We start from the raw sequence: 115,343 nt of genomic DNA, 5'->3' as shown, positions 1-115,343 counted from the left end.
GCGGCGCTGGATCCGAACCAGCTTGCCGGCCTGCATCACGATGCGGCCGCAACGCCAACGACGAATCAAGTCGGGTTGTTGTTGAGGGTTGGTGATCGAGCCGGCGAAGAACATGGTGGCAGGCCGTGCGAGAAAGGAAGCGTCGGGTCGCAAAACTCTAGCTCGCCCCAACCGCATCGCCGCCGCTCAAGTGAAATTCAGCGCAGGAGAAATCCACTCACTTCAAGAATCGCTGCCCACAGCGACCAACGTCCTGGCCGTCGACATCACCATCGCCCTCAAAATCGGATCTCTCAGCAGATCTGATTTCTTTGCACACACACGCCTTCGCCCCCGTCCACGATCGCATCGACCTGATCCTCACGCGGAACCACCCACACGGGACGCTGCTCGTCTTCTCGCGGATAGGGGCCACACAGCACGGTGCGGCGACTTCCCGCGATCACTTGAACATCAAACAATTCTTCGACGCCGGTTTCGAACTCGACAAACGCAAGACTCTGTCCCGTCATCCAATCGATCACGACCACACCGCATCGCATCGCGCTGCGGTCCTCACAGATCGGCACCCCGCCAAAAACAGAGGTCTCCCGCGCCCGACTCATCCCGACAAAGGCGTAGCGATCATGGAACGCCAACCCGCGGCCGTACCCCGGATAAGACGCCACGTCCTCGGCTCGGCCACTTTGCCGGTTGATCGTGACCAGTTTTCCCCGACCGCTATCGAGCAAAAATAATCGGCCACCGTGCATGCGTGGTGAGTGCGGCATACAGAAACCCCGCGCGATCGTATGCCCACTGGCCACATCGATCAGCACGCCGCCGGCGGACTTGTTGTCACGCCAGCCGCGCGGCGCGTCGCTTTCCCCCAGCGCGCTAACATACCGTGGCTTTCCGTGTTGCATCGCCATTCCGTTGAGATGGCATCGATCTTGCGGCGCCAGCTGGCTGATGAACGGAGGTTGCCAGCGAGGGACAAAATTAAATTCCTCGTGCAACGTCGACAAACACGAGAACAGGGTGTTGACGATCCACAGCTGACCGTCGTCGCCCCACTGCATCTCGTGCACATGAATGTTCCCGGTGACAAACGACTCGCGGGCCAGAAACGCCCGATCATAGGCTCCGGCCGGATCGACTTGCGGCGCCAGTGCCCCACCGTCGCGCAGCACCCAGATCACGTTCGGTCCCCCGACCGCGATCGATGACGTGGTGACGCCGCCGGGTTTCACAGCCTGATGCGGCGGCGCGATCCCCATCGCCTGTTGGAAATTGGAAAACCCCAAGTGCAGCCGACCGCCGGACGCGCCGATGCTGACCACCTTTCCCGCCGCATAGGTCGAAACCAACAACGAACAACCGAGGTGCTCCAACAGCGGCACGAATTGCGCGCTGTGCCGGTAATTGATCTCCCGCACCGCGGCCGGCCGCCGGAGCGGTGCTTCGGTGGGTTGGTCCGACTCCGCTGCTGGCTGCTGCTGGTTGTCCATCGATTCCGCTGGGGTTTGAGGGGAGTGAGCCATTAGACGTGAATTCACCCTCCCTCTGGGAGGGTAAATCCCAGAAAACCGCACGACCTCGTCCACCGAGGGTGTTGTCCTAGCGTGGCGTCTATCCCACTTTGTCGGTGCTCCCTACGGGATCTCCGCCGATGCGGGACGCTCGATCACGTGACTTTGATCGACCGCCAAGGGATCGATCTCTTGTTGCGCCCCGTCGGCCCAATGGACCGTGACCCGGTCCACCTTGTCCGCGGTCCCCAGCCCGAACGTCAGCGGCAACTCGACTTGCGAAAGATAGCTTCGCGTCGGCATCACCTGCTGGCGGATGATGTCGCCGGCGACATTGATCTCGACCCACGACCCGATCGCATCGCGATTGCAGTGCTTGCCGTCGCCTTTCAACTTCAATCGCAACCAATGATGGCCGAGTTGTTGGTCGTTGCGCAACAACCGCGGCGCCCGCCCGGTGGCGGTGATCAGCAAGTCCAAATCGCCGTCGTCATCGATATCGGCGTATGCCGCACCACGTCCAGCCATCGGTCGCAACAAGTCCTCTCCGACGTGCGACTGGTCGGCCGCCAAGAATTCCGTCCCGTGTTCCGGTCCGGCGTTCCAAAACAACTGCGGCGGCTGTTCGTAATGCTGACTCGGTTGCACCCGGTTGATGTCCTCTTCCAAGTGACCGTTGGCACAAAACAAATCCGATCGACCGTCCAAGTCATAGTCGACGTAGACCAAACCGAACGTCAACAACAACCGCGTGCTCGGCCCCAGTCCCGTCGAGACCGCTTCGTCATAGAACTGCATCCGTCCGAACTTGGTCACGTACAACGCCGTCATCTCGTTGGAAAAGTTGCCGATCGCCACGGCCAGGGCTTTGCGACCGCGGAACGAGGCGACGTCGATGCCCATCGCACCGCGGGCGTTGCCGCTGGAATCAAACGCGATCCCGGTCAGCGCCCCGATTTCGGTGAAATGGCCTTGCCCGTCGTTGCTGAGCAACAGGTTCTGAACCGTGTCGTTGGCGACGATCACGTCCAACGTTCCGTTGGCGTCAAAGTCACAGAACGCCAATCCCAACGACTTGCTCAGTGGCACGCCGGTCGACGGGTTGCGAATTTGAATCCCGGATTCCTCCGAGACGTCGGTGAACCGGCCATCGCCCTCGTTGCGATACAGATAGGGGAACGTGCCCTCAAAGTTCTGTGGACGACCGTATGCCCGTCCGCCTCCGACCAATTGAAAATCTTGCGACTGATCGTACTCGCGGCTCCATCCCACGTAGTTGCACACGAACAGATCCAGATCACCGTCGTTGTCGTAATCGAACCACCCCGCACTCGTGCTCCAACGATCTTCATCGCCGGCCACACCGGCCAGGTCGGTCACGTCTTCGAACCGCCCCTGGCCGACGTTGCGAAACAGGTGGTTGTGGCCGAGACCGGTGATGAACACGTCGACGCGATCGTCGTTGTCATAGTCCCCGACCGCGACACCCATCGCGTAATCGGTCAGGTCCAACCCCGACGTCTCACTGACATCGACGAACTGACCGCCGTCGTTGCGATACAGCACCGATGTGGACTGCCGATCACTGGGATCGTCCCACGGCCAGTCCTTGCTGTTGACGAACAAAATGTCTTGATCGCCGTCGTTGTCGAAATCGAAGACCGCCGTTCCGCCGCCCATCGTCTCGGGCAACAACTTGTCGCCGACCGCTCCGTTGTTGTGCACGAATTCGATCCCGGCGTCGGCGGTGATGTCGGTGAACGACACCTTGGGCACCTCCACATCGGGCATTTCACGCACGCTGACTTTCGCCAACTCGGATTCGCGGACCGGCGGTGCGGCCTCGGGACGTGACAAATAAAACGCCAAGCTGCCGCCGACGACAACCAGGGCGATCAACGCCAACAACGATCGCCGCAACGCGCGACCGATTTCGGCATCGTCGCGGAGCACTTCCTCCTCTTCCGCTTCCACTGCTTTCGGTTTCGTTTCAACCGCCTGCGGATTGGACATCGGTCGCCTCCTCTTTTTCTTGACGGGTAATCGCTTGCGTTTCATCGGTTTCGGGCTGTTGTAAATGGCGATCCAACGGGTAGATCACGACCGCTTCGGCCGCGTGATTCGCCGCGGGATACTTTTCGCGGGCCAGCCGAATGGCGCGGCCCTGGGCGTTGTCGTCCGGCTTGTACCGTAAATGCAACTCGCGATGCACGGCCGCGTTCTCGGTGTCCTCCAGCGTCTCGTACAAGAGCTGCAGGTTGTGGTGCGCGGTGACATTTTCGGGATCGATTTGCAACGTCTTTTGATACTGCTTGATCGCTTCTTCAAAATAATGCCGACTTTCCTCGTCGCGTTCCATTCGGTTTTGAGCAACTCCCAAATCGAACAGCGTTCGTCCCAACAGGTTGATCACTTCAATGTCCAAACTGAAATCAAAACCGCGACGCTGCATGTCCTCGGTGCTGTCCTCCAACACACTCCGCAAGTTTTGCTCGGCTTCGACCAGCCGGCCTTGCTGTGAATTGACCACACCGGAAAGCCACGCCCACGTCCACCGCGGGAAACCCTCGGTGTCACTGTAGCTCTCGGCACGGTTAAGCGCTTCGACCGCTTCGTCCAGACGACCTTCCATGTTCAACACGCGAGCCAAATTCATCGGACCGTCGTATCGGTCCAGCTTTTCCACTTCGGTGAACGCCTCTTCGGCCTGACGCAGTTCCGCTTTTCCTTTCAACAGCAAACCGATGCCGTAATCATTCCAGCGTTGCCATTGGGGGATGTCCCGTGGTTCGTTTTCCACCGTTTGGTCGATCCCGTCGACCGGGAACACGATCGAATCGACCGCCATCGTCGTGACCGGCAATTCGTTGATGTATTCCTGGCCCGGTTGGTGGCCGCGAATCGTCCGTCCGAATTGCTCGTTCTTCTTGGCCACGAAATCCATGTACTGCTGGTCGAACTTGCGGTATTGCAATTTCAATTCGACCTTGACCGGCGCGGTGACATCCTCGGGAATCTTCAACCCATAGTGAACCGTCTGGCCCGCACCCGGCGGGATCTGGTGGTTGTACAGGGGCGTGAAGATGTCTTGCGGGTTGCGGCGATCGATGCGGTTGCCGTCCTTGTCCAACATGAACACGTTGACGAAGTGCGACCAGGGATCGACCTCGTTGTGCTTTTCCGGATTGATCGCTCCGCTACGGCCGATCACGCGGTCTCCGCTGGTCACCGTGACGTCCAACCAGATCTCGTTGGAATCGACCGTGCCCTGCGAGAACAGGTGCCCCAGCTTCAGCGTCCGGATCACCGTTTCCAACAGATAGGTTTCACCGGGCTTGAGCGCAGGCAGCTCGGGACGAAGCGGCGCGATCAGCTTGCCGTCGATCTCTCCCCCTTCGCGGACGCCGAAGATGTCGACGCGCACGATGTCCTGCAAGTATTCCTGATGCACGGTGATGATGTCTTCGCGATCTCTCAGCCAGGCGATCCCCGTGTTTGCCGACGGGAACAGGTGATCGTGAACGCTCAACTCCGTCGCGTCATCAAACATCTTCGCGCCAAAATCATCCGACGCCACCAACGGCATGTGACACTTGCTGCAGTTGTCGACCGCTTTGGGCGGGTAATAGAAACTGCGAGCCCCGTGACCGGAGACGCCGCTGAACAGGTAGGGATCGTAGTGGTTTTGGCCACGCAAGAATTCCTTGTAGTGGTTCAGCGCCTGCGGCAGGTGGACCTTATGGCACGTCGAACAGAACTCCGCCGTCTTGTGGAACGGTTTTAAGAACGTCTTCTTGTGGAACGACGGCTTCGCTTTGACCAGTTGATTGTTGACCCACTGCAGAAGCGAATTGTCGCTGCTGGCAAAGGGGTAGTGCAGCGGTTCTTCGATCGTGTAATCCGCGTTGCCGCGGACACTGTTGACGTTGGTGATCGCGTGACACGCCGTGCATGTGATCCCAGCACTGGCGGTTTCATGCTTCAGCATGTCGAAATTCGGGTCGTCAAACGCACCGGAAAAAAACGGGACGGGGTCGTGACAACCGGCGCACCACCGCGACGCCTGGACCGACCCATCACGCTGCAACGAAACCTCACGCGTCTCGCTGACACTGGCAAAGTAGGGCGGATTGTTGAAGGAACTGAACCGGTGAACGCTGTCGCTCCAATCCTTGTGGATATCTTCGTGGCACTTCAAACAGTATTGATCATTCATCAGCGCGTCGGCGGGAATGAAGTTCCCGGTGGCCGTCCGTGCCAGTGAAGGTTCAAAGTACTGCGTCCCCGATTCCGGCCCGACGGCGTTCCACTGTCGCGGATCCTGCATCTGCAACACCACCATCGCGGCGATCGCGACGCCCGCCACGCCGGCAAACCTCATCCCGATTCGCCACTTGATGCGCGGGCCCGCCAGACGGTGCAGCCAGTACAGCCAAACCACCGCCAAGGGACACGCGACGTGCAACCAATACACCGTGTTGCGGGCGATCGGTTGTTTCAGGTCAAACCCGCCGATTCGCACCAACAACGTCCCGGTCGCCAGAATCAACAAGCTGGCTGCGAACAAGGCGTAACCGATTTTCACGGCCCGTCGATTGCGGCGATTTTTGGTGTTCCACATGTGGACGAACCCGAAAATCACCAGCGGAAGAATCAGAATCAGCCCCAGCACCAGGTGGGCCAGAAACATGTATTGATAGTAAAAGTCCTGATAGGTTTCTTCGCGCAACCACTCTAAAAACGTGACCAGGGCCAGATAGCCCGAGTTGGCGAACAGCAGAGCAACAAGAACAAAAATAAAATAAAGCAGTTTCCGAAGACGCGGCCCGACGGCGCGCACGTACTTCTTGCGTGGCGCCGCGGGGGCGGCGCCGGAAGCAACGGATGACATCAATGATTTCCTAGCGAGATGAACTGACCAACTTGGGCGCCGCCTCCGGATATTCGGCAGGCGTCGCGACCGGTCGCGGCCGATCAAAGGCCACGCCCACACGTCACACAAATGAATCGTCGCGATCGGATTCAGTGATGGACGACGGGCCAATCGACATGCCGCACGAACGGTTTGGCATCGATCTTCAGCGTCGTCATCCCGCAACCAGCGGTCTGAAAGAGAACGCCCGATCGACAAGGCTGGACGCCTCGTCAACGGACCTACATCGCGACAAATCGAGCACTAGCCCCGGGGAGGCCGCTCGATCGGGGACGCATGCCCGCTAGGAAGATGGATCAACTCGTCTCGCTCATACCTTGCCGGAAACAACTCCACCAGGGAGCGCAACGGAGGCGGGCAAACCGCGTCGTGATGCTCGCGTTGGACCTGGGGTGCCGGCGGCGTGGCCGGCGAGAGCGGACCAACAGGTGACTGACGGCAGGAGGGCCCGTCGCAAGGTCGCCGAGCCGGACTGTCGTCGGCCGATTCCCCCCCGCGCTGTGACATCGAGGCGTCACCCGGATGCGCCAGCCAATCACCGCAGCTCGCATCGGCACGGCGAGACGCAAAAACGCTTACCGTGAGGATGACAAGGAGGATCAGGGGAACGTGACGCAGCATCAAGCGGATCGAAGCAAGATCGAAAGAGAAAAGAGCAATGTTATAGATTACGGCGTCGCCCCCTTTAAGTCAATGAAAACGCCCCAAAGAGGGGACGAGGGATCACGGGATAACGATGCTTTGACGTAGCTACGCTCGCCAGAGCGTGGGAAGCGCCAGGGATCCACCTTCTGGCGAAGGTAGCTACGGTTCATACGTCACCGATGGCCTCTGGCAGGTCGGCGGCCCCCTGATCCCGAGCTCAAAGGTTCTTGACGATCCGGCTGATCGCTTTGAACTGGGGATGATCGGCGGTCCCGAGCCACTGGAACAGGACCGATTCCAAACTGCTGATCGTCACACCAGCCGAACGCATCTGCTCGATCGCCAACTCGTGTTCCCACCCCCCGCGAGCCGCGACCGCTTCGGCGACCACCAGCGGATGCAGGCCCTCTTCGGCAAGATCCAGCACCGTCTGCAAGACACAGACGTGCGTTTCAATCCCGCAGATCAAAATCTGATCGCGGCCTGCGGCGATCCATGCATCCAACTCGCGCCGACACACTGCCGAGGAAAAATCGAGCTTCTCCTCGGCATCTGGAAAACGCCGGTCCAACGGGGCGACCAACCCGCCGAGCCCCTTGGGATACTGCACGGTGGCCGCCGAGGGAATGCCTAGCAAGTCCGCGGCCTCCAACAACGATTCGGTGAACTGAACCGCATCCTCCCCGGACGGGATCGCCGGAACCAGCTTTTCCTGGAAGTCGATCACCAGAACCGCCGAGCGATCGGCGAACAGTCGACGTGATGACAGCTGATGCGGCATCGTGGACTCCGGGTTGATGTTGGCCGCGCGGAATCAGTCGCTCGAGCTTGACTTGGCGCTGCTGGACTTGGCCTTCGAATCGCCCGACTTGGATTCCGACTTCGATTCACCAGACTTCTTATCCGCTTTGGCAGCCTTCTTGTAGCCTTCGCTGCGGTAATCGGTTTGATAGAAACCGCTGCCCTTGAACACGATCGCGGCACCGCTGCCGAACAAACGCTTCAGTTTTAGCTTGCCGCACTCGGGGCATTTCTTTTTGACCGGGTCATTGATGCCCTGGAACAGTTCCATTTCGTGTCCGCAAGCACCGCATTCGTAGTCATATGTCGGCATCGATCTGATCCCAAGGGTGAATGAATTGCAAAACCAAACGCTCTACCTACCGAGTTAGACTGCGTCACTTCGTATCAGCCGACGGGCGCTCGTGCCGCGGTTTTCACTCGCTCTTGACGGCAGGAACCGCACGCTAGCGCGAGGCGGCTGATCGGCCGTAGTATACCGTGTCGATTCACGAAAGCCGCGTTGCCAAACGAGTTGTCGCAGCGGCCCCTGTGTTATGCCGGTCCAGTGCTGACGACCACCTGGCTGGGGCGGATCACACGATCGTGTAGTTTGAATCCGGTCACGGCGACGTGGGCGACTTTCCCACTTTCGACGTCGCTGGGGATCTGCGAGATCGCTTCGTGCACATTGGGATCAAAGACCTCGCCTTCAGCCGGGATCTCGACCACGCCGTGCTTGCCCAACACGTCGTCCATCTGCTTGATGACCATCGCGACGCCCTCGAGCAACCCGCTGGCTTGCTCACCGGACTGCGCCGCTTCGGTCGCGCGGTACAAGTTGTCGCGGACCTGCAACAGATCGACGATCAAATCAGTGGAGGCGAACTTGAGTTGGTCTTCGTAATCGCGACGCATCCGTTTGCGAAAATTCTCGGCCTCCGCTTGGGCTTGCAACACGCGTTTGTCGGCTTCGGCGGCGGTCAATCGCAACCGCTCCATCTCCTCGTCACGTGTCGGCGGAACGTCGGCGACCGAATCGTCCAGCAAAGCTTCGTCGGTCGATTGCCCCGCGTCGGCTGTGGGGCCCGCGTCGGCGGAGGGATCTGCATCTGCCGAAGGCTCTTCGTCGGCCTGATTTTCGATTTCCAGTTCTGTTTTTCCGTCGCTATTCATGATTCGCAATCACAGTAAATGAATTTAAGAGGAATGCCCTAAAACAGATCCGCTACTTTTTCCAGAAAGGTCTTTCGATGCGGCAACACCGAATCACTGTCGAGTTCGGCCAGCTTGCGCAGCAATTCTTCCTGGTCGGCGTTCAGGTGTTTGGGGACTTCGATAAAGACCTGGACCAGCAGATCACCGATTCGTCCGCCGCGTGGATCGACGACACCTTTTCCGCGGACGGTGAACACCTCGCCGTTTTGGGTGCCTGGTTCGATCCGTAACTTTTCGGGCCCGTCGAGCGTGGGAATCTCGATCTCCGCCCCCAGGGCGGCCTGGCTGTAGGAGATCGGCAATTGAAGAATCAAACTGCTGCCGTCACGTTTGAACAACTCGTGCTCTTTGACGGTGATAAAGCAGTAACAATCTCCGGGCGGTCCTCCATCGGGACTCGCTTCGCCTTCGCCTTGGACACGCACACGCATCCCGTCGTCGACACCGGCAGGAATCTCGACGGTCAGCTCCGCTTTTTCGCTTTGCAGTCCCGTGCCACGGCAATCACTACACGGTTGGCTGATCTGTTGTCCCGCACCGCCGCAGTGCGGGCAGGCGGTTTGCACGCGGAGGATGCCGGCCGATTGGACGACCTGTCCGCGGCCGCCGCAAGTCGCACAGGTTTCTGGTTGGCTGCCGGGAGCCGCCCCGCTGCCGTCGCAGGTCTTGCAGCCGACGTTGCGTCGAAACGACAGGTCTTTGCTGACGCCCTTGGCCGCCTCGTCCAAGGTCAACGTGACGTTGCATCGGATGTCGGCCCCGCGTCGCGATCGGCGTCGTCGCCCACCGCCGCCACGGCCGCCGAACAGATCGCCGAACATGCCGCCCCCGCCGCCGAACATCTCGCCAAAGGCTTCGAAGATGTCCTCGACGTCGTTGAACTGGCTGTGGGCGCCGTCCACACCGGAATGTCCGAAACGGTCGTACCGAGCACGTTTGTCGGCGTCGCTCAAGACTTCATACGCCTCGGATGCCTCTTTGAAACGCTCGACCGCGTCTTCGGCTTTACTGCTGTCGGGATGGTACTTGATCGCCAGCTTTCGATAGGCGCGATCGATCTCGACCTTGGCAGCGCCCCGGTCGACACCAAGGACTTCGTAATAGCATTGCTTTTCGCTCATCATCACTCACGGCATCAGCCGTTGGGGTGGCGACGCCGCCGCGTCGCATGAGGATCGGACATAAAAGCGGGCCGCGTGCCGATGGTTAGGCAGCGACCCGCTGTTGTGAAGACACGTTTCCGGGATCGACTAGGCGATCACGCCTTCGACGGGAAGTTTGTCTTTGTCTTCCTGTTCGAAGTTGGTGACCAACGCTTCGGTCGTCAACAGCAATCCTGCGATGCTGCCGGCGTTGGTCAACGCGGTTCGCACGACTTTGACCGGATCGATGACGCCGGCCTTGTACATGTCGACGTACTCACCGGTATTGGCGTTGTAACCGGTGTTGGTCGGCTTTTGGCTGACCTCGTCGACCACGACGCTGCCGTCGATGCCACCGTTGTCGGCGATTTGCTTCATCGGGGCGCTGAGTGCGTTGAGCACGATTTCGACACCGATCTTCTCATCGCCCTTGGCTTTCGACTTGGCCGCTTGAACCGCTTCGGTGCAGCGAACCAGTGCGGTTCCACCACCGGGCAAGATGCCTTCTTCGACGGCCGCACGGGTCGCGTGCAAGGCGTCTTCCAAACGAGCCTTGGTTTGCTTCATCTCGGCTTCGGTTTCCGCACCGACGCTGACGACGGCCACACCACCGGCCAACTTGGCCAAACGCTCTTGGTACTTTTCCTTGTCGTAGTCGCTGTCGGTCTGCTCGATTTGAGCCCGGATCTGAGCCACACGTTGATCGATGTCGCTGCGTTTTCCGCCGCCCTCGATGATCGTGGTGCTGCCCTTGTCGACGGTGACGTTCTTGGCGCGACCGAGTTGATCCAGCGTGACGTTTTCCAACTGGATCCCCAGGTCTTCGCTGATCAGCGTGCCGCCGGTCAACGTCGCGATGTCACCCAACATTGCCTTGCGACGATCGCCGAATCCGGGTGCCTTGACGGCACACACGTTCAACGTGCCACGCAGCTTGTTGACGACCAACAACGTCAACGCTTCGGCGTCGACGTCTTCGGAAATGATCAACAACGGCTGGCCGGTTTGCGCCGTTTTCTCCAACAGCGGAACCAGGTCGCGGATGTTGCTGATCTTCTTTTCGTACAGCAGCACCAACGCGTTTTCCAGGTTGGCTTCCATCGTGCCGGGGTCGGTGATGAAGTACGGGGAGATGTATCCCTTGTCGAACTGCATCCCGTCGACGTAGTTGACTTCGGTCGTTCGCGACTTGCCTTCTTCGACCGTGATCACGCCGTCTTTTCCGACGCGTTCGAGAGCGTCGGCCAACAGGTTGCCGATCTCGTTGTCGTTGTTGGCACTGATCGCGCCGACGTTGGCGACTTCGGCCTTGTCCTGAACCGGACGCCCGATTTCGTGCAGTTGGTCGCAAGCGGCTTGGACGGCACGATCGATCCCGCGACGGATCGCGGCGGGGTTGCTGCCGGCGACGATGTTGCGCAGGCCTTCTTTGAAGATCGCCCGAGCGAGCACGGTTGCGGTGGTCGTACCGTCACCGGCCAAGTCGCTGGTCTTTTGAGCGACTTCGATGACCAGTTTCGCGCCCATGTTCTCAAAGCGGTCTTCGAGTTCGATTTCTTTGGCAACCGTGACACCATCTTTGGTCACGGTCGGGCCGCCGAACGATTTGTCAATGATGACGTTGCGACCGGTGGGGCCCATCGTCACCGCGACGGCATTGGCGAGTTTGTCAATGCCGGCCAGCATGCGTGCGCGTGCGTGGTCTTCGAATAGGAGTTGTTTTGCCACGAGAGGATTCCTCTATCAATGATAACGAGTGCTGAATGAACGCATCCCAGAACACCTGGACCAGACCCGCCGCTGCGACCGATGCCACCGCGGGTTACGGGGCAGGGCAGGGTGGGGCGGTCACCGATGTCCCTACAGGACCTTTGCCAGGATGTCGCTCTCGCGAAGGATCTTCATCTCTTGCCCATCGACTTCGATGTCGCTTCCGCCGTACTTTCCATAGATCACCGTGTCGCCGACGTCGACGCTCAGCGCGCCGCGGCTGCCGCTTTCGAGCAGCTTGCCGGGGCCGACCGCGACGATCGTGCCGCGTTGCGGTTTTTCCTTTGCCGAATCGGGCAGGACGATCCCGCCGGCGGTGGTCGTTTCGGCTTCGACGGGTTGAACAACGACTCGGTCATCGAGCGGACGCAATTTCGGTTTTGCCATGATTGTGTTGTGTTTTGGAAAGGTGATTGAGTTTGAATTGTTTCAGTTGCGATTCGCGGCGCCGTGGGATGACTGTCACGCGGCGCCGCCAAAGTGGGGCAGGGCAGGGCAGTGGAACTCACCGCCCGTGCCGTAGGTGCCTGCAGCAGAAGTCCGGACTACATCATGCCCGGCATGCCGCCCATTCCACCCATACCTGGCATGCCACCCATGCCACCCATGCCCGGCATTCCGCCGCCCATGCCGTGGTCGTGGTGATGGTCGCCGCCCCCTTCCTCTTCTTCGACGGGAATCTCGGTGACCAGCGATTCGGTCGTCAGCAACAATGCCGCGACGCTGGCCGCATTGGCCAAGGAAGTCCGAACGACCTTGGCCGGATCGACGATCCCGGCGGCCAACAGGTCGCAGTACTTTTCCGAGTTGGCGTCGTAACCTTCGGTCTTGCCCTTGAGCTGCAACACACGGTTGACGACGACGGCGCCATCCAGGCCGGCGTTGTTGGCGATCGCTCGCAATGGCTGGTCCAACACGTTTCGAATGATACGAACACCCAGCGACTCGTCGCCTTCGATCGACTTCTCCAGTTTTTCAACTGCGGCACGGCAACGCAGCAACGTGGTTCCGCCGCCGGGAACGATGCCTTCTTCCAGTGCGGCTTGAGTCGCCGCGCGGGCATCGTCGATCAACGCCTTGCGCTCTTTCATCTCCGTTTCGGTCGCGGCACCAACGTTAATCTGGGCAACACCGCCGGCCAGCTTGGCCAGACGCTCTTGAAGCTTTTCGCGATCGTAGTCGCTGTCGGTTTGTTCGATCTCACGGCGAATCTGCTCGACGCGACCGTCGATGTCCGCCTTCTTGCCGGCACCGCCGACCATGGTGGTCGCGTCGCTGGTGATGCGGATCTTCTTGGCCCGTCCCAGGTCCGACAATTTGACGCTTTCCAGGTCGATTCCCAGATCCTTGAAGATGGCTTTGCCGCCGGTCAAGGCCGCGATGTCGCCCAGGATCGCCTTGCGACGGTCACCGTAACCGGGGGCTTTGACGGCAGCGGCCGAGATGATGCCTCGCATCTTGTTGACGACCAACGTCGCCAACGCTTCGCCTTCGACGTCTTCGGCGATCACCAGCAACGGTTTCTTTTCCTTGCTGATCGCTTCCAACAACGGAATCATCTTCTTGTTGTTGCTGATCTTTTCTTCGAACAACAACACATAGCAATCGTCCAGTTCGACCGAGACTTCGTCTTGGTTGGTGACGAAGTGCGGGGAAAGGAACCCGCGGTCGAATTGCATGCCTTCGACGACGTCGACGTAGGTCTCGTTGCTGCGGCCTTCTTCGACGGTGATCACACCGTTCTTGCCGACCTTGGTGAAGGCGTTGGCCAGCACGTCGCCGATGGTCGGGTCGTTGTTCCCGGCGATCGTTGCGACTTGCTTGATCTCACTCTTGCTCTTTTCGTCGACCGGCTTGGCCAGTTTCTGGATCTGGGCCGAGGCGGCTTCCACCCCCTTGCTGATCCCACGTGAGAGTGCCATCGGATCGGCGCCGGTGGCGACCATCTTCAACCCTTCACGGAAGATCGCTTCGGCCAACACGGTCGCCGTCGTTGTGCCGTCGCCGGCGACATCGTTGGTCTTGCTGGCGGCCTCTTTGACAAGCTGTGCACCCAAGTTCTCGAAGGGGTCATCCAACTCGATATCTTCGGCGACGGTCACACCGTCTTTGGTCACTTTGGGCGACCCCCAGCCTTTGTCCAGCACCGCGTTTCGGCCGCGTGGACCGAGCGTGCTTTTGACGGCTCGCGCCAATTTACTGACGCCGGCCAACAGTGGCCCGCGGGCGTCGTCGTCGAAAACGATTTGCTTTGCCACGACGTTGTTTCTCCTGTGGTTTACAACGCATCTCGATCAACACGCTGCCGGTTGGACCGGTCGGCGTGCCTGACGAGATGTTCAATAAGGGGGAAAATGGGTTGGACCGGCGACCATGTGCGCCGGCTGGTGTTTCGTGCATGCGGCCCCGCTCCGTCGTCCCGATGCAGCCGTTGTGGTGGCTGCCCTTCGCCGGCGACCCGTTTTGGCAGTCGACGCGAATCGAATTCGGCGACGGAATGACAGTTCCGCTGAATGTCCGCCACGGATAGCAACCGGCGTGCCAAGCAGGCCTTTGACAGAAAAAAACCGCCCGTCTCGGCTGCCCTTTCCGACCGCAACCGCAATGAATCGCCGCCTGAGAACAAAATGAGGGATCGGTCGTGATCTTCCGCAGTGGGGCCCCAGAGATTAACGCTCGTGCCACGTTGGCAGAAGGCCCCCAGCGGAAAAGAACCCTCATAGGCATCGAGCGTCAAGCAACTGAAGCCCCATCACCCTCCGGGAAGGTCGCCGAGGAGTATGCGCTCGGAGCGGGGAGCGTTTCCTGTGGCTCGGATGCACTCGCACACCGCCGATCGCCCCCCCTCGCCGGCGCCGCCCTGCCAGGGCGGGAGGGCGAAAATCAATGGAACCTGGTTCCGTGGGTAGGTTCACGGACGTTCAACGATTCCGCTGAATCCCTCGATTGCAAATTGCAAGTTGCTCATCGCAAAATTCAAATTTGCCGGGAATCATCGCTCAAATCATTTTGCAATTTGCACTGTTCAATTTGCAATTTTCAATCGTTGCCGGTTCACCCGTTTTCGACGCCACGTGCTTTTCATCAGACCACTGCCAGGGAGGGTTAAGTCATAACCTGTTGCCTCTAAGGCCGCCGACCGTTTCGCCCCATCATCCTGCCCCCCCATCATCCTGCCCCCCCATCATCCTGCCCCCCCATCGTTTTGCCCCCATCGTTTTGCCCCCATCGTTCTGCCCCCATCGTTCTGCCCCCATCGTTCTGCCCCCATCGTTCTGCCCCCATCGTTTTGCCCCCATCATTCTGCCCCGTATCATTCTGCCCACCGATCATTCCGGCCCCAGTGACGCGTCCCCCCTGGATTGCTGGCAAACTGGCAGCCAACAAAACCTCCGAAACTGTCTCTGTTCCCCCGCCAGATCCCCAAAACCCGTCACGACCGGCACGGGACGGCCCGAATCGCTTTCCAACTGCCAAAGCGGGCTGTCGAATCGATTGACCAGACCCTATCTGCGGCGTCCACTACTGCGGGAGATTCTGTGGCCTTTCCACAACCACGATCCCCCCAAAAGAAAGACAACCCCTCAAAACCGCCGTCCACGGAATCGTCGCATGTCGACCGGCCGATTGAACCTTCGAACCCTCGCCATCACCGCCGCCGCCATTCTGTCGGCATTCCAATTCGCCAGCGTCGCCGACGCCGGTTGTTTGGATTGGCTGTTCGGACGAACACCGACCTACACCGCCAACTACGGCTACGCGGGCACACCGGTGGCTGGCGCGCCCGTCGCCGGCGCGCCCGTCACCGCGACCCCACTGAGCACTCCGGCGGTGACCTCGGGCGCCTACCAAGCCCAGCGCCCCGCCTATGGCTACACCTCCGTCCAGACGTTCGACAATCCGTCGGTCTACACCGGCATGCCAGCCGGCCAGCAATACGCACAGCGTCTGCCGATCGTCAATTCCGCGCCGGTCACATCCAGCGCCCCGGTCACGACCAGCTACATGCCGACGACCGATTCGTACCGACTGCCTCTGGCGACCACCACCAATCGAGTGCCGATCAGCACGACGCTGCGTGGGACTGCTACCGCCAACCCGATCACCGCGTCACCGGTCTACACGGCCAACTACCCCGGCAACGTCGCACCGGTCACCTACAACGCCGTGCCGACGAACTACGCCCCCTTGGTCCCGGTCAGCCCACAACCGCCACGCCGCCGATTCGGCTCCGGCTTGGCCCGCTTCTTTAACTCGCTGCTGGGACGCGATACGAACTACGTGACGTCCTATTACACCGCGCCCATCACGTACTACCGCCCCGTGTCGACGGTGGATCCGATGACCGGGACGACGGTCACGGTCCAACAACCGTGCAGCTCGTACGTGCAGCAATTGCAACGCGTGCCCTACAATACTTCCTTGCCGCTACAAAGCGGTGCGGCACCGGTGCAGACCACACCGGGCGTCTGTTCCACACCGACGCTCGGCAACACCTACCCGCAATCTTCGTTTCCCCTGGCCGGCACACCCGGCAGTTTCGCGCCGCCCGCTAACGGTATCGGGCAAGTCGGCGGTCAATTCCAACCCGGCGATCCCGGTGTCACCACAATTCCATCGACGATCCCCGACTCCGGTTACTCGAACACGGCACCGCTGACCGGCGGAGCGCCCAGCGGTTCCGGCGGTGATCCGGCGGACCAACAAGCAGTGCCCCAGCCACAACTGGAAGCAGGCCGCCCCGAACTGAATGGCTCGGCCACCAATGGCTCGTCCGATTCAACATCCACCGGTAATGGATCTGCCGGCAATGGCTACTCCAACAACAACGGCACCGATGCCTACGACGACCTTTATCCCTACGGAAACTCACCATCGGACACCAGCGGAACCGACGACGACAACCGGCCTGCAATCCAGTTGGATCCCCCGGTGACGCGACACCAGCCCAACGGGAACCCGGGTGATCGCTTCGGTCAACAGTTCACCGCCCAGACGCCCTCGGCGGTCACGCCGCTGTCCGCCCCGGCCGCGACGACGGAATCCAGCGGATCGCAATCCTCCGGATCACAGTGGAGCACCTTACGACCGATCGGCGTTCCGGCGGGTCCGCCGACGGTGACGCAACCGACAACCGAACCGACTGGCCAGTCGGCGCCGCGTCAGCGCGTCGTTCAACCGCCGAGCACGCAAGAGTTCCGAGCACCGGAATTCCAAGCCCCGCCGCTGCCGGCGCCCTCCTCGCGTGGTGCCGACCCGTCGGCTCTGTTCCGCAACACCGAAAGCTCCGCCTCGTCGCGATCCCCTTCCCAACGCGAAACGGCACGCCCGCGCGTCAGCGTCCCGGTCCGCGAGGCGACCACGCGTCACCAAAGCGTCCGTCAAGTCGCCGCCTGGGAAGACGCAGCGACCCCGGCCCCGGCCGCACCGCGCCAGCCGGCCCCCGTCAAACGCGACAGCGGTGGCTGGCTGCCGGCACGCTAGGCTTTGTCCCTAAACCCGGCAAGGGTTGTATGTGGTAGCGGAATTCGCCAAGAATTTCGGCTTTTCCCGTGTGAACCGCTGCGAGACGAAAGCCTTGGCGGCTTCCGCTACGGGTTTAGGGACAAAGCCTAGTGCGTCTCTATCAGCTCAGATTCCGGGTAGGGCCGTAGCAGAAGTCATCAACGGAATGTTGACTGATCGAACACGCCAAACCTTGCGAAAATCTGCCAGCCCGACGCGTAAGCGAGGGGCGCCACGTTGCCCCTCGCTGACGCGTCGGGCTAGCGTAGGCACCCGGCACCGGGGAAAATCAACAAGCCGTTGATGAGTTGCGCTACCCGAGCTTCATGTTGATAAGCTGACAGCGCGATTCCAAATCTTCTCTCCCCTTAATAGCGGAAAGCCAAGCACCGATGGACAATTCCACCATCGCCAACGTCTTTGATGAACTTGCCGAGCTGCTGGAGTTCAAGGGCGAAAACCCGTTTCGCATCCGCGCCTACACCCAGGGTGCCAAAGCCATTCGTGACCTGGACGAATCGGTCGCCGACATCGTCGCCGATCCGGATCGCAAGCTGAGCGACCTGGCGGGCATCGGCAAGACGCTCGCCGAGAAAACCGAAACGCTGCTGGAAACCGGCAAGCTGCCACAACTGGAAAAGCTCCGCGAGGAAGTCCCCGAGGTCTTGATCCAGATGGCACGGATCCCGGGGCTGGGAGCCAAGAAGGCCGCCAAGCTGCAAAAGGAATTGGACATCGATTCGCTGGCCGATTTGCGTGCCGCATGCGAAGCCGGCTCGGTCGCCAAGGTCAAAGGGTTTGGTGCGAAGACAGCCGAGGCGATCCTGGAAGGGCTGGCGATCGCCGAGCAGGCGGCCGAGCGGATTCGTTGGGCCGAAGGCGACGCGTTGGCGCGATCGATCGGCCGTCACATGAAAACCTGCATGCACATCGAAACGATGCAGTGGGCCGGATCGTATCGTCGCGGACGCGAAACGATCGGCGACTTGGATCTGCTGGTCGTCGCCTCCGACCGCGACGCCGCGATGGACCACCTGGAATCCTACCCCGACCGTTCGCAAACGATCGGCCGCGGCGACACCAAAATCTCGATCCGTGTCGGCAAAGCATTCCAAGTCGACATGCGCTGTGTCGACGCCAACCAGTTCGGCGCCGCGCTGCAGTACTTCACCGGATCACAAGCCCACAACGTTCACACGCGGCGGATCGCCAAAGACAAGGGACTGAAGATCAACGAGTACGGCGTGTTCCGAGTCGACGATGAAACACAAGTCGCCGGCGAAACCGAAGAAGACGTCTACGCGGCGATCGGGCTGCCGTGGATCGCTCCGGAATTGCGTGAGGATCGCAACGAGTTCAAATGGGCGGCGAACGGCGAGCTTCCCGAACTGATCACGCAGGACGACATCCGTGGCGACTTGCACATGCACACGACGGCCACCGACGGTCAAAACACGATTCGCGAAATGGCCGACGCCGCGATCGCGCGAGGTCTGAAGTACATCGCGATCACCGACCACAGCAAACGCGTGTCGATGGCGATGGGACTCAACGCCGATCGCCTGCGTGAGCAGTGGGCGATGATCGACGAGATCCGCGGCGAGTACGACGGGAAACTGGTGATTCTGAAAGGGATCGAATGTGACATCCTGGAATCCGGCGGGATGGACTTGCCCGACGACGTTCTGGCTGAAGCCGATTGGGTGCTCGCCAGCGTCCACTATGGACAACGTCAACCACGCGAGAAAATCACCGAGCGGATTCTCGGCGCGATTGAAAACGAACACGTCGACTGCATCGCCCACCCGACGGGCCGACTGATCAATCGCCGCCCGCCGTATGAAGTCGACATGGATGCGGTGCTCAAAGCCGCCGCGGCCAGCGGCACGCTGATGGAACTCAACGCCAACCCGGCCCGATTGGACCTGAACGACGTGCACCTGGCGGCCGCAAAAAAGCTGGGCATCCCGATCGTGATCAGCACCGACGCCCACACCATCGACGGCATGGACGTGATGCAATACGGCATCAAACAAGCTCGCCGCGGAGGCCTCACGAAAGCCGACGTCGCCAACACCAAGACCTTCAAGCAGTTCGAAAAACTGCTTTCAATTGCTTCGAACTGAGATCCTCATCTCATTCCCCTGCCGAAAACCATCCACAAAGGGGCAACCAACTACCACCCGAGCCAAAATCCCGTTTACGATAACCGGAAACTCTTCAAAGAATACGGTTCGTCTCGGGGCAAGCTCAAATGAATCAGCGCAAGCGACTGGCAACATTTGTACAGATTTCTGACCTCCACTTTGCATCAATCGATCCGCAGACCGGGGCGTTGAGGTTCCCGGCATGGCTGAAAAAAATGTGGGCCAACACGTCGAGATTTGATGGCCTACTTGGTCACAGCCACAAGTCTCTCGTGCAGCTTTCCAGCTATGTCGCTTCGATGCGCCATCGCGAGAACGCCGAAGTAATCTTCACCGGTGACGCGACCAGTTGCGGCGCGCCTGACCAATTTGATCTCGCCGATGACTATCTAGCAACTCAGTTGCTGCCACCGATTGGGAACCACATCGGCTTGCATGCGTCGACATGGCGCGACTTAGGCATCGCGGGAAATCACGACCAGTGGCCGGGCGATGGCTGGATGCTGGGAAATCCAAACGGAGCCGTCAAAATATATTTTCCTGGGCTGCCTGATGTCAATCAAACGCGTTCGCTTCCCTGCGGGCGTCTGATTCGCTTTGTCCGCATCGACTCTGATGCAGACATTGGTCCCAACAGTCTCAATCGAGCAATGGCGCGAGGCGCATTCCAGAGTCAATTAGCGGTCGCCGATAAGATGCTGGACGATCTGGGTCGCCGCGAACACGAAATCCGGGTGATGTTGATCCATCATTCCTATCATTGCCGAGGCAAGACGCTGAGCATGAAACTAGCCTCACATCAGGCACTCAGTCACTTCTTGTCAGACCATTGCATCTCCGTGGTCATGACCGGGCACCTACACGTGCCGCTGGTACACCGATTCGTTCCCCCCGTTCCAGAATCAAACCATGTTCTGGAAACACGATGCGGCACAACAACCCAAACCGACCGCGTACCTCTTGAATGGAAGACGCTCCGTGGCAAGTTTCCGAAAAGGGCGTTTCCGAAGAACACGTTGCTACTGCATCGGCTATTCGAAGATAACCGGGATCAGCTGTTCTGGACAGTCGAGGTGATCGAGCGAACTCGTGTGGAGTTTAAGCCTGTAAGAAGATTGAAGACCAAAGAGATCAGAGTCCATCCCTACGGTTGAATTGACAGGACCGAACACTGCGAAGCGAGCTTGGCAATGCCGAGTATTGCGAACCCATCAATTCAACCTGCGAGTCAATCCGCAAAGACAGCTGCCGATTCGACGAGTCGTGGTTGCGGTGTCAGACGGACGTACAAATCTTGCACCGATTGGTTTTCATCTCTCTCCTCCAGTCGCAACCTGATCCCATTCTGCCCGGCGATTTCCGTCTCGAATCCGAGAAACAACTTTGGTGTGAGTTGCGCGCAACCGACGACCCAATCCAATAGGCCGGCAGCGAAACCTGCGGAGCATCCGACGTACTGTGAGATTTCACGAACGAGCAAGTCAGTGGGTATCACTGGTGAAGTGACCCCGGGGATCGATTCGCCCTTAACCTGGATCTGCACTTCGCGCAACTCTCCATGCTTTCGCTGTTCACGTAAAGAATCGACGAATTTCGCGAATGATATTTCAACCCCGAAACTCCCCTCGAACTTGACGGGGACTTTAATCAGACGCTCGGCAAGTTGTGCGATGGAATGGATACTTTCAAATAGAATGAATGGATGCAATCCATTGGAAAGCAAGTCGTTGACAAAAGGTAGGGAGGTCAACTCCGATTCGCTCAACGACGTCTCAGCGATAAAATCTCCCCACTCATCGATCGCCCGATCGGAATCGGCAACGTCGACAAATCGAGCACTCCAATCGGTCAACGAATCAGGCAAATTTGGCAGCAGGTGATTGAGGATCGCATCCAAGATGGCGGAATCATCTTCTGCCGATGCGATGCCAATGGCATCGTCCACCTCCTGTTCTTCTGGTGACAACTGTGAATCACCACTGATCGCTCCGTACACCTTGGCGATCCACTGCGGATTCTGCTGTAACACCTTCAGTTCCTGATCGGTGAAGGTGACCTCCTCAAGCGAAAGAAGCTGAGAAACTTCTCCGCAACTCCCATGTAGTTGATCCAACAATTGGTCTTCACCTGGAGAGAGGAAGACGCGTTTGAGAAAACCTTTCGTTGAAGTGTCCATTGATTGATCCCAATTTGTAGATATTTTTTTTGTGCGTAGTTTCCGCAGATTCGCCAATAAACGCATCCCGTGACGATCACGTATTTCGCGGACAACGTCCGTAGATAAACCAAACTTTGCGGCGGTTTCGGCGGGAGTGAGCAATTCAGACCAAAGGGAATGCAGAACATTCCAATGATCTGCAGGGAATTGATCTTGCTGTCCGAATGCAACGGAAATACGGCCAATGGATTCGACCAATACTTCCCGGATTCGATAGCGAGACAATCCGTACGCCTTCGCCAGGGCGCGTTCGTCTGCATCCGCTGACTGCACGTACTCGGTAAAGATTCTCTGGTGTAGTTCCGGCAACTGCTGCAAGAAGTCACTGGTCAAAACTTCGTCTTCTTGCTCGATCGCCGACTCAATCGCTTCTTGCGCCGGACCTTGCATTCGAACCAGGTCGTTAACGCTGACCAAATTATGCGTCCACCGCTTTTGTCTCGCAATTCGTCTCCGGGCAAACCGCAGAAACGCACCATAGACATACGCTCTGATCGTTCCCTTCGTCGCATCAAATCGTTCAGCGATTCCGGGCCATTCCGAAACCAAGAATTCATTGATGTGGTCGAACGCATCCGATGGCGGTGTCGGAAAACCACTACGCGATAACTTGGCGAGCACGTTAAAGAATACAGGCTGACAATCTACATAGACCTTTTTCAGATCGAGTTGCGAAGTATTGGATCTCTCGTTGGCCGCCCCACACGCGGTGTCGACTACTTTGGGTTTCATCACGTCATTCCTATGTCAGACGAAAGCGACGTCGCATCAACGACCAGAAATTTTCTCAATTCAATCACTCTGAGAAAAACGGATCGCGAATGCTTTCGCCAGCTGACAGCACAGCCTCCTTGAGTAAGGCTGCCGGGTGAGTTTGGTGCTAAGTGGGGACGTTACCTAACGATTGGGTCAGAAAGAAACTGCGATGAAACCATTGAGATGGCAACGAATGTCACCGCCGTAAATGGTGGTGCCAGGGTGTAAAACGGGAGGCTCATCTGATTCTCTCTTTGGGATACGAAACGAAATCATGAACGAATGCTTTTCGCACTCATCTACCCAGTTGCATTCTGAGACCGCTGCGGTTGAGAAATCACGCAAAAAAAACTTCTTTTTCAGCCTGCAGGTCAAAAACAGCGAAATAAGGGGGCAAATTCATGCGTGCCCTTCAAAACCTGTCCACCAAAGCTTCGTAATCCGGGCGACCGACAAATCCTTGACTTTCGTCTGACCGGCGAAATAATCCCCCCGATTGCCCTCCCACGCTTGTCCCACCTCCTGAGCGATCCGACCGCGCCGAGACTCCCCGACTCGCTGCGCGAAACGCATTTGCGTTGCCCATCTCCTCGAGCATTCAGGATCCTGCACGATGGAAGATCCCCAATTGATGATTGTCATCGCGCAGATTGCCAGGTCCCTGTTGCCACCCTGTTCGCCTTACTGCAGAAACTATCCAGTGACGACGGTGTCCGCGAGTGAGCACGGAATCCGCTTCTTTTGCGCCCAGCAACGGAGCTTGGAGCAAGAAATTCACTTTCGATACTTGGCTGAATCGACACGCGACCCCGAAAAGCGGCGACATCGAAATACGCTCATCAAGCTTGCAGATGAGCAGGCAAGTATTCGACGTAAGCAGTTGTTTAATTTCTACACGGAGTACCGCGCCCGCCACGCTTGGAAAAATCGGCAACAACAAAGCGTGGTTGTTGATCCGACAGACCTCACCGAACCGAATCGCATCAGGGAGTGGAGCCACGGAAACGCCCTGCATAAAACCCTACTGGCCGACATGGCAGTCCCACAGAAGATTGTCCGTCAATCAATTATCGACGATTCGCGACTGACGAGTCGGATCGAACTCCGATCGGTCGCGCGACAGATCAGAAAACTCGCGGAACAGTATGTCCGTAGTGGGCAAGATCTATTCATCGTGCTTCAAAGCCAGGTCTCTCAATATTTGCAGCAGGACTTCGGACAACATTGGTTAAGACACGTTCGATCGCACTACCAAAATGTTCACAGCCCCGTCGCAACATACAAGTCGTTTCGCAGATGTTGGTTCAAGTCCTTGCGGTATCGCTACCACTACTTGGACAAGCTCTCATCCACAAACGCTGTGCCATTCGTGAATTTTTCGGTGACCGGTGACCATGTCTATTTGATGGACCAAAAACTCCATTTGGCCCACAGTTGCACGGATCCGGTCTGCCGCGACTTCTTCCTGCATCTTCAGTCACAAATGCCCAACTTCACTACCTACCGAGCACACTCACACGCCGATCTGGCCAGCGACCCACGCCACGCCGAAGACGTGTTGCGAAACTACGTCGAGCAAAACAACGGACTGGAAGATGATGACTCTCAACCAGGATTTGATTTCGCTTGATAACCATGCCCTTACGTCAGCGTTCAGATGAACGACGCGCGTTCGGTTGCCGCGGAGTCCTGACGGAAGCCGAAGGGCGGCGCGGTCGCGTGTCGCCACTCTTCCCTTCGGTTTTTCTATCAAGCGAAAAACCTTTCTGGCAGGATGCCAGAACGACCGGCACGATGCCGCCACACTGTTCAATTCGCTGGAGCAACAACTCCATTTTCCGTTGAACCAAGACAGTCGCACGTTGGGACCAACAGGACATAGGGGGCCGATATGTCCTATCGGTCCCATTTCACGATCACTCCCCTATCCACGACGGAACGGCAAAACGATCGCAGCCATCATTTTGCCCCCATCTTCTTGCCCCTAAAACAGCACGCAGATCGAACTGGGCACGTACACCGCATCCCGTGTGAATTGCAGTTCGCCGGTGTCTTGGTCGACCTTGAAGATCGAAACCGTGTTGGACGCCTGGCCGGCGGCGAGCAACCATTTTCCGCTCGGATCCAAATTGAAGTTTCGCGGCCATGCCCCGCGAATCGGTTCGACTTCGACCAAGCTCAACTTGCCCGTCGAGTCATCGACCGAATAAACGGTGATCGTATCGTTACCACGATTGGCGGCGTAGACAAACTTGCCGCTCGGGTGCACTCGGATTTCCGACGAACTGTTGAAGACCTCTTTGGCCTTGACCGCTTCGCTGATGGTTTCGATCGTCTGGATCGGCGACATCGTGCCGGCCTGGGCATCATAGTCGAACACCGTGACCGACAACGCCAATTCGTTCAGCACATAAATCGTCTTTCCGTTGGGATGAAACTTCATGTGACGCGGGCCGCCGCCGGGCGGGCAGACGCCGTAGCCGTGCGGCTCGAGCGTGGCGTTTTCCGTATCTAGTTTGTAGATGACGACCTTGTCCATCCCCAGATCGGGAACGAAGGCGAAGCGATCATCCGGCGAGGTCCCCGACCAGTGGGCGTGGGCGGTTTCTTGGCGGCCGGAAATCACGCCTGAACCAGCAGGATGCTTTTGCAAATCCGTGCGTTTAATCAGGCTGCCCGATTCGTCCAGCGAAAAACACGCGGTCGACCCGGCGCCGTACTGGGCCGACAAGACGACGTTGCCATCGTGGCTGACCGAGACGTGGGCCGCGCCACCATCTCCGATCGGCACGCTGCTGTCTTTGACCAACGTGGCCTCGCCGCTCCCGCCTTCGATCCTGTAGGCGACGATCGATGGCGTCCCCGCATCGCTGGCGGCGGCATACAGCATTTTTCCGCTCGGGTGCTTGGCCAAGAATCCCGGGCTGCCGATCTCCGCGGCCAGTTTCACATCGGTCAGTTTCCCGTTGTCGGTGTTGAACTTGCCGTGATAAATGCCCTTGCTGGGGCCGTTTCGCGAGGTCGACGTTCCGAACCAAACGTCCACCGGTTCGGCACGCGCGAGGGACGAGAGAGCTGACGTCATGAGGAAACCTGTACACAGCGTGGACAAACCAAACGATCGAGACCAAGAGCGGAGTTTCATGGGGTGTGATTCAACAGCAAGAATGGGAGGAAGGGGATCGGCGTGTGAAACAACGGCGGCGTGAAACTGCGGCCGATGCGTCAGACAATCCGGCACAACCGTCAAATTCTACTCAATTGTTGCAGCAGTGATTCCGATACCGTGAATGACAAGCTCTCTTTACGCACTTCACGAGATGGACGCATGCTGCGCGGACACGTCAAAACATTCGCTCTTTACTCGCTCGCCACGCTGATGGTTGCCAGCCCCGTCACGGCGGCAAGCCCCGGTGACGCGTCACGCCGAGCGGCTGCCCGTGGCGCTGCTGCCCAACAATCCGCTTCGGCCGCCGAGTCCCGACAGGCGACCTCCGGCGTGCAAAACGCGTTGGGCCTGAAGCCGTTTGGCGAAAAAGAACCGATCCGGCAAGTCGTCGGCAAGCAGCCATCCGCTCCCCAAACCGCCCCCAATCGCAGCTTCTCGCTATTGCCCAGCCTGTTTGGTGGCGGCCAAAGTTCATCCGGTAATGCTGCGACAACACACAACCGCACGCCTTCCCGGACCACCAGCCCTCACGCATCGAATCAACCCAATCGGTCCCAAGGCATCCTGAGCAGCATTTTCGGATCGCGCCCCGGCAGCAGCAACAACAAACAGGCGGCTCAATCGACCGCCCCAGCGCCCCAGGCGAAAGTCGACTGGCAGGGGATTCCGTACCATCAAGCGAAATCGAAATCGCCGACCAAGGGTCCGACGCCGATTCGCGACCCGCGTCCGAATGAAACGCGTCTGGCCGGCCCCTCGCGGCTGACCACGCCCAGCGCGTCGGCGCCACTGCCCGCCCCCACGCCGCGGATGAACCCGGCGATCCCACAGCCGCCATCCCTCGCTGCGGCACCGTCAAGCCGTCGGAGCACATTGTCCAACAGCGCGCAGCCCAACAGTTCGTCGTCACGCCGCACCTCCAGCGCTGCCCAACCACGCGAGGACAACGTTGCTTTATCGGTTCTCTCGAGCAGCCGGCGGTCGGGCCGCCGCGAGGTTCCGACATTGGATGCGTCCGAGATCGCCGCTGCAAAAAACGCCCCCATTTCGCGTGAAGCAATCGTGCCCAAGGTGACGCGTCGTCAAGTCGTTGTGGAATCCGATATCGCAAATTCCAAAACCGCCGTCGAAGCTTCGATCAGTTCCAACGATCCCGCACCCAAGCTGGCAAAGTCCGACGCCAAGCCGATGAAACCGGCCCCGAAACCCGCCAAGACGCCAGCGGCCGATATCGCCATGAATCCGCAACCGAAGGTGCAACCCAAACCGCAACCAAAATCGCAGCCGAAACCGCAGCCGAAACCGCAACCGGCTGCGGTCGCCGCACTGCCGAAACCCGCCGCAACCGCCGACGCGTCCCCTGCTGCAACCGACAGCAATGCTGGAATCGCGTCGGCAGGGTCGCAGCCTGCGGCGGAAGCCGTCGCCGGCACTCAAGTCACGCCCCCGGCACCGCTGGAATCCACGCCGGCTCCCGCAGACATGGCTCCCGCAGACACGGCACCGGCCAAAACCGCACTCGCCGAATCGACACTCGCCGAGGACAGCAAACCTGCCCCACAAAACACCACGGCACGCGAGGCGGTCGCCGATTCGATGCCGACGCCGACCGCGCCCGAACCGAACACCGTCGCCGGCACCGCTCCGGCTGCCACTGCACCGGTTGCCACTGCACCGGTTGCCACTGCACCGACCGCGACTGCACCGTCGACCGTCGCACCGACGCCTTCCGCCCCGGCACCCAAACCGACGGCACCGATGGCTGACGTCGCCTCCTCGCCCAAACCGCAATCGGTGCCGCTTTCCCCGATCAACCCGCCGGAGCCGAGCGAACCGATATTCGTCGCTCCGGAATTGCCCGCTCCCGCGGCGCCCAAACTGGGACCGACCGGATCGCTTGCCGGACATCGGATCGGGCCGCCGGCATCGTCGTTCCAACCCCGATCGCAACCGCGTGCCCCGCTGAATCCGGCCAACACGCCGTTCGGACCGGCGAGCGCACCGATCGGCTCGGGCGTGGCCACCACCGCACCGGCTGCCAACACTCCGCCAGCGGCACCGATGGCCCCACGCACCACACCGATGCCCACCGCGCCGATCGCCGTCCAACCCTATGTTCCGCCACATCCGGTTTCACAAAACCCGTATGTGTCCGGCCACGATCCCTACGCGATCCCGCAGCTGGGCGCATCTGTCGCGCAACCGCCCGCCGCATCGATGGGAACCGGTTCGCCGATCCCGACAGCACCGATCCCGACCGCACCGTACGCTGCACAGCCGACCATGCCGGTCATCCCCGATACCCGCGTCCCCCAGCCCAGCCGCGGGCACTCGATCGCGTCCGGCGGCAGCCACTTGGGAACCCCGATGGCATCCACACCGTCACCGCAGATCCCGGCGGTACCATCCCCGGCGCCCATGACGTCCGACCGACCGATCGCTGCTCAACCGGCACCGACACATTCCGACCGCGCGTTCCAACCGTCGCCAGTCACCAAACCCTCGACGTCACGTGAACTGACCGCCGGCCAGACCGCGGTCGCATCGGAACTGCCCGGGATTCGCGTCGTCACCCACGGCCCATCCAGCGTGATCATCCGCCAAACGCACGAGTTCGAAATTCGTGTGGAGAACCGCGGCGCGATCGACGCCGAAGGGTTGATGGTTCGCGCGGTGATCCCCGTTTGGGCAGACATCAAAGGCCAAAATGCCAGCCGCGGCTCCGTGGAACGTCAGGGTCTGGAAGAAGGCGACCGACTGGTTTGGACGCTCGATTCGCTGCCCGCCGGCACGACGGAAAAACTGTTCGTGCGGCTCCAAGCCCAGCGCAGCGGAACCCACGGACTGGACGTCGACTGGACGTTGATTCCCCAAAAGAGCATTGCCAAGATCGAAGTCCGCGAGCCGATGCTGGACCTGTTGATCGAAGGCCCCGAGGAAGTCGTTTACGGCGAATCGCAAACCTACAAGGTACGTGTGCTCAATCCCGGCGATGGCGTCGCGCCCAACGTCGTGTTCACCCTGTCGCCCAACTCCCCCACGCCGCAGACGCAGCGGATCGGCAACATCCCCAGCGGCAAGGAAGCTCAATTCGAAGTCGAGTTGACTGCTCAAGACCTGGGTGACCTGAAAATCCACGGCCTGGCTTCCGGCGACCTCGGATTGAAAGCACAAGCCGAAAAGACCATCCGGGTTTCGGCGGCCGAATTGGAAGCCGTCTTGGCCGGTCCCGAGACCAAGTACCAAAACACCGACGCGATGTACCACCTGGAGATCAGCAACAACGGCAAAGCGACCTGCAAAAACGTCGTGGCCAGTTTGGCGCTGCCCTCGGGCGTCCGCTACCAAGGCGGGATCGACACGGCACAGCAACAGGGCACCAAGTTGACTTGGACGATCCAGTCGCTGCCACCGGGTGCGTCGCGCGATTACGAGTTCAGCTGCACGATGGTCTCGCCCGGCAAACAAACGTTCGACTTCACCGCGGCCGGCAGTGCGGCCGGCAAGGCCGCCGTCGCCTTGGACACCCGCGTCGAATCGATCGCCGACCTGGTGATGACGCTGCAAGACCCCGCCGCCCCGGCACCGGTCGGATCCGAAGTCGTCTACGAAATCGTGATCAAGAACCGCGGCAGCCGGCAAGCCAATGGCGTGCGTGCGATCGCACAATTCAGCAACGGCATCGAACCGCGTCGCATCGAAGGCCACAGCGGCCAAGTGCTGACCGGACAAGTCCTGCTGGATCCGATCGACAGCATCCGCCCCGGCGAAGAGGTTCGGATCCGCGTGATCGCCGAAGCCGAAAGCGAAGGGCACCATCGGTTCCGCACCGAGATCCGCTCGGGCGAAACCGTCCTGGTCGCCGAAGAAGCCACGCAGTTCCTGAGCAAACGTGCCCAGCGCGTCAGCCGACGAAGCTCCAGCAGCAACCGCTGATCGCAGTTTGGCGCCAGCCCACGGGCAGATCATCATTCTGCCCCGAATCATTCTGCCCAACCACTCCATTTGCGGCTTCCGTTACAGTAATTTGGGAAGGAGGATTTTTCCGAAGCATCTCTCGCGCCGCGGGCTCTTCTCGCTTAGCCCCCAAAGACGCCCCCTTCCGCTCGCCCCGAAACCAGCCGCATGCGATACTTCCTGACCCTCGCCCTGGCCGCTTCGCTCAGTTTCGAAATTCATCACCACAGCGGTCATTCCGCAGGACCGCCAACCGCACCGAACTCGGCCGAGGACTCCGACGTGACCGACGCCCCCAACTTCAACCTGCCGCTTCCGACCACCCCGTACTCACAAATCTGGACGGACCACCTGTGGCGCGATGGATATCGGGTTCAACGAAACGCGCTGACCGGACACTGGCGGTTAGTCGACGCGGACAGCTATCGCCGGGCTTGGGGATCGAAGCAACAGTGCGTCGATGCACTGAATCAAAAATGCCCGAAGGACGCCAAGGCAGCGGCCAAGCATCACGTCGTCCTGTTGCACGGATTGATGCGAACCAGCGGCAGCATGAAAGCACTCGACAAGCAACTCGCCGAAAACGGACAGCCCGGCGCGATCCGATTTTCCTACGCCAGCACACGCGGATCGATCGGTGACCATGCCGCGGCCCTGCGTGAATTGCTCGAAGACCTGCCCCACGGCGACACGTTCAGCTTTGTCGGCCACAGCATGGGAAACATCGTGGTCCGCCACGCGATCGGTGACCTGCAAAGTGACGGCGACCCGAAACAGATCCTGCCACGCTGCAAGTCGATGGTCATGCTGGGACCACCCAACCAAGGCGCGACGATCGCCCAGCGATTGGCACCGACCAAAGTCTTTGGCTGGGTGACCGGCAAAGGCGGGATGGAACTGGGGGAAAAATGGAAACAGCTGGAACCGAAACTGGCCGTGCCGCCGTTTCCGTTTCACATCATCGCCGGCGACGTCGCCACGCCGGTGGCCAACCCACTGGTCGAGGGCGAAGGCGACCTGATCGTCAGCGTCGAAGAAGCCAAGCTGGACGGCGCCAAAAGCTTTCGCACCGTCCCCGTGCTGCACAGTTTCCTGATGGACAACGCCGACGTGATCAAGACGACCATCGAGCTGCTCAAGCAAGAAGGTTAGGGCCGTCGCACGGCGGCGCATCGAGGTACGACGGCCCTTCCGGGCTCCGTCGCCTCTCGCTGCGAGGGACGTCGATTGTATTACTGAACGACTTTTTGGTTAGTACGGCTCAGTGGTGATCATGATCTTCTTTGTTTGCCCAGAAGGCTGTTTCACTTTGCTGCGGAATTCATTCCGCAGCACTTGCCCAAAGGGCATACACATTCATAGCCTGGGGTCAGGGAACGAGCGCAGCGGAGTGACCGCAACCCCAGGAAAGTGGACCTGGGGTTACGCCCGGATTCGCTGGGGCTCATCCGGTCTCACCCCAGGCTAAGTTGTAAATCGCCGTTGGCGAACCGAGCGTAGTGATCTTTGATGACGCACGGAACAAAAGCAGCTGAATCCATCAGCAATACGATCGACGTTCCTCACAGCGACGGAGAATCGCCTCAAGGCTAGACACCAACAAAACAAAAGAGCCTCGGTTTTGACAACCGAGGCTCTTGTGCGGGTTTCATTCATCAAATGCGTCGGTCGACGCGTTGCGGGTCTCAGTCGCGAGGGCGACGTCCGCCGCCACCGCTTCCGCCGCGACGACGTCCGCTTCCGCCGCGACGTCGCGAACGGTCACCGCCGTCGCCGTCACCACGGTCTCGGTCACCACCGCGATCGTCACCTTGCTCGGCGACCATCGCAGCGATCTCGTCCTCTTCGCCCAACTCTTCGAGCGCCTGACGTCGACTCAGCTTGACGCGGTCATGCTCGTCCACGTCGATGACCAGAACCTTCATCGCGTCGCCGACACGCACGACCTTGTCGATGCTGCTGATGTAGCCGCTGCTCAGCTCGCTGATGTGACACAGTCCGTCGCGGCCGGGCAGGATTTCGACGAAGGCGCCGAAGTCCTTGATGCTGCTGACGATTCCGTCATAGATCTTGCCGATCTGGACGGTCGCGGTGCAGGCTTCGACCTGACGCATCGCTTCGGCGGCCGAATCCTTGTCGTTGCCGGCGACCAAAACCGTGCCGTCGTCGTCGACTTCGATCACGCAGCCGGTCGATTCCTGGATGCCACGGATGTTCTTTCCGCCGGGTCCGATCAACGCGCCGATCTTGTCCGGCGAGATTCGGGTCCGCAACAATCGCGGCGCGGTCGGAGCTGTTTCGCGACGGGGGCGCGGGATCGTCGTCAGCATCTTGCGCAGGATCTCGATCCGCGCTTCACGCGATTGCTTCAGCGTCGCACGAATGATCTCTTCGCTGATCCCGGTGATCTTCAAATCCAGCTGGATGCCGGTGATTCCGTTTTGCGTGCCGGCGATCTTGAAGTCCATGTCGCCGAAGTGGTCTTCGCTGCCCAGGATGTCGGTCAGCAAGACGTAGTCGTCGTCGCTGTTGCGAACCAATCCGACCGAGATCCCGGCGACCGGGTTGCTGATCGGAACGCCCGAAGCCATCAGCGCCAGCGTGGCACCGCAGACCGACGCCATCGAGCTGCTGCCGTTGGATTCGGTGATGTCGCTGATCACGCGGACGGTGTAGGGGAACTCATCAGCGGCCGGCAGCACCGGTGCGACGCTGCGTTCGGCCAGGCAACCGTGTCCGATTTCACGACGTCCCGGCCCGCGGATCGGTCGGCATTCGCCGACGGAGAAGGAGGGGAAGTTGTAATCGAGCATGAACTTCTTGCTGAATTCGTCGTGCAAGCCGTCGACACGCTGCTCGTCACGCGCCGTTCCCAGCGTCACGGTGATCAACGCTTGCGTTTCACCACGCTGGAACACGGCCGAGCCGTGGACGCGGGGCAAGACGTCGGTTTCACAGTGAATCGGCCGCAAGCTGGTGTTGTCGCGGCCGTCGGGGCGGGTTCCCGCGACGATCAAATCACGAGCGACCTTGCCTTCCAAATCATGCCAAACCGATTTGAAGCGTTTGGTGCAAATCGCGCCTTCGGCTTCCGGATCGGGAATCATCTCGGCCATCGCCTTGTCGCGCAGGGCACTGACGGCGGCGGCACGTTCATGCTTGCCGCTGGTCTGCATGGCGGTTTTGAATTCGTCGTAGTAGCCGGCCGAAATCTTGTCCAGCAATCCGTCGTCTTCCGGCGGCGTGTACTCGATCTTCTGCGGATTGACCTTCTGGTACAGCTCGTCTTGCAGATCCAAGATGTCACGGATCGCCGAGTGGGCGAACTGGATCGCCTCGATCATTTCATCTTCGGCCATCTCATTGGCGAAGCCTTCGATCATGGCGACTTGCTCACGCGAGCCGCTGACGATCATGTCCAATTCGCTTTCTTCCAGATCCGAATTGCTGGGGAAGGCGACCAATTCGCCGTCGACCTTGCCGACGCGGACCGACGCGATCGGGCCCAAGAACGGCAGCGGGCTGATGTGCAGGGCCGCACCGGCACCGTTCATCGCCAACACATCGCCATCGTTTTCCTGGTCGCTGGCGACCACAAATGCTTGGACCTGGACCTCGTCCATGTACCCCTCGGGCCACAGCGGTCGGATCGGTCGGTCCATCAGACGCGAACTCAAGATCTCTTTCGTCGACGGGCGTCCTTCACGTTTCAAGAATCCGCCGGGGAACTTTCCGGCCGCCGCGAATCGTTCGCGGTAATCACACATCAATGGGAAAAAATCGATTCCCGGCCGCGGGTTGCTACTGGCCGCGGCGACCAGAACGACGGTCTCACCGTACTGAACCAACACGGCACCGGCGGCTTGCTTTGCCAATTGACCGGTTTCGAACGACAACACATGACGCCCGATCTTCTTTTCGACGCGAATCTTATTCACAGTCACTTTACTTTCCTTCCTGCAACTACAACTACAACAAAATTACTCCGGCAACCGACCGGCCCAATTGCCAGCGGGGTGCCCGAAGTCATGAACGATAGCGGACCGTTTCCGACCTACCGAATCGAGATCACTCCCCATGCTCTACGATTCCCGCCGGCACGGTCCAACGCAGGCGAACGAGATCAGGGGCGATGAGAGAAAAGGCTCTGGAGAGAGGGGAGGGCAGTTTCAATCACCCTCGACAGCGGCAAGCACAGCGCTTGCCGAACCCCGCCCGGCGATTGCATAGAGGCAGCCGGGCGTGAAGAAGAAAGCGAGAAATCAATCTCCGGTCGCCGCGATGGCGACTGTTGGCCGAAGCCTTCGTCACGCCAGAGCGGCCGATGTTCCGGGCTACTTACGAATGCCCAGCTTTCCGATGATATCCAAGTATCTCTGCGGGTCCTCCCCGCGGACATAGTCAAGCAAGCGACGGCGGCGGCTGACCAGTCCGAGCAACCCTCGGCGAGACGCATAGTCTTTGTTGTGCGTCCGCATGTGCTCGGTCAAACCGTTGATTCGCTCGGTCAAAATCGCGATCTGAACCTCCGGAGAACCCGAATCGCCTTCGTTTGCACCGTGTTCTTTGATGACTTCAGCTTTTCGCTGCTTCGAAATCGTCATTTCGTACTTACTTTCAAACCAAATTTTTGTTTCGTGTCTGATTTACGGTCCGGTAGTTTACCGCCCTCGCCCAATACCGCAACGGCAAAAAATCAGTTCCAGGTTTTGGGTTTCTGGTTTCTCCCTGTCCCCCAACATGAAACTTGAAACTCCCAACTTGAAACGGCCTAAAATACCCCGTGCTCGACCAACCAGGCCTTCACCTGCCCGGCCAACTCGTCGACGGATTTGCCCGCCCCCCCGTCCAGGCGGATCTCGGGCGTCTCCGGCGATTCGTATGGGTCGCTGATGCCGGTGAACTGTTTAATCTCTCCGGCACGCGCCTTCTTGTACAACCCCTTCGGGTCACGGGCCTCACAGACCTCCAGCGGCGTGTCGACAAACACTTCCACAAAATCACTCGGCCGGCCCGCCTGGGAAACGATTTTGCGAACCCGGTCGCGATCCCGGCGATAGGGGCTGACAAACGCCGTCAACGTGATCAGCCCCGCCGACGCCATCAACGCCGCCACGCTGCCGATCCGGCGGATGTTCTCCTCCCGGTCGACCGCGCCGAACCCCAACCCGAATCGCCGGGCGAACTCCGCCCCGTGCTCGGGTTCCAAGACAGCCGGCGGCGCGCACAAGCCATGACGCACGTTGTCACCGTCCAACAACGTCGTCGCCCGCCCGGCTTCGGAAAGCATCACGTCCAACGCGTTGGCGATCGTACTCTTGCCACAACCGCTCAACCCCGTGAACCAAATCACACAGCCCTGTTGCCCGAGCCGCCGCTCGCGCATCTCTCGGTCGACGCTGTGCTGGTGCCATACGATGTCTTTTGAGACGTCCATCTGTTCTCCCTTGTCGCGCGTCTGCATGTTGATTTCCGCTCGCTGTGAGTAGTCTACCGCAGCTTTGTTTTTGATTGGACCGGACAGTCGCCGTCCTCTCCGAGGTCGGCGCGGGACAAAGCTTCGCTTTTCGCGTGCGCCGAGTTCGGAGAACACGGCGACACTCGAAACGTCATCGCTATAATGGATCCGTTGCATACCGCTATCCCCCGGATTCTCTGATGTCTTCTGCCGCCAAATACCTGCCCCGCTACACCGTGGACGATTACCGGCAATGGGAAGGCGATTGGGAGCTCTGGCAGGGGATCCCGGTCGCGATGAGCCCCAGCCCCTTCGGCAAACATCAAATGGTGCTGGTCAATCTTGTCTCGGAATTGCGCCAGGCACTGCGCTCGATCGATTGCGATGCGACCGCCCTGTGCGAAATCGACTGGGTGATCGCCGATGACACCGTCGTGCGTCCCGATGCCGTCGTCGTTTGCGGCGGCCCCCCCAGCGGTCACGTCAAATCGACTCCCGCGATCGTCGCAGAAATCGTCTCGCCCGCGACCGCCGACCGAGACCGAATCCACAAGAAAACGCTGTACCACGAATCCGCCGTCGGCATCTACCTGATCCTGGATCCGGATACCGAAACCGTCGAAGCCTTTCAATCCACCGCGACGGGGTTTCAGTCCCTGGATGCGTCACACGAACTGACGTTCTCCCTGTGTGACGACTGCGAACTCCGAGTGGATCCAAAGGCGTTTTTCAATCGTTAGTGGTCGACCGCAACTCAATGAAAGTCGCCGTGTTCTCCGAACTCGGCGTACCCAAATAGTCGCCGTGTTCTCCGAACTCGGCGTGCGCGAAAAAGCGAAGCTTTGCCCCGCGCCGAGTTCGGAGAACACGGCGACTCTCCAGCCCTCACGAACTGGCGCTGCGGTAACTCAGCAGACTCTTGCGGAACAACCAGCGACTGGCCAACACGCTGAACACCGTCATCACCGCCGCCCAAACCACGTACCACTGGGCGCCGTCCTCGCGCGCGACCAAGGGATCGGCCAAGATCCGCGCCGGAACATTCACCACCAACAGGATCGGAATCACAAACGTGAACAGACCGAACAGCGGCTTGCCCAAGTAACCGCGGTTGTAGATCTCCATCGGATAGCGGCTGAAATTGGTGATGTAAAACCAGAAATTGTACAGCGACTGATTCCGTCCCAACCAAACACTCGTCGCACTCAACGTGATCATCACGCTGTACATGATCATGATCCCGCAGACCACAAACACCAGGTACAACACGACCGACAACGCCGACGGCACCATCGGATCGACCTCGCGATGGGCCAAATTCCACAGCGACACCGCCGCGATCACCCCGCCGGCAAAAAAGTTGGACAACTGACTCCAGTCGACCCGCCGAAACGAAATCAAGAACTGTGTATCGATCGGCTTCAATAGCGCGAAATCCAGCCCGCCGGTCCGAATCATCTCACTAAATTCTTGCGCGTTGGGCATGAAAAACGCCTGCACCAGCGAATTGATGAACCAGGTCGTCGCGATGAACAAAAAGAACCGATCGCGGTCCCAACCGGTCCCTTCGCCGATCGATCCGGTATGCTCAAAAATGATCAGGTAGAAACCGACGTTCATCGCCGTCCAACCCAGACTGCTGACGCATTGCAAGAAAAAGTTCAATCGAAACGTCATGTCACGGACCAGACTGTTTCGGGCGAACGTCGCAAACACACGGATGTACCGCAGTAGTTCCTCCATCGACGTTACCCTCCGAATCCGCTGTAGCGTTTGACGCCGCGGGCGTAGGCGATGCGGCACAGGATGATAAAGAACACCAACCATCCGGCTTCGATCCACATCTCCCGCGCCAACTCCTCCTCCGGAATCTTCTCCAAAAAGATCGCCGCCGGGAAATACGCCAGGTACTTAAACGGCAACCAATTCACCACCGTCAAAACACTCTCGGGCAACATCGTCAGCGGGAACATGTGTCCAGACAAAAAGAAGCTGAACAACATGATCACAAACAGCAACGAACTGACCTCCAGGAACCAAAACCCGATCATCCCGATCGCCGCTTCCAAGAAAAATCCGATCAGAAACCCCATCACCAGCGAACCACAAAACGCCAGGAACACCGGCAGACTGGGCCAGCCACCGACGAAGTAATCTCGCGCCAAGAAAAACACCAACGCGAAGGGCGCCACCGCGATCGCGTAATAAGCCAGCTTGTGAGCGATCCGGGTCAGCAACAGGAACGCGATCAAATCGATCGGCTGAATCAGAAACCGCTTGATCTCCCCCTCGCGGATTTGCTGAGCGATGCCCGAGGCCAATCCCGGCATGCTGGAAAACGCCCGGGCGATCATCGTCAGCAAGTAATACGCAACCATGTCGCGAAACCCGAACCCGCCGATCTGGGCCGCCGAACTGCCTTCGGGGTCCCCGATCGAATCGAACACCGCGTACCACAAAAAGATCTGCGTGATGATCGGCAGGAATCGCATCAGCGTCCCCAGGGCGAAATCGCCGCGGTACACCAACCGTTCGCCCAAGGACGTTTTCAAGATCATCCACCACACCGCAACCCGATGCCCAAACGTCGGGGCCGGAAGCGGCGGAAAGTCATCGGCGGGGACGGTGACGCTGGACAATGCAATCTCCTGGTGACGGGCTCCTGGTGGCGGGAATTTGATCGACATGTTCTAACGATCCCGCTGAGTTTCGCGAAGGTGCTCTGGTGATCGTTCGACTCTGCCCTCGCTGCACTCCCCCCCATCGGCATCGAGTCAAGATTTCACGCTCCCTGGCAGTGCGTTGGTGTCTACACAAATCGGTCCGCAATTTAGAGCATGGCTCCAAGCTACCTAAAACAGATCGCGTCAACAGAAGTTGATCGCGGAAGGATGATGACCGCGATCTGTTTTGGGGAGAGGGGCTGCGGGTGGCCTGATGAGAATTGAGTGGCGGTTGATACTGGTGAACCGACAATGATTGCAAATTGCAAAATGAACACTGCAAATTGCAAAATGAATTGAGCGACGATTCCCGGCAAATTTAAATTTTGCAATGAACAATTTGCAATTTGCAATCGAGGGATCCAGCAGAATCCCTGAACGCCCCCGAACCTACCCAACCTTCCAAGTTCCCTTGATTTCCATCGGGCCAGGCTGGGGTGAGGGACCGTACACCCAACCAGATTCCGCGGCGCTGGCCCCCTCATCCCCAACCCTTCTCCCCCGCAAAGCCGGGGGAGAAGGGAGCCACTGTACGTTGTGTTGACTGTAAGTTGTGTTGACATCAATGCTTCCGAAGTGGGTTTCCTCTTCACTTGATGCCTATGGAGTCGAGCGTAGCGAGGAGAGGGTCGATTGGCGGTGTGAGAGTGTTTTCACTGCAGCTCCTCAACTCAACCGGACCGGCCCAGCCGCCGCCCCACCCCAATCAACACCAACACCGCCGCGGCAATCACGGTCGCAGGCCAAGCGATCGAAACCCGCTCCAACAACACCAGCGGCAACGCGATCGTCAGAATTCCACCGCCGATGAAAGGGGCCGACAGCGGTGCCGCCAGCGCATAGTCACTCGCCGCGCCCGTCTTCAACTCCGGATCGACCACCCGCAACAACACAAACCCCGTCGCCGTCGTGCCGGTCGACATCCCGTAATTGATCAGAGCCAACCGAAACCAATACTCACCAGGCAATACCCAGCGCGAGATCACCATCAAACAGATGGCCGTCCAAATTGCCCCACAAACAAACAAGATCGAAAACGGCCCGATCAACGCGGCCACTGCACTCAGCTTCAACGACGTGATCGCGGCGACGACCAGAATCTCCATCGCGGTCGAACTGAGCCGCTGGATCGTCATCGAATCGATGCGATGGGTTTGCCCGAGAAGACGCAGCACGCGGCGGACCAGCCAGCCCCCGAACATCGTGTAGATGAACAATGGAAAATCCATCACGTTGCTCGCCGACATCCGCTTGGACAATTCCGCATCGGCACCCTCCGCCCCCGACGCGGCACCGGTCCCCATCGCCAGGTCGATCTGGCCGGCCAACCCCAGCACCGCCATTTGCAGCAACATCCCCACACCGACGGCCAAGGCGATCCAGACGATCTGCAACAACAGCGGATCGATCGCATCGGAAGACGTCGTCTGGTACCCGATCGGTTTGGGCTGCTGCGACACGCTCGTCGACGCTGACTCCGTCGAATCGTGCCGCAACCATCCCAACCGCGAGGCAACGTTGATCCAAAAGATGCCGCTGACCACGCCGTAGACCAATCCGCACGTCGCCATCAACAAGCCTAAATCCAGCCCGGCGTCCAGACCGACGTGCTCGCTGGCGAACACCTGCCCCATCGCGGCGGCGGTGCCGTGGCCACCGGCAAAACCGGTTTCGATCAGCATGCCGAACGAATTGGGCACCTCGTACAAGGGCTGAATCAACAGCCAAGTTGCCCACAATCCGACCATCGTCTCCCCCAGCACGATGATCCAGACCATCAATCCTTGGCGTCCGACGCGGCGGGCGGTCGAATCGTCATGGGGCCGCGGGCTGCCGCCGGATTGTTGCAACATCATCGCCGCAAACACCACGGCGATCAGCGGCCCCGGCCAACCGGCCAAGGTCTCGTTCAGCTCCGCCGTCTTCGCCGCGACAACCTCCCCACCGAATCGCCCCAGCAACGTCACCGCCATCAAACCGACCAGCCCCGCCACGACCGACCCGGGAATGAACAACACGCGCAGCAGACGCAGCGACTGCCTCAAGACGACGCCGACCAACAGCAGAATCGCAACGGTCAGGATCGCCAAACTCATCCGGCGGCCAAATCGCGACGCGACGCCTGCACATCGCTGGGATACGCCGAGCGTCGGCCGACGATCTCCGGTCGCCCCAAACAGCGATTGGTCAACCGCTCGACCTCCTCCGGATCCGTGATCTCCGACAACGTCTGCGGGTCACCGCTGGCGGTCTGCCCGATCACCAATATTCGAGCCCCCACCTTCACAAACGTCACGCGGGTCTTGGCATCGATCGCCGAACTGCCAAGCGTTCTCAGCACGTCTTCAGGCAATGCTCCCTGAAACGTCCGCGAGGATCCATAGCGACGCGAGATCCAAACCAGACCGCCGAATACCGCCAGTACGACCAACAGCGAACTGACCGTGGTCACCAGCGGTCCGGCCAACGCCCCATCCGAAGACGCTCGGCCGTCCGCATCGGCATCCCCCGGAACGACCAACGCCGGGAACTCACCCGCCGAAGTGTGCCGGGTCGGCTCGGTCGGCGTCGGACGATCCACCACCGACGCGACACCGCGACGATAGACCGAATCGCCCGGCAGCCGGTCCTGCGCCGGACAGGTCACCGCGCAGCACGAAATCGCAGTGAACCAAACCAGGACGCAAAATCGGCAGGGCAGACGGACGAGGTTAAGTCTTGAAGCCATCAAACACCTAAAGACACACTGCCTTGCGGGGAGGGTCGAGGAGGAGATTAAGCTCGGAGCGGGAGGGTTCGCTGCAGCTCGAAAATATTCAAACATCATGAATCGACCCTCCCTATCGAGGTCGTGCGATTTTTCAAATTAACCCTCCTGGCAGGAGGGTCGAGCGCAGCGAGGGGAGGTCGAACGGTGAATCATCGGACAAACTTTCGTCCTCGGGTAACATCGAAGCGCAGATCAACCCTCCCCGCGTCGTCGCTCACTCCTCCGCGACCCTCCCAGAGGGAGGGTGAAGTCGTAAACGCCTGTTAATCCAGAGGCCAATCACCGCAGAACCTCTGCCAGGGAGGGATTCGTCTTAACTTTAAACGTCCGCCTCTTATCTCGCCGATCTCCCCACAGAAATCAAGGGCAGTCTCAGCCGCGTGGGGGCCGGTACAGGTCCAGATCCGCTCGTCCGCCCAGCGACGCGTACACGGCCACGATCTGTTTGAGTCCACTGGCAAAGTCTTGCTCGGCATCTCCGGACGGCTGCCGGCCGACGGCAAACAGATAATCGACCGGCTCGTCAAAGGACCGCTGGATCTCTCGCCCCCCGGCTGCCGTGGCCAAAATCACGGCTTCAAAGTCGGCCGTTTCGCCCTCGGCAAGACGCAGCCGAAAATCCGGCGGCACGTCGTTTTCCTCGTCGCTGTCTTCCCCACCGTCAGTTTGCGGCGACACCAGTTCCATCGCACTGACCCGGGCCGGACAACGCAGTCGGTCGCGGAGCAGATCGGTTTGGGTCAACGGCAACCAGACGCGATCGATCCACTCGCCGATCGAAAGCGGCAGTGACTTTGGTTCGTCATCGCCGGCTTGAGCCTCCAGGGCCCCTTTGGCCAGCGGAGAGAGACAGCGATCGGGCATCATCGGGATCGGCTGGTCGCGCCCATCGGCCATCGAATGAGCCACCTCGACGGCCTCGAACAGCGTCACGTTGTAACCGAGAAAGCGTCCATAGAGTGCCGCTTCGATTCCCAGCGGCCCGGCGCCGATCACGGCGATCGACCCCGGCGGTTCCAAGGTCGCAGTGTCTTCGGTCATTTGCGGGTCTGTTTCCATCGCTGTCTTGTGTGAATTGCCGATCAATCGTAGCGACCTTCGCCAGAAGGTGGTTCCGTTATCTTGAAATGTCCTGCCGCGTTTGACTACCGCCCAGACCGCCTAACGGCCTGTTGATTTAGTCTGATCACACCTGGGATTAGCCGTTAAGGATTAGCCGTTAAGGATTAGCCGTTCATCAACCGGCCGTCCCCTGCTGCTTTCCGACCGCGAAGGGCTGCAGATCGATCGGGGGCTCGGCACCGCCCATCACATCGGCCATACAGATCGCGGTCCCCGGCGACAGATGGATGCCGCTGCGAAAGTGTCCGGTGGCGACGAAAATCGATTCGCTGCCGGGCAACTTGCCGCAGATCGGAAACCCGTCAAAGGTCAACGGCCGCAACCCCGACCAAGCGCCCAATTCCCGAGCCGACGCGAGCGGCGGGCAAACGCGTCGAACGAACCGGCGGAACTCGTCCAGCATCGCCGGCGTCGTCCCGCGTTGAAATCCGACCTCTTCTTCACAGGAACCGACCAACACGGCACCGTCACGTCGCGGAACAAAATAGCGTTGGCCGAAATTAATGATGCTCGACAAGATCGGCTGCTCGGTCTTCAACAACAACACCTGCCCCCGCACCGGCACCAGACTTTTGGCAAGTCGCAATCGCTGGGCCATCAGCCCGCTCCACGTCCCGCCGCAAACGACCGCTTGAGCGGCTTCGATCCTTTGACGCCCCGCATGACGACGTTCAAACGCGACCGTCGCCTTAGATTCGACATCCTCCAGATCCACGACGCGGGTTTGATCCAGAAACGTCACCCCCAAGCGACCACAGGCTTCGATCAAGGCTTGCAAGAACAGCGGCGGGGAGATTTGGTATTCATCGGGTACCCACCAAGCCCGCGCGGACGGCTCGTGCTGGGCCCACTCGGCCAGCGCCGGTTCACATCCGGCAAACTCCGCCGGCGTCCGCTCGTCGCACTCGATCGACAGCTCACGCCAGTAGGACACCATGCCGACCATCGACGCCGTCTCGCCGACGGTGTCAGACAAGTACCACCCGCCGCAACGCGCCAACCCGGAATCGATCCCAGACTCCGCCTTCAATCGTTCGGCCAATTCGGGAAACCGCTGGTGGCTGAGCCCGCGTAGCCGGTCCATCGGATCGGTTGAGTGTTCCAAATCGGCCGGCGGCAAAATACCGGCAGCCGCCCACGACGTGGCCGATCGAAAAGGCGTGTTGATCGAACACCCGTCGGTCTCCACGGCAACCAATCGATCCCGGTCGATGACCGTCACCTGCCGGCCGCGTCGCGCCAGTTCATACGCCAGCGTCAATCCGATCGCACCGGCCCCGATCACCACCACGTCGCTATTCATTCCTCTCCCCGCTCCCTTCCCGGCTGCGAAATCGCTTGTTCGATCGACCGACGAAGTGTGCGGCAATCCGCGTCGCTTGAACACTGCTCCAATCGAATCATCAACTGTTCCAACTCCTTGATCGTATCGACGTCCTCCATCGTCGCCAGCGTCGCCAATCGCAATCCGGCCTCCTCCGCACGACGACACGTCAACCGGAAAACCGACGCGCCGCTCCACGGCATCTGTTCCATCAACCGCTGGTACGCTGCACGCCAGGGCCCACGCAGGGCAATCAAGTAATACCCGCCATCGATCGCCGGCCCCAGCACGACGTCGTGGGATCCAAGCAGCTCACCGGTTTGGCGAATCACCGAACCGTCCAACAGGGGGCAATCGGCACCGATCAAAACGCGATCGACTTGGCCATCGCCCCCACAATCGCCCCCGCAATCAGCGGAGAACCAAGCCATCATGCGGCATCCCAAGTCGCCATCGGATTGGATTTCGATCTGCCAGTCCTGTGGCAGCGATGCCCGAAAGTCCGCCTGACGCTCCGGCGGCGACACGACGAACGAACGTTGATCGGCCGTGGTGGCCAATCGGCCGGCCAAATGGTGGCAAAACGCCCGATGCACCTCCGCCGCCTGACGCATCCCGATGGTCGCTCCCAACCGTGTCTTGACGCGGCCCGAGGTCCAATGCTTCGCCATCACGCCGAGGTGTAATTTTCGATCCGGACCGCGATGCATGAAACGATGACTGCGTAATGAAAGGTTGATGAAGCGGAGAAGCGGAGGTGGAGCGCGGTGACAGATCGGTACCATTATCCGCGTGAAAGCTCCCCTGAGCACCCCGGGGACAGATTTGCAGGTCGAAAGCGGCATCTGGGCGGCGCTTAACCGCTAAAACCACACCCCGAGTGACATTTGCTGCGTTAGAATCCCCCTGATCAGCGTGTCGATCGCCGCATTTGCGGTTAGGATACGAGTTGGTCGTGACGCGAGATCGCCGCAACTTTCTTTGCGAAATCGATTTGCAATTTCCCGCGTGGCTCTCCAATCCGGCCCGCCAGTTGCGTAGACTTCCCGTCTCGCCAAAACTGACTCCCCTGGAAAAAACTGGAATCCCGCATCGCATGCGTCTGTATTGTGGGACCACCGAAACGGTCACTTATGTCGGAACCGTCGCCCAAAAAGTTTCTTGAACTGGTCGAGAAAAGCCGCCTGGTCGATCCAGCCAAAGCGAAGCGGTTGCTGGAGAAGGTTCGTCAGCACTATGACGGCGGGTTGCCCCCGGACGCAAAAACGTTGGCCCGTCTGTTTGCCAAGAACGGTTTGCTGACCGAGTGGCACAATGAAAAACTGCTCAACGGAAAATACAAAGGCTTCTTCTTAGGCAAATACAAGTTGCTCGGCCACATCGGCACCGGCGGGATGAGCAGCGTGTATCTGGCCGAGCACACCAAGCTGCACGACCGCCGGGCGATCAAGGTGTTGCCCAAGAAGCGGGTCGCCGACTCGTCGTACCTGGCCCGCTTTCAGCTGGAAGCCAAAGCGATCGCGTCGCTCAATCACCCCAACATTGTGCTGGCGTACGACATCGACAACGAAGGCGACGTCCATTACATCGTGATGGAATACGTCGACGGGCTGGACCTGCAAGCGTTGGTCAAACGCGACGGCGCCTTGGATCCATCAACAGCCGCCGAGGTGATCGCCCAAGCCGCTCGCGGGTTGGCCCACGCGCATTCCAAAGGTGTGATCCATCGCGACGTCAAACCCGCCAACCTGCTGCTGGATTCCTCCCACACCGTCCGCTTGCTGGACATGGGATTGGCGTTGATGGGCGCCGAAGAAGACGAATCGCTGACGGTGGCCAACAACGAAAACGTGCTCGGAACCGCAGACTACCTGGCGCCCGAACAGGCCCTCAACAGCCATACCGTCGACCACCGTGCAGATATCTATGGCTTGGGCTGCACGATGTACTACCTGCTGACCGGCCAACCGCCGTTCAACCAAGGCACCCTGGCCCAACGGATCGCGATGCATCAAAAGGAGATGCCCAAACCGATCCGTGAAATCCGCAAGGGCGTGCCCGGTGAACTGGAAGGCATCTGCGTCAAAATGATCCAGAAGGATCCGAACTATCGCTACCAGTCGGCCGAAGATGTTGCCGAGGTCCTGGAACGCTACGTCGCCAAAGTCCCGCGTGGACAAAAGGTGACGATCGGCCTGGGCGAATTGCCGGGGATCGGCGGTGACGGTTCCTCCTCGATCTCGCTGGACGACGACACGCTGCGCCCCGACCAAGGCGGCGACACGCTTTCCAACAAAAACGACGAGACGCTGACCAGCAGCCGCAGCCGTCTGATCCGCGGCGAAGGATTGAGCGCCAACGACAGCGGAAAAATGGTCAACGTCAAACGTCCGGCGATCGACTTCAACGACAACAGCTTCTTGGACCTGCAAGTCGAATCGGGCTACGGCGGTGCGGCCTCCCGCCAGCCCGCCTCTCGCCAACCTGCTGCCCGTCAGTCTGCTGCCCGCAAATCGTCTCCGGCCCTGAAGCAGCCGGCCGCCGCCCCCCAGCACTACCCCGAGCGCAGCGAAGGACGATCCAGCGTTCATGTCGGCAGCGAATCGGACGTCTACAAACCCGAAAGCCGCAAGCCGGTTAAAGAAAAAGGCGTCGACAAGATGCTGATCGCGGCACTCTTGGTGGCATTCTTCATCGTCGCGGTCGGTTTGGGATTTTTCCTGGGACAAGCCTCCGGTTCCGGCGTCGGACCGTAATGGTCAGGCACCCTCGGGCTCTCTAAACTTTCGACCATGATCCCGCTTGTGTCCGCAGCGTGCCTTTCAACGCAGCAGCCACGCGACCGCCAATGTTCCGCCCCCAGAGTTGCCCACGCCGATGACCGTTGTTTTCGAGCGTCCCTATGAATTTGTGCCTCCCTACCGCGGAACACTCTGGCCGTGGTTGATCCAACGGCTGCGGCTGTACGATCGTTATCTGAAACGCAAAGAAGGCGTCGTCGACTACGAACTCCGCGGCACCGAACACCTGCGGCGATCCCTTGAGGCACAGCACGGTATCTTGCTGGCCCCCAATCATTGCCGCTACGCCGATCCGCTGGTCATGGGCTGGCCCGCCCGAGAACTGGGGATTTATGTCCATGCCATGGCATCGTGGCACCTGTTCAACGAAGGCCGGTTCGACCGATTCGCACTGCGCCGAATGGGTGCCTTCAGCATCTTTCGCGAAGGCAACGACCGACAATCACTCGAAGCCGCGATCGAGATCCTGGTCGAAGGCCGTCGGCCCCTGATCATCTTCCCCGAAGGCACCACCAATCGCACCAACGACCAACTGAAACCGCTCCTGGACGGCGTCGCTTTCATCGCCCGCACCGCCGCCAAACGACGCGCAAAACTTCACGCCGACTCGTCAACGACCGCCGCTGCGGGCAGCGGCAACGTCGTCGTTCATCCGGTCGCGATCAAATACCTGTGCCTGGAAAAAATCGACCGCTGGGCGACCGAGCAACTGGACCGATTCGAACGACGCCTGGGCTGGAAACTGATGCCGCCACGCGACATTCGCAGTCGCACCGTCCGACTCGCCGAAGCGCTGTTGTCGCTGAAAGAGATCCAGTACCTCGGACACTGCGGTGCGGGCGACTTGCCGACCCGACGCGATGCCTTGATCGAACATTTGCTCACATCGACCGAAGCGGAGATGCGGCTGGATAAACCCTTGGTGGACGTCCGCGAACGTGTCCGGCTGATTCGCTCCACCGCCTCGTCGCGTTATTTCGAAAACGGCGCCGACCCCGCAACCGCGACCGCACTCAAACGCCATGTCCAGGCCGCCGACATCGCCCAAGACCTTTCCTCGTACCCCGACAGCTACCTGATGGCCGATCAGGTGACCGACACCCGAATCGTCGAAACCATCCAACGGATGCAGGAATCCGTCAACGGCCACGCCGACCATTCGATCCCCTTGAAAGCGGTCATCGAGTTCGCGCCGGCCATCGACGTCGACACCAAACGCCCTCCCAAAGGCCAGCGTGATCCGTTGATGCAAACCCTCGAAGACGAACTGACCACCCGCCTGGCCCGACTGGCCACCGAAGCCCGAAAACTTTAGGACCGCCCCGACGCGGGTGTTTAGCATTTAGGCGACTCGCTGCTTCGTAGCGACGACGGCCCGGAAGGGAGCGTGGTCCGGGAAAACCACGTCACGACTCGCGACGCACCAATCGCACCGCTTCGCCGCGCCACAGGATTTCCAGATCTTGCTTTGCCCAACGCTCACGTCCGATCGACGGATCGCCGACTTCGATCCCACCGTCCTCAGCCGGTCCGTACAACACGACGCTGTGTCGAAATCCTCGTGGCCAACCGTACTCTTTGATGTAACGTGATTCGATTTCCGGTGAGGCGACCGATGCGAAACGGGGAAATCCGACCAGGATCAAACAGGGAAAGATGTCGTCGCGGGGCTCGCGGCTAAGCAGATCCTCCAACGTGACGTCCATCACCTCCGGTTCCCACGGCGTCTGCGCGGTTGCCAACCGCAACCCACGCCACAGCCCCAGCGACGTCGTGCCCAGTGCATCGGTCAAACACCACTGCACCAACTGATGTTCCTCCGCATCGATCCCATTGGCTTTCAACAACGTCGCCGCCGCGGCGGGGCTGCAGGTCACGCTGCCGGATTGCTGGCACACGTCGTGCCCCAACCAAACCGTGTTCATGCTGTGCCGCACCGGACGGATCACCGGCTGGACGATCGGCTGCAACAGCGTCGCGGTCGCAAACAATGCCAACACCAACGACAACCCGCCACGCCGCCACAACGGTCGATTCGGGATCGCCAGCGCCGCCGCGCTAGCGACGCACAAAAAGATCGGCGCGAAATTGGTCCACACGATCGCCGCGGTCAACGGGACGAATCGGGCCCACGTCAATGTCCCGTTTAAAAAGTAGACGTACCCGGCCGCCGACAGCACCGAAAGACACAACACCACGCTGGAGAAACGCGACTCACGCTTCATGCGGACCGCGACAAATAATCCGGTCACCAGACACAACAACACCATCACCGAGGTCGCGACGACGAGATCCAGCATGGACACCCCTCCGAACGAGAAGACTAGCGGAGACCGACGAGGAGAGCGTTTCAGTGTAACATCCTCCCATCGGCCATGGCCATCGAAATTCCGCCGTGTCGACCGGCCTTGGCCGCAACCGGCTCCGTGACCGAAGTTCAGTACGCCGATGGGGGCGTCCCCGCCAGCTCGCCCCCACCCCACCGCACCTTGTCATCTGGCCACCACGGCGCTACCAATAGCGTATGCCTACACTGCCCAGCCGTCATCGATTTGCCGCCTACCGTCAGACAGTCCGCCAGCGAAATGCGGAGAAGGTTCGCCCGACGGGGCACCACGGCGCCGATCGCAGCGCCGTCAAATTAGGCACCCGCGACCGCAGTTTCTGGGAATTGATCCGTGAATTCTGGGCGTTGGTCGGTCCGCACCGCCGCCAAATCATCCTCGCACTGTTCTTTTTGACCATCGCGATCGGGTTGCGATTGGTACCCCCGGTCGGCACCAAACTGGCGATCGACTGTGTGCTGACCGATCCCCCCAAACCGCTGCCGACTTGGCTGGCCGAATTTGACTGGCCGAGTGACAAGATGCAGCGGCTGGTCTGGATCGCCGCCGCCGTCGTCGTGATGACAATCCTGGCGACGATCGTTCATCTGTTCAGCCGCTGGACCGCCACCAAAGCCGTCAACCAATCCCAGATCACGATTCGCCGTCGCGTGTTTGACCACGCCATTCGGTTGCCCCTGGGACGCGTCTACGACCTGAAATCCGGCGGCGTGGCCAGTCTGATTCGCGAAGACGCCGGGGGCGTGGCCGACCTGATCTTTTCGATGTTGTACAACCCCTGGCGGGCGATCGTCCAATTCGTCGGCAGCCTGATCATCCTGATCTTCGTCGACTGGAAACTGATGGTCGGCGGTTTGCTGCTGCTGCCGATCGTGTGGGTCAGCCATCGCACCTGGATCAACCGTATCCGGCCGTTGTATCGCGACATCCGCAAACAGCGACAACGGATCGACGCCGGCGCGACCGAAACTTTTGGCGGGATCCGCGTCGTGCGAACCTTTTCCCGATCACGCCACGAATCGGCCAAGTTTGTTCGCGAAGGCGGCTTCTTGGTCCGGCAACAGCTTTTCACTTGGTGGTGGACGCGGATCATCGAAACGGTCTGGGAAGTCATCATCCCGCTGGCGTCGACCGGATTGTTGCTCTACGGCGGCTACCAGATCATTCAAGGCGAACTGACACTCGGTGACCTGATGATGTTTCTGGTTTACCTGACCATGCTGCTGGACCCGTTGGCAACGATCGCCGGCAGTGCCGTCGGGTTTCAAAACAACCTGGCCGGGCTGGACCGCATCCTGGACGTGATGGAAGTCGACAGCGAATTGCCGACCAACCCCGATGCCGTCCATGTCACCAAATCATCGACCGCCGGCAGGATCCAGATCAACGACCTCTCCTTCCGTTACCCCGGCACCGACACCTTCGTCCTGCAAGAGATCTCACTGGAGATCGAACCCGGCGAAACGGTCGCCCTGGTCGGTCGCAGCGGTGCGGGAAAAACCACGCTGACCAACTTGATCGCCCGGTTCTATGACCCCGCCGAAGGCTGCGTGCGGCTGGACGGAAGAGACCTTCGCGATATCAACCTGGATTCCTATCGAGCCCTGCTGGGGATCGTCGAACAAGAAGTGTTCTTGTTTGACGGCACGATCGCCGACAACATCGCGTACGCACGCCGCGATTGCGATCCAACCGAAATCATCGCCGCCGCTCGAGCGGCAGCGGCCCACGAATTTATCGAAAAGCTGCCCCAAGGCTACGACAGCATCATCGGCGAACGCGGCGTCAAACTCTCCGGCGGACAACGTCAACGTCTCGCCATCGCCCGCGCGATTCTGGCCGACCCGAAAATCTTGATCCTCGACGAAGCGACCAGCAACCTGGACAGCCAAAGCGAACAGATGATCCAACGATCCCTTGAGGAGTTGCTGCAAAACCGGACCTCGCTGGTAATCGCGCACCGGTTGAGCACGATCCGAAACGCGGACAAGATCGTTGTGCTCGAAGACGGTCGCCTCGTCGAAGTCGGCACCCACCAGCAACTGCTTGAGGGCGGAGGCCGTTATCGCGACATGGTGCAATTGCAAACCACCGAACCCCACCACACCCACTAGTGCTGCGAGGCGCGAAAAGGGGACGGGGGTCAATAGTGCGAAGCACCCGGAGGGCCGTACCGGCTATTGACCCGGCGTCCCTAAACCCGGCAAGGGGCGTATGTGGTAGCGGAATTCGCCAAGAATTCCGGCTTTTTCCGTGTGGACTGCTGCGAGTCGAAAGCCTTGGCGGCTTCCGCTACCGGTTGAGGGACAAAGCCTAGCAGGATCGCGACGCGTTGAGACAACATTCGACGCCGACGGGCCGAGTTCACCTCTACAAGCGGGCGACGATCGCCTAAGCTTTCGGCTTCCACTGGACGCGGCCTCGCTGGAAGGCCGACGCCCCCGACCTACTAGCCGGAGATTTTGATGGATGCTTGTTCACAGCAGTGGGTCCATGATTCCAAAGTCGCGTTGCGCGACGCCGAGACCGATTACTTTCGCGTTTCACCATGGATCTATTGGCGAGATTTTTTGGTCAGCATCGTGCTGGCGTACACCGCGGCGAGCGTCTATCTGACAGCGGACTCCTGGTCGGTCTACCAAGTCGTCGCGTTTCCGATCGCGGTGTTTTGGCTTTATCGCGCCGGTTCACTTGTGCATGAAGTCGCGCATCTGGGCGAACATGAGATGCGTGCTTACAAGGTCGCCTGGAATCTGGTCGCAGGTGTGATGATGTTGGCCCCTTCGCCTTTCTTTTCCGGCCATCACCGCGATCACCATACCCACCGCCTGTATGGAACCAAGCAGGATCCCGAATACATCGTCAATTGCTTCCGACGCGGAAATTGGACCAGCATGCTCGCCTACTCGCTGTTGGTGCTGGCATTTCCCATCCTCGTCACCGCGCGGTTTATCCTCACCCCGTTGACCTTTTTGCACCCCAAGCTTCGCACGTTTGTGTTAACGCGTTGTTCATCGCTGATGATGAATCCCCACTATGTGCGAAGGGTCTCCGCGGCCGATCGGCGCCGCATCACGGCAGTCGAAATCTTGACTTGCATCCGTGCCACGTTGATTCCGGCACTCGTGTTGTTGGGCATCAACCATTGGACCAGAATCCCCATGCTCTACTCGCTCGGCATCAGCGTCCTGTTGCTCAATCAACTAAGGCTGCTGGCCGATCATCACTTCGAAAGCGACGGGACAAAGATGACGGCATCGGAACACCTGCATGACTCTTGCAATTTTACCGGCCGCGATTTTTTCACTTGGTTACTGTATCCCTTCTCGATTCGCTTTCACGCCCTGCATCACCTGTTTCCCTCTCTGCCGTATCACAACCTGCGGGCGGCCGATCAATACCTGATGCAAACGCTGCCGGTCGGGTCCCCGTACCGTGATTTGCAACAATCCAGCTGGTTTGCGGTCGCACGAAAGACCCTCGCTCGAAAGCCGCAACTGACACCACTGCCTGCGAGGACGTGCGGTTTTTAACCTTTGATCTAGCAGGCGCTTACGCCTTCACCCTCGCGCTGGGAGGGTTGCGGAGGAGTTTACGCTCGGAGCGGGGAGGGTTTGTTGTGGCTCAGTTAAACTCAAACACCACGAATCGACCCTCCCTGCCAGAGAGGGTGAATTCCCAAAAACCGCACGACCTCCTGCCAGGGAGGGTGAAGTCCCGAAAACCGTACGACCTCCTGCCGGGAGAGTGGCTTTTAGAAAGCACTACCGTTGATAGATCGGCAAGTAACCGTAATCCAATTGCAACATGATCAAGTTGCACGCGGTCACATAGACCGGATGAATTTGGCCTTCCCAATTTCCCTCCGGACGCTGCTGGCTGGTGATGCGTTCGTACAACTTGGTCCGGAACGGCTGCCACAACTCGTCGCCCTGGCGATAAACGACCTGGCTGTAATACAAGTACGTGTAGTGCCAATGACCGAACGCGCGGGCGCCGTCGCTGATCCCGTGCAGCTCCTTCTTGGTGTACTCCAGCATCTCCGGGACGTGCTCGCTGTCATAGTCGCCGGCGTTGTACAGCGCCGCCAATGCCGCCGCGGTGATCGCCGGACGGCTGTTGCCGCGTTGACGGCTGCTGTAGCTGATCCCGCCGTCCTTGTTCTTGCAGCCATAGATGTATTCTTTGGCACGATCGATCACGTCGCCGCTGACCGGGATCCCGGCATTGCGGCAACCGCGCAGCCCCTGGACCTGGGTGATCGTCGTGGAGCCTTCGTCGAAATCATTGCCCTCGGCCGCCGACACGTATCCCCAACCGCCGGCCGCGGTTTGGGCGTTGCCGCTGAACTCGACCGCCCGCGTCAGCACATCGACGATCTCGCGGCGACGATCCAATAAACCTTCTTCGCCCAAGACCTGCGACAGAAACAACATCGCAAAGCCGTGCCCATAGGTGTAACGCTGATCCGTCTTGGGGTCGCCGATCAACCCGTTGTCGCGGCTTTTGCTGATCAGAAAATCCGACGTCCGCGCGATCTCCTTGGCGTACGGCCCCTGCGTCGTCGTCGAACCGCTGCCGATCATCGCCGTGCCGGCCAAGGCGGCCATCGCCGTCGGATAGACCTGGGTGTTCCAGTGCCCCCGCGAGGACTGGGTTCGCGCCAGCCAAGCGAGCGCCTTTTGCGTCGCCGTCTCCCAAGACGCGTTGCGTGCCGCGGCATAACCCGGTCGAGGCCCGAGCGACGATGCGGCCAGCGATCCGCCGGCGGCCAGTAGGGCGGACTTGCGAAACCAGTCGCGTCGGTTGGATGAAATCGGCATCGTGATTCCAAAAGGCAGTGGTCTAAAAAGCAATCGTGGGACAATCTGTCGCCGGGAAAACACTCCACGACAATTTCGCCCTCCCATGTGGAGGTCATGCGGTCTTTGGAATTAACCCTCCCTGGAAGGGAGGGTCGAGCGTAGCGAGGGGAGGGTCGATTCGTGGCGTTTGGGTGGATCCGAGCCACCGCAGCCCCTCCCCGCGTCGTCGTCTACTCCTCCGCGACCCTCCCAGAGGGAGGGTGAATTCGTAAGGTCTTGTAATTTCGAAGATTAAAAACCGCACGACCTCGGCAGGGAGCGGTTTGTCTCAACTCCGGTCAGCAACGTTCCGATTGTACCGCACTGCCGGCCGCGGGCGAAACTTCGAATCCGCCGACCGACGCATGTCGCCCCGTTTTCCGCTGACAAATCGGACAAAAAAACGTACTCCGCTGGGCTTGGACGATTCGGCGAATCACCCCCGCCCGGCAACGTCCACACCCCAATCCGGCCCGGTCGTAGACCCGATGATAGTTCTGATAGCTGCCTTCGTTGTTGAGCGCGTTGCGGTAGGTTCCGTCGGAAAGCGTGCTGCCCTCGTGCTCGATCGCCTCGCCCAGCACCAGTCCGATCCCGGCGTGGATCCGTTGCCACTGCGGCCGGCTGAGCTTGTCGCAGCGGGTGCGTGGATCGACGCCGGCGACAAACAGAATCTCCGCCGCGTACAGGTTTCCGATGCCCGCCACGGCCGCCTGGTCTAGCAAGCCGACTTTGATCACCCGGCGACTGTGCCGCAGATTCTCGCGCAACTGTTCCGCGGAAATCTTTGTCGCGTCAGGTCCCAGTCGGTCGCGGACGTCGCGGCGCAATTGTTCGGCCGTCAACAATCGCACCGTGCCCAGCCCGCGGCGGTCCCAAAACAGCATTTCCTCGCAGCGATCCCCGGCCAAGGTCAATCTCAATCGCAAGTGCTCCGGCCCCGGCGGGTCCGCCAGCAGCACCAAGCCCGTCATCCGCGGCTCGATCACGATCGCCTGGTCGTCTTCCAGTTCAATGATCACGCGTTTCCCCAACCGATCGATCCCGCTGATCCGGCGGTCGCGGACGCGACGATCAAATTGGGCGATCGCCGGCTGAAACAAAATCGGCTTGCGACCGCACGGCGGACGTTCGGCGGCGACGATCCGATGCCCCACGATCGGCAACACCCCACGACGCATCGTTTCGACTTCAGGTAATTCCGGCATCACGACGCTCCCATTCCGTACACCATGCGTTGCATGACGCCCACCGTACGCTTTGGCCGCGACGTGCGTCAAGAATCCGGGCCGCGTTCCGCTCTGCATTCACCCGCTTGTTGGTCGTTGTTCAACTGCGCCCCGCTACAGCACGTTGCCCGATAGAATGACCACCCCCCCGCTGGGAATCACGCCGACAACTCGCAGAAAAATCCTAGCTTCACGAATTCATGGCATGTTCGACCAGCTTCGAGCATTCGTTTGCTGCTCAAGGCCAAACAGGCTGCAATGACCACTTCGCGAATCCCTCGCAACAGTAAATGCCCGTGCGGCAGTGGCAAGAAATACAAACATTGTTGTTCGAGAAAAAACCGTGCATCGGATCCGGGAATTCCATCGCGAGAGCGCATCGGAAGCGACGGCGTTTCGCTGACGGCTTCATCGCCGAAGACCGCCGCCGCTGCTGTCACTCGAGTGAGGGTGAATTACAGCATTCGCTACCACAACTGCGAAGCAGAAGTCAGCTATTCGTATCCGGCCGACACTCCGGTGGTGATGGTTGGCGGAACGGTCCTGGCAGCACGGTTTCTGGCTGCCGGTGATCAATTCTTCATCGAGGACGGAGCCATCGCGGTGGTCTCCGAGGTCAGTGAGCCTGTCGAGTGGGAGCCGTTTGTAGCGGAGCGATCGCGCTCGGGGGAAACCAATCCTCGCGTCCTCGGCACCGTGAGGTATACCGGTCTGTTTCAGGTCATCGCGTTCCAGGTCGCAGGTGGCGACTGGATCGAAACCACTCCGGAGCATTGTTTCTGGTCCGTTGAATCGCAGTCATGGCAACCGATCTCGAATTTCAAGGTCGGCGACAAGATGGCCAGCGGCGATGGATCGCCAGCACGGATCGAGTCGATCACCGCTCCGTACGCCAAACAATGCGAGCTGCGCAACATTGAGGTCGAGGAGACCCACTCGTTTCGAGTGGGGGATTCTCCCGGAGGCGTTTGGACTCATAATGGGCTGGAGGCCGGCTGCCGCGTCCCGAAGGCGGCGACACCGAAAGGCAAATCGCAAGCGGGATCCACCGCAGCATACAGCGAGAAGTTCGATCAGGTCTTTGGGAAAGCTGCTTCAGATGGTGTCGCAGACGGGTCCGTTACGTTTAAACGCTGGCAACGTGGCGAGGCGATCGACAAGCCGCTACCTGATGGCACTGCTCCTTCGTGGGAAACAGTACAGTCTCGGTATTGGAAGAACCGCTACCAAGCTGCCAAAAACAGCGGTGAATTCTCTCCTTCACAATTGGCTGAGATGCGTAGAGGAAATGCCCCGATGGACTACAACCCACGCACAGGAAATTGGGAATCTCGCGAATTACACCATGTCGACCCTCAACGTCACACGACCGACAACAGCCCACTAAATCTTCGCGAGCTAACCCCCGACTGGCACGGTGAAGTGGATCCATTTCGGCGTGTTCCAGGAATTACCGTTAAAAGAGGAATACGTTGATGACTTTCGAATACCTTCATGAACAAGAAGTCGTTGCGTTTCGCTCAAGTACGCGTCGACCTCTCGCGGAACTCTTGCCTACGTTTACATCTCAAGGTTTTGCGCTGCATGACGATACGGTAAGCCTTGACCGGTCGGACAACGTTCCCCCCTGGCAACATCCGTCCATTGTCGAAGTCGAGTGCCAGCTCGATGGAGACGAAGTTTTTGGATTTGACGAAGGAGAATGGGACACGCTTCTGATGAAGTACCTTTTTGCATCAGTCCCGTTTGAATTCGTCGATCAGTTTGTTGACGTGGTAATCACGACCGGCAGACTACTGGGAATAGAACCGAAGTTTCATGGCAATCCAGTAAGTGGCGAATCGCTGAAGGAAAAGTTTGAGCGGATCAGGGAACAATTACTCTCAGAAACCGGAGAACTTGCAGGGTCGGAACAACTCGCCATTATCATTCAGAGCACCTACCCCCGCTAACGGATCTCAACGACACAACACTAAACAGCGATCGTCGTCGGTTGCTCGAAAGGGCTGCCGGTCAACGCTGGGAATAGCCCCCCTTCAATGTGGCTCGCGATTGCAAGTCATGGCTGAATCAACGGGCTCATTCAACCGTTTTTGACGCGTCAACAAGAATCCAACGCGGGCAAGACGGCAAGCAGGATGCTTACCCCACGCCTAACAATACACAAACCCTTCACGCCGATACCGTGGGTGGGCCTGGATCGCGCGATGGTCGGCTCGCGTCACCCCCAACCACGCCCCCAGCCCCGCCAGCACCGCGTCGAGTGCATCGCCGCCGGGATCGTTCATGATCACGCGCCGTCGATGGGCCGAGATTTCGACGTAGCTCGAGACCGTTTTCAGGATCGTTCGTCGCGTCCGCTTGTGTGTCTCTTCCGGCGGCTTCCCACCGGACCGCTTGTAACGCTGGTGCGGCAATTCCAATCGCTTTAGGGTCGACGAGGGACATGCCTCGACCAGAATCGACGACGCCACTCCACGGCCCGCTTTGGCATATTGAAACGGCAACACGGCGACATTGCGATCGGCGACCAGCTCGGCCAACACGTCCCGCATGCCGTGAAAGGTTTGGTAGATGATCCGGTAGTGGTAACAATCAAACGGCGTTTGCGTTTCCCGATCCGTGGTGCGGCGAACGTGTTTGGTCCCCAGCGCCTGCTCGGTCCGTTCAACCAGCGACCGGCCGAATTCTTTGGCCGAACCATCGAACTCGCTGGCGTGTGACAATTGTTCCCGCCAGTCGCCGAGGTTCAATTCGATCGGCAATCCGAACGGAAAATCGCATCCCCAAACCGTTTCCGATTGCGTTGAAATGCGGTCGACCAAGTAGCGGTTGACGCGGTCGCGGTCGTCACCACCGGCCAGCCGGCCCAGCGGATGCAAGGATGCGAGCCGGAAACGCGGCGCGTCGTCAGCCACTCGCAGTGGTCCGGCAGCGGCTAATTCCGCGATCCACGCCGTTTTCCCGGCCTGGGCCGCGCCGCTGTAGTCGACTCCCATCACCGTGCCGATCGCGGCATCGGCAATCCGACCGAATCGGGTCGGGCGTGGATTCGTCGCGTTGACCAAGTTGGACCGCCGGGTGAAGATGATGAACTTGAACTACGGAAGCATACCTTTTTGGCAAAACCTACGATGAGCAGTGCTCCTTCCCGATCACCCGCCACGGCATCGGTCCCGGACGCAAAAGGCCGATTCGGCGATTTCGGCGGTCGATTCGTCCCCGAAACGCTGACCCGGGCACTCGATCAATTGGCCCAGGAATACGAACTGGCCAAGAAAGATACGGCGTTTCAGCAGGAACTTGACGGCCTGCTGAAAACCTTCGTCGGCCGCCCCAGCCCGTTTTACCATGCCCGACGGCTGACCGAGGCCGCCGGGGGGGCCCAGATCTGGCTCAAACGAGAGGACCTGAACCACACCGGGGCGCACAAGATCAACAACACGCTCGGCCAGGCCTTGCTTACGCTGCGAATGGGCAAGACGCGTGTGATCGCCGAAACCGGCGCCGGCCAACACGGCGTGGCCACCGCGACCGCCTGCGCCCACTTCGGGCTGCCCTGCACGGTCTACATGGGTGCCGAAGACATCCGCCGGCAAAAACCCAACGTGTTCAGCATGCGGCTGATGGGCGCGACGATCAGCCCCGTCGAATCCGGCTCGCGAACGCTCCGCGACGCCGTCAACGAAGCGATGCGCGACTGGATGGCCTCGGTCGAACACACCCACTACATCATCGGCAGCGTGATCGGCCCCCATCCGTTCCCGATGATGGTCCGCGATTTCCAAGCCGTCATCGGACGCGAAGCGCGTGACCAATCACTCGAGGTTTTCGGCAAGTTGCCCGATTGCGTCGTTGCTTGTGTCGGCGGAGGCAGCAACGCCGCCGGCATGTTCTATCCCTTTATCGAAGACGACGGGGTGCGTTTGGTCGGCGTCGAAGCCGGCGGTCGCGGCAGCAACCCCGGCGATCACGCCGCCCCGATGTCGTTCGGATCGCCCGGCGTGTTGCACGGCAGCTACAGCTATGTGATGCAAGACGAAGACGGCCAAACCTGCGACGTGCACAGCATGAGTGCCGGATTGGACTACCCCGGCGTCGGCCCCGAACACAGTTACTGGAAAGACACCGGCCGCGTCGACTACATCCAGTGCGGCGACGCCGAGGCCATGGACGCGTTTGACAAACTGGCCCGCAGCGAAGGCATCATCGCCGCGTTGGAATCCAGCCACGCGTTGGCCAAGGCGATGAAGCTGGCCGCCGAAATGCCCAAGAGCGAAAACTTGGTCGTGTGCCTGTCCGGACGCGGCGACAAGGACGCCATGGAAATCGCTCGATTGCGTGGCGAAGATTACTAGGCTTTGTCCCGCAACCCGTAGCGGAAGCCGCCAAGGCTTTCGACTCGCAGCAGCAGTCCACACGGGAAAAGCCGAAATTCTTGGCGAATTCCGCTACCACCTACGCCCCGTGCCGGATTTAGGGACAAAGCCTAGCTGGACATCGCGACTGCGGAAGATGTTATCCTTTCTAAACTTCGTCAACAAAAGGAAGATCGAACCCGATGATCAAACTCACCTGGCTCTCCCACGCAAGCTGGCTGATCGAAACCAAAGACGCACGCATCTTGCTGGATCCGTTTTTTGCCGATAATCCGAAAGCCGAAGTCAAGGCGGAAGATTTCTCGGACATCACACACGTGCTGGTCTCGCACGGCCACGCCGATCACGTCGGCGACGTCGCCTCGGTGGTCAAACACTCCGGCGCCCAATTGATCGCGACCTGGGAGATCGCCGAATGGTTCAAAAAGAATCACGGCTTTGAAGACGTGGTGGCGATGAACGTCGGCGGCAACGTCCCGATCGGCGACGGGACCGCCAAGATGGTTCCCGCCCTGCACAGCAGCAGTCTGCCGGACGGATCCTACGGCGGCTCGGCGGCCGGCTTCCTGATGAAATTTGAAACCTTCCGCGTCTACTTCGCCTGCGACACCGCGTATTACAGCGACATGAAATGGTACGCCGGGGGTGCCGATGTCGCCGTCGTCCCGATCGGAGACGTGTTCACGATGGGCATCCACGACAGCATCGAAGCGATCAAGTTGATCGAACCCCGCGTCGTGCTGCCGACCCACTACAACACCTGGCCGCCGATCGAACAAGACGCCGCGGCCTGGGCCAACAAGGTGACCGCCGAAACCGACGCCAAACCCGTCGTTTTGAAAGTCGGCCAATCCCACACCCTGGAATTGGTCCGGGGCCTGTAGCGACGCAGGGGAGCAGGCGCCCAGCCTGCCATCGAGGAAAAACGTAGCTACCTTCGCCAGAAGGTGGATCCCTCTCGGTACCCCACGCTCTGGTGAGCGTAGCTACGTCAACAGAGCGTGATCAAACCCCCGTCACTCCCGCTCGATCTCGCGGACAAACACCTCGTCGCCTTCGACCTTGACCTCGAAGCAGTCGGTCTTCACCCGCGGGTTGTCTTCCCAGGTCCCGTCGACGATACAGAATCGCCAGGCATGCCAGGGGCACGTGACCGTCGTCCCTTCGACGTGCCCCTCGGCCAGGGATGCCCCCATGTGAGGGCACAGGTCATCGATCGCGTGCCAGCTGCCGTCTTCCTGGCGAAACACCGCAACCATCCGCCCCTCGATCGGGACCGCTTTTCCACGGCCGATCTCAAAATCGTCCACTTTGCCAACAGATTCAAATTCGCTCACGGCTCGGATGCACCTTGTCTTTTTCGGTTTCTCTTGCGTTGGTAGCCTTGTACCGACCACACTTTAGGCATTCCACTGAAGACTCACCACACCCGCCCCCAGCGAATCGGCATTTCTGAATGATCAACCACCAGCGCCGCAAACTGCTTGAATCCCGCGTTTGGCCGCACGTTCAAACACCGGCACAATACGTCGGCGGCGAACGCAACATCGTGGTGAAGGACCATCGCGGCCTGCGGGGAAAACTGGCCGTCGGGTTCCCCGATGCCTACACGATCGGGATGAGCCACCACGGATTGCAGGTACTGTACTCGCTGATGAACCGCCGCGACGACTGGTGCGCTGAGCGTGTGTTCACCCCCTGGCCGGACATGGAGCAATTGCTCCGCCAGCACGACATCCCGCTGTACACCCTGGAAACCTTCACCGCGCTGTCGGAGTTTGACGTCGTCGGGTTGAGCCTGCAGTACGAGATCAGCTCGCCGAACGTGTTGACGATGATCGACCTGGGCGGCATCCCGCTGGAATCGGTCGACCGCACGATGAACGACCCACTGTTGGTCGCCGGCGGACCGTGCTGTCAAAACCCCGAACCGATGGCCGACTACTTTGACGTCATGATCACCGGCGACGGCGAACCGGCCCTGCCGGACGTCTGCGACCTGTGGCTGGAAATCAAAGAGAGCTATCGCCGCGACGATGGCACATTGGCCGACGGCGAAGAAGGCAAACGCCAGCGCAGCGACGCGCTGGCCAAAGTCGCCAACACGCTCGATTACGCCTACGTGCCGCGGTTCTACGAGCCGGTCTACAAGGACGGCCGGATCGAATCGCTCCAGCGTCTGCGCGAGGACGTCCCGACCACCTTTGCCCCCAGCGTGATCAGCGACCTGGACGGGATCCCGCTGCCGGTCCATCCGATCGTGCCCTACATCGAATGCGTGCACGATCGGATCGCCTTGGAAATCATGCGCGGCTGCCCACACCTGTGCCGGTTCTGCCAAAGCACCGTGATCAAACGCCCCTTGCGGATCCGTGAAGTCGACACGATCGTCGACGCCGCCTGGCAAAGCTATCTCAACACCGGCCACAACGAAATCAGCATCCTCTCGCTGTCCAGCAGCGACTACCCGCATTTCGAGCCGCTGGTCAAACGGCTGCACGAAGTCTTCAAACCGCTCGGTGTGAACATCAGCGTGCCCAGCTTGCGCGTCAACGATCAATTGCGTTCGCTGCCACAACTGATCGGCACCGATCGCCGCAGCTCGTTGACGCTCGCACCGGAAGTCGCACGCGATGACATGCGAGAACAGATTCGCAAGAAGATCAAGAACAGCGATTTGATCGAAGGCTGCCGCAACGCGTTTCAAAACGGATTCGACAGCGTCAAACTGTACTTCATGTGTGGCCTGCCCGGCGAACGGCCGGTCGACCTGGACGGCATCGTCGACTTGGCGGAAACCATCGCCACGGTCGGCAAAGAAGTCAAAGGTCGCTATGCCCGCGTCACCGCCAGCGTGTCCAACTTTGTCCCCAAAGCCCACACGCCGTATCAGTGGAACGGCATGCAAAGCCGCGAGTATTTCCACTGGGCCCACAAGTACATGTGGAGCCGCCGCAAGATCCGCAGCGTCAACATCAAGTGTCACAACATCGAAACCAGTCTGCTCGAAGGCGTGCTCAGCCGCGGCGATCGACGCACCGGCAAAGCGATCCGATTGGCCTGGGAGCGTGGGGCACGCATGGACGGCTGGACCGAGCACCTGGACCCCGATCGCTGGTGGTCGGCGATCGAAGACGCCGGCATCGACGTCAGGCAGCAAGTCCACGACAAATATGACCTGCTGGACAAATTGCCCTGGGACCACGTCAACGTCAAATTCGGGCGTACCTACCTGGAAAAAGAACAAAACAGGGCAACCGTCCAACTCCAGGCCCTCGCCGAAGCGACGTAAAGATTAATACGACCCCGAAACGCAAGCGAGTGGATTCGCCTCATCTCTTGCTCGCGCCGCGGCACTAGTAGTTCGTCGCAGCTTGGTTTTCGGATAGCGGAACTCGCCAAGAGTTTCGCACAGGCGCGGTGACGCGGCGTGGAAGACCGAAAGCCTTGGCGGCTTCCGCTACCCCCAATCACAAGCGTTGACAACTTCACCTGCCTTGGGAACGATCAGTCTGTCCACGGTTCGATATGAATATGCACATCCCGAACCCGTGGCATCTTTGCCAACAATCGGTCCTTGACCTCGTGTCCGATGCGGTGGCCTTCGGCAACACTCAGCCGGCCGTCAACGCGAACGTGGAGTTCGATGAAGTACTCCAATCCGCTCTTTCGCACGCGTAGCTTTTCGGTGTCCTTGACCTGATCGACTTCCGCGGCGATGTCCCGGACCTTGGCCACGGTTTCCGCATCCGCTTGCTGGTCCATCAACTCCGCGGCGATCGCCAAAAACATCTTGGCGCTGGTGATGATCAACACCGCACAAACACACAGCGCCGCGACCGGATCAACATAGGGACCGAAAGCGCCCAGCGAGGGCGCGGCGAACAAGCTGATCGCGATCGCCCCCGAACCGAGCGCGTCGCTGCGGTGATCGAGCGCCGTCGCACGCAAGGCCGCCGAATCGAGGCGTTTGGCCACCTGGGACGTGTATCGAAACAGCACCTCTTTGATCAGGCTGCACACCGCTGCGACCACTCCGGCCGACCAGTGTGGGATCTCCGGCGTTTCAGAAAATCCGTGAATCGTCTCGATGGTCAGAATCCCGGCACCGAACATGACCAACAGCGAGACGCCGAACCCGGCGATCGATTCGGCTTTGGTGTGCCCATAGGGATGATCGTCGTCCTCTTCCTGTTCCGCGATGTGCAGCGCGGCACGGACGACGACCGAACTGGTGACGTCACCGATCGAATTGACCGCATCGGCGATCAACGCCGAACTGTGCAGTAACAGCCCGCCGACCAACTTGACGACCACCAACACCGCGTTGCTCGTCAGCCCCCAGATCGCAGCTCGCTTGGCGTCGACGTAGACGCGATCACGAACGGCAATGGATGCTTCGTCTCGTGGAGGACTGAGCGACACGCGTTTGCTGATCCGGGGCCGGTGGGGAAGGGCAGGGCATCTGAACGGAAAGCCGTTTAAGTTACCCGACTTTCACCCCGCCCGTCGATCACCGCGCTATCGGTGACCTAAGGTTTCGCGCCATTTCTATCGATTGCCACCGGCAATCCCTGAAATCCGAACGACGCATGTGGGAATTCCTTCGATCAATGTCCGACTCTATCAGCAACCGACCGTCATCACCGTCACAATCCTCACCAGCCACCACGGATGACGGTCGCGGTCGATCGATGATTTGGTTCGCCGCAACGATCTTGCTGGGCGCGTTCCTGGTCTTCCAAGTCCAACCGATCATCAGCAAATGCGTTCTGCCCTGGTTCGGCGGTACACCGGCGGTCTGGACCACCTGCATGCTGTTCTTTCAACTGTTGTTGTTCGGCGGCTACCTCTATGCCCACGTGCTCCGCACCTATTGCAATCCGTTCGCCCAAGCCGCCGTGCACTTGTTGCTGCTCAGTGCGGCCGCGATGACGTTGCCGATCGAACCGTCGGACGCTTGGAAACCGACCGGCAGCGAATCGCCGACGCTGCACCTGCTGTGGATGCTCGCCAGCCATGTCGGGCTGCCATACTTTGTGCTCTCCAGCACCGGGCCGCTGGTCCAGGCCTGGCTCAGTTTTCACGACAACAGCGAACGCGTCTATCGCTTGTACGCCCTGTCCAACGCGGGCTCACTGTTCGCGCTGCTCAGCTATCCGTTTCTGTTCGAACCTGTTTTGTCGGTTTCGACACAATCCAGCATGTGGTCGTTGCTGTTCTGTCTGTTCGCGCTCGTCCAAGGTTACGTCGCCATCAGCCTGTTCCGGATCACTCCCGATTCGAGTGGTGCTTCTGAATCAAAGTCATCAAAGACGTCCGCGGATCCGCCGGCCACCGCCGCACCCGTTTCCGCCGCCACACAAACCGCCTGGATCGCGCTCCCGGCGCTGGCCTCGGTGATGTTGTTGGTCGTCACCAATCATGTTTGCCAAGACATCGCCGTCGTGCCGTTTCTGTGGGTGCTGCCGTTAAGTTTGTATCTGGCCAGCTTCATCGTTTGCTTTGATTCGCCACAGTGGTACCGCCCCAAACCGATCGCCGCGGTCACGTTGGCCGCGTTGGCATTGATCCAGGGCAAGACATTGCTGCCGGGCAGCATTCAATTGATCGCCGAAGCGTCTTGCTACATGGTGATGTTGTTCGGTGCGTGCCTGCTTTGTCACGGTGAAGTCGCCCGATTGAAACCGGGCACCGCACGACTGACACAGTACTATGCGATGCTGTCGGCCGGCGGTGCACTCGGCGGCGTGATCGTCGCGATCCTGTGCCCGCTGCTGCTGAACAACCACGCCGAACTACCGTTCTTTGTGGCGTTGGTCACCGCACTCACTTTCCTACTGTTCTTCGCCTGTCAATCGTGGCGACAAGCCGAATACGACTGGGCCGCCGCGGCACGACTGAAGTACGGCGCAATTCTGGTGATGATCGCACCGATCGTCACCATGGCGTTCGTCTCCAACAACCGAACCATCGCATCCCAACGCAACTTCTTCGGCGTCCTGAAGGTTCGTGAAAAACCACTCGGCGTCTGTTTGGTGCACGGCAGCACGCTGCACGGCATGCAACGCTATCAACCCCATCAGTCTCAACCGACGACCTACTACGGCTACGAAAGCGGCGTCGGCCACGTGATCAAAGAGCTGCAACAACAACATCCCTCGCTGCGGATCGGCATCGTCGGACTCGGCTGTGGCGTGCTGACCACCTACGGACGTCCGACAGACTCCTTTGACCTGATCGAAATCAATCCCGCGGTCATCGACATCGCCGACCGTTATTTCACCTTCATGAAAGACTGCCCCTCGTCGATGACGCGTCACCTGGGCGACGGACGCCTGGTGCTGGAGCGAATGGTTGACGCCAAATTCGATCTGTTGGTGCTCGACGCGTTCAGCAGCGATGCGATCCCCGCACACCTGCTGACCCGCGAATCGATGTCACTGTACAAAGACCGGCTGGCCGAAGGTGGCGTTCTGGCGATTCATACCTCCAACAACCACCTGGAACTCTCGCCGCTGGTCCACAACCTCAGCCGCGACGCCGGGCTGGACAGCCGCATGTTCGAAGGCATCGGCAACAATTCCATCGGCACGACCCACTCGACCTGGATGATCATCGCCCACCCCGGACACACGATCTTCCAAGCCGCCTCACTGGCCAAGGCCACCCAGGCGACCGACGAAGAGCTGCGGGAGGCGCCGCTGTGGACCGACCAGCACCACAACCTGGTCAGCGTCCTGAGACTCTGGCAATAGATCAGCCATCAAAATGATGGATCGCGTACTTGCCGTCGACCTGTCGTTGAACGGCGAAACGAAACGTCGACTTTTTGTGACTGGCCGACTGCCGATCGCTCGGCTTGCTGCCGCCGCGCGACCAGATGTCGTAAGCGGCGCGACTGACGTAGGTTGAATGCGGACCGGCGTTGGCAAACTCCACTTGACGATTGTGAATTTCGCCGGCAAGCGACGTCAATTCGGCGCGCGTCAAACAGATCACCGAACTGATGCGAACGCTACGCCGCTGAAACACGATCTCGGCCTTCTTCTTGCTCAGTTCGTTGCCGATGAACACATGGTCCTTCCAGAATTTGGACGTGAAATAGGTTTGCGCGTCACTGGGATTGAATCGGTCGGCCATCGATCACGCCTCGTCCTTGGGAATCGGGTTGTCCTTCAGCCGCTGCCACATTCTCAGCGACGGCTTACCCTCGTCGCCGGGCAGCATGCCATGAATCTCGTAGAAGCGATCACCGTCGATGCGAAAGATGTACGCCGACTCGCGTTCATCTTTGGCACCTGCATTGGGTCCGACCAAGACGACCTTGTTGCGGTAGCGAAACACGGGAACCGCACCGCTGGTATCGATGTCGTATTCGGACCGATGCGATTGGATCGGATGCTTGTTCGGATCATAAGTCGTCACCACCGTATGATCGCCCCGATGATGCTTGATCGTCATGTACTTGCCATTGGGTGTTTCGCGATACATCACCCATTCCCCCTTGATCGCCTCGTGAACCGTCGGCTCGGCAGCACCTGCGGGCGGAGTGGCATCGGTTTGCGCAGACGCGATCGACGGGATGGTGCTCGTGAAAGCCCCGACAAAAAGTGCTGCGACGAGAATACGGTGCATGGAACGTCCTGTTCGGGTGGAGGCAGGGAATCACGTGGTGCGATGACCGTTGACCAAATTAGAACGAATCTCGCACCTCCGTGCCAGCGTTTCCATTTCCTGCCAAGTATCCATCACATGGTCTGAACGTGACCAAGACACTTGGCGAGTTCCGCCGCGCGACAACGACAGCGCCCCACGTCAGGAAATGAAATCGTTCATGTCGCATCCCAAACGCGATCAACAGATTCGACGCCGCGGTGCAGGACAGAAGTGAGACCAACACCTGCAGCGAAAACGGATCGAATACCGAATCACGCGTTTGGATCGTCGTGCAAGCAATAGCCGCCACCAACATGATCGCGGCGGAAAGGACACACGCGACGGAAACCCGATGTCGTCTTGCGGTTTGCCAGACTGACGCCAGCTTTACAATCGCGGTCGGCCGGGAGTGCTCAATCGTGGACATCAGATGCTCCCGTCAACTTGAGTGATGAGGATTTGCCCGAGAAGGCCGACTCCTGGAAGGCCTGTCGCAGAGAATGGATTAGAGCGGATCAGAACGGAGTGTGCCAGTTTTTCTGGTCGATGGCGACGTCGGATCGCGATTCAAACAGGACCAGCCTTGGTTTCGTCCACACGATCGTTTTGCTCAAGCACTCGAAGAAACACTCGCTCGGCCATCGTGCAGAGGACAACGGGAAGAAGCAGGCACAGCCAAACTTCTGAGAGCTTGCTTGGCAATGGTAGAAGGTACAAATAGCCCAAGATCGCATGATTCACCGGTACTGCAGACACGCCGAGGAGACATCCGCCAAGCAGACGACCGGACAATGCACCCCAGATCCTGCGGGCGGATTTCGGAATCACGTTAAACCGTCCGACGAGCAGTGCGAACACGAATACCGGCACAACATTTCCAAGCACAGCAATGGGCGTTCCAAAGTAGACGGAGAAATCGTTGCCGGTAAATGCAATCGCGGAAACTTCAAACGCAACCGCTGCGGACACCGCAAACGGCACAGCCAGAGTACGTACTTCCGGTGCGTCAACGTCAACCGCTTCGTAAGGATTCTGAGTCAACGGTACATTTCACCGGGGTTCAACCATTGAAGATGCCCCTGACAATCGTCTGGACGGATGGGGTCAAAAAATGAGTTGGTCAAAAAATGGCAACTCTCACCCACCTATTTTTTGACCACTCCATTTTTTGACCACTCCATTTTTTGACCACTCCATTTTTTGACCACCCCATTTTTTGACCACCCCATTTTTTGACCACCCCATTTTTTGACCACCCCATTTTTTGACCGCCCTATTTTTTGACCACTAACTCCCTGCTCTGCGGAAGTGCAGCCGTTTTCCTATTGCTCACCCACGCTGATTCGAAACCCATTGCCACAGTTCTCGACAGATTCCCTTGCATCGGGGTCGGCGACTTTGCTACCGTCGGCGTGAATGTCCCGGGTTTGCCCCCGAAAAGTTTACGAATGGACTCAACTGACGCCGACCCGCGAGCCGAAACGTATTACTGTTTCCGCCCGCTTCGCGCTTAGCAAAAGTCTCTTCAAAGCTGTACGGATTGCATCCTGGGACACGGATCGCGGCGCTGACGGCCGATGCGGAAATGACTGATTCGTCGGTGGGGCTTGCCTCATCGGTCCGGTCCGGCCTACGTCGCCTAAATCCCCCAATTGCGGCTAACCGCCCCCTTTGTGGGCCCACCAGCCAGTGATTGGGTTTTCCATTTTTGTCTTCGGAGCATCGCTCAAATGCAGATTTACGGTCCCTATCGGGTTTCCACCACGCAATCCGCCTCCAACGTCCAAGCCACCTCGCAAGTCGACCGCGGTTCCGCTGCGTCCAAGGTCGATCAGGCCCCGTCGTCCTCGCCGGCCGGCCCGGTGGACCAATTGGACCTCAGCCAAGCGGCCACGTCGGCCAATCGCATCGAGGGCAACGCGGCGGTCGCCGGAGAAGGCATCCGGTTCGAACGCGTCGCCGAACTGCGTCGTCAAATCGCCGACGGCTCCTACGACACCCCCGAACGGATGGACGCGGCCCTGGACCGCTTCCTGGACCTGCTGGGTTAGCGGTCCACACCAATTGGGCAGGAACGATCCCACGTAGCGGAAGCCGCCAAGGCTTTCGTCCCTCTGCGATGGCGCCGTGCGAGTCGTTGATCGCAGCTCAATTTGCAGCCTGCCGATCCGTTCCGAAAGTCGCCGTGTTCTCCGAACTCGGCGCACGCGCAATCGCGAAGCTTTGCCCCCCGCCGACCTCAGAGAGGACGGCGACGGTCCGGCCCAATCGAAAACGAAACTCCTAGCGAGCTCGATTACCGGTCGCCAAATGCCGCGCCGCAGCGATTGCAATCGCTCGCCCGCCGGAGACAGCGATTGACCGGTCGTGTAGACTTCTACATGACTGGAACTCGTCGACACAGCGTCTCGAGCGGGCGCTCGCCCCACGCTGACGGGGTGATGCTTTCTTTTCTCTGACTCTCCCATCATGGCTGAATTGTCGGAATCGACCTCCGAAACCGCGAAATCAAGCTCCGAAACGGTTGCGACCAAGGTCCAGCCGTTGGAGACGGCGCTATCACCCCAGGAACGCTTCAGCGAGTACCTGCAATCGCGCGGCCTCCGCCAAACCAGCCAGCGCAAGTTTCTGATCGAACAAGTGTTCAGCCAGCACGAGCATTTTGATGCCGAAGAGCTGATCGAGCGTCTGCCTCGACGGGGAGAAGACAACTACGTCAGCACCGCGACGGTGTATCGCACGCTGCGTGAATGTGTCGATGCCGGACTGCTGAACAGTTTTCAACTTGATGGCCGGACGGTTTACGACCACGATTACGGCTACCCCGAGCACGATCACCTGTACTGCACCCGGTGCCGAAAACTGCTGGAATTCCAGAGCGATGAACTGGTCGCGATTCGGGACCAGATGGCCGCATTGCACGGTTTTCGCGTCGAGAGCCACAAAATGATCATCAACGGCGTCTGCCGCGAATGCTCGCGAAGACGGCGGAAAAAACGCAAGCAAGACCTGGTCTAGGCTCTGTCTGAATAACCGCGCGAGCGAAAAGGGGACGCGAAAAGGGGACGCGAAAAGGGGACGGGGGTCAATAGTGCGAAGCACCCGGAGGGCCGTACCGGCTATTGGGGACGCGAAAAGGGGACGGGGGTCAATAGTGCGAAGCACCCGGAGGGCCGTACCGGCTATTGACCCCCGTCCCCTTTTCGCGCCCGACCGCCAAGGCCTCATGGATTTCAGTCAGAGCCTAGCCGGCGTCGGCGATCTGTTTCAAGATCGCGTCAAACACCGGTTCGTTCTTGTCAAAGTCGCGACTTTCGGCCTGCATCTGCACCAACAACACGTCGTCTGTGCCCGAACCGTCGCCCCGTTTTAAGACCGCGATCCGGCTGACGATCAGCAAGTCCAGGTAATAAAACCTTAGATCCGTCACCGCGGTTCCGGGCGGCACCACGTCCAACGTGACGTCTTCCCGCTCCAGGTCTTCATAGTCGGCCGCGATCGTGCTGACGATTCGGTCGATCAGCGGACCGACCGCTTCGGTGCCGGTCAATTCCAGCGAGAAGAACCCGCCCCCGGGAAAATCCAGCGTTGCCCCCCGATCCCCCTCGTCCTCGCCACGGTCAGCGACCGTCCAGTTGTCGGGGTACAGGAATCGAACACCGAAGGAATCGAATTGAGCAGGCATGACAGTGGCGGGGCAGAACCGATTGGCGGGGAAAATTGGGGACGAAAAAGACGCAATTGCAGTGGAACGCATTTCGCTGGTATTTCTCACTGCTGTCAATGAGGCGCGATGCCGAAGAACATCTCCGACTCGTTGTAGTTTGACCGCGCGAGGGCGCGAACACACCGTCCCCCCACACTGCCGGGTGACCCGCGTGCGATTGAGCATCCGCTCTTTGACGATCTTGCAATGCCCCGTGATCGCACGGGCGGATCGCACGCCGCGCCGACTGATCGCCTGGGCCTCCGTCCTGGTCTTGCTGTGCTGCTCGTCGGCCGGATGCCGCGCGATTCAAGGGATCGGGGAAAGCCGCCAATCGATCGCCGCACGCAAACTGTCGCGTCAGGGCTTGCAGAAAATGCGGGTGGGAAAGTGGAACGACGCCGAGCAGCTTTTCGCCGAAGCGTTGGCGCTGTCGGAGAAAGACGACCGCGCCCATCGCGGATTGGCCGAAGCGTATTGGAACCGCGGGCGGCGAGTTTCCGCGATCGAGCACATGGAGAAAGCGGTTGCACTAAGCGCAGGCGACCCGCGGCTGGTCGGCCGGCTGGGCGAAATGTACCTGCAAGAAGGACAACTGGAAAAAGCCGAACGGCAAAGTGAGATCGCGTTGGCCTCCGAACGAGGCTCAGCGGAAATTTGGACCCTCCGTGGCGACTGTTTGCGACAAAAAGGCAACGAACAAGAGGCCCTGGCCGCCTACCACCGCGCCCTCGCCCTGCAGCCGGATTTCATCGACGCCAAACTGCAAGTCGCCGAACTGTATCTGAACAGCAATCAATACGATCGCATCGTCGCGACGCTCGACCAGCTTGACCCGACCGGCGACGAATCCGCCGCGCCGACCCGCGTGCACATGCTGCGTGGGATCGCGATGCGAAACCTGAACCGACCCGAAATCGCGGTCAAACATTTCGCCAAAGCGGCCGAGAGCGACCCGCAACGCGCCGAACCGCATCTGCAAATCGCCGCCATCGAACTGGAGAAGGGCAGGGCGGACTTGGCCAGCCGCTCGGTCGCACGTGCCCTGCAACTCGATCGCCAACTGGTCGAATCGAGCGGCTGGAGCGAGTACCTGCTGACGCCTGAACAATTGGCTGCCCAGCAGGCCGATCAAGGGACCCGCCGTTAGGGCGAGGTCCACTTTTAAACTTGGGTTGCCGCGGAATACAGTCGCCGTGTTCTCCGAACTCGGCGCACGCGCAATAGCGAAGCTTCGCCCCGCGCCGACCTCGGAGAGGAAGGCGACTGTCCGGCCCAACGGGAAACGACACGGCAGTCGACGGAGTGTTTTCCCGATGGTTCCGATTCTCCGGGTTGGCGCTCGCCGACGACACCCGCAACCGGAACCTAAAACGCACCAGCGGGTTTTCCCTGCCGGTTGCCAGCGTGTTTTTCGGCCTCTCACACCGCGTCACCCCCGCGAATGAACTACGGTTGAGTGACGAACTGCGCGGGCCAGGGCCTACACGACCGACCAACAGCGTCACTGTAACCACCATTAACGACGCCGAACGGAAGTCTCAAAGCCCATTCCGTCTACAGTCCCTTCAAAGAACGAGAGCTCTTTATGTCGCTATTCAACGCTTCCACCCCAACGCCATCAAGTGATTTCCAAACCGCGCCGATCGCCCCCCCGGTGACCGGGCCGCGTCAGGAAGCTCAGCGCCAGGGATCACAGGGGCAGAGTTCACCGGGCCCAGGTAGCGAGGGATTCGTCGATCGACGTCGCCAAGGCGGATCGAAAGCCGGCGCGGAGCGGCGACAATTCGGCAGTTCCCATGACGGACTTTCCGAGGCCGGGCGTGAATTGGCATTGGCGATCGACCAGTACAAACTGGAACACCATCGGCGCTACATCACCTGTGACGAAATGCTGTTGGTGATCACCAACCTGGGCTACAGCAAATCGTAGCCGGCATTTCCCGTAGCGGAACTCGCCAAGAGTTTCGCACTGGTGCGGCGACGCCACATGGCGTGTCGAAAGCCTTGGCGGCTTCCGCTACACCCTGAACCCGCGTTTCTTACTTCGTCATCGCCTGCAACAACTGCCGACGTGTCACGACGTGGCGGACATCGTCGTTCTCGTCACACAGCAGCGCGACCTCGCTGGCCTCGTCATAGAGCTTCAAGAGCGTCGTCAAGTGACGCTCGGTCAGACTGACTCGGATCACCGGCCGAATTTCCACCTGGGCCTTGCCGGTCGCCAGTTCCGAATACCTCAGGTAGCCGACGACCCTCTTTTTCCGTTGGACCAACACGATCGGGTGGTTCTGACGCCGCGCCGCCGCCATCGTCGCGTCCTTATCGATCGGCAGGTCGACCGTCGCCAATCGATGCAACGGGACCGCAAAGGAGACGGCGAGTTCGCTGCCCAGTTCGAACAATTGACCGGCCAGTGAACGCTGACCGGAGTGCAGGATTCCGGCTTCCTCACCGGCGCGGAACAGTTGCGTCAGTTCTCCGCGAGCCATGGCGACGGAGATTCGAAACGGCGTCTGACCGGTCAACGCGCCCAGCGCAGCGGCGAGCACGCCCAAGAAGATCGACACCGGCAAGAACAACACGGTCGCCAACAGCAGCACCGGCCGCACCAACGTCAACAACCGGTACGGGGCTTGAAAGAACCAGTGTTTGGGCAACAGCTCGCCAAAGACAAACACGACCGGGGTCATCAGCACCGGTCCGACCAACTCCGCCGCCGACGAATCACCGAACAGCGCGATCACGGCCAGGACGATCGCGAAACTGGTCAGAAAATTCGCCAGGTTGTTTCCCACCAGTGCCGTCGCGACGAATAGCGCCGGTCGATTGAGAACCCAGATCAGCGCCCGCGCGCTCCGCGATCCGCCCAAGCCGTCCAGCACGAGTCGGGTTCGAGAGACCCGATACATTCCGGTCTCACTGCCGCTGAAGAAAGCGCTCAGAACCAAGCCGAACAAGAACAACAGGATCGCGAAAAAGATCACCGGGCGTCCCTCTCGTCGTTCCAGCCGGAGGGGTCAGACGGCCACTGACGCCGGACTTCGATCCGAAGTGCTCCCTCATTTTCTTCGACCACCGTCAACACATAGTCTTCCAACGTGGCTTGATCGCCCAACCGGGGCAAGCGTTCGTTGTGTCGTTGGATGAACCCGGCGACCGTCGCCACCGATCCGTCGGGGACGTCGACGGCCAATTGTTTTGCCAACTGCCGCAGCGAGATGCCACCGGCGACGTGATAAAGATCGGGTTCGATCTGCTCGATCGCCGCCGAATCGGCATCCTCTTCGAATTGGTCATGCTCGGGCGCCAACATCCGTCGAAAGATCCGGTCGATCGACAGCGCACCGATCCCGTCGCCGTACTCGTCCACCACAATCGCAACGCTCAAGTCATTCTGATCGAGTTGATCCAACACCCGCGCGACCGGTGCGGACCAGGGAACATAGATCACCGGTTCGACCAGGTCTTCGAAATGATCGATCTGACTCGGCCGCAACATCCTCACCCCCAGCGCCCCGATCATCGTCTCGCCGGACTGATCGGTGATGATCGCGTAGCCGCCCGGGGGCGATTGGGAAAACAGCACGTCGGCTTGGATCGGTGATTCGACCAGATGCAGACGACTGCGGGGCCGCATCAATTCACTCGCCCGCATTTCCGCGATGGCGACCAGATTCTGCAGCGCCAACCGCTCTCGCGCCATCAACGCCGCATCGTCGGTCCCCAGTTCGACGGCGCGTTCGATGTCTGCCAAATCGATCTCGTTCTCCGGTTGAAACGATGGCCACAGCAATCGGCTGGCCAACAGATTGGATGTCTTGATGATCGGCAACAGCGGGCTGACCAACCGCACCGCCAAATTCAACGCCGGCGCGAGCAACACCGACGCCTGCATCGGGGCCAATAGCGCCAGACTCTTGGGCAGCATCTCGCTGAAGAAGATGATCGCCAACAAACTGGCCGACGTGAACACCAATGCGACGCTCGCCCCGGCATCGGCCGACGCATCCAAGCGGCTGGCGACGATCGACGCGATCGCAAAGTACGTCATGTTGATCAGCAAATTCCAAAACAGAATCGCCGAGAGCAACTTCTCCGAATCGCCTAGCATCCGGTCGGCAATGCGACCGCCCACACCGCCGCGACGAAGTTGCCGGCGCTGTCGCAACGTCAACGAGAACAGGGCCGCCTCGCTGCCGCTGAACAACGCACTCAGCAACACCAAAACCGCCATCGGCACCAGCCAGCCGACATACTGCACCAGCTCGCTCAATCAGCCATTCCCCTCGGCCCCTCGATCGCGTTCGAGCGACACATCGAATTCGCTGAGTGCGGGAATCATCAACGCGGCAATCGTAAAACCATAACCGACCGCCATCGAAAAGAACACGAACAGGTGATCGGTTTGCAGCAAGAACTGAGTGATCGAATAAAACGTGATCAACGGCAACGTGAACGAGGCCAGGAAGATCGCCGAAGACGGATTCCGCCATCCCAACGACGCGAACAACGCCGCACCGCCGCCCAAGATCATGACCAAGAACGGCGCCAATTGCAGCTGAAACGCACCGCGAAAACTGACCATGATCGTCATGCAAATCGCGATCCCGACGCACAGAAAGAACACCGTCCCCAAACTCGCCAGCGTCGCTGTCCGTCCAGCCACATAGTTCAGCCCCGCATGGATCCCCAACATCGCGACGAACACATACAAGATCGCCGAGCCGAGCATCGCATAGACCATGTTCTCATACGTCATCACACCGTTGGCCGCCAAAAACAACAACAATCCCAACGGCAACAGAATCATCTCCTTGCCGACATACAACACGCCCAGCAATTTGCCGAACACGAATTCGCGGGGACTCAAATCGGTGACCAACAACAGGTCCAACGCCAACCCGTCCCGTTCACCGGTCACCGCGTTGACGGCCAACGCGTTGATCAACACCAAACTGACCACGCCGATCGCGGCGACCGGCAAGGTCGCCGCCGGCAACGCGCGGCCGATCCGGGCCGCCGACTCATAGGCCGTCCCGTTTTGCATCTGGCCGTAAATCACCGCCGCACCCAACAGGAACAACGCCGCGAACGCCATCCGAATCACGACCACCTTGCGGCCATAGGCCCAAGTGCGGACCTCACGCCAAAGGATCGGGTTCTTCCAAACCTGACGCGGCGCGCGGACCTTCCAACTGCTCGGCGCCTCCTGCGTCTCCAAATCCTCACTCGTCTCCGGTTCGGGGGCCTTCATCCGAACCTCACGTGACGGGTTCCAAATCCGCACCCGGGCGACACCGACGGCCAGCACCACGACCGATCCCGCCAGGGTGATCGACGTGAACAACCACACCCCCAACGACGTCTGCTGCGAAAGACTCGCCAGCGGCGAGGCCGCCGCCCCCAGGGCACGCACCGGGCTGACCGCCAACGACACCGCCTCGGGCAAATTCGCCAACGCGATCAGAATCTCGCCCGCACCGACCAGCATCAACAACGTCAACACCGTCAACGCAATCGCCTGGAACGTCTTCTCACGCCACAACCCGACCACGGTGCCGACCGAACCGGAGAACACCACCGTCGCAGCGGTCACCAGAAACACCGAAAACACCTGACCGGGAGAAACACCACCCAGCAGCGGCAGCACCAAGAAAAACGGCAACGCCGCCAACAACATCGCCAGCGGCCCCAGCAGCGTCGCCGCCAACTTCCCCACCACGACCTCAAAACCGCTCAACCGCGTCATCAACAACAACAGCAACGTCCGCCGATCTTTCTCCTGTGCCACGCTGGCCGCCGAACCCACCGCCGCCAGACTGGACAGCACCAGCAATTGCAGCGGAGCGAGCAACAGGAACATCCAGCCGCCGAACCGAGCCGAATCGGACACCGTCGCCAGCGAACGCGAACCGTCCAGCACCAGATAGCCGGTGCAGAGCAATCCGAACAGGGCGATCAAATACAAACCACGCGCCAAATACGTCTTGGGACGCTTGGGAACGACGGTCGCCTCGCGATTGAATACTGGACCGATCATCGAAACTGGGGTTGAAGGGGAATGAGCCCGCACCAATGAGCCCGCAACAGGGTAAAACGCGAGCCAACCGATGACAATGTACAGCGTGAACCGCCTCGACACGCCGGGCAATCCGAATGGGCGTTCTAATCCCTACCGCGGCGCCGCCGGCAGCTCGCTCGGCCACCCAAAAAGTGTACGTATTGGCAGTGAGTACGCAGGTTTCTGGCCTATGTTTCATCGGCTGTGCCTTTTCCACGAGAAAACCGACCAAAAAGATATACCCCCACCATGACCAAACAAGACGAACTCCCCGAGCGACAGACGCTGTGGCGGGATGAGGAGGGTACAACGGCTGTTGAATACGCCGTGATGCTCGCCCTGATCATCGCCGTTTGCATCGGCTCGGTCGCCACGTTGACCTCCGAGACCCAAAAAAGCTTCGACAAATCGGGAGCCGCGATCGCCGGCGCCATGGGCAACTAAACCGCTGCCCCCCCGTAAGCCGTTTCACCCCGGGCCGTGCCGGCCCATTGCCGCGACCATCGAGTTGCAACCTGGGGCCCCAACACCGACGCCAACGCACAGACGCCACAATGCGATCTGAGCCAATGGACGCCAGCCGGCGGGCCCAACATCAACCCCACGTCGATTTTTACGGCAAACCGCGACACCCCGGCGGCAGCAACGGCCCGGCCCCTCGCCCCCCCACCACACCTCACCTCTCCATCGCACAACCGCCCCCGCAGGCAGCCCGAAAGGAATCGATCGCTGTGACTGCTCGAGGCGGTTGTTTGCTGCGCGGGCAAGAGTTTCAATAATGGGTGGCAGAAACCGACCACCGCACCGCGCCACCACAACCCTCCGATGCGAATCGCAATCACCGGCGGAACCGGCTTCCTGGGCCGCCACCTGATCAGCCGCTTGATCGACCAAGGTCACGAAGTCACCGCCTGGTACCGCAGCCCGAGCGCGACCATCGCCGAATCCTCCGACGTGCACTGGGTCGAGGGCGAATTAGGAAACCTGATGCAAGCCGAACACCTGGTCGCCGGGGCCGACGCGGTGATCCACGCCGGGCTGTTTCGCGGCGGAGCGTCGTTCATGGACAGCGGCGATGACCCGCTGAAATACTGGCACCGCAATGCGACCGGATCGCTGCAATTGCTCGACGCCGCCCAACGGGCCGGCGTCAAAAAATTCATCTTCATCTCGTCGGGAACCGTCCACGACACCGTGCTGCCCGATCGCCCGCTGGACGAAACTCACCCGCTGTTGCCGTCGACGCTGTACGGTGCCTGCAAGGCATCGATCGAAACCGTGGTGCACCATTATGGCGTAAGCGGAAAACTGGTCGCGGCCAACCTCCGCCCGCCCTCGATCTACGGCGTGGCCAGGCCGGTCAACCAATCACGCTGGTACGACTTGGTCGCCGCGATTTGCGCCGGCAAAGCGGTCGACGCCCGCGGCGGTGGCAAGGCCGTCCACGCTGACGATGTCGCCAAAGCCGCGTTGCTGTTGCTCGGCCAAGACGACTCGATCGCCGGGGAAACCTACAATTGCTGCGACCGGATGATCAGCGATTTTGAAGTCGCCGAAATCGCCAAGCGGATCACCGATAGCCCCTCGGAAATTACCGGCCCGGCCAAGACGGCCAAGAATGAAATCGTCACTGATAAGATTCAGACACTGGGCATGCGATTCGGAGGCACCGAACTGCTCGAGCAGGCGATCGCCGAGTTGGTTTCGGCGATTCGACAGGACACTAGTGGTCTGGTTTGAGATCTGCTAAGTCAATCATGAGCCGCTGGCCGGAGGGCCAAAACCGCTAAATCGAGAAGCGAACATTAACCGCCATGGCTCCCCTCTCCCCCGATTCCTGGCGAGCTTAAGCGAGTCAGGAATCGGGGGAGAGGGGTTGGGGGTGAGAGGGACTCCAATCCATCGTGACACGTACAAGCAGACAAGCCCCGATCAGATGAACTCACTCGGCTCCCCATCCCAGCCAAGATGCGGACGCCCCCGTTTCGCCTGCCCGGCGATTTAACGCCGGCGTCGCAAGGTGCAAACGCCTCCGACGAGCGTCAAAAAGCCGAACACTGTCGGCTCGGGAATCGCCGTGACCGAATACTGCAGGTTGTCGATGAACAGATACTTGGGCGTGTTGACCCCGAACATCCCCGCGTCACTGGACTGGAACGTCAACCCGATCGATCGCGCATCGCCCAACATCGTCAAGTCCTCAGCGACCTGCCACGAGTCAACGATGTAGTCCTGGGCGGGGTCGCTGGACTGGAAATCGGCCAATGTCAACGTCACCGCGCCGGTCGTCGATCCCCCGCGATTGACGTCACTGTAGCCGGTCAGGACCACACGAAAGTAGTCCTCGTCGGTTCCACTGGGACCGCCGAACTGTTTGGCAAAGTCATCGCCGTCGCGCATCGAAAGGTAGGGATACGTCCCGTTGGTCCAATCGACACTTTGAACGAGCGCGCCGGCCGGCAGGTTGATCGTTGCGCCGTCCTCATATGCCAACGCATAGGTGCCGCCGCCAACCGCCCCACCGAGACCGTCACTTCCGCCGCCGGCGATCGCGGAGTGTTCGTTGGTGAATCCCGGCGTCGTGGTGTCGGTGGTGTTGCTGTACGCCCAACCGCTCCAGTACGGGACGAACGACGTTTGGTTGCTGAATTCAAAACCATCCACCGTCCAGGGATCACTATTAATCTGTGACGTGTCGCCTTTGTAATAGGTCTCCGGTGCGGCAAGCAGGTTTTCAAACGTCACCGTTGCGGCCGCGGCCGACGAGGCGAGCGAACCGACCGTGAATAGCGAGACCAAAAAGTATCGAAAGCGTTTCATGTGAATTTCAGAATCTTAGTTGTCAAAGTCATGAAGCCCAGATTGCTCACAGCCACCATCACCACGCATCGGCCGGAATCATCTCCCCACCGGCCCGCGTGATCATTCCGCCCAGCACGATCTCGTCCAGCGATTCGTTCAACAGGTGCACGCTGCCGTCAAGAAACAGCACCATCGCGCCGGCCGGATGCAGGGATCGGATTTCGTTGTCGCCGACCCACGCAGAATCGTCGTTGATCGGATGCGACTGGACGAACACGTTTCCCCCGTTGATCCATTCGCTGTCCGGCCCGACCATGTCTTCACCGGTCGCCATCGTATTGGACAAACCGTCCAAACAATCGCGAAACCGGATCCGCTGTTCGTACAAGAACACCCCATCGTCGGGTCGCCGGTCGATCAAACGCTCGCCGAACAGACCGCCATAGCTGATCTCGCCGCGACCGTTGATCCCCTGAGGCACCTCGGTGGGACACAGATACGATTCGACCACGACCGCCGCCGCTTCCGCATTGCGCGGATGATCAAACGCGTAATCAAAGTCGATCGCGTCGTACAGCGCCTGCTCACCCATCTGCGGCAACAGGAATGCCGACCACGCCAAATTCTTCCGCGTACTCGGCTGGCCCCAAAACCGCCACTCCAAACATCCGATCGGCAGCGACCGATGCATGTTGTGGTAGGCGTGCAACGCCACGCCGATCTGGTGCTGGTGGTTGCGACAATTGGTCTGACGAGCCGCCTCGCGGGCAAATTGCACCGCCGGCAGCAACAACGCCACCATGATGCCGATGATGGCGATCACCACCAGCAACTCGACCAACGTGAATCCGGTTCGCACCGGCCCAGCGGTCGCCCCGGCCGCTGGCGCAGCAAGCGACCTGGCGAATCGCCCATCGTGTTGGCTTTGACGGTAGCGCATGACCAGACTCGGGGTGCCGGCAGCAGCAAACTGTTTAGTGAACAGACCCGACTCAACTCTCCGTGACCGTTTGGGGCGGCGAAGAGAACCAGTGCGGTGCGAGCAAATCTGTTGACGCCGACCTCACCCTGGAAGGTCCCTGAAGCGTCCGTTTCGTGGTAGGTCTTCTGACTTCCGATTCTCGTCGCACACCTCGCCTTCTCGTCATTCGGTCACCTTGCGTGTTGCAGGATGATCCGCGGACAATGGCCAAAAGAGTGAAGTGCGGACGGCTGATCAACCCGCCGGCGAGAAAGCCAACGAGCAGGATCAACAGCATCGGTTACAGCGGCCGGGCCGTCTTGGAGTTTCACCAAAGTTCCCTGTTTCCGCGGACGATTCCTCATCGCCCGACGGCACCACCAAACGTTGGATGCGAAAGGTAGACCCGCCCGCACCGACTGTCAACCGTTTTCCCGAGACGCCCACCGATGCCCGAAACCCAAATCGTGCTGCCGGCACGACTTGCCTCGACCCGGCTGCCCGAAAAACTGCTGCAAAACGTCGCCGGCAAAAGCGTCCTGCAACACACCTACGAAGCCGCATCGCGGGCCGCTGCCGCGTCGGCCGGCGTGATCGTGGCGGTCGACGATCCGCGAATGGCCGAGACGGTCGATGCGTTCGGCGGTCGCTGGGTCATGACGCCCAACGATTGCCCCAGCGGCACCGACCGGATCGCCGCGGTCGCTGAACAATTCCCCGCGACGGAAATCTTCATCAACGTCCAAAGTGACGAACCCGAGATCGACCCGGCCGCGATCGACGCCGTCGCCGAAACACTCGCCGGCGACCCCGAGGCCGACATGGCGACCGCCGGCACGCCGATCCGGACCGCCGCGGCGCTCAAGGACCCGGCGATCGTGAAAATTGTGATGGCGGGGATGACCACGCAACCAAACAGGGCAGGGCAGGGCAGGGCGGTCTACTTCAGCCGGGCCTGTGTGCCCTACCGCCGCGACGGGGATCCCGCCGAACTGCTCGAGCGAAACCCACCGATCTACTGGCACCACCTAGGACTGTACGCCTACCGCCGCGACTTCTTGTCCTGGTTCGCCGGCTCGCCCCCCAGCCCGCTGGAGCAAACCGAGAAACTGGAGCAGTTGCGGGCCATCGAAGCGGGGAAAAAAATCGTCGTCGCCGCGGTCGGCCCCGCCAAGCCCGGAATTGACACCCCGCAAGACCTGGCCGCGTTTCGCCGCCGACTGGAGACGAGCGGCTCGTGAGAACATCGTCGCATTGACGCTCTCGGCACTTCCGGTTTTTCCTCAGCGCGGTATCATCCGCGTCCATGACCAAACACATCTTTGTAACCGGCGGGGTGGTATCCTCGCTTGGAAAGGGACTGACGAGCGCCTCCTTGGGCATGCTGCTGGAATCTCGCGGTTTGCGAGTCCGAATGCAGAAGCTGGATCCCTACATCAATGTCGACCCCGGCACGATGAGCCCCTATCAGCACGGCGAAGTCTACGTGCTCGATGACGGCAGCGAGACCGACCTGGATCTCGGACACTACGAGCGTTTCACCAGCGGTGCGCTGACGCGGGATTGCAATTACACCACCGGCCAGATCTATCTGTCGGTGATCGAAAAGGAACGCAAGGGACGCTTCCTGGGAAAAACCGTCCAGGTCATCCCGCACATCACCAATGAAATCAAATCCGTCATCGCCCGCATGGGCGGCGATGACGTCGACGTCGTACTGACCGAAATCGGCGGCACTGTCGGCGATATCGAAAGCCTGCCCTTCCTGGAAGCCATCCGGCAATACGCCCAGGACGTCGGCCGCGAAAACGTGCTCTACATGCACCTGACCCTGGTGCCCTACCTGAAAGCCGCCGACGAACTGAAAACCAAACCGACCCAACACTCCGTCGGCCAACTGCGAGAAATCGGTATCCAGCCCGATGTGCTGGTGTGCCGCTGCGAACACTCGATCAGCCGCGAAGAACGCGACAAAATCGCGCTGTTCTGCAACGTCCCCACCGAAGCGGTGATCGAGGAGAAGGACAAGGATTTCTCGATCTACGAAGTCCCGATCTCGCTGGTCGACAACAAACTGGACGAATTGGTCGTCAAGAAACTCGGCCTGCCCAGCCGGGCGCTGGACATCAGCCCCTGGACCGATCTGCTGCACCGGCTTCGCAATCCACGCCACGAAGTCAGCATCGCCGTGGTCGGCAAATACGCCGAACACAAAGACGCCTACAAGTCGATCTATGAATCGATCGACCACGCCGGCATGCACCACCAGGCCCAAATCCGCATCGGACGCATCCAAAGCAGCGATATCGAACGCGAAGGCGCCGAACGACTGCTCAGCGGATTCGACGGCATCCTGATCCCCGGCGGATTCGGCGAACGCGGCGTCGAAGGCAAGGTCCAAGCGATCCGCTTCGCCCGCGAGCGAGGCATCCCGTTCTTCGGCATCTGCCTGGGAATGCAGTGCGCCGTGATCGAATACGCCCGCAACGTCTGCGGACTGGAAAAAGCCCACTCCAGCGAGTTCGACAAAAACACCCCGCATCCGGTGATCTGCCTGCTGGACGAACAACAAAACGTCACGCAATTGGGCGGCACGATGCGGCTGGGAAGCCAACCGACACTCCTGGCCGACGACAGCAAGGCCCAACAGTGCTATGGCCTGGACGACGTCCACGAACGACACCGACACCGCTACGAGTTCAATAACACCTATCGCGACCAGTTCCGAGAACACGGCATGCAATTCTCGGGCACCAGCCCCGACGGAAGCCTGGTCGAAATCGTCGAACTGCCCGACCATCCGTGGTTCCTGGCGGTACAATACCACCCCGAGTTCAAAAGCAAGCCGCTGAAGGCCCATCCGCTGTTTGCCGGATTCGTCCAGGCCGCGATTGAACGAGGATCACGCAAACACGAACGAGAACAACCCGCCGTTAGCCAACGATAAATCCCCACGCATGAAATCCTGATGTCAGAAAACAAAGAAGAACCGGAATTGGTCGTCGACACCGACTGGAAATCTCAAGTCGAACAGGAAAAAGAAAAGGCCGTTGCCGAGGACGCACCCGGCGCCGCCGAAGACCCCACCGGCGACCTGCCGCCGGCCTCGCTGGCCATGCTGATCAGCACCTTCTACAGCCAAGCCATGGTCGCCCTCGGTGTGATGGAAAACCCCGCGACCGGCGAAAAAAGCACGGACCTGCGGATCGCCAAGCACTTCATCGACACCCTCGAAATGCTCCAAGAAAAAACCAAGGGCAACACCGACACCGAAGAGGACAAGATGTTCGATGAAGTCCTGCACCTGCTGCGCATGGCCTACGTCGGCGCCCAAAAAGCGTAGCGATTGCCAGCGGGACGCGCCAGCGAGCGGCAATGCCAGCGGGACGCGTCAGCGAGCGGCCCCACACACCAGCGGGAAGCGTCAGCGAGCGGCCCAGGGGTTTACCACGCGTCCAGCGCCCGCCACTGGCTCACGCCACGTGCTGGCATCAATGCCAGCGGGAAGCGTCAGCGAGCGGCCCCACCACCGGCGCCCGCCACGTGCCGCAGCTTAAGTCGTAGCGGAAGCCGCCAAGGCTTTCGGCCCCGCGCGGCGTCGCCGCGCCAATGCGAAACTCTTGGCGAGTTCCGCTACCAGAAAACTAAACTGCGACGAACGACTGGCAGCCCATGCCAGCGCGAAACACGAGTGAGCGGCATCTGCAACACCCGCTACGCCGGGTACAACTGATACAGCATCAGATAAACCAGCACCCCGGTCACCGACACATACATCCAGACCGGAAACGCATAACGCACCAATTTCTTGTGCGCCACGATCCGGCCCTTCATCGCCAGATAAACCGCTCGCAGCGCCAAAAACGGCACCGCAATCGCCAGCAACAGGTGCGTCCCCAGGATCGCATAGTACGTGTAGCGTGCCGCCAGCGGTGCGACCTCGGGATCCGTCGGGAACCGCGTGTTCGGCTCGCCGGTCGTCTGATACAGCGCGACCTTGTGCAACAGATACAGCACCAAGAACGCCGCACTGATCCCCAGCGCCGTCAGCATCATCTTCTTATGCCCGCGCGGGTTGCCCTGGCGAATCTTAATCAACCCGGCCGCCAACACGCCGGTCGCCGCAGCGTTCAACAGCGCCGTACAATGCGGCAAATAATCCGCCAATAACTGCCACATACTTTTTTAAGCTTTAAGTTTCGAGTTTCAAGTTACAGTTTGCGAGTCGTCGGTCGCCTCAACGTTTTCCTGTCACCCATTTTCTTGTCTCCTCTTCCCCCACACATTTCTCTGCCCCCTATTTTTCTGTCACCCCGCCCGCACTCCTCACAGCATCTCGCTGATCGCCGACTGCAACTTTTCAAACTGCTTCGACTCCGGCCAACTATAAAACCCTTCGATCTTTCCTTCCTTGTCGACCAGCACGAACTTCTCGGTGTGAAACCCCTTGTCGACCGGCTGCTGAAAAATCTCGCCACCGATCCGGCGGATGTAGGTTAGATCACCGGTCAAAAACAGCCACTGATCCTCGTCGGCCCCAAAGCGGGCGGCATACTCGCGCAACACCTCGGGCGTGTCATGCTCCGGATCCACGGAGATGGACAGGAACACGACGTCTTCGCCTTCGAACCGGTCCTGCAACTGCTTGATCTTTTGGTTCTGTTGCGGGCACACACTCGGGCACGTGGTAAAGAAAAAGCTGACCACGTACGGCTGGCCCAACAGATCTTCACTCTTGACCAACTCCCCGCTACGCTCGGTCAACTCGAACCGACTCAGCCAAGCCTCGTCTTCCGGCGGATGGACGACTTCTTCATTGGCAATTTCAGAACGGTCCGCGATCACCGGATCTTCTCCGGGCGCCACTTCGGACGTGTAAACCACTTCCTCAGGGCCGGGGCCGGCCGAACGCTGACGCAGCGTGCGTCCCAGCAACCCCAACACGACTCCCACCAACAATATCGCGGCCAAATTTGACGCGGTTCTCATAGCTCACCAAACCACAGCTCACCAAAACACACGGATCGTAACAACCGCCAACACGGCGGGCAGCACCAACAACGACGACCGCAGCAATCGACGTGCCGTCACATCGTTTCGGTCGCGGGCAAATCGCAGCGACGCCTTCAACATCGGGACCGTGGCCGCAAGCACGGCGACGCTACAAACCACCGCCGGAATCACTCCCGGCGACAGGCAACACAACGCCACGCCGCAAGCGATCACCGCCAACGACCCGACAATGCTTTGGACCGCCGCGGAAACCCCCGTCGGCTCGACCGTCGTCGACATGCAAAACCCGGCCTGCTCGTATTGCCGACGGTAAAGCCAAGCGATGGCCATGAAATGGGGATACTGCCAAGCCGCCAACACACCGAACAACAACCATCCCGTGCCATCGGCCAGCGAACCGCCCAGGGCGGTGTAACCGATCAGCATCGGCAACGCACCGGCGATCGCGCCGACCGTCGTGTTCCATGAGGTCCGGGTCTTCATCGGCGTGTACAGAAACACGTACAACAACCAGGTGGCCAAACCGACTGCAGCCGGCACAATGGAAAATCCCATCCACAAAATCGCCAACCCCAACGTGCCCATCGACGCGGTGAACACCGTCGCCACCGCCGTCGACATCCGCGCCGACGGCAGCGGACGCACCGCCGTGCGGGGCATGTTGCGGTCGATCACCCGCTCCCAAATCTGATTCGCCCCGCCGGCGCTGCCGGCGACCATCCCGGTGCCCAACAGCAACAACGCAAGCTGTCCCAGCGACACCAGCCCGCCAGCGGCAATCATCGCCGTGGCGACCGTCGTCACCAGGATCATCACGACGATCCGTGGTTTGGTCAGCTGAACCAGATCCGAAACCAACACGCGTAGCGAAACCTCCGCCGCGTCCAACGGAACACTCGATGCCGACGGTGCCTGGGCCATCGCCTCCCTGCGCTGTGTAACATCCCTGCGATGGGCCGGCAGTTCGAGTACCCCCACCCCCATACCGGAATCGATGCCAACACCGTGGCGATCGGTTTCATAGCGGGAATCGGTGGCGAGGACGTTGCTGGACATAACTGATTAAACGTGGGTGGCAAGCGTTCGCTGACGTAAAACTTGTACCAAGACGACCGCCGATGTCGCCAAAATCAGCGACCCGACCGCAACGTGCGCGGTCACGATGATCGAATCCAAAAATCCCTTTGAGCGAACCAAAAAGCCTTCGCCAAACGGAAGAAACTCCAAAACGCTCGGCCAACCGTAGTTGACGATCCAGGTCCCGGTCCCGAGCAAGATTTGAAAGCCCACAAACCATATCAGCCAACCCGCCGGCCTGGACAGCGTCAAATCGCCGCAGCGACGCACCAAAACGAACAAAACTGGCGTCAACAGCCACAATCCGAACGCGGTGACGATGTGGACCGCCACAATCAACGTGAACGTCCCCGGCGTGGTCAGGGGCTGAACGTGCCGCAACTGCGCTCCCAGAACCAATTGCAGATAGCTCAACAGAACGGGCAGGGTCGCCATCGCCAACACCACGCCCCCCAGCGGCTTTGCCGATTGCGTCGCGTTGGCGGCCCGCCGGCGATCCCACCAGCGGCGGCTGGTCACCGACGCGGCGACGCAGCACAGGGCAAACACCACCGGCCCGAAGCAGCCGTGGATCATCGCCGTCGTCCGATCGCTTAACAACACCCGGACGCCGCCGAGTGCCCCTTGAGAAATCACGGCGACCAGAATCACCACGGTCAACCACAACACCCAGCGGCGATCCTCGCGGCGGAGCGCTGCGACCACCATCGCGATCGCCACCAACCCGACGACGGCCCCCAACAGCCGGTGCCCGTGCTCGATGAACAGGTCAAACGGCCCATAGATCCACGTCGACAGGGGATACAGAAACAGGTTGTAGCCGTAGGTCCCGGGCCAATCGGGAACCGCCATCCCCGCATCGTAGGTCGTCACCAGCCCGCCGACCCAAATCAGCGGCCAAACCAGACACACCGACAACACTGCCAAGCGATGCAACAACTTGGATCGCTCGTCGGCCGGATTAGGCGTCGCTTCGTTTGTTTCGTTTTCGCTCATCAATCTCTTCTTGCCCGTGGGATAGGCTTCCAGCCTGTCATCCCATGCTGCCGACAGGCTGGAAGCCTATCCCACGGACCGACTCCGCTATTTTCGATTTCTCAACCCATGCGTCTTTTCGCCCAGGATCCCGCCGGCCAAGGCTCCTCCGGCACCGAAGATCGCCCCCGGCAGCACGCCGCTTTGCCCCAACAGCGTCATCAACGCAATGCCCAGGCCCAACCCCAGGATCGCCCCGACGCTGCGATAACCTTCACGACTCATCATTTTGCCTCGCCGAGTGACTTCACGTAGTGCACGATGTCCCAAACCTGATCGCCGGTCAGCCCCGTCGCCGAGGGCTCGCCGGAGACCATGATTCCGGCCATGGGCGTGCCCGCGATGCCGGCGACGATGCGGCGATACAGCGTCTCGGGATCCCCGCCGCCGCGATAGACCCCCTCGGTCAGCTTTCGCGGATGAATCTGCCGAGGCCGCAACGCGCCTGCCTTGCGAAACGGCCGCACCGCCTCGCGATCAGTCGGCGTCACCGCGATCCCTTCGGTAAACTCTTTGGTCCAATCGTCAAAGTCGAACGTGACCAAATCCCCGCTGCCTTGCTTTCCGTGACAGCCCGCGCAGTTGGCGATTCGCCCATGAAACAACGCGTCGCCACGCTCAATCGACGCATCGCCGGCCGGCGTCTCCTCTGGAACGGGAATCACCGCTTGGTCGGCGTCGACCCACTGACCGGTGATCCGGTCCAGCGTGTCGCGGGCGACCTCCACGGCAAAGGCGTCTTGATCAAAACCCGCCAGCGTCAACAAACTCGCGTCGTCATCCGGCCGTGTTTCCTCGTACCCCAGTTCCACCACCGCTTCGGTCAGCAACCGGCGTTCAAATTCGCCGCGGACCGACAGATAGATGACATAATCGACCAAGGCCTCCAAATCATCCTCGGACACCTGCCGGAACGACGGCATCGCCGTCCCCGGCGCCCCGTGACGCAGGATGGCCAACAGATCCTCACGCGTCGGCTTCGCCCCCCGCTCGGTCGATTTCCACTTGTACACGCCCGCACGAAAGTCGCGTGGGTAGGGGTTTTGCAGCAGCGACGCGGGCCCACTGCCGCCGCCGGAAACCCCGTGGCAGGTGACACAATGCTCGTTGAAAAGGCCAAAGTGCCGATTGGACTGGTCGCTGTAGACCGGCCCGGCGGCCCGCTGCAAATTCTCCAGACTGACCAACGTCTTCGCTCCATCACGCGACATCTGCTCGACCGGCCATCGCGGCTCGATCGGGGTCCCGAACCAAGCCTCCAGCGCCGCCGTCGTGTCTTCGGCCGCCAGCTCGGTCGGCGCATCCAGCTTGGCCGAAACGACCAGCGAATAGACTTCGTTAGGCGGGTAATGCTCCACCGGGGCATCACAGCCGCACAATAGAAATGCGACCAGAATCGGAGCCGCAAGGATCGGTAGAGAGAAAAACGGAGTTGCGTCGACGGTTGATTTCATAACAGCAGCGTAACCGAACGCCGCCGAGTGAACCAACCGAATGAATTGTCGCAGTTTCGCGGCGGCGGAAGTCGGTCGACGCGGGATCGCATCACGCTGATGTAGCTACGCTCGCCAGAGCGTGGACAGTGCCGGGGAATCCACCTTCTGGCGAAGGTAGCTACGTCGTGCAACGCAATGTCACCGCAGCACTTCCGCTGGGCCCCGCCTCTCCGTGAGGCGGATTCGCCAAACGAGCGTGTCCTCAGGCACAAACCTGGGAACACGCCCAATAACCGAACGCTGAATTCAAACCGAACTTCTTACAGGCTGAACGCATCGACGGGCACTTCGATCGTCCCCATGTCGTTCATTCCGGCCTTGATTTCGACTTCGAACTTGCTGCTTCGCCAATCGGTCTCTTCGCCATTGACGATCACTTCTTTCAGCGAACCGTTTTCGTGGTTGGCGCGGAACACGACTTCCTCACCGACGGGCAGCCCCTTGATTTCCAGCACGCCGTCTTCATTGCTGACCGCCGCAAAGGGGTGATCGAGCACGACGACCTGGGCCTTCATCCAGTTGTGGATGTTGCAGGCAACCGGAATCGGCGCCGGCTCATCCTCTTTCAGCTCAATCTCAACCGCCCCACCGGCGGGGACCGTCAAGTTCTGCTGGGTGTTGTTGAAGAACTGGAAATTCGCGTTGTGGCCGACCTTGTCCGGGTTGGTGACCTTGATCGTGTCGCCCTTCTTGGCGATCAACACGTGGGGCTCAAACCGGCAATCTTTGTTCGCCAGCTCATGAGTTTCCGGCTTCAATTCCATCTCCGGCAACTCGGTCCCGCGACGCCCCGTGTAAACGTAGACGATCACGTTCTTGATGCCGCTGTTCTTCGGATTCACAACCAGCGTTTCATCGGGAATCTGCTTCAAACCGCAAAACGCCTGATCCACGTTGGGGGCGATCGGCGGAAAGGTTTTCGCCGCGCCTTTCAATTTGAACGTCATCCGCAGCGTGCCCGTCTCTTGGGCCTGGGCGGGTGAGCTGGCCAGCAACATCGCGCAAACGGCGATCGCGGCGGCTGAAGGAACAAACAATCGGGTCAAAGATACAAAGTGGTTCACACGTAAACTCCTACAGGGATGGGTGCCTCGAACGCGTCGAGTGTAATTGGTCCGCGGGGCGAGATTAAGACCGCGTCCGGCAGCGACATCAAAAGCCAGTGACATCGATCGCTCTCGTACAGACTGGTTCAAGACGAGCAAAGAAAAAGGCGGCGGCCGAACCAGAGCGGGGAACTCAGCCGGCCGCCACCTTCTCAAAAACTAGTCGTCGGGAATCGCGTCGCCACTGGGGGTGGGGTGGGGTAAAGCGGGCGACAGAAACACGATTCCCGGGGGGTCGAGTGGAATTATACGCACAAAGGCGAAAATGTCTACCGCTAAAGCGCCGTAAAGACCCACGAAGTTCCGTCGGCCGGGTTGGCTCCATCGTCACCGAGCCTCTCGATTCGCCGTAGCTACGCTCGCCAGAGCGTGGAAAACGCCGCTGCCCCACCTTCTGGCGAAGGTAGCTACGTTTAACCGCCAGCCCGCTGCACCATCTGCCATCATTTCCGCCGAACAATTACATTGCCGCATCAGCGATCTGTTTGGTGGAACCCTTCCCGTGGTGAATGTGATGAAAGTATTGGTGGTCGGCAGCGGTGGACGCGAACATGCCCTCGCGTGGAAACTCGGACAAAGCCCGAAGGTGACGGAGGTCTTCGTCGCTCCGGGTAATGCGGGAACCGCGACCGAAGCGACCAACGTCGACATCGCGGCGACCGACGTCGACGACCTGGTCCAGTTTGCCAAGCAGCATGCGATTGACCTGACCGTCGTCGGCCCCGAAGCCCCGCTGGTGCTGGGCCTGGTCGATGCCCTCGAAGATGCCGGCCTTCGCGTCTTCGGCCCCACCGCCGCCGCGGCCGAACTGGAAGGCAGCAAGGTGTTCTGCAAGAACCTGCTGCACACCGCCGACATCCCCACCGCCGATTACCGCACCTTCCGAAACGCCGAAGACGCCTCACGCTACATCAAGGACAAGTACAGCGAGCCGACCGATCAGGTCCCCGTGGTGGTCAAAGCCGATGGACTGGCCGCCGGCAAAGGCGTGATCGTCTGTGAGACCCGCAGCGATGCCCTGCAAGCGATCGACCGCATCGCCGGCCAAAAAGAATTCGGCGAAGCGGGCAACGAACTGATCATCGAAGAAAAACTGATCGGCCAGGAAGCCAGCGTGCTGGCGATCACCGACGGCGAAACCATCATCTCGCTGCCGGCCGCCCAAGATCACAAACCCGCCTACGACGGTGACACCGGACCCAACACCGGCGGCATGGGCGCATACTGCCCGACGCCGATCGTCGACGAGGCGATGTTCGCGAAAATCGAATCCGACGTGCTGGTCCCCGTCGTCCACGCGATGAAACGAGCGCGAAAACCTTTCAAAGGCGTCCTGTACGCCGGGCTGATGCTGACCGCCGCCGGCCCCAAAGTCCTCGAGTTCAATGTCCGCTTCGGTGACCCGGAATGCCAGCCGCTGTTGATGCGGCTGAAGTCGGACCTGTTCGATGTGCTGGTCGCCGCAGCCGACGGAAAACTCTCCGAACTCGGGCCGCTCGAATGGGATGAACGCCCCAGTTTGTGTGTCGTGATGGCCAGCGAAGGCTACCCGGGCAGCTACGAAAAAGGCCGCGTGATCACGGGCTTGGACGACGCCGCCGAAGTCGAAGACGTCAAAGTCTTTCATGCCGGAACAACGACCGCCGACGGCAAGGTCGTCAACGCCGGCGGACGCGTGTTGGGCGTCACCGCGATCGGCAACACCATCAGCGCCGCAAAGCTCAAGGCCTACACCGCCGTCCAAAAAATCCGCTGGCCCGGCGCCTGGTGCCGCAAAGACATCAGCGACAAGGCGCTCGGGTAGTTGGCCTCCCGCACGCGCCGGAAGGACGTCGATTGTATTGGTGCAGCGTTCGGCCCACATTCAAATTCTCTCCCTCTGGGAGAGACGGCGTTTACACCAATTGGTCCGCAATTTAGCTGGACAGCGCCACTTTGAATCAGAAACACCAGGATTTGCGGGTTAGAGTTGATCGTACTCGTACTCAGACGTTTCGCCGGTACTCGTACTCCTACTCGATCCGCAAGTTTCCCACGAGCTATCGAGTAGGAGTACGAGTACCACTTTGTTGAGTACGAGTACGACTGGCGTGAAACTCATCCCATCTACCACGGTGATTCCGGCATCTTTTGAGCAAGTCGCCGTAAAGTGGCGCTGTCCAGTTAGGGCATGGCTGGGGGTGGCCTGATGAAAATTGAGTGGCGTCTGGTAGTGGTGAACCGACAATGATTGCAAATTGCAAAATGAACACTGCAAATTGCAAAATGATTTGAGCGACGATTCCCGGCAAATTTAAAATTTGCAATGAACAATTTGCAATTTGCAATCGAGGGATCCAGCAGAATCGTTGAACGTCCCCGAACCTACCCAACCTTCCAAGTTCCGTTGATTTTCATCAGGCCAGGCTGGGGGTGAGGGGCCGTCCACCCAACCAGTTTTCGCAGCGTTGGCCCCCTCATCCCCAGCCCTTCTCCCCCACAAAGCCGGGGGAGAAGGGAGCCATGGTAAATTGTATAGACTTCAATGCGATGCGAGAGACGGCGTTTGCCCAGCAAGTAAATACCATCGAGCAAACGCCAGAGAGGGCCCGCGCTGGAAGAGTCGCTTTCGCCCCCGAAACACGAAAGCCTGGGCGACTTCCACTACGCACCAATCCGTCACGTCGACAAGTTTGTCTATCACCGTCAGCCCAACTCCCAACTCCCAACTACTGAGCCACCGACCGCGTCCCGCCGCCGGCGAAGTTCACATAAATCGGGCTGCCGTCCTTGATCGGCCGCGCCGCCGATGCGTAACCCTTGGCATAGATTTTTTCGCGCAGCTTGCGAAACGAACCGTAGCTGTCGGGATACACCGCCACCGTCACCGTCGTCGTCTCAGCCGGGTAGCGTGACAGTTCCACATCCAACCAATCGTCGTTGGCCAAAACTTCTTCGATCGGAGTGCCATGCGGTTCCTGGAGCGGTTCGAATGACGCGACGACCACCCGCGCACGACTCATCCGGGCGATCGCGTTGCCGTCGCTGACCAGTTCATTGCTGCGGCTAAGCACGTACCGGGCGACATAGCCCCGCACCGGACCGACCGCCGCATCACTGACGCCTTCACGAAGGCTTCCCGAAGTCCGTCGAAAATTTCGTCCGATCTCTTCGGTCAATAACTTGAATGGGATCACCGACAACCGATCATCCTTCAAACGAAAATAGACCTCCTCCCCGAACACGGTCTTGGCCATCGGCGTCGGCAAATGCGAGATCGCGACAACCGGCGGTTGCTCGGTTTCCAATTGAGTCCGGGCACCGACCATCTCGGTCAGCTTCGTCTTCAACTCCTCCGCTTCAGCGTTGCGCAGGGCCGCCTCGCGACGGGCATCGTCCAACTTGGCTTGCTCGTCTTCCCAAGCCGCTTCGGCTTCGGTCAATAAGGTCAACAGGATCGTCCGCCGTTCGGCTTGCTGTGCGATCTTGGAATCCAACAGCTTGATCGTGCGTTCCAACCGCATCGAATCCGCTTGGGCCGACGCCGCCCGCGCCGCCACCGTGGCCAGCGATCGCATCTCGGCCTCGCCGGCGACGCGGGCCTTTGGATCGACCGGTTCGACCTTCTTCGGTTTGGCGTCACGCAAGATTGCCTCCGATTGAGCCCCCAGCACCACGACCAAGATGATCAGGATGCCGACCAGGTTGGCGACGATGTCCAAAAAGGCATCGTGCCCCACTGATACTCCTTCTCTGCGTCGTCGTCCGCTCATTTGAAATCACCTTGCGGGTTGGTTTCTGCATGACGGTATCCGTCACCTTGATCGCCGCCGACACGCTGGATCGGCAGCCCGCTGCCGATCATCAGCCGGCTCCATTGTTGGTACTGCGGCTCCGCACCGGGCATCACATCGACCTTCAATTGCGGCGACCAGCGGGCACCGGGCGCGGCCGCGCCCCAACGCTCGATCCGGTCACGAACACTGGTTGCCAATTCCAGCGTCGCCTGATTGAAGTCGTCCGGGCCGAGCGTGAACGTTTCGTCCGTCCGGCTGACCGCATCGGACAACAACACGAACCGATCGGGATAGATTTGCATCCGGACCGAACGAACGATCTCATTGCCGCGGCCCAACGTGACACTGCTCGGCAACGCCCAATCGGCGCCGCGTCGCTGGACCAACCGACGAGGGTTCTGGGGCGAATCGGATGGCGTGGATGTCGGATTCTGATTCGCGATTTCGCTCTGGCCCTCGGTCGGCGCCGGGGCTTTCCTACGCTGCGACACCTTGGGCTGGTTCATTCGGTTCATCCCCGATGGCGCCCCGGCCAAGGGGCCGAACCCGCCGGGATCGTCTTGGGTTTTAGCGTTGGCCTTGCCAATGACTCGTTGCCGACCTCCGGAATCCGAATTGCCCTGGGCCAGCACCGCCGAGGATGATTGCTCGTCGCCGCTGCTTGGAAACTGCATCCCGGCGGTCTTGGGATGGGACGAATCCGCATCTGTTCCACCGGTGATCTGACCGACCGCCGTCGTGGCCGCCTGATTCAATTGACGGTCAGTGGCTTCCGATTCGGCCAACAACGACGCCGACTCTTGCAGTTGCCGGTCCAACCTTTGTTTGGCCGCCTCGGGCGTGAGCGGTGTTTGATCACTCGATCCACCGCCGCCGTAGGTTCGCGTGGGGAACATCCGATGGTCGCGGTAACCACTTTGCCGACCCTGACGATCCATTTGTGAAACCGACAACCGCGGCACCTTGGCGGGCGGGCGTGACGGTCCGGCAGAACTTGGCGGCATCTGACCCTCGGCCCCCGCAACCGATCCGCCGGCTCCCGCTCCACGCTGAAAGTTCCCGCCGTTGCCCACCGGCCCGTCGACAGAGCGGCTGCCGGGATAGCGACTTCCGGATCCCCGAATGGATCGCACGATCGACTGTTTGGTCATTCGATCGAGTGCCTGATTGATCGCGTACTCCATCCGCTGGCGCATCACCGGATCGGGATTGGGATAGGCCAGATTCACATCGTCCGGCACCAATTCGTATCCGAACTGGTCGTCCCAATCCGTCATCGCCGCTCGGGCCGCGTAATAGCTGTCCACGCCACCGGGACGGACCAACAACATCGGGTAGGGCGGAATCGTGTCGCCGTACTGCTGCATCGCGTGGTAACGAGCGGCGCGCAGCGCATCATCGAGCGGATTGGCCGTCGAAGACGATTGCTCCAATTGGTTCCGCGTGATCGTGACGCCTTCGGGCCAAATCGTCACGCCCTTGGCCGTGCACTCCAAATAGAGCGGCCGCCGGTCGGTGCCGTTGGGTCCCTGGTGCGGAACGATCACAAAACGCGGCTTGGCCGTTTCGATTTCTTCGCGCAGCTGCTTCACCACCAACTGTTCTTTGACCAGCTGTTCCTTCAGGTTCTTGACCTCTTCGGCCGTTGCCGCCGGCATCGGATCCTCGGACATCGCCTGTTCCATCGCCTGGCCGATCTGTTTCAACCGCTCGCGGATGCGTCGCATGTGGTCTTCGACGTGGGCCAGTTGGTCGCGTCGGTCTTCCAGGTCACCCGTCTGTGCGTCGCGAAAAGAAATCAATTCGCCCAGGCGAAACTCTTCCTCTTCGACCAACAGTTCGACGTCACCAACGGTCAACTGTCCCGGATCGCTCGGTGGATCTTCGACCGTTGTCTCGGCGATTTGTTGCGCCGCATCGGAGGTGTTTTGTGCCACCAACGCCAACAGCAGGATCAACGTCCCCAGGGTACAAACCAAGACGGCGAGGAACGGGAACAGTGTCGGCGACAGGCTCTGGCGTCGACGCCCGCTCATGCAGCCCGCCTCGAATCTTGGTTCATGTTCGACTTGACCGCCACCATCTCGCGGCTCAGCACGTCCACGGCACGCGCCAGCACGATCATCGCGTCGGCCATTCCCTGGCCTGCCGCCGCGCCCATGTTCTCATCGATGCGACGGTTTGTTTCGTCCAACAGATTCAGGTTTGCCGCCAACGTTTGTTGCAGATTCAACACCGAACTGGCTTGCTCGCGGACCAACGCCGCCTGATCGACTTGATCCAGCATCATCGCGTGCTGTTTCGTCATCGCATCGGCACCGGCGACGATGGTTTCCTGCCACGTCGAGAGCTGTGATTGCCATCGGTCGAATTGATGTTCCAGCTGTTCTCGGTTCCGCTGCGTCGAACGCTCCATCTGCTCGGCATGGTCGTGAAGTGCATTGGCATGCTCGCGCATTGCTGGCGTCAGAGTTTGCTCCACCGCGTCGACGAAGCTTTGCGATTGCACGTTGTGAGCTTGCTGCCAATAGCCTTGAGCTTCGTCGATCGTTTCCCGCCACAGCGTCGTTTGGTTGCTCAGCGATTCCGCGACCGCCGTACGAACGCCCTCGCACAACTGGGCCAGCAATTCGAATTGGTTGTCGGCGACTTCATCACCCGGCAGATGCAACCCAGTCAAAAAGCCCACGCGTTCATCGATCGCGGCCAACAACTGTTGCTCGCTGCGTTCGACAGGGAACTGCAAGAAGATCGCCACGATCGAAAGCACCAAGCCCAACGCTGTGGTGTCAAACGCCACGTACAAGCCACTCTTCAAATTGTCGACCGCCGCGTTGCCGTTGGAAAAATCCAAGCCGCCCAGCGTTTGCGTGATCCCGATCACGGTCCCCAAGAACCCCAACATCGGGATCGCCCAGACGATGATCCGGACCAGGGCGAACGAGTCGTGCGCCGAATCGGCATCGCGAGAGGATAGCTCGCGCAGGTCGTCGGCCAAATGCTTGGTGGTCCCACGCCCGGACTGACGCATCAGGACTTCACGCAGCCGGACAACGAGCTGGCAGCGGGCAACCTCGCGAGGCAGCTTGGCCAGATCACTCGACCAGGTCTGAGCGACAAACCCGGCGTCGTGACGGTCGCGGAATTCCTGTGTCGGTGAATCGAGTTGTCGTTGGGGCGACAGGGCCGCATCGTCGGCGCGTCGCAGCAACGCCCATTGTTGACGCGTCGCCCAGGCCTTCAGCCCCAGGATGCAAACCGCGATGCAAAACAGGATGGTCGCCGCGATCGCCACCGGGTGGCCGAGGAAGTAGCGTTCCAGCGGCGCCCACGAGGTCGCGTAAACCAGCGCATAAAAGACGCCCGCCAACACGCCCCCGCCGGCCACCGCGACGATGCCGCTGAGCCGGTCGCGGTGATCCGCGACTCGACTGTCCTGATTGCTATCAAACTTGCCTGCGTTTTGCGACTCAGTTTTGCTCACGCCAGCGTCCTTGCCGAGGGAGGAATCCGATTGTTGGACCGGTGTCCAAGCACAATCCTTACCACCTGATCGTCTTCCCCCTCAGGCCATCTCCACCCAATCCGCAGAATTCAACAGCCGCCCCACCGACCAGCGCACAAACGCACCGTAGCGGAACTCGCCAAGAGTTTCGCCCCCATCGCATTGCGAATGGTGCCACCCACCAAGCAGGCAACCACGCCCTGCGAATGGTGCCACCCACCAAGCAGGCGCCCACCATGGAATCGCTAGCAATCACGCCTCGCGAATTGATGGGTGGCACCAAATGCGACTGGGCGGGTGGGGAAATAGGACCAATGGGACAGATGCGACCGATAGGACACCACCGTCCCCAATCACACCTCGGTCCCATAGGTTCTCTTGGTCCTATGGGTCCTATTTTTCGCCTGCGTCCCACCGTGGAGCTCCGCCACCGGCGCGAGAGAGCCGAAAGCCTTGGCGGCTTCCGCTACTGCCCGCATTCGCTGCTCAACGCCCCCGTCTGGCCGTCACGTAAACGAACTCCAGAATTTCAACCGCCAGCTGATTCAGCCCGAACGAATCGATCGTTGTGACGCTGCCGTCGACGGCACTCGCCTCGACCGCGTACACCATCAGGTAACTCGACGCGGATTTGATCGGCACATGCTCTTCATGATGCCATTCTTCGGCCGGCACGCAAACCAACGCGGGCTTTCCAGGCGTGGGTTCGGGCAACGCCAGCGAATCGACGTCGATGATTTCGAAGGCGATGAAATGACCCAACGATTCGGGGACCTCGGCCGGCGGGCCGTCGGCGACCGTCTGGGCGGGAATCAAATAAAACACCGGCTGCCCCAACCGCACGCTGAACGACTGCGACCCGCTGTAGACGTCTCGCAACTGGATCGTCTTGCCCGACTCGGGATCGGGTTTGCGGATGGAATACCAATTCAAGTAGCTCGGCCGCCCGTTGTCCGCCTGATCCATGTCGCGCGGTGACGAGTACAATTTCGGACCGCGAAAATTGATCCAGCGACGCTTTTCGTCCAACTCCGTCTTCACTTCCAAACCGTGCAGCACCGGATTGGACGCCTTCACCGACACCACGTCGTGGGGCGATTCGGCGACCGATCGCGGCACCATTGCCAGTGCCACCAAGACGACGGGCAACAAGACGCGGAAGGGCAGGGCGGAGCAGGGCAGGGCAAACATGACAGAGGGTCCGGTAAGCAGAAGCGGACGAGTGAGCACGCGGCGTTTGCTCCATTATCGCCTGCCGTCTAGGGATCGACCGCAGCCTTGATTTCCACTGTCGCCGTGTTCTCCGAACTCGGCACCCCAAAAGCGAAGCTTCGCCCCGCGCCGAGTTCGGAGAGGACGGCGACTGTCCACCCCAATCGAAAACCAAGCCACTGTCGCCGTGTTCTCCGAACTCGGCACCGCCAAAGCGAAGCTTCACCCCGCGCCGACCTCGGAGAGGACGGCGACTGTCCAGCCCGATCAATCACAAAGCCACTGTCGCCGTGTTCTCCGAACTCGGCACCGCCAAAGCGAAGCTTTCCCCCGCGCCGAGTTCGGAGAACACGGCGACTATCCAGCCCAATCGAAAACGAAGCCACAGTCGCCCGGTACGTCCCACCCTCACTTCGCAGCCGTGTCCTCATAAATCGGCAGGTGCCGGTAGTAGACTTCCAAGTTCAGCAGGTTCATCGTGGTCACGTACAACCGGCCGGCGTGGGCGCTCCAGCGGTCGGGGATCGGCAATTCGGGGTCCCAGGAACCGGCTTCCGGTCCGACCTTGATCTGAGTTTCCAGCAACAGCGGATTCAAATATTGATTCCAACGGTCCCAATAATCGCCGCCCATGTGAAACATGAATTGGGTGGCGTAATACCAATAGTATCCATCGCGTAACGGACGGCGTCGCTCTCCCAGCCGCGGCGGGTACTTCAGCAGATACTCCGCGGCGGACTGCATCTCGGGTTGCTCGCGACTCCACCCGTTGTACATCCGCATCAGCATGCCCACGGCGGTCATGGTCGGTGTCGGCAAACGTCCGTGTCGCTGCTGCGGCGTGTCGGCGGCGAACGGGTTGTACCGATAGCGATCCAACCGCTCCGGGCCGTCGCCGCGTGCGAGCGACAACCAGTGATCGATCCCGTCATAGGCGGCTTGTGACACGTCTAACCCGGACAGATCGCCGCTTTTCAGAGCCATCATCATCCACCCGGTGACACTCGTGTCGCTGCTGACCTGGGGCGAATAACGCCAACCCCCGTAACTGCGGTGCTGGGTTGCCATGATGTAGTTCAGTGATTCCTGAGCCCCCTGACGCAGCTCGCGGTCCTGGGTCATCCCATAGGCTTCGCACAACGCCAAGGCGGCGATCCCGTGACTGTAGAACATCACGTTTCGATCGCTCAGTTCGTTTTCGCTGCGGTACAGGTTTCCGCTGGTACGTTGGTTGTCCAGCAAGAACTTCAGCCCCTTGCTGACCGTGCCGGCGTATTGGTGTTGGGTGTGGGTGTAGCCGGCGCCCTGGAACGCGAGCAAACACAATCCGGTCGCGGCGGTGTCGCTTCGCAAAATCACGCGGTCCCCGTGGCCCTGCAACGACCAGCTGCCGTCATCGTTCTGGACGCTTGCCAGATAGGCCAGCCCTCGCTCGATCGCCTCCTCAGTCGCCGGGCCTCCCATGCCGGGGGCGCTGGACGCGGCGCCGCCGCTGGTCCGCATCACACGTCGCGAAAACGATTCCACGGCGGCGATCTTGGTGCCCGCCGGGGTGGCCGGCCCGCCGACTTGGCGTCTCGGCCTGGCTTCGCGTGGCAACTCCATCGCCGCGATCTCCGGTTGCGCATCGCTGGGGATCAATCCGGCCGACGGGGCGAGTGTGTCGCTGATCCCGACCGGCCCGATGTCGGCCAACAGATCCAACGCCATCGCCGGTGCGCCGGCGGGAGCCAACTCGGCCGTCGCCGCGCCACCGGATTCGCCTTCACGCCCGACCACCGCATCGCTTGCGCCCAGTCGATCATCCAGCTGATCCGACGGCGCCGCGCCGGCGATTCCCGCGGCACTGGCCGGCACCGACTCGGCCGGCGTCATCGTTCCCATCGGAGAGGATCCGCGGACCACGTTCATGCGACGGCCGCGCCCCGGCGCCCGTGTCGCCGGCCCGGCGTTCACGTTGGGCGCCCCGACCGCGGCCGAGAGTGTGTTGCGAGCGACCCGCGCGCCGCCGGTCGGACTGACCGGGGCGGTCTCAGTCATGAAGCTTGGTGCGGGGCCGAGCGTGATCTGGGCCCCGGTCGTTTCACCGCGAGTCTCGGTCGGAATGTCGGTCGGCGAGAGCATCAGCGAGGCCTCGTCGCTGGCCCGGGCCACCGAGACGACGACGGGCGCCGGCGCGGCACCGGCGACCGCCGACGGCTGGGCGATCGTCCGCGAACGCCTGGCTCGCGCCAGCCCCGCGTCGCCGATCGTCGGCATCGATTCATTTGCGCTCAACGAAGTGGCCGCAGGCGTCGCCCGCGGGGTCTGGATCGATTCACTCGGCTGAGGCACCACGGCCGGCATGTCCAAGCGTGCCGCCGCCTGTCGCGATGCACTCGGTGTGGCGTTGTCGGCCAACTTGCGCTCGGCCGGTGCGGCCGGAACGGGACTGGCGATCTCTTGAGCCGGTGAGGGCACCTCGATCGACTCGGCTTGCGGCTTGGGCGCCGGAGCGTTGCTCTCCCGCCGCGCCAGTTTCCCCGGCGCATCGGCCGGCATCGGCTCGCTCGCACTGGGCTGATTCCGCTGCATCAAAAACTTCTGCATCGGTTGGTTTTCGGGCTGCCGCGGCTTGGGCACCTCCAACCGCGGTTGCGATCGTTCCACCGGCGGCAATTGACGCTGTTCCTTGGGGATCTCGCGAGACTTGGTTTCCGCGTCGACCGGCTTGGACCAATCGGGCGTTTCCTTGGATTCCTTGGGTGCCTGAAAGATATGCTCGGGCACGGTCTTTCGGATCGGCGTCCGCTCGCGTTTTTCGCCTTTGGATGCAAGCGGTTGATAGGCCGCGAACACGACGTAGTGGATCGCAAAGATCAACAGCAACAGGTGCACCGAAATGCTGAACAGCAGCCCCAACAGGATCGCCTTGCGCAGGAACCGCGACGTGATCGCCCGCAGAACCAAGGAAAGGATCACGGCGACACAGATGATTCCGACCAGGTACGTCGTCGCGTTGTACAGCAGACGCGGGTCGTCGAACCGGAACGGGGTCGCGATCAGAAACAGGACCAGACCGGCCAGCGTGACCACCGACAAATCCAGCGGCCACATCCGCGCCGAATCGGTCGGCGTGCTTTCGACACGAGGACGGTCATAGTCAGATTCAATTCGCAAGATAAATCGGTCCGCGGCGGGTTGTTAGGTTTCAGGGTTTAGGACAGAAGGCAGATGACAGAAAAATGGGGGGCAGAAAAATAGAGGTGGGGAATAAAGAGACAAGAAAATGGGTGACAAAAAACAGATGGAACCGACTCAAAACTCAAGTCTCAAGTCTCAAGTCTCAAGTCTCAAGTCTCAAGTCTCAAGTCTCAAGTCTCAAGTCTCAAGACTCAAGACTCAAGACTCAAAACTTCCCTCACTCCGGGCCTTCCAGCGTGGTCACCGAATAATCGCTGATTCCGCTTCGATTGCAGACGTCCATCACGCTGACGACGGGTTGGAACGAGGATTCTCGGTCGGCTCGGATTACGGCGGACTGGTTGGTCGGGTTGGACGCGACGCTGGCCTTGAGCAGTTTTTCCAGGTCCGGTAGCGACGTCGCTTGTCCGCGCAGATAGATTTCGCCGGCCTTGTCGATGTCGATCACGATTTCGCGAGGCTTGCCGATCATCGGCACGGCGCTGGTGGCCGTCGGCAAGACGATGTCCAAGCGACGCTCCTCCTCCTCAAACTCGCTGGTGACCAAGAAGAAGATCAGCAGCAGAAACACGACGTCGATCAGCGGTGTCAGACTGAGCGTCCCGGCGACGCTGGAGCGTTTGATTTGAACAGCCATCGATCAACTCGCCTTGGCTTGGTTGGCCTCGTCGGTGACACCGGCGTGGGGCGGCGCGTGCGACGGCGGGGGTGGCGGCGGAGTGACGTTGCCTGCCGAGCCGTCGACGTACTGGATCGGGATCAACGTGCCATCGCTGTCCAGCCGTCGCCGGCCGTCAAACCGGGCCAATCCGGGTGCCAGGTCGAACACAAGCTGTTCAACACTGTGAAACAATTTCGCGATTCGGTTTTCCAGGTACTGGGCAAAGATCGCTGCGGGAATCGCGACGGCCAGCCCCGCCAGCGTGGTGACCAAGGCGGTGTAGATGCCTTCGGAAAGTTGCTCGCTGCGGGAGCGATCGGCCGACAGCGATGTCGACTCGTGAAAGGCAACGATCATGCCCCAGACCGTTCCCAAAAGCCCCATCAACGGGGTCGCCGCGGCGGCCAGCGTCAACCAGCGGACGGGCGACGCATAGCGGTCGGCCTCACGCCCGATCGTCTCGGTCGCCGTGCGTTCGATTTCCCCCAGCGGCTGGCCGGTGCGCATTAACATCGCACCGACGATACTGGCCGTCGGCGAAGGGTGTTGCAGACATGCCTGATAGGCCGTCGGCGGGTCAAAGGATTCCACCGGATCGGCCAGTCGGCGAAGCTCGCGAACCAGACGCCGCGGCATGACTTTCCCGCGTCTTAGACTGAGCATCCGTTCGACGGCCAGCGTGACGACCAACAGGCTCATCAACCCGATCGGGATCATGAACCGACCGCCGCGCATGATCAGCGACAACATGTCGATCCCGGTCGGCTCGGCGACCGCTTGCGGCTGTTCGTCTGTCGGCTGGGCATTCATGACCGACTGGATTTCGGACGCATCGACCGACAGTCCGGCGTCGTCTTGTGCGAAAGTGCGAGTCGAGCCTGTCGCGCCGCACAACCACGCCGCACAAAGGCCGACGACCAAGCAGACCATCGTGATTCGTTTTTTCCTGGCGTCGTCATCGCGACGCGGGTTCATCTGATTGGAAGTCACGACTACTGCAACGCCTCCAGACGCTCGGCGGATTTCTTCGCCAGTTCGTGTCCGGCATGCTTCTGGACGACGTACTGATAAAACTGTGTCGCGAACTTACGCGACCGATTCTTTGCATCCTGGGTCCGGGCACTTTGCATCAGCAACTCGCTGCAGCGTCCCGCTTCGAACCCACTTTTGGCTTGCCAATTCTTGATCGCCGGCGGCGCGTTCTCACCGCCGAAACCAAACATCACACTTTGAAACTCCGGGATCGCTTTGTCGAATTGCTTTTCACCGAAATAGATTTCGCCCATCATGAATCGAGCCCGCGCGCCGACTTCGCGACGGCGATACTGCTCGGCGACTTGACCGAAATACTTGAGTGCCTGCTGCAGATCGCCTTTCTGTTGGTAGGCGAATCCGGTTTCGTAAAAGACTTGTGGCAGGTAAGCGGTCGCGGGGAACCGTTGTTTCAATTCGTCGTACCAACCGATCGCTTCATCCCAACGCTTCAGCTGTGCCGCCGACTGACCGCCGTGCAACAAAATCAACTCGCGGACTTGGCGTTCGGCGGCGTCACGCAACGTGTTGGCGTTTTCGTCGGCCTCGCGAATTTTCTGCCGGCCGATCGCATAGGACTGCACCGCCTCTTCGAACGACTCCTGTTTAAACAAACATTCCCCGACCATCATCCGTGCGTCGATCGCCAGGTTTCCCCCGGGATGTTTTTCCGCCTGTTTGGCAAACGCCTCTCGGGCTTCGTCCAGCTTGGACTCTTTGAACAACGACCATCCCAGACGATAGAGCGCCTTTTCGCTCATCGCATCATCGCTCGTCTTGTCGGCGGCGATTCGAAAGTACTTCACCGCGGTCGGCCAATCGCTGGCCGAATAACGTTGCTGGCCGACAAAGTAAGCCGCCTCGGCCGCCAACGGCGTCTCGGGGTATTCGTCCAGCAAACGACGGAACTGCTCGACCGCTTGCGTCTCCTTGTCCGATTCACGCAACGACCAGCCGAGTTCATACAGCACCTTGTCCATCGCCGGGTAGCCCGCGACCTCGTCGACAAGCCGCTGCAGTTTTTCCGCCGCGTCACCGGGACGGCTTTGCTTTTGATCCACCAACGCCAATTCGTACAACGCGTGCCCCAAGTTGACTCCAGTCGGCCTGAGTTCCAAGTACTGCTGCAAGTCCGCTTGGGCAGACTGCAGATCACCGAGTGTGCGATGCGAAATGCCCCGCGCGATCAAAGCGTCGTCACTGAGCGAGTGGCCGGGCGATTGATCCAAGATCACGTCGAGCGACTTAAGGGCTTCGGCATGGTTGCCTTGCTGCATGTGTGACCAGCCGCGACCGTAAAGTGCATAGGGGATCAGACCTTGGTCCCGTCCCGCGTCAATGATCTGGCTATACAGCTTCACCGCCTGGGCATAGTCGCCCGCTTTGCTCGCCAGCTGCCCCAGTTTGTAACGTGCCTGGTCCGCCATCGCCGACGCCGGGTCTCGGTCGATCAACGCCTGCCACGCGGCATTCGCCTGGTCGGACTTTCCGGCCGAAAGCAACGCGGTTCCCTGCAGCAGGCGAGCTTCCGCGGTGCGTGACCATTCCGGCGCGACCTCCGCCACTCGCCCAAACGACTCGGCCGCATCGGCTGGCCGATCGGACATCAAATGGGCTTGTCCGACCAGGAACTGTGCTTCGGCCTTGTGCGACGCTTGCTCCAAGCTCGCGTACTCTTTTTTCAACAGCGCGACGGCGTCGTCAAACGCCTTCATGGAATTCATCGCGACGGCGGTCCGCAAGACCCACACCGGTCGTTGCACGTTGTCGGCTGCCGCGGTTTCCAGCAACGCCTGATAGCTGTCGACCGCCGCCTGTGTCTTGCCGGTAAACAGTTGGCTTTCGGCGACAATAAAACGGACATCGCTCTCCAGCGGATCGGACGCGAATTGTTTCAAGAATTCGCCCGCCAGCCGCCCCGCCTTTTCATAGTCGTTGACTTGCAAAGCAGAGAAGGCGGCGTTGTAAAGCGCCCGTGGGGCCAGGGGATCATCCGGTGCGTCACGGTAGACCTGCTCGGCCACAGCGATCGATTCGGCGACGGTCGCCGGGTTCATCGACAACGCCTCGGCCAAATCGACACGCAGATCGATCGCAAAGTCGCCTTCGACTCCGGAGTCCAATCGCTGTTTCGCAATCGCGACGGCCGCGGCGGCGTCACCCTTTGCCAGCTTGATTCGCGCCAACCAGTGCGCCGCTTCAGTCGCCGCGACCGGACTGTTTTGCGTCAGCACCGTTTCGAACCTGGCCGCCGCTTGATCGATGTCGCCGCCGCGATACAGACTTTGTCCAGAAGCCAACGTCGCGTTGGCCGCGTAGGGCGAATCGGGAAACTCGCGTTGCAATCGATCGTACCCGGCGGCCGCTTCGGTCGGCTTGCCGTCCTGCACCAGCGCGTACGAGCGTCGAAAGATCGCATAACTCGTGTCGGCATCCTCGGTGGCCGCCGCGATCGCTTTGTCGAACGACGTGACCGCGGCCGGGTAATCACGCTGCGCAATCATCAAATCGCCCAATCGCAAATGGACATCGACGACCAACGGGCTGTCCGCACATCCGTTCAATAACTTCTCGAACGTCTCGACAGCCTCGCCGGTTTGGTCCAATTCCTCGTGGGCGATGCCCAACGCGTACAGAGCATCGCACCGCAGCGGCGAATCCTTGGCCGACGGCAGCGACAAGAATCGGTGATAGAACTCGATCGCACGAGCCCGTTCACCGAGTCCATAAGCCGCTTCACCGCTGTAAAAATACGCGCGGTCGATGTAGGCACTTTTGGAATTCTCTTTGCGTAGCGTTTCGAAGGTTTCGATCGTTTTTTGTAGTTGCGATCGGTCACGCCGGGGACCGTCACCGGCCGACGCGTAAAAGCACCAGCCGCGATTGGCAAGACTCTCCTCACGCAGCTCATACTTCTTGTCTTCCAACGCCACCCCGAACGCTTCGGCCGCGGCGACGTAGTCCGGGTTTTCCTTCTGCATGTAACAGACGCCCAGATAATGCGCCGCCTTGGACGCCAGATCGTCGTCCGGGTACATCTCCAAGAACTTCTTCCAGTTCTGGATCGCCAGTTCGATCGCACCGCCGGTCTGAAAATTGGCCGCGTCGGCATACAACGCGATCGACTCCTCGGTCGACTCGGCCGCCGACAGCCGATCGCCAATCGAGAGCCCCAGCAGAGCCGTCAGGGCGATCGCCAAAACACAGCAGCGGCGCAGGACGGTCGCCGCAATAGCCGCAGCAACGCTTCCACGGGCAACACTCCCACAGGCAACACTCCCACAGGCGGCAATCGCACGGAGTGGGAACGCGAGGTCCGGCGTCGAACAAGCCGGGGATCGAACAAAAGAATCAGAACGCACGGCGATGTTTGGGGGGCAAAGGAGTCCAGGTGACAGACGGGACATCAGCCACAGTTTAGCGGTGTGTCGTTGGAGTCGATAGTTCGCCCTCGGGATTGCCCAGACCGAAAAGTCGGCCCGGGAGAGCGAGGATCCCTGCAAATACCGGCCAAAATGTCGCATTTCCGGCGGTTTCCACACCACAACGCCTTCCCAGCGAACCGTTCCTGTCCCTCGTGACGTATCAGTTAGCTTCGCAACCGTCGTGCAGGACACCTATACGTTTTCACAGTGAAAGTTTGACGTGACGCAACTCAGCCCCTCTGGCAAGACCCATCTGATCACCGGCGGCGCCGGATTCATCGGCTCGCACCTCGCACAGCGACTACTCGCGCGGGGGGAACGGGTCCTGATCGTCGATGACCTGTCGACCGGTCAACGCAAGAACTTGGATCCGATTCTGGGCCACGAGAACCTGGAGTACATCGAGGGATCGGTCGAAGACGATCGCCTAGTGGCCGAAGTCGTCGGCCGCGCCGACAGCGTGTACCACTTGGCCGCGGCGGTGGGCGTCGCGCTGATCGCCAAGCAGCCGATCCAGACGATCGAACGCAACGTCTATCCGACTCAATTGATCCTGGACCGACTGGGCGAACGGGCACGTCGCGGGGCACACGTCCCATGCTTCATCGCCAGCACCAGCGAAGTGTACGGCAAGAACCCCAAAGAAGTCTGGTCGGAAGAAGACGACTTGGTGTTCGGTGCGACGACCAAGCCGCGTTGGAGCTATGGCGTGTCTAAGGCGATCGACGAATTCTTGGCGTTGGCGTTTTACAAGGAACAACAACTGCCGGTCGTCGTCGGGCGGTTCTTCAACGTCGTCGGTCCACGCCAAACCGGCGCCTACGGCATGGTGCTGCCGCGGTTCGTCGAAGCGGCAATCAAGGGCGAGAAACTGATCGTGCACGACGACGGCGCGCAGATCCGATGCTTCGCCCACGTCGAGGATGTCGTCGGCGCGGTGATCAAACTGGTCGACACCCCGTCCGCACACGGACGCGTTTACAACATCGGCAGCGACACCCCGGTGTCGATTCTGGAGCTTGCCAAACGCGTGATCGAGCGGGTCAACCCGAAAGCCGAGATCGACTTTCGATCCTATGCCGACGCCTACGACGAAACCTTCGAAGACATCCGCCGCCGGGTCCCCGACCTGACACGGATCGCCGAAACGATCGGCTACGCCGCCACCAAGGACCTGGACGCCATCATCGACTCGGTCGCCCAGTCCATGCGTCCCACCGTGGGATAGGCTTCCAGCCTGTCATCCCCCAACCCTCGTTCCAATGCTCGGGACGTGAAATCTATTCCGGGTGAATTTCACGTTGCGTTGCGTGAAGCAATGACAACACAACCGCGTCGCGGTTGCACGCCAGCGGCGTGTCACAACAAAGCTTGGGATCGCGATAGCGCACCCCAAGCTCAGACGCGCCACACCCGGCAACCCCAACGGGGTTGAACAACACGCGCCGCCCAACACGCGTGAGCGTTCCGTGGTCCGTTCACATTGCGTCGTTTGTTGAACCCCTCGTTGTTGTTGGGCTACATCACTTTACTGAAAAACAAGTCGCTCAGTAATAAGTTTCACGCCCCCGCCTTCACACCCCCAAGATTTCTTTCGAAAAACCACTTGCCGCACTGCGACAATGGGTGCACGAGAAAACAACCTCGGTGAAACAGTGTCGCCGCGATTCATCCCCTGCTGACGGAAGTTTGTCAGCACGCCGCCGCGCTGTTCACCACATCTGTTTGTGGAGAATTTCGATGCGTAAGTTTGTAGCAATGGCGTTGGCAGTGGTCTTGGCTGGTTCCTTCAGTGCTTCGGCCATGGCCGGTTGCGGAACGTGTGACAAGACGATCGTCGAGAACGCTGTCGCGGCCAAGTCCTTCAACACCCTCGTCGCCGCCGTCAAGGCTGCCGGGTTGGCCGACACGCTTTCCGGCAAGGGACCGTTCACCGTTTTCGCCCCGACCGACGAAGCGTTTGCCAAGCTGCCCGAAGGCACCGTGGAAAGTCTGCTGAAGCCGGAGAACAAGGAAAAGCTGGTCAGCATCCTGACCTACCACGTCGTCCCGGCAAAGGTGATGGCCAAGCAGGTCGTCGGGCTCGATGAAGCCAAGACCGTCCAAGGCTCGGCCGTCAAGATCGAGGTCAAGGACGGCAGCGTGATCTTGAACGGCAAGTCCAAGGTCGTCAAAACCGACATCAACTCCTCCAACGGGGTGATCCACGTCATCGACACCGTGATCCTGCCCAAGAGCTGAATTTAATTCGCCCGTCGCTCGTCCCCCCTTGAGAAGACGAAAGCGAACTCCGCCGGCGCGCACCACGCGCCGGCGGAGTTTTCGGTCGTTATCGGGACAGCCCTTGCCGAATCGGGCCACGATTGCCTATCTTGTGGGGCTTCGCGGTTCTGTACGCCAGCCAGGCCCGCTTGCACCCCAAAAACAACGAGAGAAATGCCATGAAAGAAGGCATCCACCCGAAGTACGAAGCGACCACGATCTCCTGTGGTTGCGGCAACTCCTTTGAAACCCGCACCGTCCGTGGCGGCGAGCTGAAGGTCGATATTTGCAACGCCTGCCATCCGTTTTACACCGGCAAGCTGAAATTCGTCGACACCGCCGGCCGGATCGATAAATTCCAAAAGAAATTCGCCGCCGGTTCCTACGGCAGTTTGCAGAAGAAAGGCAAAAAGAAGAAATAGCCACTTCATTTTCGCCGCCAGACCACTCCGGCCCGACCATTCGGGTGCCCCAAGTGATCTGACGCCAGGCTACGCCAACCGCATGGTCCTCGCAGCTCGCAGGACGATGCGGTTTTTTTCTTCGATTTCTGCACTCCGCCACCTGCCCCCCCCGACGTCCCCCACGGACCGCTTGCGACCATGAGCTCCATTCGCGACCTGCTGGAAGAAAAACTGGACCGATTCGAGCAACTTGAACGCGACATGTCCGACCCGGAAGTGCTCGGCGACGGGGCGCGGATGAGCGCGACCGCACGCGAGCACGGCGGCTTGGCCCGCTTGGCCGGCAAGTACCGCGAATTCAAACGGATGAGCAACGAGATCCAGGGCTGCAAGGAGATGGCCGAGGCGGCCGAGGACAGCGAAGAACGCGAAATGGCCGAAACGGAGATGGCCGACCTGCGGCATCAACGCGAATCGCTGTGGGAAGACCTGTTGTCGATGACCATCGGCGGTGAAGACAGCCATCGCACCCGCTGCGTGATGGAAATCCGCGCCGGCACCGGCGGTGAAGAAGCCGCGTTATTCGCCCGCGACCTGTTTGAAATGTATCGCCGCTATGCCGAATTGAAAAAATGGAAAGTCGAGCTGATGGACAGCAGCCCCAGTGACATGGGCGGCTTCAAAGACATCACGCTGACACTCGAAGGCGACAGCGTCTATCGCGACTTGGCCTATGAATCCGGCGGACACCGCGTCCAGCGTGTCCCGGAAACGGAAACTCAAGGCCGTGTCCACACCAGTGCCGCGACCGTCGCCGTCATGCCCGAACCGGAAGACGTCGAAATCGACTTGAAGGCCGACGACTATCGCGTCGACAAATTCGGCGCCTCCGGCCCCGGCGGCCAACACGTCAACAAAACCGAATCGGCGATCCGACTGACCCACCACGAAACCGGCATCGTCGTCCAATGCCAAGACGAAAAAAGTCAGCACAAGAACCTGGCCAAAGCACTGCGAGTGCTCAAGGCGCGGATCTACGAAAAGAAACGCGAAGAAGAAGCCGCCAAACAAGCCGAACAACGCAAGGGTCTGATCGGATCGGGCGACCGCAGCCAACGCATCCGCACCTACAACTTTCCCCAGAACCGCCTGACCGACCACCGCATCAACCTGACGCTTTATAAACTGGACCAGATCCTCGCCGGCGACCTGTCTCCGGTGACCGAAGCGTTGATCGAATACGATCGGGATCAACTCCGCGGAGACATGGTGGACTGATGTCTGATTCCTCAAGCTCTCAATCGCAAACCGCCGATCAACCGTGGACCGTCTTGCGGCTACTGCAATGGACGACCGAGTTCTTTCAAAAACGCGGCAGCGACTCGGCGCGGCTGGAAGCGGAAATCTTGCTCGCCCACGCCCGCCAGTGCAGCCGCATCGAACTTTACACGGCGTTCGAACAACAACCCGACGCAGAACAACGGGCTGCGTTTCGTGAACTCGTCCGGCGGCGCGGCGAAGGCACCCCGGTCGCGCAACTGGTCGGTTACAAAGAGTTCTACTCGCTGCGGTTCCGCGTCAATGAACACACGTTGATCCCGCGACCGGAAACCGAGCACCTGGTGATCGAAGCGCTCGACTGTGCCAAAGCGATGTCGATCAGCGACCGCCCGTTGCGAATCGCCGATGTCGGTACCGGATCGGGCGCGATCGCCGTCGCCCTGGCAGTCCATTTGCCCAGCGCCCAAGTCACCGCGACCGATCTGAGCGAACCGGCGTTGGACGTTGCACGGTGGAACGCCGACAAGCACGAGGTTGCCGATCGCGTCGACTTTACATGCTGCGATCTGCTCTCCGGCGTCGACCAACCCGCGACGTTCGACCTGATCTGCAGCAACCCGCCGTACGTCAGCGAAAGCGAATTCGCGCAACTCGACCGCTCGGTCCGCGACCACGAACCGAAATCGGCCTTGGTCGCCGGCGAAGACGGGACGGAGGTGATCAAGCGGCTGATGGCCGAGTCGTACCCGCGGCTGGAACCCGGCGGCCGGCTGATCATCGAACTCAGCCCGATGATCGCCGAAGCCTGCGAAGACCTGGCCGAACACATCAGCGAACTCGGGGACCTGCGATTCATCAAAGACCTGGCCGGCCACCGACGCATCCTGTCCCTGGGGCGAATGGAGTAGGCTACCGCGGCTACGTTTTTTGATTCGGCGGGACAGTCGCCGTCACAGTCGCCGTCCTCTCCGAGGTCGGCGCGGGGAAAGCTTCGCTTTTTCGCGCTCGCCGAGTTCGGAGAACACGGCGACTTTGATGCGCTCGCCGAGTTCGGAGAACACGGCGACTTTGATGGGCTCGCCGAGTTCGGAGAACACGGCGACGGTCGGAAAGCGTCGCCGGGGCACCGCGAATGCTCTGTATCCCGCCCAAATAGGTGTTTTCCCGGGGGTGACGCCCGATCATCGGCCGCGCGCGACACCCTTCCCATCGACGATCCATCGCGGGCGGCTATGATGTATCGGCTCGAACGACCTGAGAACGATTCCCAGGTGGCAACCGAATCTCCACCCGGCCTGGAAAACGGATCGATTGAACACGACGCTCCAATCTAACGCCTTGTGGAACGACACCACGCTGCACGCCGACGATTACTACGAGCGCTGCGACGCTGAGGGAGCGGTGCGCCCCCACTGGGCGCTGGTCAGCGAGGAGATCAACACCCTGGGCCGCGAAGCACTTCAAGACCGCTCGGCGGCGATCGAGCGTTTCTGTCGCGAGAACGGCGTCACCTTTCACGCCGCCGAGACCCCCGAAGAAACCAATCGCCCCTGGCAACTGTCGGTCGTCCCGTTCGTGATCGGAGCGGGCGAATGGAGTGAACTGTCGACCGCGTTGGCCGGACGGACGCGTCTGCTGGAAACCGTCCTGGCCGACCTGCTGGGCCCCCAGCGATTGATCCGCGAAGGCGTCGTGCCGGGAGAGTTGCTGTGGGCCAACCCGTCGTTCAATCGCACCTACCACAACTTGGAAACGCCCCAGCAACACCTGCACGTCACCGCGACCGATTTGGCCCGCGATGCCAATGGGGTCTGGCACGTCACCGGCGACCGCACGCGAGCTCCCAGCGGTTTGGGGTACCTGCTGGAAAACCGCATCATCACCAGCCGCGTGATGCCCAGTTTGATCCGGCACAGCAACACGTTGCGGCTGGCATCGTTCTTCGAATCGCTCAAGGAACACCTGTATTCGCTGGCATCCAGCCATCGCGACAACCCGCGGGTGGTCTTGCTGACGCCGCCCAGCGGCAGCTATCGCGAATTCGAAGACAACTACCTGGCGCGGTACCTCGGCTTGAACCTGGTTCAAGGCAGCGACTTGGCCGTCCGCAACGGCGAACTGAACCTGAAAACACTCGGCGGATTGCAACCGATTCAAGTCCTTTGGCGACACGTGTCCGATCGCCGCTGTGACCCGCTGGAACTCGATCCGACGACCCGCGAAGGCGTCACCGGGCTGCTGCGTTGTGTTCGCCGTCGCAGCGTCGCGGTGGTCAACGCGATCGGCAGCGTGCTGGTCCAAACGCCCGCGCTGCTGCCCTACCTGGACGCCGCCCATCGTTTCTTTTTCGGCGACGAATTGAAATTGACGTCGGCCAAAACCTATTGGTGCGGCGACCCCGACCACCGGGCCTACGTGATGCAGCACCTGAACTCGCTGAACTTCCGCAACGCGTTCGCGGTTTCCGGCGGCTCGGCGATCGTGCTCAGCGAGTTGTCACAGAATGATCGCGACGCCTTTCTGCGACGACTCAATGCCAAACCGTCGGACTATGTCGCCCAACAGCGATTGCAATTCAGCAAGACCCCGGTCTGGACCGGCAACCAAATCGAACCGCAAAAGGCCACGCTGCGATCGTTTCAATTGCAAACCCCCGGCGGCGTGACCGTGTTGCCCGGTGCCCTGGCCCGCGTCGGGCACGATCAACTGGAACTGACCCGATCGCCCGTCAGCGGCCAGATGACCCAGGACTGTTGGGTCACCAGCGATACACCGGTCGACGAAACCAAGACGCTGCTGCCCGATTCGGAAACCGTGATCAAACTGCGTCGCGGCGGCGACGAATTGCCCAGCCGCGTCGCCGAACACCTCTACTGGCTCGGCCGTTATGCCGAACGCGCCGAAGCGATCTCGCGCGTGATGCGGACCACGCTGGCCCGGATCGCCGGGGAGGAGCATTGGGACACGCTGGCCGAAGTCCAACGGCTGGTGCGGACACTCGCGTCGATGGGCCAGATCGAAGCCAGTTTTGCCATCGAACCCTTCGTCGCCAATCTGCCGCACGTCGAACAGACCCTGCCCGCATCGGTCCTGGATCGCGACCAACCACGTGGGCTGATTCGCACCCTGGAATCGGTGATGCACAACACAATCGCCGTCCGCGGTCGCCTGTCCAGCGAAGCCTACCGGATCGTGCACCGCGCCACCGCCGAACTGACCAATTCGATCACCGCCTCGGGCGCCAATTCGATCGGCATCGGCGAAGCGATCGAACGCGTCGACCGGCTGATCGTCGACCTGTTGGCCCTGGCGGGACTGACCAGTGAGAGCCTGGTCCGCACCCATGCCTGGCAATTCCTGGAATTAGGGCGACGGATCGAACGCGCCGAACACCTCTGCGAATTGCTGGTCACGACACTGTGCCCCGCCACTGACAACGGCAAATCGATTTGCGAAGCCGTCCTGGAGGTCTCCGACAGCATCGTCACCTACCGGTCACGCTACAAGAATCTGGTCCGCTTGGCACCGGTGATCGACCTGTTGGTGACCGACGAAACCAACCCACGCTCATTGCGGTTTCAACTCGATCACATCGCCAGCTTGATCGAAAAACTGCCCAGCGTCGAAGGCCCGGTGGGACTCGATGCGATCAAACGCCTTGTGCTGGACCTGCAATACCGGATCACCACCGCCGACCCGATCCAGCTGTCCGATACCGGTGACGACGGCACGCTGGCGCAGCTCCAGGCCTTGCTCCAGCAGGTCGCCGAGGATTTGCCACGGCTGGCCGAAGGCATCAACGCCCGCTACCTGATCCATACCGAAGTGAGACAATTCCTGACTGGGACGGGGCGATGAGCGAAGACAACGACGCAAAGATCCGCTACCGAATCCGCCACCTGACCGAATACCGCTACAGCAACAACGTGGCGGTGTGCCAGAACCAAGTGCGGATGCAACCGGTCAGCGGAGGCAATGTGACGTGCGAGCGGACGGAATTGAAGATCGCGCCGGAGCCGACCAGCCGAGACGAACATGTCGATTACTTCGGCAATCGCGTGATCACGTTTTCGATCGAAGCGATCCACAAGTCGCTGGCCGTCGACGTGGAAAGCGTCGTCGCCGTCGCGGCCTCTGCGACCGAGGACACGTCACCATCGCCGAACTGGGAATCGCTGTTGGCGACCAGCCCGGATCAACTGCGACGCCCCAAGATCGACGAACATCGCTTCGGCTCGCCGCGGATCCCCCCGGCCGAACCGTTCAGCCAATACGCCGAAGGTTCCTTCACACCGCAACGCGAAATCGTCGACGCGGCCTTGGACTTGACGCGTCGCATCAACGACGATTTCAAGTACGACACCACGGCCACCACCGTCGAAACCACGACCAAGGAAGCGTTCACCTTGCGTGCCGGCGTCTGCCAAGACTTTGCCCACGTCGAAATCGCATGCCTGCGTTCGATGGGGCTGGCCGCACGCTACGTCAGCGGCTACCTGCGGACGCTGCCGCCCCCTGGGAAAGAACGCCTAGTCGGGGCCGATGAATCCCACGCCTGGGTCGAAGTTTACGCCGGCGAGGAAATCGGCTGGCTGGGGCTGGACCCGACCAACGCCTGCCTGGTCGGGACCGACCACATCCCCGTGTGCATCGGCCGCGACTACGACGACGTCAGCCCGATGCGCGGCGTCGTCCTCGGCGGCGGCACCAACACCCTCAAAGTCAGTGTCGACGTCGAACCGATCGCCCCAGTGTAAAACCGTTGTCCCAGTGTAGAACCGTTGTCCCAGTGTAGAACCGTTGTCCCCAACTGTTCCCCCTGACCGCCACGCGGTCACCCGCGCTGAAAAAAGTGTAGAACCGTTGTCCCCAACTGTTCCCCCTGACCGTCCCGCGGTCACCCGCGCTGAAAAAAGTGTAGAACCGTTGTCCCCAAC

The 115,343-nt window shown here is 60.3% G+C and carries 89 protein-coding genes and 1 riboswitch (1 of these 90 running past the window's edge); of the genes, 34 read left to right on the top strand and 55 right to left on the bottom strand.

Annotated elements, in window-relative coordinates; all coding sequences use genetic code 11:
- From H1B37_RS20365 to groL (H1B37_RS20315), 11 genes are all read right to left on the bottom strand, one after another.
- Positions 1-114 carry the 5' end (the start) of a hypothetical protein gene (locus H1B37_RS20365; RefSeq protein WP_147871491.1) on the bottom strand. The gene continues 372 nt to the left of window position 1, outside the view, so only the first 114 of its 486 coding nucleotides appear in the window; its start codon is at positions 112-114; the stop codon falls past the left edge of the window.
- A gap of 179 nt (positions 115-293) precedes the next feature.
- Complete coding sequence (locus H1B37_RS20360) at positions 294-1,523, bottom strand: TIGR03032 family protein (protein WP_220498284.1); 1,230 nt, start codon at positions 1,521-1,523, stop codon at positions 294-296.
- 111 nt (positions 1,524-1,634) lie between these two features.
- Positions 1,635-3,524, bottom strand: coding sequence for a CRTAC1 family protein (locus H1B37_RS20355; protein WP_182868484.1), 1,890 nt, complete (start codon positions 3,522-3,524; stop codon positions 1,635-1,637).
- Positions 3,502-6,402, bottom strand: a complete 2,901-nt coding sequence (locus H1B37_RS20350) for a tetratricopeptide repeat protein (RefSeq protein WP_182868483.1) — start codon at positions 6,400-6,402, stop codon at positions 3,502-3,504. The genes H1B37_RS20355 and H1B37_RS20350 overlap by 23 nt, the downstream gene beginning before the upstream one ends.
- Positions 6,403-7,306: 904 nt before the next feature.
- Entirely contained in the window at positions 7,307-7,870 is a 564-nt protein-coding gene (locus H1B37_RS20345; RefSeq protein ID WP_182868482.1) for an isochorismatase family protein, read from the bottom strand.
- 33 nt (positions 7,871-7,903) lie between these two features.
- Complete coding sequence (locus H1B37_RS20340) at positions 7,904-8,203, bottom strand: FmdB family zinc ribbon protein (protein ID WP_182868481.1); 300 nt, start codon at positions 8,201-8,203, stop codon at positions 7,904-7,906.
- Positions 8,204-8,424: 221 nt separating this feature from the next.
- The gene (gene grpE / locus H1B37_RS20335) at positions 8,425-9,045 is read right to left on the bottom strand and encodes a nucleotide exchange factor GrpE (protein ID WP_182868480.1); all 621 of its coding nucleotides are present in this window, start codon (positions 9,043-9,045) and stop codon (positions 8,425-8,427) included.
- Positions 9,046-9,083: 38 nt separating this feature from the next.
- A complete protein-coding gene (gene dnaJ, locus H1B37_RS20330; protein WP_182868497.1) occupies positions 9,084-10,208 on the bottom strand; it encodes a molecular chaperone DnaJ in 1,125 nt (374 codons plus the stop codon).
- A gap of 129 nt (positions 10,209-10,337) precedes the next feature.
- Positions 10,338-11,957 (bottom strand): chaperonin GroEL, encoded by a 1,620-nt coding sequence (groL, locus tag H1B37_RS20325; protein ID WP_182868479.1) that lies wholly within the window; start codon positions 11,955-11,957, stop codon positions 10,338-10,340.
- Positions 11,958-12,089: 132 nt separating this feature from the next.
- Entirely contained in the window at positions 12,090-12,386 is a 297-nt protein-coding gene (gene groES, locus H1B37_RS20320) for a co-chaperone GroES (protein ID WP_147871004.1), read from the bottom strand.
- 158 nt (positions 12,387-12,544) lie between these two features.
- Complete coding sequence (gene groL / locus H1B37_RS20315; RefSeq protein ID WP_182868478.1) at positions 12,545-14,257, bottom strand: chaperonin GroEL; 1,713 nt, start codon at positions 14,255-14,257, stop codon at positions 12,545-12,547.
- Between the two features lie 1,354 nt (positions 14,258-15,611).
- Here groL (H1B37_RS20315) and H1B37_RS20310 point away from each other — a divergent pair.
- From H1B37_RS20310 to H1B37_RS20300, 3 genes are all read left to right on the top strand, one after another.
- Positions 15,612-17,483: a hypothetical protein gene (locus tag H1B37_RS20310; RefSeq protein ID WP_182868477.1), complete on the top strand. Its 1,872-nt coding sequence runs from the start codon at positions 15,612-15,614 to the stop codon at positions 17,481-17,483.
- A 413-nt stretch (positions 17,484-17,896) separates the two neighbouring features.
- Positions 17,897-19,630: a DNA polymerase/3'-5' exonuclease PolX gene (gene polX, locus H1B37_RS20305; protein ID WP_182868476.1), complete on the top strand. Its 1,734-nt coding sequence runs from the start codon at positions 17,897-17,899 to the stop codon at positions 19,628-19,630.
- 128 nt (positions 19,631-19,758) lie between these two features.
- On the top strand, positions 19,759-20,805 hold the full coding sequence (locus tag H1B37_RS20300) for a metallophosphoesterase family protein (protein WP_182868475.1): 1,047 nt from the start codon (positions 19,759-19,761) through the stop codon (positions 20,803-20,805).
- A gap of 74 nt (positions 20,806-20,879) precedes the next feature.
- Here H1B37_RS20300 and H1B37_RS20295 read toward each other — a convergent pair whose 3' ends face one another.
- Positions 20,880-22,601, bottom strand: coding sequence for a sigma-70 family RNA polymerase sigma factor (locus H1B37_RS20295; protein WP_182868474.1), 1,722 nt, complete (start codon positions 22,599-22,601; stop codon positions 20,880-20,882).
- A gap of 1,384 nt (positions 22,602-23,985) precedes the next feature.
- Here H1B37_RS20295 and H1B37_RS20290 point away from each other — a divergent pair.
- Entirely contained in the window at positions 23,986-24,255 is a 270-nt protein-coding gene (locus H1B37_RS20290; protein ID WP_182868473.1) for a hypothetical protein, read from the top strand.
- Positions 24,256-24,609: 354 nt separating this feature from the next.
- On the opposite strand, the gene H1B37_RS20285 is transcribed toward H1B37_RS20290, so the two are convergent.
- Complete coding sequence (locus H1B37_RS20285; protein ID WP_286177947.1) at positions 24,610-25,710, bottom strand: lactonase family protein; 1,101 nt, start codon at positions 25,708-25,710, stop codon at positions 24,610-24,612.
- 243 nt (positions 25,711-25,953) lie between these two features.
- Here H1B37_RS20285 and H1B37_RS20280 point away from each other — a divergent pair, with 243 nt between their 5' ends.
- Both H1B37_RS20280 and H1B37_RS20275 read left to right on the top strand, forming a co-directional pair.
- On the top strand, positions 25,954-29,730 hold the full coding sequence (locus H1B37_RS20280; RefSeq protein ID WP_220498283.1) for a DUF11 domain-containing protein: 3,777 nt from the start codon (positions 25,954-25,956) through the stop codon (positions 29,728-29,730).
- A gap of 189 nt (positions 29,731-29,919) precedes the next feature.
- Entirely contained in the window at positions 29,920-30,903 is a 984-nt protein-coding gene (locus tag H1B37_RS20275; RefSeq protein WP_182868470.1) for an esterase/lipase family protein, read from the top strand.
- A gap of 533 nt (positions 30,904-31,436) precedes the next feature.
- Here H1B37_RS20275 and H1B37_RS20270 read toward each other — a convergent pair.
- From H1B37_RS20270 to cysC, 3 genes are all read right to left on the bottom strand, one after another.
- The gene (locus H1B37_RS20270) at positions 31,437-33,695 is read right to left on the bottom strand and encodes a polyribonucleotide nucleotidyltransferase (protein ID WP_182868469.1); all 2,259 of its coding nucleotides are present in this window, start codon (positions 33,693-33,695) and stop codon (positions 31,437-31,439) included.
- A 390-nt stretch (positions 33,696-34,085) separates the two neighbouring features.
- On the bottom strand, positions 34,086-34,355 hold the full coding sequence (gene rpsO, locus H1B37_RS20265; RefSeq protein WP_147871012.1) for a 30S ribosomal protein S15: 270 nt from the start codon (positions 34,353-34,355) through the stop codon (positions 34,086-34,088).
- Between the two features lie 167 nt (positions 34,356-34,522).
- On the bottom strand, positions 34,523-35,215 hold the full coding sequence (cysC, locus tag H1B37_RS20260) for an adenylyl-sulfate kinase (protein ID WP_286177946.1): 693 nt from the start codon (positions 35,213-35,215) through the stop codon (positions 34,523-34,525).
- A gap of 194 nt (positions 35,216-35,409) precedes the next feature.
- Between cysC and H1B37_RS20255 the strand changes: the two genes are divergently transcribed.
- Positions 35,410-35,949 (top strand): Uma2 family endonuclease, encoded by a 540-nt coding sequence (locus H1B37_RS20255; RefSeq protein WP_182868468.1) that lies wholly within the window; start codon positions 35,410-35,412, stop codon positions 35,947-35,949.
- A 145-nt stretch (positions 35,950-36,094) separates the two neighbouring features.
- Here H1B37_RS20255 and H1B37_RS20250 read toward each other — a convergent pair whose 3' ends face one another.
- From H1B37_RS20250 to H1B37_RS20220, 7 genes are all read right to left on the bottom strand, one after another.
- On the bottom strand, positions 36,095-36,952 hold the full coding sequence (locus H1B37_RS20250) for an ABC transporter permease (RefSeq protein ID WP_286177945.1): 858 nt from the start codon (positions 36,950-36,952) through the stop codon (positions 36,095-36,097).
- 5 nt (positions 36,953-36,957) lie between these two features.
- A complete protein-coding gene (locus H1B37_RS20245) occupies positions 36,958-37,896 on the bottom strand; it encodes an ABC transporter permease (RefSeq protein WP_182868466.1) in 939 nt (312 codons plus the stop codon).
- Between the two features lie 707 nt (positions 37,897-38,603).
- Positions 38,604-40,028, bottom strand: a complete 1,425-nt coding sequence (locus tag H1B37_RS20240; RefSeq protein ID WP_182868465.1) for a sodium/glutamate symporter — start codon at positions 40,026-40,028, stop codon at positions 38,604-38,606.
- On the bottom strand, positions 40,025-40,660 hold the full coding sequence (locus H1B37_RS20235) for a FliO/MopB family protein (protein ID WP_220498282.1): 636 nt from the start codon (positions 40,658-40,660) through the stop codon (positions 40,025-40,027). Before H1B37_RS20235 ends, H1B37_RS20240 begins: the two co-directional genes overlap by 4 nt.
- Before the next feature lie 414 nt (positions 40,661-41,074).
- A complete protein-coding gene (locus H1B37_RS20230; RefSeq protein ID WP_182868463.1) occupies positions 41,075-41,743 on the bottom strand; it encodes a Rossmann-fold NAD(P)-binding domain-containing protein in 669 nt (222 codons plus the stop codon).
- A 196-nt stretch (positions 41,744-41,939) separates the two neighbouring features.
- Positions 41,940-43,127 (bottom strand): NAD(P)/FAD-dependent oxidoreductase, encoded by a 1,188-nt coding sequence (locus H1B37_RS20225; protein ID WP_182868462.1) that lies wholly within the window; start codon positions 43,125-43,127, stop codon positions 41,940-41,942.
- On the bottom strand, positions 43,124-43,858 hold the full coding sequence (locus tag H1B37_RS20220) for a TIGR04282 family arsenosugar biosynthesis glycosyltransferase (RefSeq protein ID WP_182868461.1): 735 nt from the start codon (positions 43,856-43,858) through the stop codon (positions 43,124-43,126). The genes H1B37_RS20225 and H1B37_RS20220 overlap by 4 nt, the downstream gene beginning before the upstream one ends.
- 423 nt (positions 43,859-44,281) lie before the next feature.
- On the opposite strand from H1B37_RS20220, the gene H1B37_RS20215 reads away from it, so the two are divergent.
- Together H1B37_RS20215 and H1B37_RS20210 are read left to right on the top strand one after the other, a co-directional pair.
- The gene (locus tag H1B37_RS20215; RefSeq protein ID WP_182868460.1) at positions 44,282-45,904 is read left to right on the top strand and encodes a serine/threonine protein kinase; all 1,623 of its coding nucleotides are present in this window, start codon (positions 44,282-44,284) and stop codon (positions 45,902-45,904) included.
- A 121-nt stretch (positions 45,905-46,025) separates the two neighbouring features.
- The gene (locus tag H1B37_RS20210) at positions 46,026-47,264 is read left to right on the top strand and encodes a lysophospholipid acyltransferase family protein (protein ID WP_182868459.1); all 1,239 of its coding nucleotides are present in this window, start codon (positions 46,026-46,028) and stop codon (positions 47,262-47,264) included.
- 91 nt (positions 47,265-47,355) lie between these two features.
- Here H1B37_RS20210 and H1B37_RS20205 read toward each other — a convergent pair whose 3' ends face one another.
- Complete coding sequence (locus H1B37_RS20205) at positions 47,356-48,249, bottom strand: cysteine peptidase family C39 domain-containing protein (protein ID WP_182868458.1); 894 nt, start codon at positions 48,247-48,249, stop codon at positions 47,356-47,358.
- Between the two features lie 224 nt (positions 48,250-48,473).
- On the opposite strand from H1B37_RS20205, the gene H1B37_RS20200 reads away from it, so the two are divergent.
- Together H1B37_RS20200 and H1B37_RS20195 are read left to right on the top strand one after the other, a co-directional pair.
- Positions 48,474-50,408 (top strand): ABC transporter ATP-binding protein, encoded by a 1,935-nt coding sequence (locus tag H1B37_RS20200; protein ID WP_182868457.1) that lies wholly within the window; start codon positions 48,474-48,476, stop codon positions 50,406-50,408.
- Between the two features lie 351 nt (positions 50,409-50,759).
- Positions 50,760-51,827, top strand: coding sequence for a fatty acid desaturase family protein (locus tag H1B37_RS20195; RefSeq protein WP_182868456.1), 1,068 nt, complete (start codon positions 50,760-50,762; stop codon positions 51,825-51,827).
- Positions 51,828-52,058: 231 nt separating this feature from the next.
- On the opposite strand, the gene H1B37_RS20190 is transcribed toward H1B37_RS20195, so the two are convergent.
- A complete protein-coding gene (locus H1B37_RS20190; protein ID WP_182868455.1) occupies positions 52,059-53,117 on the bottom strand; it encodes a prenyltransferase/squalene oxidase repeat-containing protein in 1,059 nt (352 codons plus the stop codon).
- Positions 53,118-53,437: 320 nt separating this feature from the next.
- A complete protein-coding gene (locus H1B37_RS20185) occupies positions 53,438-54,346 on the bottom strand; it encodes an Fpg/Nei family DNA glycosylase (protein WP_182868454.1) in 909 nt (302 codons plus the stop codon).
- Between the two features lie 252 nt (positions 54,347-54,598).
- On the opposite strand from H1B37_RS20185, the gene H1B37_RS20180 reads away from it, so the two are divergent.
- Positions 54,599-55,843 carry an SEC-C metal-binding domain-containing protein gene (locus H1B37_RS20180; protein WP_182868453.1) on the top strand — a complete coding sequence of 415 codons (1,245 nt, stop codon included), beginning with the start codon at positions 54,599-54,601 and terminating at the stop codon, positions 55,841-55,843.
- Positions 55,843-56,319, top strand: coding sequence for a hypothetical protein (locus H1B37_RS20175; protein WP_182868452.1), 477 nt, complete (start codon positions 55,843-55,845; stop codon positions 56,317-56,319). Before H1B37_RS20180 ends, H1B37_RS20175 begins: the two co-directional genes overlap by 1 nt.
- Positions 56,320-56,520: 201 nt before the next feature.
- Here the strand turns inward: H1B37_RS20175 and H1B37_RS20170 are convergent, their stop codons facing one another.
- The gene (locus H1B37_RS20170; protein WP_286177944.1) at positions 56,521-57,435 is read right to left on the bottom strand and encodes a DUF429 domain-containing protein; all 915 of its coding nucleotides are present in this window, start codon (positions 57,433-57,435) and stop codon (positions 56,521-56,523) included.
- Positions 57,436-57,501: 66 nt separating this feature from the next.
- Between H1B37_RS20170 and trpB the strand changes: the two genes are divergently transcribed.
- Together trpB and H1B37_RS20160 are read left to right on the top strand one after the other, a co-directional pair.
- Positions 57,502-58,725, top strand: a complete 1,224-nt coding sequence (gene trpB / locus H1B37_RS20165; RefSeq protein ID WP_182868451.1) for a tryptophan synthase subunit beta — start codon at positions 57,502-57,504, stop codon at positions 58,723-58,725.
- Between the two features lie 203 nt (positions 58,726-58,928).
- On the top strand, positions 58,929-59,630 hold the full coding sequence (locus tag H1B37_RS20160) for a metal-dependent hydrolase (protein ID WP_182868450.1): 702 nt from the start codon (positions 58,929-58,931) through the stop codon (positions 59,628-59,630).
- A 132-nt stretch (positions 59,631-59,762) separates the two neighbouring features.
- Here the strand turns inward: H1B37_RS20160 and H1B37_RS20155 are convergent, their stop codons facing one another.
- On the bottom strand, positions 59,763-60,083 hold the full coding sequence (locus H1B37_RS20155; protein WP_182868449.1) for a Rieske (2Fe-2S) protein: 321 nt from the start codon (positions 60,081-60,083) through the stop codon (positions 59,763-59,765).
- A 119-nt stretch (positions 60,084-60,202) separates the two neighbouring features.
- Here H1B37_RS20155 and H1B37_RS20150 point away from each other — a divergent pair, with 119 nt between their 5' ends.
- A complete protein-coding gene (locus H1B37_RS20150) occupies positions 60,203-62,038 on the top strand; it encodes a TIGR03960 family B12-binding radical SAM protein (protein ID WP_182868448.1) in 1,836 nt (611 codons plus the stop codon).
- A 215-nt stretch (positions 62,039-62,253) separates the two neighbouring features.
- Here the strand turns inward: H1B37_RS20150 and H1B37_RS20145 are convergent, their stop codons facing one another.
- Positions 62,254-63,171 carry a cation diffusion facilitator family transporter gene (locus H1B37_RS20145; RefSeq protein WP_182868447.1) on the bottom strand — a complete coding sequence of 306 codons (918 nt, stop codon included), beginning with the start codon at positions 63,169-63,171 and terminating at the stop codon, positions 62,254-62,256.
- 188 nt (positions 63,172-63,359) lie between these two features.
- Here H1B37_RS20145 and H1B37_RS20140 point away from each other — a divergent pair, with 188 nt between their 5' ends.
- Positions 63,360-65,504 (top strand): fused MFS/spermidine synthase, encoded by a 2,145-nt coding sequence (locus tag H1B37_RS20140; protein WP_286177942.1) that lies wholly within the window; start codon positions 63,360-63,362, stop codon positions 65,502-65,504.
- A 1-nt stretch (position 65,505) separates the two neighbouring features.
- Here H1B37_RS20140 and H1B37_RS20135 read toward each other — a convergent pair whose 3' ends face one another.
- From H1B37_RS20135 to H1B37_RS20120, 4 genes are all read right to left on the bottom strand, one after another.
- Complete coding sequence (locus H1B37_RS20135) at positions 65,506-65,889, bottom strand: hypothetical protein (RefSeq protein WP_182868445.1); 384 nt, start codon at positions 65,887-65,889, stop codon at positions 65,506-65,508.
- Positions 65,890-65,892: 3 nt separating this feature from the next.
- Positions 65,893-66,384, bottom strand: coding sequence for a hypothetical protein (locus H1B37_RS20130; protein ID WP_182868444.1), 492 nt, complete (start codon positions 66,382-66,384; stop codon positions 65,893-65,895).
- 58 nt (positions 66,385-66,442) lie between these two features.
- On the bottom strand, positions 66,443-66,832 hold the full coding sequence (locus H1B37_RS20125; protein ID WP_182868443.1) for a hypothetical protein: 390 nt from the start codon (positions 66,830-66,832) through the stop codon (positions 66,443-66,445).
- A gap of 140 nt (positions 66,833-66,972) precedes the next feature.
- The gene (locus H1B37_RS20120; RefSeq protein ID WP_182868442.1) at positions 66,973-67,446 is read right to left on the bottom strand and encodes a hypothetical protein; all 474 of its coding nucleotides are present in this window, start codon (positions 67,444-67,446) and stop codon (positions 66,973-66,975) included.
- A gap of 689 nt (positions 67,447-68,135) precedes the next feature.
- Here H1B37_RS20120 and H1B37_RS20115 point away from each other — a divergent pair.
- Together H1B37_RS20115 and H1B37_RS20110 are read left to right on the top strand one after the other, a co-directional pair.
- A complete protein-coding gene (locus tag H1B37_RS20115; RefSeq protein WP_182868441.1) occupies positions 68,136-68,456 on the top strand; it encodes a flagellar biosynthesis anti-sigma factor FlgM in 321 nt (106 codons plus the stop codon).
- A 418-nt stretch (positions 68,457-68,874) separates the two neighbouring features.
- Positions 68,875-69,423, top strand: coding sequence for a Fur family transcriptional regulator (locus tag H1B37_RS20110; protein ID WP_182868440.1), 549 nt, complete (start codon positions 68,875-68,877; stop codon positions 69,421-69,423).
- A 226-nt stretch (positions 69,424-69,649) separates the two neighbouring features.
- Here H1B37_RS20110 and H1B37_RS20105 read toward each other — a convergent pair whose 3' ends face one another.
- The gene (locus tag H1B37_RS20105) at positions 69,650-70,090 is read right to left on the bottom strand and encodes a hypothetical protein (protein WP_182868439.1); all 441 of its coding nucleotides are present in this window, start codon (positions 70,088-70,090) and stop codon (positions 69,650-69,652) included.
- Between the two features lie 199 nt (positions 70,091-70,289).
- Here H1B37_RS20105 and H1B37_RS20100 point away from each other — a divergent pair, with 199 nt between their 5' ends.
- The gene (locus H1B37_RS20100) at positions 70,290-71,261 is read left to right on the top strand and encodes a tetratricopeptide repeat protein (RefSeq protein ID WP_182868438.1); all 972 of its coding nucleotides are present in this window, start codon (positions 70,290-70,292) and stop codon (positions 71,259-71,261) included.
- Positions 71,262-71,699: 438 nt separating this feature from the next.
- A complete protein-coding gene (locus H1B37_RS20095; protein ID WP_182868437.1) occupies positions 71,700-72,044 on the top strand; it encodes a hypothetical protein in 345 nt (114 codons plus the stop codon).
- Between the two features lie 109 nt (positions 72,045-72,153).
- Here the strand turns inward: H1B37_RS20095 and H1B37_RS20090 are convergent, their stop codons facing one another.
- The 3 genes from H1B37_RS20090 to H1B37_RS20080 are packed head-to-tail and all read right to left on the bottom strand — an operon-like array spanning position 72,154 to position 76,154.
- Positions 72,154-73,098: a CNNM domain-containing protein gene (locus H1B37_RS20090; RefSeq protein WP_353620872.1), complete on the bottom strand. Its 945-nt coding sequence runs from the start codon at positions 73,096-73,098 to the stop codon at positions 72,154-72,156.
- Entirely contained in the window at positions 73,095-74,387 is a 1,293-nt protein-coding gene (locus tag H1B37_RS20085) for a CNNM domain-containing protein (RefSeq protein WP_286177938.1), read from the bottom strand. The genes H1B37_RS20090 and H1B37_RS20085 overlap by 4 nt, the downstream gene beginning before the upstream one ends.
- Positions 74,388-76,154, bottom strand: a complete 1,767-nt coding sequence (locus H1B37_RS20080; RefSeq protein WP_182868436.1) for an ABC-2 transporter permease — start codon at positions 76,152-76,154, stop codon at positions 74,388-74,390.
- Positions 76,155-76,424: 270 nt separating this feature from the next.
- Between H1B37_RS20080 and H1B37_RS20075 the strand changes: the two genes are divergently transcribed.
- Together H1B37_RS20075 and H1B37_RS20070 are read left to right on the top strand one after the other, a co-directional pair.
- Positions 76,425-76,619, top strand: a complete 195-nt coding sequence (locus tag H1B37_RS20075; RefSeq protein WP_182868435.1) for a Flp family type IVb pilin — start codon at positions 76,425-76,427, stop codon at positions 76,617-76,619.
- A gap of 381 nt (positions 76,620-77,000) precedes the next feature.
- Positions 77,001-77,915 (top strand): NAD-dependent epimerase/dehydratase family protein, encoded by a 915-nt coding sequence (locus tag H1B37_RS20070; protein ID WP_182868434.1) that lies wholly within the window; start codon positions 77,001-77,003, stop codon positions 77,913-77,915.
- Between the two features lie 261 nt (positions 77,916-78,176).
- On the opposite strand, the gene H1B37_RS20065 is transcribed toward H1B37_RS20070, so the two are convergent.
- Together H1B37_RS20065 and H1B37_RS20060 are read right to left on the bottom strand one after the other, a co-directional pair.
- On the bottom strand, positions 78,177-78,995 hold the full coding sequence (locus tag H1B37_RS20065; protein WP_182868433.1) for a DUF4465 domain-containing protein: 819 nt from the start codon (positions 78,993-78,995) through the stop codon (positions 78,177-78,179).
- A 58-nt stretch (positions 78,996-79,053) separates the two neighbouring features.
- Positions 79,054-79,917, bottom strand: coding sequence for a DUF1559 domain-containing protein (locus tag H1B37_RS20060; protein WP_182868432.1), 864 nt, complete (start codon positions 79,915-79,917; stop codon positions 79,054-79,056).
- 140 nt (positions 79,918-80,057) lie between these two features.
- Positions 80,058-80,335: riboswitch (cobalamin riboswitch) on the bottom strand.
- Positions 80,336-80,387: 52 nt separating this feature from the next.
- Here H1B37_RS20060 and kdsB point away from each other — a divergent pair.
- The 3 genes from kdsB (at position 80,388) to H1B37_RS20045 (ending at position 83,281) form a co-directional block, all read left to right on the top strand.
- Positions 80,388-81,179 (top strand): 3-deoxy-manno-octulosonate cytidylyltransferase, encoded by a 792-nt coding sequence (kdsB, locus tag H1B37_RS20055; protein WP_182868431.1) that lies wholly within the window; start codon positions 80,388-80,390, stop codon positions 81,177-81,179.
- 65 nt (positions 81,180-81,244) lie between these two features.
- Positions 81,245-82,885: a CTP synthase gene (gene pyrG / locus H1B37_RS20050; protein ID WP_182868430.1), complete on the top strand. Its 1,641-nt coding sequence runs from the start codon at positions 81,245-81,247 to the stop codon at positions 82,883-82,885.
- A gap of 21 nt (positions 82,886-82,906) precedes the next feature.
- Positions 82,907-83,281: a DUF1844 domain-containing protein gene (locus H1B37_RS20045; protein ID WP_182868429.1), complete on the top strand. Its 375-nt coding sequence runs from the start codon at positions 82,907-82,909 to the stop codon at positions 83,279-83,281.
- 371 nt (positions 83,282-83,652) lie between these two features.
- Here H1B37_RS20045 and H1B37_RS20040 read toward each other — a convergent pair whose 3' ends face one another.
- The 7 genes from H1B37_RS20040 to H1B37_RS20010 all read right to left on the bottom strand — a co-directional run bounded on the left by H1B37_RS20040 (position 83,653) and on the right by H1B37_RS20010 (position 89,623).
- Positions 83,653-84,117, bottom strand: coding sequence for a DUF420 domain-containing protein (locus tag H1B37_RS20040; protein ID WP_182868428.1), 465 nt, complete (start codon positions 84,115-84,117; stop codon positions 83,653-83,655).
- A 147-nt stretch (positions 84,118-84,264) separates the two neighbouring features.
- A complete protein-coding gene (locus tag H1B37_RS20035) occupies positions 84,265-84,927 on the bottom strand; it encodes an SCO family protein (RefSeq protein WP_182868427.1) in 663 nt (220 codons plus the stop codon).
- A gap of 18 nt (positions 84,928-84,945) precedes the next feature.
- Positions 84,946-86,007 carry a protoheme IX farnesyltransferase gene (locus tag H1B37_RS20030; RefSeq protein WP_182868426.1) on the bottom strand — a complete coding sequence of 354 codons (1,062 nt, stop codon included), beginning with the start codon at positions 86,005-86,007 and terminating at the stop codon, positions 84,946-84,948.
- Between the two features lie 6 nt (positions 86,008-86,013).
- Positions 86,014-87,024, bottom strand: coding sequence for a COX15/CtaA family protein (locus tag H1B37_RS20025; RefSeq protein ID WP_182868425.1), 1,011 nt, complete (start codon positions 87,022-87,024; stop codon positions 86,014-86,016).
- A gap of 87 nt (positions 87,025-87,111) precedes the next feature.
- Positions 87,112-87,291, bottom strand: coding sequence for a hypothetical protein (locus tag H1B37_RS20020; RefSeq protein WP_182868500.1), 180 nt, complete (start codon positions 87,289-87,291; stop codon positions 87,112-87,114).
- Entirely contained in the window at positions 87,288-88,517 is a 1,230-nt protein-coding gene (locus H1B37_RS20015; protein ID WP_182868424.1) for a cytochrome c, read from the bottom strand. The genes H1B37_RS20020 and H1B37_RS20015 overlap by 4 nt, the downstream gene beginning before the upstream one ends.
- 302 nt (positions 88,518-88,819) lie before the next feature.
- Positions 88,820-89,623, bottom strand: a complete 804-nt coding sequence (locus H1B37_RS20010) for a methylamine utilization protein (protein ID WP_353620871.1) — start codon at positions 89,621-89,623, stop codon at positions 88,820-88,822.
- 556 nt (positions 89,624-90,179) lie between these two features.
- Between H1B37_RS20010 and purD the strand changes: the two genes are divergently transcribed.
- The gene (gene purD / locus H1B37_RS20005) at positions 90,180-91,469 is read left to right on the top strand and encodes a phosphoribosylamine--glycine ligase (protein WP_220498281.1); all 1,290 of its coding nucleotides are present in this window, start codon (positions 90,180-90,182) and stop codon (positions 91,467-91,469) included.
- Between the two features lie 904 nt (positions 91,470-92,373).
- Here purD and H1B37_RS20000 read toward each other — a convergent pair.
- The 8 genes from H1B37_RS20000 to H1B37_RS19965 all read right to left on the bottom strand — a co-directional run bounded on the left by H1B37_RS20000 (position 92,374) and on the right by H1B37_RS19965 (position 106,396).
- A complete protein-coding gene (locus H1B37_RS20000) occupies positions 92,374-93,384 on the bottom strand; it encodes a hypothetical protein (protein ID WP_182868422.1) in 1,011 nt (336 codons plus the stop codon).
- A 29-nt stretch (positions 93,385-93,413) separates the two neighbouring features.
- Positions 93,414-95,477: a hypothetical protein gene (locus H1B37_RS19995; protein WP_182868421.1), complete on the bottom strand. Its 2,064-nt coding sequence runs from the start codon at positions 95,475-95,477 to the stop codon at positions 93,414-93,416.
- A complete protein-coding gene (locus tag H1B37_RS19990; RefSeq protein WP_182868420.1) occupies positions 95,474-96,925 on the bottom strand; it encodes a MotA/TolQ/ExbB proton channel family protein in 1,452 nt (483 codons plus the stop codon). Before H1B37_RS19990 ends, H1B37_RS19995 begins: the two co-directional genes overlap by 4 nt.
- 507 nt (positions 96,926-97,432) lie before the next feature.
- Complete coding sequence (locus H1B37_RS19985; RefSeq protein ID WP_182868419.1) at positions 97,433-98,137, bottom strand: DUF7450 family protein; 705 nt, start codon at positions 98,135-98,137, stop codon at positions 97,433-97,435.
- 429 nt (positions 98,138-98,566) lie between these two features.
- Positions 98,567-101,254 carry a prenyltransferase/squalene oxidase repeat-containing protein gene (locus H1B37_RS19980; protein ID WP_182868491.1) on the bottom strand — a complete coding sequence of 896 codons (2,688 nt, stop codon included), beginning with the start codon at positions 101,252-101,254 and terminating at the stop codon, positions 98,567-98,569.
- 304 nt (positions 101,255-101,558) lie between these two features.
- The gene (locus H1B37_RS19975; RefSeq protein WP_147871056.1) at positions 101,559-101,978 is read right to left on the bottom strand and encodes an ExbD/TolR family protein; all 420 of its coding nucleotides are present in this window, start codon (positions 101,976-101,978) and stop codon (positions 101,559-101,561) included.
- 3 nt (positions 101,979-101,981) lie between these two features.
- Entirely contained in the window at positions 101,982-102,977 is a 996-nt protein-coding gene (locus H1B37_RS19970) for a MotA/TolQ/ExbB proton channel family protein (RefSeq protein WP_286177928.1), read from the bottom strand.
- 17 nt (positions 102,978-102,994) lie between these two features.
- Entirely contained in the window at positions 102,995-106,396 is a 3,402-nt protein-coding gene (locus tag H1B37_RS19965; protein ID WP_353620870.1) for a tetratricopeptide repeat protein, read from the bottom strand.
- Positions 106,397-106,679: 283 nt separating this feature from the next.
- On the opposite strand from H1B37_RS19965, the gene H1B37_RS19960 reads away from it, so the two are divergent.
- From H1B37_RS19960 to prmC, 5 genes are all read left to right on the top strand, one after another.
- Entirely contained in the window at positions 106,680-107,687 is a 1,008-nt protein-coding gene (locus H1B37_RS19960) for an NAD-dependent epimerase/dehydratase family protein (protein WP_182868418.1), read from the top strand.
- Between the two features lie 575 nt (positions 107,688-108,262).
- Positions 108,263-108,700, top strand: coding sequence for a fasciclin domain-containing protein (locus H1B37_RS19955; RefSeq protein ID WP_436298586.1), 438 nt, complete (start codon positions 108,263-108,265; stop codon positions 108,698-108,700).
- Between the two features lie 200 nt (positions 108,701-108,900).
- Positions 108,901-109,143, top strand: a complete 243-nt coding sequence (gene rpmE / locus H1B37_RS19950) for a 50S ribosomal protein L31 (protein ID WP_147871058.1) — start codon at positions 108,901-108,903, stop codon at positions 109,141-109,143.
- Positions 109,144-109,323: 180 nt separating this feature from the next.
- Positions 109,324-110,403 (top strand): peptide chain release factor 1, encoded by a 1,080-nt coding sequence (prfA, locus tag H1B37_RS19945; RefSeq protein WP_182868416.1) that lies wholly within the window; start codon positions 109,324-109,326, stop codon positions 110,401-110,403.
- Positions 110,403-111,314 (top strand): peptide chain release factor N(5)-glutamine methyltransferase, encoded by a 912-nt coding sequence (prmC, locus tag H1B37_RS19940; RefSeq protein WP_182868415.1) that lies wholly within the window; start codon positions 110,403-110,405, stop codon positions 111,312-111,314. Before prfA ends, prmC begins: the two co-directional genes overlap by 1 nt.
- Before the next feature lie 42 nt (positions 111,315-111,356).
- On the opposite strand, the gene H1B37_RS19935 is transcribed toward prmC, so the two are convergent.
- The gene (locus tag H1B37_RS19935; RefSeq protein WP_220498280.1) at positions 111,357-111,533 is read right to left on the bottom strand and encodes a hypothetical protein; all 177 of its coding nucleotides are present in this window, start codon (positions 111,531-111,533) and stop codon (positions 111,357-111,359) included.
- Between the two features lie 184 nt (positions 111,534-111,717).
- Between H1B37_RS19935 and H1B37_RS19930 the strand changes: the two genes are divergently transcribed.
- Positions 111,718-114,264 carry a circularly permuted type 2 ATP-grasp protein gene (locus H1B37_RS19930; RefSeq protein ID WP_286177927.1) on the top strand — a complete coding sequence of 849 codons (2,547 nt, stop codon included), beginning with the start codon at positions 111,718-111,720 and terminating at the stop codon, positions 114,262-114,264.
- Positions 114,261-115,163 (top strand): transglutaminase family protein, encoded by a 903-nt coding sequence (locus H1B37_RS19925; RefSeq protein WP_182868413.1) that lies wholly within the window; start codon positions 114,261-114,263, stop codon positions 115,161-115,163. Before H1B37_RS19930 ends, H1B37_RS19925 begins: the two co-directional genes overlap by 4 nt.
- The last annotated feature ends 180 nt before the right edge of the window (positions 115,164-115,343 follow it).

Source organism: Stieleria mannarensis, from assembly GCF_014154935.1.
Classification (GTDB): domain Bacteria; phylum Planctomycetota; class Planctomycetia; order Pirellulales; family Pirellulaceae; genus Stieleria; species Stieleria mannarensis.
This window is presented reverse-complemented; position numbering and strand designations above follow the sequence as displayed.

What these genes read in the sequence shown, in the direction of transcription:
- H1B37_RS20060 (WP_182868432.1), bottom strand. Translation starts at nt 79,917, where the DNA reads ATGCGCTACCGTCAAAGCCAACACGATGGGCGATTCGCCAGGTCGCTT.
- H1B37_RS20220 (WP_182868461.1), bottom strand. Translation starts at nt 43,858, where the DNA reads ATGCATCGCGGTCCGGATCGAAAATTACACCTCGGCGTGATGGCGAAG.
- H1B37_RS20130 (WP_182868444.1), bottom strand. Translation starts at nt 66,384, where the DNA reads ATGCACCGTATTCTCGTCGCAGCACTTTTTGTCGGGGCTTTCACGAGC.
- H1B37_RS20190 (WP_182868455.1), bottom strand. Translation starts at nt 53,117, where the DNA reads ATGCCGATTTCATCCAACCGACGCGACTGGTTTCGCAAGTCCGCCCTA.
- H1B37_RS20240 (WP_182868465.1), bottom strand. Translation starts at nt 40,028, where the DNA reads ATGAGTTTGGCGATCCTGACCGTTGCGATTCTGCTGTTGGTCGGCGTC.
- H1B37_RS20095 (WP_182868437.1), top strand. Translation starts at nt 71,700, where the DNA reads ATGTCGCTATTCAACGCTTCCACCCCAACGCCATCAAGTGATTTCCAA.
- grpE (WP_182868480.1), bottom strand. Translation starts at nt 9,045, where the DNA reads ATGAATAGCGACGGAAAAACAGAACTGGAAATCGAAAATCAGGCCGAC.
- H1B37_RS20310 (WP_182868477.1), top strand. Translation starts at nt 15,612, where the DNA reads ATGTCGACCGGCCGATTGAACCTTCGAACCCTCGCCATCACCGCCGCC.
- H1B37_RS20070 (WP_182868434.1), top strand. Translation starts at nt 77,001, where the DNA reads ATGCGAATCGCAATCACCGGCGGAACCGGCTTCCTGGGCCGCCACCTG.
- H1B37_RS20275 (WP_182868470.1), top strand. Translation starts at nt 29,920, where the DNA reads ATGCGATACTTCCTGACCCTCGCCCTGGCCGCTTCGCTCAGTTTCGAA.
- H1B37_RS20115 (WP_182868441.1), top strand. Translation starts at nt 68,136, where the DNA reads ATGCAGATTTACGGTCCCTATCGGGTTTCCACCACGCAATCCGCCTCC.
- H1B37_RS20205 (WP_182868458.1), bottom strand. Translation starts at nt 48,249, where the DNA reads ATGCTGGATCTCGTCGTCGCGACCTCGGTGATGGTGTTGTTGTGTCTG.
- pyrG (WP_182868430.1), top strand. Translation starts at nt 81,245, where the DNA reads ATGACCAAACACATCTTTGTAACCGGCGGGGTGGTATCCTCGCTTGGA.
- H1B37_RS20355 (WP_182868484.1), bottom strand. Translation starts at nt 3,524, where the DNA reads ATGTCCAATCCGCAGGCGGTTGAAACGAAACCGAAAGCAGTGGAAGCG.
- H1B37_RS20105 (WP_182868439.1), bottom strand. Translation starts at nt 70,090, where the DNA reads ATGCCTGCTCAATTCGATTCCTTCGGTGTTCGATTCCTGTACCCCGAC.
- H1B37_RS20025 (WP_182868425.1), bottom strand. Translation starts at nt 87,024, where the DNA reads ATGAGCGAAAACGAAACAAACGAAGCGACGCCTAATCCGGCCGACGAG.
- H1B37_RS19980 (WP_182868491.1), bottom strand. Translation starts at nt 101,254, where the DNA reads ATGTGGCCGCTGGATTTGTCGGTGGTCACGCTGGCCGGTCTGGTCCTG.
- H1B37_RS19985 (WP_182868419.1), bottom strand. Translation starts at nt 98,137, where the DNA reads ATGTTTGCCCTGCCCTGCTCCGCCCTGCCCTTCCGCGTCTTGTTGCCC.
- H1B37_RS19955 (WP_436298586.1), top strand. Translation starts at nt 108,263, where the DNA reads ATGGCCGGTTGCGGAACGTGTGACAAGACGATCGTCGAGAACGCTGTC.
- H1B37_RS19975 (WP_147871056.1), bottom strand. Translation starts at nt 101,978, where the DNA reads ATGGCTGTTCAAATCAAACGCTCCAGCGTCGCCGGGACGCTCAGTCTG.
- cysC (WP_286177946.1), bottom strand. Translation starts at nt 35,215, where the DNA reads ATGCAGACGCGCGACAAGGGAGAACAGATGGACGTCTCAAAAGACATC.
- H1B37_RS20135 (WP_182868445.1), bottom strand. Translation starts at nt 65,889, where the DNA reads ATGGCCGACCGATTCAATCCCAGTGACGCGCAAACCTATTTCACGTCC.
- H1B37_RS20280 (WP_220498283.1), top strand. Translation starts at nt 25,954, where the DNA reads ATGCTGCGCGGACACGTCAAAACATTCGCTCTTTACTCGCTCGCCACG.
- H1B37_RS20185 (WP_182868454.1), bottom strand. Translation starts at nt 54,346, where the DNA reads ATGCCGGAATTACCTGAAGTCGAAACGATGCGTCGTGGGGTGTTGCCG.
- H1B37_RS19995 (WP_182868421.1), bottom strand. Translation starts at nt 95,477, where the DNA reads ATGAGCGGGCGTCGACGCCAGAGCCTGTCGCCGACACTGTTCCCGTTC.
- H1B37_RS20255 (WP_182868468.1), top strand. Translation starts at nt 35,410, where the DNA reads ATGTCTTCTGCCGCCAAATACCTGCCCCGCTACACCGTGGACGATTAC.
- H1B37_RS20140 (WP_286177942.1), top strand. Translation starts at nt 63,360, where the DNA reads ATGTCCGACTCTATCAGCAACCGACCGTCATCACCGTCACAATCCTCA.
- rpmE (WP_147871058.1), top strand. Translation starts at nt 108,901, where the DNA reads ATGAAAGAAGGCATCCACCCGAAGTACGAAGCGACCACGATCTCCTGT.
- H1B37_RS19925 (WP_182868413.1), top strand. Translation starts at nt 114,261, where the DNA reads ATGAGCGAAGACAACGACGCAAAGATCCGCTACCGAATCCGCCACCTG.
- H1B37_RS20015 (WP_182868424.1), bottom strand. Translation starts at nt 88,517, where the DNA reads ATGAAATCAACCGTCGACGCAACTCCGTTTTTCTCTCTACCGATCCTT.
- H1B37_RS20225 (WP_182868462.1), bottom strand. Translation starts at nt 43,127, where the DNA reads ATGAATAGCGACGTGGTGGTGATCGGGGCCGGTGCGATCGGATTGACG.
- dnaJ (WP_182868497.1), bottom strand. Translation starts at nt 10,208, where the DNA reads ATGAGCGAAAAGCAATGCTATTACGAAGTCCTTGGTGTCGACCGGGGC.
- H1B37_RS20035 (WP_182868427.1), bottom strand. Translation starts at nt 84,927, where the DNA reads ATGAGAACCGCGTCAAATTTGGCCGCGATATTGTTGGTGGGAGTCGTG.
- H1B37_RS20235 (WP_220498282.1), bottom strand. Translation starts at nt 40,660, where the DNA reads ATGGCTTCAAGACTTAACCTCGTCCGTCTGCCCTGCCGATTTTGCGTC.
- trpB (WP_182868451.1), top strand. Translation starts at nt 57,502, where the DNA reads ATGAGCAGTGCTCCTTCCCGATCACCCGCCACGGCATCGGTCCCGGAC.
- H1B37_RS20345 (WP_182868482.1), bottom strand. Translation starts at nt 7,870, where the DNA reads ATGCCGCATCAGCTGTCATCACGTCGACTGTTCGCCGATCGCTCGGCG.
- H1B37_RS20300 (WP_182868475.1), top strand. Translation starts at nt 19,759, where the DNA reads ATGAATCAGCGCAAGCGACTGGCAACATTTGTACAGATTTCTGACCTC.
- H1B37_RS20215 (WP_182868460.1), top strand. Translation starts at nt 44,282, where the DNA reads ATGTCGGAACCGTCGCCCAAAAAGTTTCTTGAACTGGTCGAGAAAAGC.
- H1B37_RS20125 (WP_182868443.1), bottom strand. Translation starts at nt 66,832, where the DNA reads ATGTCCACGATTGAGCACTCCCGGCCGACCGCGATTGTAAAGCTGGCG.
- H1B37_RS20075 (WP_182868435.1), top strand. Translation starts at nt 76,425, where the DNA reads ATGACCAAACAAGACGAACTCCCCGAGCGACAGACGCTGTGGCGGGAT.
- H1B37_RS19970 (WP_286177928.1), bottom strand. Translation starts at nt 102,977, where the DNA reads ATGAACCCGCGTCGCGATGACGACGCCAGGAAAAAACGAATCACGATG.
- H1B37_RS20245 (WP_182868466.1), bottom strand. Translation starts at nt 37,896, where the DNA reads ATGTCGATCAAATTCCCGCCACCAGGAGCCCGTCACCAGGAGATTGCA.
- rpsO (WP_147871012.1), bottom strand. Translation starts at nt 34,355, where the DNA reads ATGACGATTTCGAAGCAGCGAAAAGCTGAAGTCATCAAAGAACACGGT.
- H1B37_RS20230 (WP_182868463.1), bottom strand. Translation starts at nt 41,743, where the DNA reads ATGACCGAAGACACTGCGACCTTGGAACCGCCGGGGTCGATCGCCGTG.
- H1B37_RS20030 (WP_182868426.1), bottom strand. Translation starts at nt 86,007, where the DNA reads ATGTCCAGCAACGTCCTCGCCACCGATTCCCGCTATGAAACCGATCGC.
- H1B37_RS20160 (WP_182868450.1), top strand. Translation starts at nt 58,929, where the DNA reads ATGATCAAACTCACCTGGCTCTCCCACGCAAGCTGGCTGATCGAAACC.
- H1B37_RS20150 (WP_182868448.1), top strand. Translation starts at nt 60,203, where the DNA reads ATGATCAACCACCAGCGCCGCAAACTGCTTGAATCCCGCGTTTGGCCG.
- H1B37_RS20080 (WP_182868436.1), bottom strand. Translation starts at nt 76,154, where the DNA reads ATGATCGGTCCAGTATTCAATCGCGAGGCGACCGTCGTTCCCAAGCGT.
- H1B37_RS20110 (WP_182868440.1), top strand. Translation starts at nt 68,875, where the DNA reads ATGGCTGAATTGTCGGAATCGACCTCCGAAACCGCGAAATCAAGCTCC.
- H1B37_RS20195 (WP_182868456.1), top strand. Translation starts at nt 50,760, where the DNA reads ATGGATGCTTGTTCACAGCAGTGGGTCCATGATTCCAAAGTCGCGTTG.
- prfA (WP_182868416.1), top strand. Translation starts at nt 109,324, where the DNA reads ATGAGCTCCATTCGCGACCTGCTGGAAGAAAAACTGGACCGATTCGAG.
- H1B37_RS20175 (WP_182868452.1), top strand. Translation starts at nt 55,843, where the DNA reads ATGACTTTCGAATACCTTCATGAACAAGAAGTCGTTGCGTTTCGCTCA.
- H1B37_RS20340 (WP_182868481.1), bottom strand. Translation starts at nt 8,203, where the DNA reads ATGCCGACATATGACTACGAATGCGGTGCTTGCGGACACGAAATGGAA.
- H1B37_RS20045 (WP_182868429.1), top strand. Translation starts at nt 82,907, where the DNA reads ATGTCAGAAAACAAAGAAGAACCGGAATTGGTCGTCGACACCGACTGG.
- H1B37_RS20065 (WP_182868433.1), bottom strand. Translation starts at nt 78,995, where the DNA reads ATGAAACGCTTTCGATACTTTTTGGTCTCGCTATTCACGGTCGGTTCG.
- H1B37_RS20200 (WP_182868457.1), top strand. Translation starts at nt 48,474, where the DNA reads ATGCCTACACTGCCCAGCCGTCATCGATTTGCCGCCTACCGTCAGACA.
- H1B37_RS20360 (WP_220498284.1), bottom strand. Translation starts at nt 1,523, where the DNA reads ATGGCTCACTCCCCTCAAACCCCAGCGGAATCGATGGACAACCAGCAG.
- H1B37_RS20295 (WP_182868474.1), bottom strand. Translation starts at nt 22,601, where the DNA reads ATGAAACCCAAAGTAGTCGACACCGCGTGTGGGGCGGCCAACGAGAGA.
- purD (WP_220498281.1), top strand. Translation starts at nt 90,180, where the DNA reads ATGAAAGTATTGGTGGTCGGCAGCGGTGGACGCGAACATGCCCTCGCG.
- H1B37_RS20250 (WP_286177945.1), bottom strand. Translation starts at nt 36,952, where the DNA reads ATGGAGGAACTACTGCGGTACATCCGTGTGTTTGCGACGTTCGCCCGA.
- H1B37_RS20285 (WP_286177947.1), bottom strand. Translation starts at nt 25,710, where the DNA reads ATGACGTCAGCTCTCTCGTCCCTCGCGCGTGCCGAACCGGTGGACGTT.
- prmC (WP_182868415.1), top strand. Translation starts at nt 110,403, where the DNA reads ATGTCTGATTCCTCAAGCTCTCAATCGCAAACCGCCGATCAACCGTGG.
- H1B37_RS20020 (WP_182868500.1), bottom strand. Translation starts at nt 87,291, where the DNA reads ATGATGAGTCGTGAAGGTTATCGCAGCGTCGGGGCGATCCTGGGGTTG.
- polX (WP_182868476.1), top strand. Translation starts at nt 17,897, where the DNA reads ATGGACAATTCCACCATCGCCAACGTCTTTGATGAACTTGCCGAGCTG.
- H1B37_RS20040 (WP_182868428.1), bottom strand. Translation starts at nt 84,117, where the DNA reads ATGTGGCAGTTATTGGCGGATTATTTGCCGCATTGTACGGCGCTGTTG.
- H1B37_RS20210 (WP_182868459.1), top strand. Translation starts at nt 46,026, where the DNA reads ATGACCGTTGTTTTCGAGCGTCCCTATGAATTTGTGCCTCCCTACCGC.
- groES (WP_147871004.1), bottom strand. Translation starts at nt 12,386, where the DNA reads ATGGCAAAACCGAAATTGCGTCCGCTCGATGACCGAGTCGTTGTTCAA.
- kdsB (WP_182868431.1), top strand. Translation starts at nt 80,388, where the DNA reads ATGCCCGAAACCCAAATCGTGCTGCCGGCACGACTTGCCTCGACCCGG.
- H1B37_RS20350 (WP_182868483.1), bottom strand. Translation starts at nt 6,402, where the DNA reads ATGTCATCCGTTGCTTCCGGCGCCGCCCCCGCGGCGCCACGCAAGAAG.